101 protein-coding genes, 2 tRNA genes and 1 pseudogene (1 of these 104 running past the window's edge) are annotated in these 101,515 nt (G+C 71.5%); 67 read left to right on the forward strand and 37 right to left on the reverse strand.

The window, feature by feature from the left end; genetic code table 11:
* The 6 genes from panD to ACYQ0U_RS08650 form a co-directional block, all read left to right on the forward strand.
* Positions 1–154: the final stretch of an aspartate 1-decarboxylase gene (panD, locus tag ACYQ0U_RS08625; protein ID WP_459971644.1), read on the forward strand. The gene continues 266 nt to the left of window position 1, outside the view; only the last 154 of its 420 coding nucleotides appear in the window; its start codon lies beyond the left edge, outside the window; it ends in the stop codon at positions 152–154.
* Positions 155–163: 9 nt separating this feature from the next.
* On the forward strand, positions 164–1,798 hold the full coding sequence (locus ACYQ0U_RS08630; RefSeq protein WP_459971648.1) for an L-aspartate oxidase: 1,635 nt from the start codon (positions 164–166) through the stop codon (positions 1,796–1,798).
* On the forward strand, positions 1,795–2,679 hold the full coding sequence (gene nadC, locus ACYQ0U_RS08635) for a carboxylating nicotinate-nucleotide diphosphorylase (protein WP_459971650.1): 885 nt from the start codon (positions 1,795–1,797) through the stop codon (positions 2,677–2,679). Before ACYQ0U_RS08630 ends, nadC begins: the two co-directional genes overlap by 4 nt.
* Positions 2,680–2,681: 2 nt before the next feature.
* The gene (locus ACYQ0U_RS08640) at positions 2,682–3,455 is read left to right on the forward strand and encodes a type III pantothenate kinase (protein ID WP_459971652.1); all 774 of its coding nucleotides are present in this window, start codon (positions 2,682–2,684) and stop codon (positions 3,453–3,455) included.
* Between the two features lie 70 nt (positions 3,456–3,525).
* On the forward strand, positions 3,526–3,855 hold the full coding sequence (locus ACYQ0U_RS08645) for a histone-like nucleoid-structuring protein Lsr2 (RefSeq protein ID WP_459971654.1): 330 nt from the start codon (positions 3,526–3,528) through the stop codon (positions 3,853–3,855).
* 156 nt (positions 3,856–4,011) lie between these two features.
* Complete coding sequence (locus tag ACYQ0U_RS08650; protein ID WP_459971656.1) at positions 4,012–6,579, forward strand: ATP-dependent Clp protease ATP-binding subunit; 2,568 nt, start codon at positions 4,012–4,014, stop codon at positions 6,577–6,579.
* Between the two features lie 58 nt (positions 6,580–6,637).
* On the opposite strand, the gene ACYQ0U_RS08655 is transcribed toward ACYQ0U_RS08650, so the two are convergent.
* Positions 6,638–7,504 (reverse strand): HhH-GPD family protein, encoded by an 867-nt coding sequence (locus ACYQ0U_RS08655; RefSeq protein WP_459971658.1) that lies wholly within the window; start codon positions 7,502–7,504, stop codon positions 6,638–6,640.
* Positions 7,505–7,649: 145 nt separating this feature from the next.
* On the opposite strand from ACYQ0U_RS08655, the gene ACYQ0U_RS08660 reads away from it, so the two are divergent.
* On the forward strand, positions 7,650–8,441 hold the full coding sequence (locus tag ACYQ0U_RS08660) for a hypothetical protein (RefSeq protein WP_459971660.1): 792 nt from the start codon (positions 7,650–7,652) through the stop codon (positions 8,439–8,441).
* Here the strand turns inward: ACYQ0U_RS08660 and disA are convergent.
* Complete coding sequence (gene disA, locus ACYQ0U_RS08665; RefSeq protein WP_459971662.1) at positions 8,438–9,523, reverse strand: DNA integrity scanning diadenylate cyclase DisA; 1,086 nt, start codon at positions 9,521–9,523, stop codon at positions 8,438–8,440. The two genes, ACYQ0U_RS08660 and disA, sit on opposite strands and share 4 nt — an antisense overlap.
* 26 nt (positions 9,524–9,549) lie before the next feature.
* Entirely contained in the window at positions 9,550–10,971 is a 1,422-nt protein-coding gene (gene radA / locus ACYQ0U_RS08670; protein WP_459971664.1) for a DNA repair protein RadA, read from the reverse strand.
* Between the two features lie 82 nt (positions 10,972–11,053).
* Between radA and ACYQ0U_RS08675 the strand changes: the two genes are divergently transcribed.
* Complete coding sequence (locus ACYQ0U_RS08675) at positions 11,054–12,082, forward strand: LacI family DNA-binding transcriptional regulator (RefSeq protein ID WP_459971666.1); 1,029 nt, start codon at positions 11,054–11,056, stop codon at positions 12,080–12,082.
* A gap of 81 nt (positions 12,083–12,163) precedes the next feature.
* On the opposite strand, the gene ACYQ0U_RS08680 is transcribed toward ACYQ0U_RS08675, so the two are convergent.
* The 3 genes from ACYQ0U_RS08680 to ACYQ0U_RS08690 all read right to left on the reverse strand — a co-directional run bounded on the left by ACYQ0U_RS08680 (position 12,164) and on the right by ACYQ0U_RS08690 (position 14,346).
* Positions 12,164–12,751 (reverse strand): class I SAM-dependent methyltransferase, encoded by a 588-nt coding sequence (locus tag ACYQ0U_RS08680; protein WP_459971669.1) that lies wholly within the window; start codon positions 12,749–12,751, stop codon positions 12,164–12,166.
* 115 nt (positions 12,752–12,866) lie between these two features.
* Positions 12,867–13,505 (reverse strand): VOC family protein, encoded by a 639-nt coding sequence (locus ACYQ0U_RS08685; RefSeq protein WP_459971671.1) that lies wholly within the window; start codon positions 13,503–13,505, stop codon positions 12,867–12,869.
* A gap of 79 nt (positions 13,506–13,584) precedes the next feature.
* On the reverse strand, positions 13,585–14,346 hold the full coding sequence (locus ACYQ0U_RS08690; protein WP_459971673.1) for a DUF3109 family protein: 762 nt from the start codon (positions 14,344–14,346) through the stop codon (positions 13,585–13,587).
* A gap of 42 nt (positions 14,347–14,388) precedes the next feature.
* Between ACYQ0U_RS08690 and ACYQ0U_RS08695 the strand changes: the two genes are divergently transcribed.
* From ACYQ0U_RS08695 to proC, 6 genes are all read left to right on the forward strand, one after another.
* Entirely contained in the window at positions 14,389–15,324 is a 936-nt protein-coding gene (locus ACYQ0U_RS08695) for a Ppx/GppA family phosphatase (RefSeq protein WP_459971676.1), read from the forward strand.
* Complete coding sequence (locus ACYQ0U_RS08700) at positions 15,324–16,115, forward strand: sugar phosphate isomerase/epimerase family protein (RefSeq protein WP_459971678.1); 792 nt, start codon at positions 15,324–15,326, stop codon at positions 16,113–16,115. Before ACYQ0U_RS08695 ends, ACYQ0U_RS08700 begins: the two co-directional genes overlap by 1 nt.
* Before the next feature lie 86 nt (positions 16,116–16,201).
* On the forward strand, positions 16,202–16,915 hold the full coding sequence (locus ACYQ0U_RS08705; protein WP_459971680.1) for an ABC transporter ATP-binding protein: 714 nt from the start codon (positions 16,202–16,204) through the stop codon (positions 16,913–16,915).
* Entirely contained in the window at positions 16,912–17,643 is a 732-nt protein-coding gene (locus ACYQ0U_RS08710) for an ABC transporter permease (RefSeq protein ID WP_459971682.1), read from the forward strand. Before ACYQ0U_RS08705 ends, ACYQ0U_RS08710 begins: the two co-directional genes overlap by 4 nt.
* A 37-nt stretch (positions 17,644–17,680) precedes the next feature.
* Positions 17,681–18,616: a proline dehydrogenase family protein gene (locus ACYQ0U_RS08715; RefSeq protein ID WP_459971684.1), complete on the forward strand. Its 936-nt coding sequence runs from the start codon at positions 17,681–17,683 to the stop codon at positions 18,614–18,616.
* Positions 18,617–18,624: 8 nt separating this feature from the next.
* Complete coding sequence (gene proC / locus ACYQ0U_RS08720) at positions 18,625–19,428, forward strand: pyrroline-5-carboxylate reductase (RefSeq protein ID WP_459971686.1); 804 nt, start codon at positions 18,625–18,627, stop codon at positions 19,426–19,428.
* Positions 19,429–19,523: 95 nt separating this feature from the next.
* Here proC and ACYQ0U_RS08725 read toward each other — a convergent pair whose 3' ends face one another.
* From ACYQ0U_RS08725 to trpS, 3 genes are read right to left on the reverse strand one after another with little or no spacing between them, the layout of a single operon-like run.
* Positions 19,524–19,661 (reverse strand): hypothetical protein, encoded by a 138-nt coding sequence (locus tag ACYQ0U_RS08725; protein ID WP_459971688.1) that lies wholly within the window; start codon positions 19,659–19,661, stop codon positions 19,524–19,526.
* Entirely contained in the window at positions 19,658–20,317 is a 660-nt protein-coding gene (locus tag ACYQ0U_RS08730; protein ID WP_459971691.1) for a TetR/AcrR family transcriptional regulator, read from the reverse strand. The genes ACYQ0U_RS08725 and ACYQ0U_RS08730 overlap by 4 nt, the downstream gene beginning before the upstream one ends.
* Positions 20,318–20,355: 38 nt before the next feature.
* On the reverse strand, positions 20,356–21,309 hold the full coding sequence (gene trpS / locus ACYQ0U_RS08735; protein WP_459971693.1) for a tryptophan--tRNA ligase: 954 nt from the start codon (positions 21,307–21,309) through the stop codon (positions 20,356–20,358).
* 171 nt (positions 21,310–21,480) lie between these two features.
* Here trpS and ACYQ0U_RS08740 point away from each other — a divergent pair, with 171 nt between their 5' ends.
* The 5 genes from ACYQ0U_RS08740 to ACYQ0U_RS08760 all read left to right on the forward strand — a co-directional run bounded on the left by ACYQ0U_RS08740 (position 21,481) and on the right by ACYQ0U_RS08760 (position 25,481).
* Positions 21,481–22,650 (forward strand): acetoin utilization protein AcuC, encoded by a 1,170-nt coding sequence (locus ACYQ0U_RS08740; protein WP_459971695.1) that lies wholly within the window; start codon positions 21,481–21,483, stop codon positions 22,648–22,650.
* A 185-nt stretch (positions 22,651–22,835) separates the two neighbouring features.
* Positions 22,836–23,039: a helix-turn-helix domain-containing protein gene (locus ACYQ0U_RS08745; protein WP_459971697.1), complete on the forward strand. Its 204-nt coding sequence runs from the start codon at positions 22,836–22,838 to the stop codon at positions 23,037–23,039.
* A gap of 158 nt (positions 23,040–23,197) precedes the next feature.
* Positions 23,198–23,299, forward strand: a complete 102-nt coding sequence (locus ACYQ0U_RS08750) for a 30S ribosomal protein bS22 (protein ID WP_008356322.1) — start codon at positions 23,198–23,200, stop codon at positions 23,297–23,299.
* Between the two features lie 18 nt (positions 23,300–23,317).
* Positions 23,318–24,367: an NAD-dependent epimerase/dehydratase family protein gene (locus ACYQ0U_RS08755; RefSeq protein WP_459971702.1), complete on the forward strand. Its 1,050-nt coding sequence runs from the start codon at positions 23,318–23,320 to the stop codon at positions 24,365–24,367.
* Positions 24,360–25,481 (forward strand): lysophospholipid acyltransferase family protein, encoded by a 1,122-nt coding sequence (locus ACYQ0U_RS08760; protein ID WP_459971704.1) that lies wholly within the window; start codon positions 24,360–24,362, stop codon positions 25,479–25,481. The genes ACYQ0U_RS08755 and ACYQ0U_RS08760 overlap by 8 nt, the downstream gene beginning before the upstream one ends.
* Before the next feature lie 12 nt (positions 25,482–25,493).
* Here the strand turns inward: ACYQ0U_RS08760 and ACYQ0U_RS08765 are convergent, their stop codons facing one another.
* The 3 genes from ACYQ0U_RS08765 to ACYQ0U_RS08775 form a co-directional block, all read right to left on the reverse strand.
* Positions 25,494–26,639, reverse strand: a complete 1,146-nt coding sequence (locus ACYQ0U_RS08765) for a DUF5667 domain-containing protein (protein WP_459971706.1) — start codon at positions 26,637–26,639, stop codon at positions 25,494–25,496.
* Positions 26,640–26,718: 79 nt separating this feature from the next.
* Positions 26,719–27,498, reverse strand: a complete 780-nt coding sequence (locus ACYQ0U_RS08770) for a sigma-70 family RNA polymerase sigma factor (protein ID WP_459971708.1) — start codon at positions 27,496–27,498, stop codon at positions 26,719–26,721.
* A gap of 77 nt (positions 27,499–27,575) precedes the next feature.
* Complete coding sequence (locus tag ACYQ0U_RS08775; protein ID WP_459971711.1) at positions 27,576–28,448, reverse strand: HAD family hydrolase; 873 nt, start codon at positions 28,446–28,448, stop codon at positions 27,576–27,578.
* A 51-nt stretch (positions 28,449–28,499) separates the two neighbouring features.
* Here ACYQ0U_RS08775 and ACYQ0U_RS08780 point away from each other — a divergent pair, with 51 nt between their 5' ends.
* From ACYQ0U_RS08780 to hemB, 7 genes are all read left to right on the forward strand, one after another.
* Complete coding sequence (locus ACYQ0U_RS08780) at positions 28,500–30,029, forward strand: class I adenylate-forming enzyme family protein (RefSeq protein WP_459971715.1); 1,530 nt, start codon at positions 28,500–28,502, stop codon at positions 30,027–30,029.
* Positions 30,026–30,289: a glutaredoxin family protein gene (locus ACYQ0U_RS08785; protein WP_459971718.1), complete on the forward strand. Its 264-nt coding sequence runs from the start codon at positions 30,026–30,028 to the stop codon at positions 30,287–30,289. Before ACYQ0U_RS08780 ends, ACYQ0U_RS08785 begins: the two co-directional genes overlap by 4 nt.
* A gap of 156 nt (positions 30,290–30,445) precedes the next feature.
* A complete protein-coding gene (locus ACYQ0U_RS08790; RefSeq protein WP_459971720.1) occupies positions 30,446–31,114 on the forward strand; it encodes a redox-sensing transcriptional repressor Rex in 669 nt (222 codons plus the stop codon).
* Between the two features lie 79 nt (positions 31,115–31,193).
* Positions 31,194–32,483, forward strand: a complete 1,290-nt coding sequence (locus ACYQ0U_RS08795) for a glutamyl-tRNA reductase (RefSeq protein WP_459971722.1) — start codon at positions 31,194–31,196, stop codon at positions 32,481–32,483.
* On the forward strand, positions 32,480–33,421 hold the full coding sequence (gene hemC, locus ACYQ0U_RS08800) for a hydroxymethylbilane synthase (RefSeq protein ID WP_459971725.1): 942 nt from the start codon (positions 32,480–32,482) through the stop codon (positions 33,419–33,421). The genes ACYQ0U_RS08795 and hemC overlap by 4 nt, the downstream gene beginning before the upstream one ends.
* A complete protein-coding gene (locus ACYQ0U_RS08805) occupies positions 33,418–35,034 on the forward strand; it encodes a bifunctional uroporphyrinogen-III C-methyltransferase/uroporphyrinogen-III synthase (protein WP_459971728.1) in 1,617 nt (538 codons plus the stop codon). Before hemC ends, ACYQ0U_RS08805 begins: the two co-directional genes overlap by 4 nt.
* Positions 35,031–36,026, forward strand: coding sequence for a porphobilinogen synthase (hemB, locus tag ACYQ0U_RS08810; RefSeq protein ID WP_459971730.1), 996 nt, complete (start codon positions 35,031–35,033; stop codon positions 36,024–36,026). Before ACYQ0U_RS08805 ends, hemB begins: the two co-directional genes overlap by 4 nt.
* Before the next feature lie 40 nt (positions 36,027–36,066).
* On the opposite strand, the gene ACYQ0U_RS08815 is transcribed toward hemB, so the two are convergent.
* Complete coding sequence (locus ACYQ0U_RS08815; RefSeq protein WP_459971732.1) at positions 36,067–37,248, reverse strand: lytic transglycosylase domain-containing protein; 1,182 nt, start codon at positions 37,246–37,248, stop codon at positions 36,067–36,069.
* Positions 37,249–37,493: 245 nt separating this feature from the next.
* Between ACYQ0U_RS08815 and hemL the strand changes: the two genes are divergently transcribed.
* The 6 genes from hemL to ccsB are packed head-to-tail and all read left to right on the forward strand — an operon-like array spanning position 37,494 to position 43,385.
* Positions 37,494–38,810 (forward strand): glutamate-1-semialdehyde 2,1-aminomutase, encoded by a 1,317-nt coding sequence (hemL, locus tag ACYQ0U_RS08820; protein ID WP_459971734.1) that lies wholly within the window; start codon positions 37,494–37,496, stop codon positions 38,808–38,810.
* On the forward strand, positions 38,807–39,487 hold the full coding sequence (locus ACYQ0U_RS08825; RefSeq protein ID WP_459971736.1) for a histidine phosphatase family protein: 681 nt from the start codon (positions 38,807–38,809) through the stop codon (positions 39,485–39,487). The genes hemL and ACYQ0U_RS08825 overlap by 4 nt, the downstream gene beginning before the upstream one ends.
* 2 nt (positions 39,488–39,489) lie before the next feature.
* Positions 39,490–40,056 carry a TlpA family protein disulfide reductase gene (locus ACYQ0U_RS08830; protein ID WP_459971738.1) on the forward strand — a complete coding sequence of 189 codons (567 nt, stop codon included), beginning with the start codon at positions 39,490–39,492 and terminating at the stop codon, positions 40,054–40,056.
* Complete coding sequence (locus ACYQ0U_RS08835) at positions 40,049–40,810, forward strand: cytochrome c biogenesis CcdA family protein (protein WP_459971741.1); 762 nt, start codon at positions 40,049–40,051, stop codon at positions 40,808–40,810. The genes ACYQ0U_RS08830 and ACYQ0U_RS08835 overlap by 8 nt, the downstream gene beginning before the upstream one ends.
* Positions 40,807–42,402, forward strand: a complete 1,596-nt coding sequence (gene resB / locus ACYQ0U_RS08840; protein WP_459971744.1) for a cytochrome c biogenesis protein ResB — start codon at positions 40,807–40,809, stop codon at positions 42,400–42,402. The genes ACYQ0U_RS08835 and resB overlap by 4 nt, the downstream gene beginning before the upstream one ends.
* A gap of 5 nt (positions 42,403–42,407) precedes the next feature.
* Positions 42,408–43,385 carry a c-type cytochrome biogenesis protein CcsB gene (gene ccsB, locus ACYQ0U_RS08845; protein WP_459971867.1) on the forward strand — a complete coding sequence of 326 codons (978 nt, stop codon included), beginning with the start codon at positions 42,408–42,410 and terminating at the stop codon, positions 43,383–43,385.
* Positions 43,386–43,504: 119 nt separating this feature from the next.
* Here ccsB and ACYQ0U_RS08850 read toward each other — a convergent pair whose 3' ends face one another.
* Positions 43,505–43,714, reverse strand: coding sequence for a hypothetical protein (locus ACYQ0U_RS08850; protein ID WP_459971746.1), 210 nt, complete (start codon positions 43,712–43,714; stop codon positions 43,505–43,507).
* Between the two features lie 44 nt (positions 43,715–43,758).
* Here ACYQ0U_RS08850 and ACYQ0U_RS08855 point away from each other — a divergent pair, with 44 nt between their 5' ends.
* Positions 43,759–44,019: a DUF4229 domain-containing protein gene (locus tag ACYQ0U_RS08855; protein WP_459971750.1), complete on the forward strand. Its 261-nt coding sequence runs from the start codon at positions 43,759–43,761 to the stop codon at positions 44,017–44,019.
* A 138-nt stretch (positions 44,020–44,157) separates the two neighbouring features.
* Here ACYQ0U_RS08855 and ACYQ0U_RS08860 read toward each other — a convergent pair whose 3' ends face one another.
* On the reverse strand, positions 44,158–45,045 hold the full coding sequence (locus ACYQ0U_RS08860; RefSeq protein ID WP_459971752.1) for a 1,4-dihydroxy-2-naphthoate polyprenyltransferase: 888 nt from the start codon (positions 45,043–45,045) through the stop codon (positions 44,158–44,160).
* A gap of 44 nt (positions 45,046–45,089) precedes the next feature.
* On the opposite strand from ACYQ0U_RS08860, the gene ACYQ0U_RS08865 reads away from it, so the two are divergent.
* From ACYQ0U_RS08865 to ACYQ0U_RS08880, 4 genes are read left to right on the forward strand one after another with little or no spacing between them, the layout of a single operon-like run.
* Positions 45,090–46,061: an AMP-binding protein gene (locus ACYQ0U_RS08865; RefSeq protein WP_459971754.1), complete on the forward strand. Its 972-nt coding sequence runs from the start codon at positions 45,090–45,092 to the stop codon at positions 46,059–46,061.
* The gene (locus ACYQ0U_RS08870) at positions 46,058–46,999 is read left to right on the forward strand and encodes an o-succinylbenzoate synthase (protein WP_459971756.1); all 942 of its coding nucleotides are present in this window, start codon (positions 46,058–46,060) and stop codon (positions 46,997–46,999) included. The genes ACYQ0U_RS08865 and ACYQ0U_RS08870 overlap by 4 nt, the downstream gene beginning before the upstream one ends.
* Positions 46,996–48,561 carry a 2-succinyl-5-enolpyruvyl-6-hydroxy-3-cyclohexene-1-carboxylate synthase gene (gene menD, locus ACYQ0U_RS08875; protein WP_459971758.1) on the forward strand — a complete coding sequence of 522 codons (1,566 nt, stop codon included), beginning with the start codon at positions 46,996–46,998 and terminating at the stop codon, positions 48,559–48,561. The genes ACYQ0U_RS08870 and menD overlap by 4 nt, the downstream gene beginning before the upstream one ends.
* Positions 48,562–48,573: 12 nt before the next feature.
* Entirely contained in the window at positions 48,574–50,439 is a 1,866-nt protein-coding gene (locus ACYQ0U_RS08880; protein WP_459971760.1) for a cation:proton antiporter domain-containing protein, read from the forward strand.
* On the opposite strand, the gene ACYQ0U_RS08885 is transcribed toward ACYQ0U_RS08880, so the two are convergent.
* Both ACYQ0U_RS08885 and ACYQ0U_RS08890 read right to left on the reverse strand, forming a co-directional pair.
* Entirely contained in the window at positions 50,429–51,241 is an 813-nt protein-coding gene (locus ACYQ0U_RS08885; RefSeq protein WP_459971762.1) for an NAD(P)H-binding protein, read from the reverse strand. The two genes, ACYQ0U_RS08880 and ACYQ0U_RS08885, sit on opposite strands and share 11 nt — an antisense overlap.
* Complete coding sequence (locus ACYQ0U_RS08890; protein WP_459971764.1) at positions 51,238–52,404, reverse strand: cytochrome P450; 1,167 nt, start codon at positions 52,402–52,404, stop codon at positions 51,238–51,240. Before ACYQ0U_RS08890 ends, ACYQ0U_RS08885 begins: the two co-directional genes overlap by 4 nt.
* Before the next feature lie 97 nt (positions 52,405–52,501).
* Between ACYQ0U_RS08890 and ACYQ0U_RS08895 the strand changes: the two genes are divergently transcribed.
* The gene (locus ACYQ0U_RS08895) at positions 52,502–53,131 is read left to right on the forward strand and encodes an MBL fold metallo-hydrolase (protein ID WP_459971766.1); all 630 of its coding nucleotides are present in this window, start codon (positions 52,502–52,504) and stop codon (positions 53,129–53,131) included.
* 1 nt (position 53,132) lies between these two features.
* Positions 53,133–53,420, forward strand: a complete 288-nt coding sequence (locus tag ACYQ0U_RS08900; RefSeq protein WP_459971769.1) for a YciI family protein — start codon at positions 53,133–53,135, stop codon at positions 53,418–53,420.
* On the opposite strand, the gene ACYQ0U_RS08905 is transcribed toward ACYQ0U_RS08900, so the two are convergent.
* Positions 53,421–54,644 (reverse strand): isochorismate synthase, encoded by a 1,224-nt coding sequence (locus ACYQ0U_RS08905; RefSeq protein ID WP_459971771.1) that lies wholly within the window; start codon positions 54,642–54,644, stop codon positions 53,421–53,423.
* Between the two features lie 65 nt (positions 54,645–54,709).
* On the opposite strand from ACYQ0U_RS08905, the gene ACYQ0U_RS08910 reads away from it, so the two are divergent.
* Positions 54,710–55,348 carry a hypothetical protein gene (locus tag ACYQ0U_RS08910; RefSeq protein ID WP_459971773.1) on the forward strand — a complete coding sequence of 213 codons (639 nt, stop codon included), beginning with the start codon at positions 54,710–54,712 and terminating at the stop codon, positions 55,346–55,348.
* Here the strand turns inward: ACYQ0U_RS08910 and ACYQ0U_RS08915 are convergent.
* A complete protein-coding gene (locus tag ACYQ0U_RS08915) occupies positions 55,336–56,181 on the reverse strand; it encodes a L,D-transpeptidase family protein (RefSeq protein WP_459971775.1) in 846 nt (281 codons plus the stop codon). The two genes, ACYQ0U_RS08910 and ACYQ0U_RS08915, sit on opposite strands and share 13 nt — an antisense overlap.
* Before the next feature lie 283 nt (positions 56,182–56,464).
* Between ACYQ0U_RS08915 and ACYQ0U_RS08920 the strand changes: the two genes are divergently transcribed.
* The 17 genes from ACYQ0U_RS08920 to ACYQ0U_RS09000 all read left to right on the forward strand — a co-directional run bounded on the left by ACYQ0U_RS08920 (position 56,465) and on the right by ACYQ0U_RS09000 (position 74,596).
* Positions 56,465–57,154: a demethylmenaquinone methyltransferase gene (locus tag ACYQ0U_RS08920; RefSeq protein WP_459971777.1), complete on the forward strand. Its 690-nt coding sequence runs from the start codon at positions 56,465–56,467 to the stop codon at positions 57,152–57,154.
* A gap of 362 nt (positions 57,155–57,516) precedes the next feature.
* Positions 57,517–57,876: an NADH-quinone oxidoreductase subunit A gene (locus ACYQ0U_RS08925; RefSeq protein WP_459971779.1), complete on the forward strand. Its 360-nt coding sequence runs from the start codon at positions 57,517–57,519 to the stop codon at positions 57,874–57,876.
* 147 nt (positions 57,877–58,023) lie between these two features.
* Complete coding sequence (locus ACYQ0U_RS08930; RefSeq protein WP_459971782.1) at positions 58,024–58,578, forward strand: NuoB/complex I 20 kDa subunit family protein; 555 nt, start codon at positions 58,024–58,026, stop codon at positions 58,576–58,578.
* A complete protein-coding gene (locus ACYQ0U_RS08935; RefSeq protein WP_459971784.1) occupies positions 58,575–59,288 on the forward strand; it encodes an NADH-quinone oxidoreductase subunit C in 714 nt (237 codons plus the stop codon). Before ACYQ0U_RS08930 ends, ACYQ0U_RS08935 begins: the two co-directional genes overlap by 4 nt.
* Complete coding sequence (locus ACYQ0U_RS08940) at positions 59,288–60,622, forward strand: NADH-quinone oxidoreductase subunit D (RefSeq protein ID WP_459971786.1); 1,335 nt, start codon at positions 59,288–59,290, stop codon at positions 60,620–60,622. Before ACYQ0U_RS08935 ends, ACYQ0U_RS08940 begins: the two co-directional genes overlap by 1 nt.
* Positions 60,619–61,386 (forward strand): NADH-quinone oxidoreductase subunit NuoE, encoded by a 768-nt coding sequence (gene nuoE / locus ACYQ0U_RS08945; RefSeq protein WP_459971789.1) that lies wholly within the window; start codon positions 60,619–60,621, stop codon positions 61,384–61,386. Before ACYQ0U_RS08940 ends, nuoE begins: the two co-directional genes overlap by 4 nt.
* On the forward strand, positions 61,383–62,696 hold the full coding sequence (gene nuoF / locus ACYQ0U_RS08950) for an NADH-quinone oxidoreductase subunit NuoF (protein ID WP_459971791.1): 1,314 nt from the start codon (positions 61,383–61,385) through the stop codon (positions 62,694–62,696). The genes nuoE and nuoF overlap by 4 nt, the downstream gene beginning before the upstream one ends.
* Positions 62,693–65,083 carry an NADH-quinone oxidoreductase subunit G gene (locus ACYQ0U_RS08955; RefSeq protein WP_459971794.1) on the forward strand — a complete coding sequence of 797 codons (2,391 nt, stop codon included), beginning with the start codon at positions 62,693–62,695 and terminating at the stop codon, positions 65,081–65,083. Before nuoF ends, ACYQ0U_RS08955 begins: the two co-directional genes overlap by 4 nt.
* Positions 65,084–65,112: 29 nt before the next feature.
* Positions 65,113–66,405 carry an NADH-quinone oxidoreductase subunit NuoH gene (gene nuoH / locus ACYQ0U_RS08960; RefSeq protein ID WP_459971869.1) on the forward strand — a complete coding sequence of 431 codons (1,293 nt, stop codon included), beginning with the start codon at positions 65,113–65,115 and terminating at the stop codon, positions 66,403–66,405.
* Positions 66,405–66,968 carry an NADH-quinone oxidoreductase subunit NuoI gene (gene nuoI, locus ACYQ0U_RS08965; protein ID WP_459971796.1) on the forward strand — a complete coding sequence of 188 codons (564 nt, stop codon included), beginning with the start codon at positions 66,405–66,407 and terminating at the stop codon, positions 66,966–66,968. Before nuoH ends, nuoI begins: the two co-directional genes overlap by 1 nt.
* Before the next feature lie 23 nt (positions 66,969–66,991).
* Positions 66,992–67,789 (forward strand): NADH-quinone oxidoreductase subunit J, encoded by a 798-nt coding sequence (locus ACYQ0U_RS08970; RefSeq protein WP_459971871.1) that lies wholly within the window; start codon positions 66,992–66,994, stop codon positions 67,787–67,789.
* Complete coding sequence (gene nuoK, locus ACYQ0U_RS08975; protein ID WP_459971798.1) at positions 67,789–68,088, forward strand: NADH-quinone oxidoreductase subunit NuoK; 300 nt, start codon at positions 67,789–67,791, stop codon at positions 68,086–68,088. Before ACYQ0U_RS08970 ends, nuoK begins: the two co-directional genes overlap by 1 nt.
* Before the next feature lie 10 nt (positions 68,089–68,098).
* Positions 68,099–70,030: an NADH-quinone oxidoreductase subunit L gene (nuoL, locus tag ACYQ0U_RS08980; RefSeq protein WP_459971801.1), complete on the forward strand. Its 1,932-nt coding sequence runs from the start codon at positions 68,099–68,101 to the stop codon at positions 70,028–70,030.
* 52 nt (positions 70,031–70,082) lie between these two features.
* The gene (locus ACYQ0U_RS08985; RefSeq protein WP_459971804.1) at positions 70,083–71,621 is read left to right on the forward strand and encodes an NADH-quinone oxidoreductase subunit M; all 1,539 of its coding nucleotides are present in this window, start codon (positions 70,083–70,085) and stop codon (positions 71,619–71,621) included.
* Positions 71,621–73,225, forward strand: a complete 1,605-nt coding sequence (gene nuoN / locus ACYQ0U_RS08990; protein ID WP_459971806.1) for an NADH-quinone oxidoreductase subunit NuoN — start codon at positions 71,621–71,623, stop codon at positions 73,223–73,225. The genes ACYQ0U_RS08985 and nuoN overlap by 1 nt, the downstream gene beginning before the upstream one ends.
* The gene (locus tag ACYQ0U_RS08995) at positions 73,222–74,226 is read left to right on the forward strand and encodes a polyprenyl synthetase family protein (protein WP_459971808.1); all 1,005 of its coding nucleotides are present in this window, start codon (positions 73,222–73,224) and stop codon (positions 74,224–74,226) included. Before nuoN ends, ACYQ0U_RS08995 begins: the two co-directional genes overlap by 4 nt.
* A gap of 82 nt (positions 74,227–74,308) precedes the next feature.
* Positions 74,309–74,596, forward strand: a complete 288-nt coding sequence (locus ACYQ0U_RS09000; RefSeq protein ID WP_459971810.1) for a hypothetical protein — start codon at positions 74,309–74,311, stop codon at positions 74,594–74,596.
* 27 nt (positions 74,597–74,623) lie between these two features.
* Here ACYQ0U_RS09000 and ACYQ0U_RS09005 read toward each other — a convergent pair whose 3' ends face one another.
* Positions 74,624–76,126, reverse strand: a complete 1,503-nt coding sequence (locus ACYQ0U_RS09005) for a sulfatase family protein (RefSeq protein WP_459971812.1) — start codon at positions 76,124–76,126, stop codon at positions 74,624–74,626.
* 158 nt (positions 76,127–76,284) lie between these two features.
* On the opposite strand from ACYQ0U_RS09005, the gene ACYQ0U_RS09010 reads away from it, so the two are divergent.
* Complete coding sequence (locus tag ACYQ0U_RS09010) at positions 76,285–77,454, forward strand: NHL domain-containing protein (RefSeq protein ID WP_459971813.1); 1,170 nt, start codon at positions 76,285–76,287, stop codon at positions 77,452–77,454.
* A gap of 4 nt (positions 77,455–77,458) precedes the next feature.
* Here ACYQ0U_RS09010 and ACYQ0U_RS09015 read toward each other — a convergent pair whose 3' ends face one another.
* The 6 genes from ACYQ0U_RS09015 to ACYQ0U_RS09040 form a co-directional block, all read right to left on the reverse strand.
* Positions 77,459–77,971, reverse strand: coding sequence for a DUF5709 domain-containing protein (locus ACYQ0U_RS09015; RefSeq protein WP_459971815.1), 513 nt, complete (start codon positions 77,969–77,971; stop codon positions 77,459–77,461).
* A gap of 136 nt (positions 77,972–78,107) precedes the next feature.
* Positions 78,108–78,869 carry a resuscitation-promoting factor gene (locus tag ACYQ0U_RS09020; protein WP_459971817.1) on the reverse strand — a complete coding sequence of 254 codons (762 nt, stop codon included), beginning with the start codon at positions 78,867–78,869 and terminating at the stop codon, positions 78,108–78,110.
* Between the two features lie 152 nt (positions 78,870–79,021).
* A complete protein-coding gene (rarD, locus tag ACYQ0U_RS09025; RefSeq protein WP_459971819.1) occupies positions 79,022–79,930 on the reverse strand; it encodes an EamA family transporter RarD in 909 nt (302 codons plus the stop codon).
* 41 nt (positions 79,931–79,971) lie between these two features.
* Positions 79,972–81,078 (reverse strand): 2-oxoacid:ferredoxin oxidoreductase subunit beta, encoded by a 1,107-nt coding sequence (locus ACYQ0U_RS09030; RefSeq protein ID WP_459971821.1) that lies wholly within the window; start codon positions 81,076–81,078, stop codon positions 79,972–79,974.
* Positions 81,075–83,012, reverse strand: coding sequence for a 2-oxoacid:acceptor oxidoreductase subunit alpha (locus tag ACYQ0U_RS09035; protein ID WP_459971824.1), 1,938 nt, complete (start codon positions 83,010–83,012; stop codon positions 81,075–81,077). Before ACYQ0U_RS09035 ends, ACYQ0U_RS09030 begins: the two co-directional genes overlap by 4 nt.
* 225 nt (positions 83,013–83,237) lie before the next feature.
* Positions 83,238–83,423, reverse strand: coding sequence for a hypothetical protein (locus ACYQ0U_RS09040; RefSeq protein WP_459971826.1), 186 nt, complete (start codon positions 83,421–83,423; stop codon positions 83,238–83,240).
* Here ACYQ0U_RS09040 and ACYQ0U_RS09045 point away from each other — a divergent pair.
* The 4 genes from ACYQ0U_RS09045 to ACYQ0U_RS09060 are packed head-to-tail and all read left to right on the forward strand — an operon-like array spanning position 83,422 to position 87,020.
* The gene (locus ACYQ0U_RS09045) at positions 83,422–84,339 is read left to right on the forward strand and encodes a sulfate ABC transporter substrate-binding protein (RefSeq protein WP_459971828.1); all 918 of its coding nucleotides are present in this window, start codon (positions 83,422–83,424) and stop codon (positions 84,337–84,339) included. The genes ACYQ0U_RS09040 and ACYQ0U_RS09045 overlap by 2 nt on opposite strands.
* Positions 84,339–85,220 carry a sulfate ABC transporter permease subunit CysT gene (gene cysT / locus ACYQ0U_RS09050; protein ID WP_459971830.1) on the forward strand — a complete coding sequence of 294 codons (882 nt, stop codon included), beginning with the start codon at positions 84,339–84,341 and terminating at the stop codon, positions 85,218–85,220. Before ACYQ0U_RS09045 ends, cysT begins: the two co-directional genes overlap by 1 nt.
* A gap of 1 nt (position 85,221) precedes the next feature.
* A complete protein-coding gene (locus tag ACYQ0U_RS09055; protein WP_459971832.1) occupies positions 85,222–86,022 on the forward strand; it encodes a sulfate ABC transporter permease subunit in 801 nt (266 codons plus the stop codon).
* Positions 86,023–86,039: 17 nt separating this feature from the next.
* Positions 86,040–87,020 (forward strand): sulfate/molybdate ABC transporter ATP-binding protein, encoded by a 981-nt coding sequence (locus ACYQ0U_RS09060; RefSeq protein WP_459971834.1) that lies wholly within the window; start codon positions 86,040–86,042, stop codon positions 87,018–87,020.
* Positions 87,021–87,145: 125 nt separating this feature from the next.
* Here ACYQ0U_RS09060 and ACYQ0U_RS09065 read toward each other — a convergent pair whose 3' ends face one another.
* Entirely contained in the window at positions 87,146–87,478 is a 333-nt protein-coding gene (locus ACYQ0U_RS09065; protein ID WP_459971836.1) for a hypothetical protein, read from the reverse strand.
* An 80-nt stretch (positions 87,479–87,558) separates the two neighbouring features.
* The gene (locus ACYQ0U_RS09070) at positions 87,559–88,050 is read right to left on the reverse strand and encodes a YajQ family cyclic di-GMP-binding protein (RefSeq protein ID WP_459971838.1); all 492 of its coding nucleotides are present in this window, start codon (positions 88,048–88,050) and stop codon (positions 87,559–87,561) included.
* Between the two features lie 96 nt (positions 88,051–88,146).
* Here ACYQ0U_RS09070 and ACYQ0U_RS09075 point away from each other — a divergent pair.
* Positions 88,147–88,228, forward strand: a tRNA-Tyr gene (locus tag ACYQ0U_RS09075).
* 158 nt (positions 88,229–88,386) lie between these two features.
* Here ACYQ0U_RS09075 and ACYQ0U_RS09080 read toward each other — a convergent pair.
* The 6 genes from ACYQ0U_RS09080 to ACYQ0U_RS09105 form a co-directional block, all read right to left on the reverse strand.
* Positions 88,387–89,766 (reverse strand): tyrosine-type recombinase/integrase, encoded by a 1,380-nt coding sequence (locus tag ACYQ0U_RS09080; protein ID WP_459971840.1) that lies wholly within the window; start codon positions 89,764–89,766, stop codon positions 88,387–88,389.
* 162 nt (positions 89,767–89,928) lie between these two features.
* The gene (locus ACYQ0U_RS09085) at positions 89,929–90,207 is read right to left on the reverse strand and encodes a helix-turn-helix transcriptional regulator (RefSeq protein ID WP_459971843.1); all 279 of its coding nucleotides are present in this window, start codon (positions 90,205–90,207) and stop codon (positions 89,929–89,931) included.
* Positions 90,208–90,236: 29 nt separating this feature from the next.
* Positions 90,237–91,547 carry a hypothetical protein gene (locus ACYQ0U_RS09090; protein WP_459971845.1) on the reverse strand — a complete coding sequence of 437 codons (1,311 nt, stop codon included), beginning with the start codon at positions 91,545–91,547 and terminating at the stop codon, positions 90,237–90,239.
* A complete protein-coding gene (locus ACYQ0U_RS09095; protein WP_459971847.1) occupies positions 91,547–91,858 on the reverse strand; it encodes a hypothetical protein in 312 nt (103 codons plus the stop codon). Before ACYQ0U_RS09095 ends, ACYQ0U_RS09090 begins: the two co-directional genes overlap by 1 nt.
* Positions 91,859–91,975: 117 nt before the next feature.
* The gene (locus ACYQ0U_RS09100) at positions 91,976–92,470 is read right to left on the reverse strand and encodes a hypothetical protein (RefSeq protein WP_459971873.1); all 495 of its coding nucleotides are present in this window, start codon (positions 92,468–92,470) and stop codon (positions 91,976–91,978) included.
* A gap of 14 nt (positions 92,471–92,484) precedes the next feature.
* The gene (locus tag ACYQ0U_RS09105; RefSeq protein WP_459971849.1) at positions 92,485–92,901 is read right to left on the reverse strand and encodes a single-stranded DNA-binding protein; all 417 of its coding nucleotides are present in this window, start codon (positions 92,899–92,901) and stop codon (positions 92,485–92,487) included.
* Positions 92,902–93,015: 114 nt separating this feature from the next.
* Here ACYQ0U_RS09105 and ACYQ0U_RS09110 point away from each other — a divergent pair, with 114 nt between their 5' ends.
* Entirely contained in the window at positions 93,016–93,465 is a 450-nt protein-coding gene (locus ACYQ0U_RS09110) for a helix-turn-helix domain-containing protein (protein ID WP_459971851.1), read from the forward strand.
* Between the two features lie 163 nt (positions 93,466–93,628).
* Here the strand turns inward: ACYQ0U_RS09110 and ACYQ0U_RS09115 are convergent, their stop codons facing one another.
* The gene (locus ACYQ0U_RS09115; RefSeq protein WP_459971853.1) at positions 93,629–94,165 is read right to left on the reverse strand and encodes a hypothetical protein; all 537 of its coding nucleotides are present in this window, start codon (positions 94,163–94,165) and stop codon (positions 93,629–93,631) included.
* 104 nt (positions 94,166–94,269) lie between these two features.
* On the opposite strand from ACYQ0U_RS09115, the gene ACYQ0U_RS09120 reads away from it, so the two are divergent.
* Positions 94,270–95,004: a plasmid pRiA4b ORF-3 family protein gene (locus ACYQ0U_RS09120; RefSeq protein WP_459971855.1), complete on the forward strand. Its 735-nt coding sequence runs from the start codon at positions 94,270–94,272 to the stop codon at positions 95,002–95,004.
* A 7-nt stretch (positions 95,005–95,011) separates the two neighbouring features.
* Here the strand turns inward: ACYQ0U_RS09120 and ACYQ0U_RS09125 are convergent.
* Positions 95,012–96,334, reverse strand: a pseudogene (locus tag ACYQ0U_RS09125) (ISL3 family transposase).
* Between the two features lie 481 nt (positions 96,335–96,815).
* On the opposite strand from ACYQ0U_RS09125, the gene ACYQ0U_RS09130 reads away from it, so the two are divergent.
* Both ACYQ0U_RS09130 and ACYQ0U_RS09135 read left to right on the forward strand, forming a co-directional pair.
* Positions 96,816–98,095, forward strand: a protein-coding gene (locus ACYQ0U_RS09130) for an IS3 family transposase (protein WP_459971857.1) whose coding sequence is annotated in 2 segments (ribosomal slippage) — positions 96,816–97,089 and positions 97,089–98,095 — 1,281 coding nt in all. Because the reading frame shifts where the segments join, the coding sequence is not laid out codon by codon here.
* Between the two features lie 305 nt (positions 98,096–98,400).
* Positions 98,401–98,477: transfer RNA gene (locus ACYQ0U_RS09135), tRNA-OTHER, on the forward strand.
* Between the two features lie 336 nt (positions 98,478–98,813).
* On the opposite strand, the gene ACYQ0U_RS09140 is transcribed toward ACYQ0U_RS09135, so the two are convergent.
* Positions 98,814–101,333 (reverse strand): response regulator, encoded by a 2,520-nt coding sequence (locus ACYQ0U_RS09140; protein ID WP_459971859.1) that lies wholly within the window; start codon positions 101,331–101,333, stop codon positions 98,814–98,816.
* Positions 101,334–101,515 lie beyond the last annotated feature (182 nt).

A 101,515-nucleotide genomic window follows, 5' to 3' on the forward strand; every position in this document is an offset into this window, starting at 1 on the left:
CTACGGCCAGATGGAGACCGCCGAGGCGAAGGAGTTCCAGCCGCACGTGGTGTTCGTGGACGCCGACAACAAGATCCTGGCCACGGGCTTCGACCCGGCCGAGGCGGTCGAGGGCTTCGGACTGATGCGCGGCGACCAGCTCGCGCAGCGATAGCCTGCGCCCGTGCCCACCGCCCCGGTCCGTCGCGTCCCCGGCCGCCTGGTCGCGCCCGAGCCGGGGTGGACGACCACGGCCGACGTCGTCGTGATCGGCTCCGGCATCGCCGGCCTCACCGCGGCCCTGCGGCTGCGCGGGAAGGTCGGCAAGGTCCTCGTCGTCACCAAGGACGTGCTCGCGGCGGGCTCGACCCAGTGGGCGCAGGGCGGCATCGCCGCCGCGCTCGGCCCCGAGGACACCCCGGAGGAGCACGAGGAGGACACCCTGGTCGCGGGCGCCGGCGCGTGCGACCGCGCCGCGGTGCGGGTGCTGGTGACCGAGGGGCCCGACGCCGTGCGCGAGCTGATCGCGCTGGGCACGAACTTCGACCACGATCCCGACGGCGAGCTCTCGCTGACCCGCGAGGGCGGCCACCACCGCGACCGGATCGCGCACGCCGGCGGCGACGCGACCGGCGCCGAGATCCAGCGGGCGCTGACCGCCGCGGTCGAGCAGGCGCCCGAGATCGAGGTCGTCCAGCACGCCCTCGCCGTCGACCTGCTGCTCGCCGAGGACGGCGGGGTGGCCGGCGTGACCCTGCACGTGATGGGCGAGGGTCAGCGCGACGGCGTCGGCGCGGTGCACTGCCGCGCGGTCGTGCTGGCCAGCGGCGGCCTCGGCCAGGTGTTCTCCCAGACCACGAACCCCGCCGTCTCGACCGGCGACGGCATGGCGGTGGCGCTGCGCGCGGGCGCGGTGCTGCGCGACCTCGAGTTCGTGCAGTTCCACCCGACGGTGATGTACCTCGGCCCGGAGTCGCACGGCCAGCAGCCGCTGATCTCCGAGGCCGTGCGCGGCGAGGGCGCGTTCCTCGTCGACTTCGAGGGCGACCGCTTCATGCAGGGCGCGCACGAGCTGGCCGATCTCGCGCCACGCGACGTGGTCGCCAAGGCGATCATGCGCCGGATGATGGAGTCCGGGCGGCCGCACATGTGGCTCGACGCCCGCCACCTGGGGGCGGAGTTCTGGGAGCGCCGGTTCCCGACGATCCTCGCCACCTGCCGGCGGTACGGCGTCGACCCGGTCACCGACCTGATCCCGGTCGCGCCGGCGTGCCACTACGCCTCGGGCGGCGTCCGCACCGACCTGTGGGGCCGCAGCAACGTGCCCGGCCTCTACGCGACCGGCGAGGTCGCCTGCTCCGGCGTGCACGGCGCCAACCGGCTGGCCTCCAACTCCCTGCTCGAGGGCCTGGTCTTCTCCCGCCGGATCGGCCAGGTGCTGCCCGGCGAGCTGCGGCCGCTGCTGCCGCCGGCGCCCGACACCCGCACCCCGGGCCTGGTGCCGGGCGGGCTGCGCCGAGACCTCCAGGAGGTCATGACCACGCGCGTCGGCGTGCTCCGCAACGCGGTCGGCCTGGAGGAGGCCGCGGCCCTGCTGGACAAGCTCACCGACGTACCGGCCGAGGTCGTGGACCAGCAGTCCTGGGAGACCACGAACCTGCTCACCATCGCCACCGCCCTGGCCGACGCCGCCATGCTCCGCGAGGAGACCCGCGGCTCGCACTGGCGCGAGGACTTCCCGGAGCGCGACGACGCGCGGTTCTCCGGTCACCTCGACGCCGTCATGGACGACGGCTCGACCACCCTGGAGCTGCATTGACGCCGTACGACGAGGAGCTGCGCGCCGCCGGGCTCGACCCGGACGCGGTGCTGGCGCAGGTGCGCGCCGCGCTGGCCGAGGACCTGCCGGCCAGCTACGGGCAGAGCGATGTCACCAGCGTCGCGACGATCGCCGCCGACGCCCGGGGGAGCGGCGTCTTCGCCGCCCGCGAGGCGGGCGTGGTCGCCGGCCTCGGTGTCGCCGCGCTGGTCTTCCACGAGGTCATGGGCGACGCGGTCGAGGTGACCGACCGGGTGCCGGACGGCACGCGCGTCGCGCCGGGCGACGTCGTCATGCGGGTCGCCGGCCGCACCCGGGGCCTCCTCACCGCCGAGCGCACCGCGCTCAACTACGCCAGCCACCTCTCCGGCGTCGCGACCGCGACCGCCCAGTGGGTCGCGGCGCTCGCGGGCACGAACGCCCGCGTGCTCGACACCCGCAAGACGCTGCCGACCTACCGCGCGCTCCAGAAGTACGCCGTGCGCTGCGGCGGCGGCGTCAACCACCGGTTCAGCCTCGGCGACCGGGCGATGGTCAAGGACAACCACGTCGTCGCGGCCGGGGGCGTCGTGCCGGCCTTCGAGGCCGTGCGGGCGGCGTACCCCGACCTCCGCGTGGAGGTCGAGGTGACCGACCTCGACGAGCTGCGCGCGCTGCTCGACGTCGGCTGCACCGAGATCCTGCTCGACAACATGGACGCGCCGACGATGGCCGAGGCGGTCCGCATCACCGCCGGCCGGGCCACCCTCGAGGCGTCCGGCGGGCTCACGCTCGAGCGCGCCCGCGAGGTCGCCGAGACCGGCGTGGACTTCATCTCGGTCGGTGCGCTCACCCACTCGGTGAAGGTCTTCGACCTCGGCCTGGACCTCTCGGAGGGGTGACCGTGGCCCTCCTCGCCGCCGACATCGGCAACAGCCACACGCTGATCGGCCTGCTGGTCGACGGGGAGGTCACCGCCGACTGGCGGGTGGCGACGGACGAGCGGCGCACCTCCGACGAGTGGGCGGTGCTGCTGCACGGCCTCCTGGGGCGCTCCTTCGACGACGTCGACGGCATCGCGGTCTGCGCGACCGTCCCGGCCGTCCTGCACGAGTGGCGAGACATGCTCGCGCAGCACTTCGCCGACGTGCCGAGCCTGGTCGTCGAGCCCGGCGTCCGCACCGGCATCCCGGTCCTGATGGACAACCCGCGCGAGGTCGGCACCGACCGGATCATCAACGCGCTCGCCGCGGTCCAGGAGTACGGCGGCCCGGCGATCGTCATCGACTTCGGCGGCACCGCGACGACGTTCGACGTGATCAACGCGCAGGGTCAGTACGTCGGTGGGGCGATCTCCCCCGGCATCGAGATCTCCCTCGAGGCACTGGGCCGCCGCGGCGCGCAGCTGCGCAAGGTCGAATTGCAGCGCCCGCGCGCGGTGATTGCCAAGAACACCGTCGAGGCCCTCCAGTCGGGAATGGTTTTCGGCGTCGCGGCGCAGGTCGAGGGAATTGTCGCCCGGATGATCGCCGAGCTCGGCGAGAGCACCGAGGACGTGAATGTGATCGCCACCGGTTATCTCGCGGCTCTCGTGTGCGACGAGTGCGACTGTTTCACGCACCGAGCGCCCTGGTTGACATTGCGGGGCCTGGAGATTGCATTTTCGCGCAACCGTTGAATTTCGTTTCCTGTGCCTTTGCGTGTCATGATGAATTGCATTTCCCGACACCAGAGCGAGAGGTCACGAAATGGCCCAGAAGGTCAACATCATCCTGGTCGACGACATCGACGGGAGTGAGGCCACCGAGACCGTCACCTTCGGGTTGGACGGTACGACGTACGAGATCGACCTGAACGACAAGAACGCCGCGGCACTGCGCGATGCGTTCGCGACCTACGTCGGCCACGGCCGCAAGGTCGGCGCCGGCCCGCGCCGCGGCCGCCGCTCGTCCGCCGCCGCGGCCAACGGCCCGAGCGCCAAGGAGATCCGCGACTGGGCGCGGTCCAACGGGCACGACGTATCCGACCGCGGGCGGGTGTCGGCCGAGGTCCGTGAGGCCTACGACGCGGCGCACTGAGCCCGCCAGCACCACCCGAGCAGCCCCTTACCGGTCGACACCGGCGAGGGGCTGTTCGCTCTCAGCGGACTGCCTGGGCCCCGATCGGGGAACGCGTAGGCTGTCCGTGGGGTTGGAGTATCCGTAGCCCCACTCAAAGCTTCAGGAGCGATGCGCATGTTCGAGCGGTTCACTGACCGAGCTCGCCGGGTGGTCGTGCTGGCCCAGGAAGAGGCCCGCATGCTCTCCCACAACTACATCGGGACCGAGCACATCCTGCTCGGCCTTATCCACGAGGGCGAGGGTGTCGCCGCGAAGGCGCTCGAGAGCCTCGACATCTCCCTCGAGGCCGTGCGCGCGCAGGTCGAGGAGATCATCGGCCAGGGCCAGCAGGCCCCGAGCGGCCACATCCCGTTCACCCCGCGCGCCAAGAAGGTGCTCGAGCTGTCCCTGCGCGAGGCGCTCCAGCTCGGCCACTCCTACATCGGCACCGAGCACATCCTGCTCGGCCTGATCCGCGAGGGCGAGGGCGTCGCCGCCCAGGTGCTGCAGAAGCTCGGCGCGGACCTCAACCGGGTCCGCCAGCAGGTCATCCAGCTGCTCTCCGGCTTCCAGGGCAAGGAGTCGGCCGGCTCCGCGGCCGCCACCGGAGCCTCCGGTGCCGACGCCCCGTCGTCCTCCCTCGTGCTCGACCAGTTCGGCCGGAACCTCACCCAGGACGCCCGCGAGGGCAAGCTGGACCCGGTCATCGGCCGGGAGCAGGAGATCGAGCGGGTCATGCAGATCCTGTCCCGCCGCACGAAGAACAACCCGGTCCTCATCGGCGAGCCCGGCGTCGGCAAGACGACGATCGTCGAGGGCCTGGCCCAGGACATCGTCAAGGGCAACGTGCCCGAGACGCTGAAGGACAAGCAGATCTACACCCTCGACCTGGGTGCGCTGGTCGCCGGCTCGCGCTACCGCGGTGACTTCGAGGAGCGCCTGAAGAAGGTGCTGAAGGAGATCCGCACCCGCGGCGACATCGTGCTGTTCATCGACGAGATCCACACCCTCGTCGGCGCCGGCGCGGCCGAGGGCGCGATCGACGCCGCCAGCATCCTCAAGCCGATGCTGGCCCGCGGTGAGCTCCAGACCATCGGCGCGACCACGCTCGACGAGTACCGCAAGTACCTCGAGAAGGACGCCGCGCTCGAGCGCCGCTTCCAGCCGATCCAGGTCGCCGAGCCGTCGATCGCCCACACGATCGAGATGCTCAAGGGCCTGCGCGACCGCTACGAGGCGCACCACCGGGTGACGATCACCGACGAGGCGCTGGTCTCGGCGGCGACGCTGGCCGATCGCTACATCTCCGACCGGTTCCTGCCGGACAAGGCGATCGACCTGATCGACGAGGCGGGCTCGCGCCTGCGGATCCGCCGGATGACGGCGCCCGCCGACCTGCGCGAGTACGACGACAAGATCAGCGAGGTGCGGCAGCGCAAGGAGGCCGCGATCGACGGCCAGGACTTCGAGGCCGCCGCGCGCCTGCGCGACGAGGAGAAGCAGCTCATCCTGCGCAAGTCCGAGCGCGAGAAGCAGTGGCGCGCGGGCGACATGGACGAGGTCGCGGAGGTCGACGAGGAGCTGATCGCCGAGGTGCTCGCCGTGGCGACCGGCATCCCGATCGTGAAGCTCTCCGAGGAGGAGTCGACCCGGCTGCTCAAGATGGAGGACGAGCTCCACAAGCGCGTCATCGGCCAGGAGGAGGCCGTCAAGGCGCTCAGCCGGGCCATCCGGCGTACCCGTGCCGGCCTGAAGGACCCCAAGCGCCCCGGCGGCTCGTTCATCTTCGCCGGTCCGTCCGGTGTCGGTAAGACCTGGCTGTCCAAGACGCTCGCTGAGTTCCTCTTCGGCGACGAGGACGCGCTCATCCAGCTCGACATGTCGGAGTTCGGCGAGAAGCACACCGTCTCGCGGCTCTTCGGCTCGCCTCCGGGCTACGTCGGCTACGAGGAGGGCGGCCAGCTCACCGAGAAGGTGCGGCGCAAGCCGTTCTCGGTCGTGCTCTTCGACGAGGTCGAGAAGGCGCACCCCGACATCTTCAACAGCCTGCTGCAGATCCTGGAGGAGGGTCGCCTGACCGACTCCCAGGGCCGGGTGGTCGACTTCAAGAACACCGTCATCATCATGACCACCAACCTCGGCACCCGGGACATCGCCAAGGGCGTCAACCTGGGCTTCCAGGGTGCTACGGGCGGGCCGGGCGACTACGACCGGATGAAGAACAAGGTGCAGGACGAGCTCAAGCAGCACTTCCGTCCCGAGTTCCTCAACCGCGTCGACGAGATCATCGTGTTCCCGCCCCTGTCGCAGGAGCAGATCGTCGCCATGGTCGACAACATGGTCGCCGCGGTGGAGACCCGCCTCAAGGACCGCGACATGTCGCTGGAGCTCACCCAGGCCGCGAAGAACCTGCTCGCCGAGCGGGGCTTCGACCCGGTCCTGGGCGCCCGGCCGCTGCGCCGGACGGTCCAGCGCGAGATCGAGGACGTGCTCGCCGAGAAGATGCTCTACGGCGAGGTCGGCCCCGGCCAGATCGTGCTCGTGGACGTCGAGGGCGAGGGTCCGACCGCGACCTTCACCTTCGCGGGCCAGAAGGTCGGCACGCTGCCGGACCTGCCGCCGTTCGAGACCGCCGAGGTCGCTCCCAGCGACGGCCCCGACGACTCCGACAGCGGCTCGGACGTCCCGAAGTCCCAGGACTGACCGCCTGATCACCGCCGAGTCGGCGCAGTTTCAGCTGAAACTGCGCCGACTCGGCATTTCAGGGGAGCGCGTAGGCGTCCGGGCCGGCGGGGACGAGCAGGCCGTCCTCGACCAGGGAGGCCAGGCAGCGGATCCGCTGGCCCTCGTCGTGCCACGCCGCGTCGAGCGCGCTGCGGTGCACCGGGCCGTCGCTGTCGCGCAGCACCGCGAGCAGCCGCCCGCGGCACTGCCGGTCGGTGCCGGCCCACGTCTGCACCTTCCGCGGCGGCCCGTCGTACGCCGGGTACCCCGCCGCACGCCAGGCACAGCGGTCGGCGATGGGACAGGCGCCGCAGCGCGGGTTCGCGGCGGTGCACACCAGGGCGCCGAGCTCCATGACCGCGACCGCCCACGTCGCCGCGGTCGCGTCGTCCTCGGGCAGCAGCCCGGTCGCGACCTCGCGCTCGGCCTTCGTCACCGCCGCCGACGGGAACTCCACGCCTTGCACCGCCCGCGCGAACACCCGGCGGACGTTGGTGTCCAGCACCACGTGCCGCCGGCCGTGCGCGAAGCTGGCGATCGCCGACGCGGTGTAGTCGCCGACCCCCGGCAGAGCCAGCAGCTCGTCGTACGACGCCGGCACCTCGCCGCCGTGGCGCTCGACGATCGCCGTCGCGGCCGCGTGCAGCCGCAGCGCCCGGCGCGGGTAGCCCAGCCGGCCCCAGGCCCGGACCGCCTCGCCGCTCGGCTCGGCCGCCAGGTCGGCCGGCGTCGGCCAGCGCTCGAGCCACTGCCCGTGGACCGGCAGCACCCGGTTCACCGGCGTCTGCTGGAGCATGAACTCCGAGACCATCACCGACCAGGGCGAGGCCTGCGCACCGCGCCACGGCAGCTCGCGGGCGTGCTCGTCGTACCACCGCAGCACCGGTTCATGGAGCAAGCTCATGCACGTACTCGCTTCGCTGCGTGCGCGCATGAGGCACATGACGGGCTGCATTGAATGGTTCGCTCGCTTCGCTCGCTCATCGCGTGCACATCCTGCCCGGTGTGGCACCACCACCAGACGCCGGGCGCTGACTAGCGTTCGTGCCATGCCGCCGCTGACCCGAGGACCGCTCCCCGCGCGGGTCTACTGGACGCGCCGGCTCATGGTGCTCGGTACGGCGGTGCTGCTGGTCGTCGCGATCGGCCGGCTGCTCGGCAACGGCAGCGACGCGGCCTCCGACGGGGACGAGCAGGCCGCCCAGGTGTCGGTCGAGACGACGCCGGCGCCGTCGGGGTACACCGACCCGGCGCCGACACCGCCGAAGCGCACGAAGACCAGGACGCCCGACCCGACGCCGACCCTCGCCGTGCCGGTGGGGGAGTGCGCCGACTCCGACATCGCGGTCACGCCGCTGGTCAAGGAGGCCGTGGGCGGGCGCGACGTGAAGATCGTGCTCCAGCTGCGGACGCTGGAGTCCCCGGCCTGCACCTGGTCGGTCGGCGCGGACGTGCTGACGATGAACATCACCTCCGGCGACGACGCCATCTGGTCGAGCCGGCAGTGCCGGGGCGCGATCCCGAAGGAGCAGGTCGTCGTCCGCCAGGCCGTCACCAGCAAGATCGAGGTCATCTGGCGGGAGGCCCGGCGCTCCGACGAGGGCTGCACGAAGCGCACCGCGTGGGCGATGCCGGGGTGGTACCACGTCACGGCCGCCGCGCTCGGCGGCGAGCCGGCCGACGTCCAGTTCGAGCTGACCACCCCGACCGCGGCCACGATCACCCGCACGGCCGAGCCGACCCAGAGCCCGTCCGGCAAGCCGTCGGGCAAGCCGAGCCAGAGGCCCAGTGGCCGTCCGGTGACCTCGCCGAGCCCGTCGGGCGCGGTCGAGCCGGACTAGACGTACCGCTCGAGGATCGTCGACTCGGCCAGGCGCGAGAGTCCTTCGCGCACGCTGCGGGCCCGCAGCTCGCCGACGCCCTCGACCGCCTGGAGGTCGTCGACCCCGGCGGAGAGCAGCTTCTGGAGCGTGCCGAAGTGGTCGACCAGCCGGTCGACGACGGTGGCGGGCAGCCGCGGCACCTTGGCCAGCAGCCGGTAGCCGCGCGGGGCGACGGCTCCGTCGAGGTGCTCGCCGGTGCCGAGGCCCAGGGCGCGGGCCGCGGCGGCGGGGTCGACCAGCTCGGTCGACGACAGCGACTCGAGCCGGTTGAGCAGCGCCTCGGGGCTCTTGGTCCGGCGGCCGGCCGGCAGGTAGTCGCGGATGACCAGCTCGCGCTCGGTGTCGACGCCGGTGATCAGCTCCTCGAGCTGGAGCGAGAGCAGGCGGCCGTCGGTGCCCAGCTCGAGGACGTAGTCCTCGATCTCGCTGGCGATCCGGGTCACCATCTCCAGGCGCTGGGCGACGACCGCGACGTCGCGCACGGTCACCAGGTCCTCGATCTCCAGGGCCGACAGGGTCGCGGACACCTCGTCGAGGCGCAGCTTGTAGCGCTCGAGCGTCGCGAGCGCCTGGTTCGCCCGGGAGAGGATCTGGCCCGAGTCCTCGAGGACGTGACGGGTCTCGCCGACGTACGCCGCGATGATCTGCATCGACTGCGACACCGAGATCACCGGGAAGCCGGTCTGCCGCGCGACGCGGTCGGCCGTGCGGTGCCGGGTGCCGGTCTCCTCCGACGGGATCGTGTGGTCGGGCATCAGGTGCACCGCGGCCCGGATGATCCGGGTGACGTCCTTGTCGACGATGATGCCGCCGTCCATCTTGGCCAGCTCGCGCAGGCCCGTCGCGGTGAACGGGACGTCGAGGGTGAAGCCGCCGGTCGAGATCGACTCGACGGTCTTGTCGTGGCCGAGCACGATCAGCGCGCCGGTGCGGCCGCGCAGGATCCGCTCGAGGCCGTCGCGCAGCGGCGTGCCGGGGGCGATGGTGGCGAGTGTCGCGCGCAGGCGCAGCGTCTCGTCCGAGCGGTCGGAGGTGGGCACGCGAGGAGTCTAGGGCGTGGGTCGCCTCACACGTCGTCGACCGCGCGCGGCTTCTGCTGGTGCTCGGGGTGCAGCAGGTGCAGGAGCCGCAGCGCGGCGCCGATGTCGGGCACGTCCAGCACCCGCATGCCGTCGACGGTCCACGACTCCGGCGACCGCGGACCGCTGCGACCCGGCTCGGAGGGCACGACCGCGAGCTGGAAGCCGAGCCGCGCCGCCTCGGCCAGCCGGTTCTGGAGGTCGCGCACCCGGCGCAGCTCGCCGGACAGGCCGATCTCGCCCATGGCCACGACGCCGCGCGGTGCCGCGACGCCGCGGTACGCCGACGTCAGGGCGACCGCGACGGCCAGGTCGCTCGCCGGCTCGCCGACGCGGGCGCCGCCGACCGTCGAGGCGAAGACGTCCATCGCGTGCAGCCGGACGCCGCAGTGCTGCTGCAGCACGGCCATCACCATCGCCACCCGGGATCCGTCGAGCCCGGACGTCGTCCGGCGCGGTCGCTCCGCGGCGCTGTGCGTCACCAGTGCCTGCACCTCCGCGAGCATCGGCCGGCGACCCTCCATGGTGACCGCGACGCACGTGCCGGGCACCTGGCCGTGGTGGTTCTCCACGAACAGCCCGGTCGGGTCGGCGACCGCGGTGATGCCGTCGGCGCCCAGGTCGAAGCAGCCGACCTCGTCGACGGGCCCGAAGCGGTTCTTCATCGCGCGGACCATCCGGAACCGCGAGTCGCGGTCGCCCTCGAAGTGCAGCACCACGTCGACGACGTGCTCGAGCACCCGCGGTCCGGCGATCGAGCCGTCCTTGGTCACGTGGCCGACGATCACCGTGGTGATGTTGCGGGTCTTGGCCATCCGCACGAGCGCGGCCGCGACCTCCTTGACCTGCGTCACGCCACCGGGCACCCCCTCGACGCCCGAGGCGCCGATCGTCTGGATGGAGTCCACGACCAGCAGGGTCGGGCGGACCTCCTCGAGGTGGGTGAGCACGGCGCCGAGGTCGGTCTCGGCCGCGAGGTAGAGCTGGTCGTGGACGCCGCCGGTGCGGTCGGCGCGCAGCCGCACCTGGGACGCGGACTCCTCGCCGGTGACGTAGAGCGTGCGCCGCTGGTAGCGCGCGGTCTGCGCGGCGACCTCCAGCAGCAGCGTGGACTTGCCGACGCCGGGCTCGCCGGCGAGCAGGATCGCGGCACCCGGGACCAGGCCGCCGCCGAGCACCCGGTCGAGCTCGGGGACACCGCTGGTGCGGAACGTGGAGTCCTCCACCGACACCTGGCCGATCGGCACCGCCGGGCGGGTCACGGGCGAGGCCGGCGTACGCCCCACCGGCGCGGCCGCGGCCTCCGCCACCGACCCCCAGGCCTGGCACTCGCCGCAGCGGCCGACCCACTTGGCGGTCTCCCAGCCGCACTCGGAGCACCGGAACGCGGGACGGGAGGTCTTCGGCATGGGGCACACCGTAAGCGGCTGCGCCGACAGTGCGGTCTATGGTCTCCTTGGATCGATCAAGACTGCTGGGAGGGAGGCGGGGTTGACGAGAAGCACCGGGCGCCTCGCCGCGCCGCCGACGCTGGCCGACGTCGCCGAGCGCGCGGGCGTGTCGCGCCAGACGGTCTCCAACGCCGTCAACAACCCCGACCTGCTGCGCGCCGACACCCTCGCGCGGGTGATCGAGGCGATCGACGAGCTCGGCTACTCGCCCAACCGCGCGGCCCGCAACCTGCGCACGCGCGCGTCGCACCTGATCGGCATGCGGTTCAACCCCGCCCAGGAGGGCACGGCCAACGCGACCATGGACCGGTTCGTGCACTCGCTGGTCGAGACCTCGCGCGAGGCCGGCTACCACGTGCTGCTGTTCGCCGGCGACCATCGCGACCCGATCTCGGGGTACGAGGACCTGCTCCGCTCCACCGCCGTCGACGCCTTCGTCGTCACCGACACCTACCTCGGCAACCCGCAGGCCGCCTGGCTGGAGCAGCGCCGCGCGCCGTTCGTCGCCTTCGGTCGTCCCTGGGAGCACCCCGCCGCCACGCATCCGTGGGTCGACGTCGACGGAGCGGCCGGCACCGACCTCGCCACCACCCATCTCATCGACCGCGGCCACCAGCGGATCGCCTGGATCGGCTGGCGCAAGGACTCCTTCATCGGCGAGGACCGCCGCTCCGGCTGGAGCCGGGCGATGCACGCCCGCGGCCTGCCGACGACCGGCTTGGCCTCGCGGGTCGAGGACACCGTCGCCAGCGGACGCGAGGCCGGCGCCGTGCTGCTCGACGAAGCCCAGCCGTCGGCGTTCGTCTGCGCCTCCGACACGCTCGCGGTGGGCGTGCTGCACATGCTCGCCGAGCGGGGGCTGCGCCCCGGCCGGGACGTCTGCGTCGTCGGCTTCGACGACTCGCAGGTCGCCCAGGTGGTCCCCGGCGGCCTGACGTCGGTGCGCCAGCCGCTGGAGCAGGTCGCCGTCGAGATCGTGAAGGCCCTCGAGGGCATGCTCGGCCACCCGCCGGTCGCCGGTCCGGGCGTGCTGCTCGCGCCGACCCTGGCGATGCGCGGCTCGAGCTGACCCGGTCCGTGCTCGACGCGGGACGTCATCCGTCCTGGTCGCCAGGGCAGCCGGTTCGTATGACGTCCCGGCCGGGGGACCCTAGAAGCGCCTCCACCAGAGGTTGACCGCGTAGTCGACCTCCGTGCCCTCGTGCTCCGCGAGCACCTCCTCGGCGACGGCCGGGTTGAACTCGATCCGCACCACGCTCTCGAGGTCGGCGCGCGAGCCGAAGGACCAGCGCATGTCGACGGGCGTGCGGGTCCACCCGCGCGTGGACCAGAACCGCTCGACCGCCGGAGGGTCGACCTCGGGGAAGCCGCGGCGGAACCAGCTCCCGAAGGTCGAGCGGGTCGGGTCGTTGTCGACGACGTACGCCGTGCCGCCGCGTCGGACGACGCGGTCCAGTTCGGCCAGGCCCGGCTCGCAGCCCGGGCCGAAGAAGTAGGCCCACCGCGCGTGCACGACGTCGACCGACGCGTCGGGGACCGGCAGCGCCTGCGCCGCACCGTGCCGGACGTCGACGTTCGTCAGCCGGCGGGTACGCCGCCGGGCGATCGCCACGAGATCGGCGTGCGGCTCGACCCCGACGACCGAGGCGGCCGTGGCGGCGAACCACGGCAGGTGGAAGCCGGTCCCGCACCCCACGTCGAGGACGGTGCGGCCGTCCCACGAGTCCACCGCCCGCATCGCGGCCTCGATCGCGCCGTCGGGGTCGACGGCGCGGTTCTCGACCTCGTAGGTCGCGGTGTGGTGCCAGATGTTGGGGCTCGGTCGCGCCCCCTCGGCGATGCTCAGCGCGGGCTCAGAGCCGGACGAGGCCGTTCGGCGTCTGCACCTGGCAGGCGAGGATGCCGGGGGTGCCGTTGGGGGCGACCCACTCGACCTTCACGTCCTCCAGCGGCGCCTCGACGGTCTCGCCGAGCCACTCGCTCACGCGCTGCGGGTCGCCGGCGATCTCCAGGCAGGCCAGGGAGAACGCGGGGTCCGCACCCGCGCTCGGGTGCATCTCGGCGGGGCTCTCCCACTGGATGAAGAACGGCAGCTGCGGGTCCGCGATCAGCCCGTTGACGCCGATCTGCCGCCACAGCAGCTCGGAGCCGTCGGGGAGGTGGCGGTTGCCCTTGGCGGACTCCCGGCCCAGCCGCTGCTCGACGGTGGTGATGTCGCTGACCGCGACGACCCAGCCCAGCCAGCCACCGCCGAGGGTGGAGCGCGCCTTGACGGCCTGGCCGAACGGCGCCTTGTCGGAGGCGGGGTGGTCGAGGGCCTCGACGATCTCGAGGTAGGTGCTGCCGCCGAGCGGCAGGATCATGTTGCGGGTCCCGAAACGGGGGTGCACACCTCCGTCGACGAAGTCCTTGCCGAGCAGTCCCCCGATGCGCTGGGCAGTGCTGGCGAGGCCATCCGGTCCTGCTGCGAAAGAAAGATGGTCCAGGCGCATGACCCGATTCTCGGCGCCCTCCCGGCGTGACGGGACACCGGGGTCAAAGTCTCTTGATGTCGAGACGAGTGCGGTTCGCTCAGAACGAGTCGGCGGGGTGCAGCGCGAGGGCCGACCGCGAGCGCAGGTGGGCCTCGCAGTGACGGACCAGCTCGGCGTACGCCGCCGGCCCCATCAGCTCGACCAGCTCGTCGGCGCTGGTGAGGTAGAGCGGCTCCACGGCCACGTGGGCCTCGGTGTTGCCCGAGCAGTACCAGTCGAGGTCGTGGCCGCCCGGGCCCCAGCCGCGCCGGTCGTACTCGGTGATCGTGACCTCGGTGTACTTCGTGCCGTCCTGGCGCTCGATCTCGCGGAACGTACGACGGATCGGCAGCTGCCAGCACACGTCCGGCTTGGTCTTCACGTGGCTCTTCTCGAGCACGAACGCCAGGGCGTGCAGGGCGCAGCCCGCGCCGATGTGGAAGTCGGGCCGGTTCTGGAAGATGCACGCCTGCTGGCCGTCCACGGTGGTGACGCGGGTCTTGCGCTCGCCGTCCTCGTCGAGCTCGATCCAGTCCTGCTTGCGGACCCTGCCCCTCGGCTTCTGCTGCCAGAGCTTCTCGTCCAGCATGCCGACGAACTCCGCCACGCGCTTCTCGTCGTCCTTGTCGGCGAAGTGGGCGCCGAGCGTGCAGCAGCCGACGTCGGGCGCGTCGGCGTAGATCCCCTGGCAGCCCCGCCCGAAGATGCAGGTGTAGCTCGAGGTCAGCCAGGTGAGGTCGCACTTCATCACCTCGGACTCGTCGGCCGGGTTCACGAACTCGACGAAGGCACGGGGGAAAACCAGGTCGACCTCAGGCACGGAGCAAGCGTACGTCCCGGCACGGGCTAGTACGTTGGGGCCATGCGTCTGGGCGTGCTCGACATCGGCTCCAACACCGGGCACCTGCTCGTGGTGGACGCCCACCGCGGCGCCGCGCCCCTCCCGGCGTACTCCTACAAGCAGCCGCTGCGCCTCGCCGAGCACCTCGACGGAGCGGGAGCCGTGTCCCAGCAGGGCATCGACGCGCTGTGCGCGTTCACCTCGCAGGCGCTGCGGGTGGCCGAGGACAAGGGCAGCGAGGCGATCCTCGCGTTCGCGACCTCGGCCGTGCGCGACGCCGAGAACTCCGAGGCCGTGCTGGCCGAGGTCGTCGACCGCACCGGGCAGGACATCGCGGTGCTGTCGGGCGAGGACGAGGCGCGGCTGACCTTCCTCGCCGTACGCCGCTGGTTCGGCTGGTCCGCGGGCCGGCTGTCGGTCTTCGACATCGGCGGGGGCTCGCTGGAGATCGCGGGCGGCGCGGACGAGGAGCCCGACGTCGCCTGGTCGCTGCCGCTCGGCGCGGCCCGCCTGGCTCGTCAGCACTTCGCCGACGGCGCCATCGACGAGGACGCGGTCCGCCTGCTGCGCAAGCAGATCCGGGCCGAGATCGCCCGCGACGCGGGGCGGCTGCTGCGCGCCGGCACGCCCGACCACGCGGCGGCCACGTCCAAGACCTTCCGCTCCCTGGCCCGCATCTGCGGTGCCGCGCCGTCCGCCGAGGGCCCGTTGGTCCCGCGGACGCTGCCGGTCGGCGAGCTGCGGGAGTGGATCCCCAAGCTCGTGGCGATGCGCCACGACGAGCTCGCCGGCCTGCCCGGCGTCTCGGCGAGCCGGAGCCACCAGGTCGTCCCCGGCGCCCTCGTGGCCGAGGCGGTCATGGACATCTTCGAGCTGCCCGCGCTCGAGATCTGCCCGTGGGCCCTGCGCGAGGGTGTGATCCTCGAGCGGCTCGACCAGATCGGGCCGCTCCTCTGATGGCCCCCCGGATCGGCCTGTCCACCGTCTCGGTCTACCCCGAGTCGTCCGCGCACGCCTTCGCGTACGCCGCCGACCTCGGCTACGACAGCATCGAGGTGATGGTCGGCATCGACGCGCTCAGCCAGCAGACGTCGGCGATCAAGCAGCTCTCCGAGCACCACGGGATCCCGATCACCGCGGTCCACGCGCCCTGCCTGCTGTTCACCCAGCGGGTCTGGGGCACCGAGCCCTGGGGCAAGCTCGAGCGCTCCGCCGAGATGGCCGCGGCGGTCGGCGCCGAGGTCGTGGTCGTGCACCCGCCGTTCCGCTGGCAGAAGCAGTACGCCGCCGGGTTCGTCGAGGGCATCGCGGCCCTCGAGGCGTCGACCGGCATCGCCTTCGCGGTCGAGAACATGTACCCCTGGCGCGCGTCCACCCGGCGCGGCATGGAGATGTATCTGCCGGGCTGGGACCCGTCCGAGGAGTCCTACGCCAACACGACGATCGACCTGTCGCACGCCGCCATCGCGCACTCCGACCCGATCGCGATGGCCGAGCGCCTCGGCGACCGGCTGCGGCACATCCACCTCACCGACGGCACCGGCTCGGCCAAGGACGAGCACCTGGTGCCGGGCCGCGGCGCGATGGGCGCGGCGTCGTTCCTCCGCCACCTCGACGAGGTCGACTTCGCGGGCGAGATCATCCTGGAGATCAACACCCGCAAGTGCCGCGACGTCGCCGAGCGCGAGACCGACCTGCGCGAGTCGCTGGAGTTCGCCCGCGAGCACCTGGGGGTGGCGGCGCCGTGACCGTCGCGGCCCCGCCGCGGCCGCCGTCCGGGGGCTTCGCCGGGACGGCGGTGCGCTGAGGCGGCCCGAGGAGCACAATCCACCCCATGAGGAACACCGCGGTGGAGGTCCGCGGGCTGCACGTCGTCCGCGGCGGCCGCCGCGTGCTGGAGCAGCTCGACATCAGCGTCGGCGGCGGGGTCACCGGGCTGCTCGGGCCGAGCGGCTGCGGCAAGTCGACCCTCATGCGCTGCCTGGTCGGCGTACAGCGGGTCCGCGCGGGCTCGGTGACGGTCTTCGGCCAGGAGGCCGGCAGCCGCGACCTGCGAGCCCGGGTCGGCTACGTCACCCAGGCTGCGAGCGTGTACGACGACCTCACGGTGGTCGAGAACCTCCGCTTCTTCGCCCAGGTGCTCGGCGTCGGCCGTGACCACGTCGACCGGGTCGTCGACGCCGTCGACCTCGGCCGCCACCGCGAGCAGGTCGTGGGCCGGCTCAGCGGCGGCCAGCGCAGCCGGGTCAGCCTCGCCGTCGCCCTGCTCGGCGAGCCGGACCTCCTCGTGCTCGACGAGCCCACCGTGGGCCTGGACCCGGTGCTCCGGGTCGACCTCTGGCGCCTGTTCCACGAGCTGGCGGACCGGGGCGCGGCGGTGTTCGTCTCCAGCCACGTCATGGACGAGGCCGAGCGCTGCGACCGGCTGCTGCTGATGCGCGAGGGCCGGATCATCGCCGACGGCACCCCCGGGGAGATCAAGGACAGGGCCGCCGCCGACACCGTCGAGGACGCGTTCCTCGCGATCGTCCGGAGGGACGCGGCATGAACCCGCGGGTGACGCTCGCCGTCGCCGGCCGCGTCCTCGTCCAGCTCCGCCGCGACCACCGCACGCTCGCGATGCTCCTGGTCCTGCCGTGCCTGCTGATCACCCTGCTGTGGTGGATGTTCGCGGACACGCCCGTCTTCGACGCGGTCGGTCCGGCGCTGCTGGCGATGTTCCCCTTCATCGTGATGTTCCTGGTCACCAGCGTCACCACGCTGCGCGAGCGCAGCGGCGGCACCCTCGAGCGGCTGCTCGCGATGCCGATGGGCAAGCTCGACTTCCTGGTCGGGTACGGCGCCGCGTTCGGGGTCGTCGCCGCGGTCCAGTCCGCGCTGGCCGTCGGGATCAGCGTCGGCCTGCTCGACCTCGAGGTGCGGGGCCCGGTGTGGCTGCTGACCGTGGTCGCGGTCGTCGACGCCGTGCTCGGCACCGCGCTGGGCCTGTTCGTGAGCGCCTTCGCGCAGACCGAGTTCCAGGCGGTGCAGTTCATGCCCGCGATCGTGATCCCGCAGATCCTGCTGTGCGGCCTCTTCGTCCCGCGCGACCAGCTGCCGCCGGTGCTCGAGTGGGTCAGCGACCTGCTGCCGTTGAGCTACGCCGTCGACGCGATGACCACGCTCACCCGCACCGCCGAGACCGGCGACGTGTGGGCCGACCTGGGGGTGGTCGCGGCCTTCGCCCTCGCGGGACTGGCCCTGGGGGCGGCGACCCTCCGGCGGCGTACCCCGTGAATCGGCGTCAAGCGGATCCCGTCGTAGCCTGAGTGGCATGTCGCTCCTCCGTCAGCCGCTCCTCCTCCTCGCCCGCTCCGGGGCGGTGAAGAAGGCGGTCAGCACCATGCCCGTCTCGGCCGGCATCGTTCGCAGCTACGTCCCCGGCGAGACCACCGAGGCTGCGGTGCAGGCGACCGCCGGCCTCGAGGCCGACGGCCTCAAGGTCACGCTCGACTTCCTGGGCGAGGACACGCTCGACGCCGAGCAGGCGGAGGCCACCGTCGCCGCGTACGTCGACCTCCTGTCGGCCCTCTCCGCGCGCGGCCTGACCCGCGGCGCCGAGGTGTCGGTGAAGCTGAGCGCCATCGGCCAGTTCCTGCCCGAGAACGGCCACAAGATCGCGCTGGAGAACGCCCGCACGATCTGTCGCGCCGCACGCAACGCCGGCACCACGGTCACGCTCGACATGGAGGACAACACCACCACCGACTCGACGCTGACGATCCTGCGCGACCTGCGCAAGGACTTCCCGGAGACCGGTGCCGTGCTCCAGGCCGCGCTCAAGCGCACCGAGGCCGACTGCCGCGCGCTCGCCCACGAGGGCTCGCGCGTGCGGCTCTGCAAGGGCGCCTACCTCGAGCCCGAGGACGTCGCGTACGTCGAGAAGGTCGAGATCGACAAGTCCTACGTCCGCTGCCTCAAGGTGCTGCTCGCCGGCGAGGGCTACCCGATGATCGCGACCCACGATCCGCGGATGGTCGAGATCGCGTCGTCGCTCGCGAGCCGCTACGGCCGCGCGCCCGGCACGTACGAGTACCAGATGCTCTACGGCATCCGGCCCGAGGAGCAGCGCCGGCTGGCCGAGGACGGGGAGACCGTGCGGGTCTACGTGCCCTACGGCCTCGAGTGGTACGGCTACCTGATGAGAAGGCTCGCCGAGCGCCCGCAGAACCTGACATTCTTCCTGAGGTCCCTGATCTCGAAGAAATGAAGGAAACCATGGCGCAGACCGCGATCCTCGGAGCCGGCGTGATGGGGGAGACCCTGCTCTCCGGCCTGGTCCGCGCCGGGCGCCGCGTCGACCACCTGCTCGTCGGCGAGAAGCGCGCCGAGCGCGCCCGCGAGCTCGAGGAGCGGTACGGCGTCGCGGTGGTCACCAACCTCGAGGCGGCCCGCAAGGCCGACACCCTCGCGCTCGTCGTGAAGCCCCAGGACATGGGCGTCCTCCTCGACGAGATCGCCCCCGCGCTGCGCCCCGGGCAGCTCGTGGTCTCGCTGGCCGCGGGCATCACGACCGCGTTCATCGAGTCCCGCGTGCCCGACGGCGTCGCCGTCGTCCGGGTCATGCCGAACACCCCGGCGCTCGTGGACGAGGGCATGGCCGCGATCTCGCCCGGCTCGCACTGCTCCGAGGAGCACCTGGCCGAGGCCGAGGCGCTGCTGGCCTCCACCGGCCGGGTGCTGCGGATCCCCGAGCGCCAGCAGGACGCGGTCACCGCGATCAGCGGCTCCGGTCCGGCGTACCTCTTCTTCGTGGTCGAGTCGATGATCGAGGCCGGCGTCCACCTCGGCCTGCCCCGCGCGACCGCCACCGAGCTCGTCGTCCAGACCGTCGTCGGCTCGGCCAAGATGCTCCGCGAGACCGGCACCCACCCCGTGGTCCTGCGCGAGCAGGTCACCTCGCCCGCCGGCACCACCGCGGCCGCCCTGCGCGAGCTCGAGGTGCACAAGGTGCGCGCCGCGTTCCTCGCCGCCATGGAGGCCGCCCGGGACCGCTCGCGGGCGCTGGCCGAGGGGTCCTGAGGGTCCGTCCCGGCCGCCCGCAGATTCATCACGGTAGGCAGGTGAATCCGCACTTCCCTCGGCATGCCCACTGAGGGGAGTGCCGGTTGGCCTGCCTACCGTGATGAATCGAGGCGAAGGCGCAGGGCGGCGGCGACCTGCGCCCACCGCACGGGCTCGTGGCCGGAGAACGCCGCCGCCGTCAGGCCGGCCACGGTGGCGACGTACACCGCCGCGGCAACGCGCGCGGTCATGACCGCAGCGACCGGAGCAGGCCGACGACGTCGTCCATCAGGCCGCGGACGACGGGCAGGCGCGAGAGCTTCACCATCCGGTCGACGATCGGGACCAGGCGCGCGACCAGTGCGCGGGACCGCTGCTGGTGCGGACTGTCGTCGTAGACCCAGAACAGCACCACGCCCATCTGGAGCAGCCACAGCAGCTGCGGCAGCTCGGGCTTCAGCGCCGCGACCGGCTTGGCGTCGGAGTCCTCCACCAGGCGCGTGAACAGCGCGATGCTGGCGTCGCGCGCGGGGGCGGACTCGGGGCTGAACGGGGACAGGGGGCTGTGCGGGTCGGCGGCGTTGCGGAAGAACTGGCCCGCGAAATCGTGGTGCGGCGCGGCCACGTCCAGCCACGCGTGCAGCACGCCGAGCAGCCGCTGCTCGAAGCGGCTGTCGCGTGCGAGGATCCGCTCGGCCGCCTCCGCGTGGTCGACCTGCATCTGGTCGTAGAACGCCTGGACCAGGTGCTCCTTGGACCCGAAGTAGTAGTAGGCGTTGCCGACCGAGACGCCGGCCTCGCGCGCGATCGCGCGCATCGTGGTGCGGTCGTAGCCCTCGCGGTTGAACAGCCCCATCGCCGCGTCGAGGATCGTGTGCCGGGTCCGCTCGGCCTTGCTCGTGGCCACGGGACCACGCTAGTCCCGTTCTTGAACGCGTTCAACACTCACAGGCCCATCGCGGCCTGCGCACCGGCCAGCACCGGGGCGGTCACCTCCCGGCACCGCGCGGCACCGGCGTCGAAGACCGACGTCACGTACGCCGGGTCGTCGGCGAGCTCGGCGTACCGCCTCTGGAGGGGCTCGAGCACCGCGACGACCGCATCGGTGACCGCCCGCTTGAGCGCGCCGTACGTCGTGATCCGCTCGGCCGGCCCGCCGCAGGCGGCCAGCACGTCGAGCAGGTTGGTCACGCCGGGCTTCGAGGGGGCCGACCGTACGGCGTCGGGCCCGGTGTCGGAGTCGGTCACCGCCCGGCCGACCTTGCGGCGCACGACGTCGGGGGAGTCGAGCAGCAGCACGACACCGGCCGCGTCGGCGTCGGACTTGCCCATCTTCCGGGTGGGATCGTCGAGCCGCATCACCCGCGCGCCGGCGGGCGGCACGGTGATCTCGGGGACCGTGAACACCTCGCCGTAGGTCCGGTTGAACCGCACCGCGAGGTCCCGGGTCAGCTCGACGTGCTGGCGCTGGTCCGCGCCCGCCGGGACCTGGGCGGGCCGGTAGAGCAGGATGTCGGCCGCCATCAGCGCCGGGTAGGTGAAGAGCGAGACCCGCGTCGCGCCCACACCACGACCCTTCTCCTTGAACTGGATCATCCGGTTGAGCTCGCCGGTGGTGGCCGTGCACTCGAGCAGGTAGGCGAGCTGGGCGTGCGCGGGCACCCGGCTCTGCGCGAACAGCGTCGCCGTGTCGAGCCCGGCGGCCACCATCAGCGTCGCGATCTCCTGCACCAGCCCGCGCAGGCGGGACGGGTCGTGCGTCGTCGTCATCGCGTGCAGGTCGGCGATGCCGTAGAAGCAGTCCGCGTGCTGGGCCGCCGCCATCGGTCGCAGCGCGCCGAGGAGGTTGCCGAGCGTGAGGGGGCCGCTCGGGGTGAGGAGCGAGAGCTGTCGGTGCATGGGGTTCTCCTGGGGATGAGAGCCCACGGGAGGACGCCGACATGCAGAGCGGCCGCCCGTGGGCGGCCGATGGGTGACGTGGGTGCGCGTCGGAGGTGGTCCGCCCTCAGGCGGGCCGCCAGAACATGGGACGCGTCAGCACGGCACCACGGTAGCGGTACCGTCGCGGACATGCCTGACTGTCAGGGATCGGCCACGGTCGTCTTCGACCGGAGCCTGACCGAGTACGACTTCGGCCCCTTCCATCCGATGTCGCCGGTCCGGGTCGACCTGACCATGCGGCTGGCCGAGGACCTCGACGTCCTGCGGCACCTGCGCCGGGTGCCGGCGCCGATGGCCAGCGACGACGAGCTCGCCCGGGTCCACGGCGGAGCGCTGATCGAGGCGGTCATGCGGGCCACGCCGGACGAGCGGTTCGGGCTCGGCTCCGAGGACAACCCGGTCTTCCCGGGCATGCACCATGCGGCCGCGCACATCGTCGGCGCCAGCGTCGAGGCGTTCCGCCAGGTCTGGTCGGGGGAGTCGCTGCACTCCGCGAACATCACCGGCGGCCTCCACCACGCGATGCGCGACCGGGCCAGCGGCTTCTGCGTCTACAACGACATCGCCGTGGGCATCCAGCACCTGCTCGACCAGGGCGCCGAGCGGGTGGCCTACGTCGACGTCGACGTCCACCACGGGGACGGCGTCGAGCGGATCTTCTGGGACGACCCGCGCGTCCTGACCATCTCCCTGCACGAGACCGGCCAGATGCTGTTCCCCGGCACGGGCTTCCCGACCGACCTCGGGGGTCCCGGCGCGGAGGGGACGGCGGTCAACGTGGCCCTACCGCCCGGGACCGGCGACGGAGGCTGGCTGCGGGCGTTCCACGCGGTCGTGCCGCCGTTGGTCCGCGAGTTCGATCCGGACGTCCTGGTCAGCCAGCACGGCTGCGACAGTCACGTCGAGGACCCGCTCGCCCACCTCATGCTCACCGTGGACGGCCAGCGGGCCGCCTATCTCGCCCTCCACGACCTCGCCCACGAGGTCTGCGACGGGAAGTGGGTCGTGACCGGCGGAGGCGGCTACGCGCTGGTCGACGTGGTCCCGCGCGCGTGGACCCACCTGCTCGCCATCGTCGGCGGCCACCCGCTCGACCCGGCGACCGACACCCCGGACGGCTGGCGCGACCACGTCCGGACCCGCCTGGGCCGCGTGGCACCCCACCGGATGACCGACGGGCGCACGCCGGCGTACCGCGACTGGAGCGGCGGCTACGACCCCGACACCTGGCTCGACCGGGCGGTCCACGCCACCCGCACGGCGGTCTTCCCCCTCCACGGGCTCGATCCGCTGCCGTAGTCGGCGCTAGACCGGTGGGAACGCTCCGCTGGGTGGAAGGCAAGGGGACACGCCGACTATCGGGAGTTACTTTGATGAACCCCTTCCCCACGAGTCACATCAGGCCCTATTCTCACTGAGCGCGACGCGTGTACTCACCGTGCGGGGAAGCCGGTGGCGCGTCAGACAGAAAGTATCGGTGCACGATGGCTACCAACTCCGGGGACATCTCCGACTCGAAGTTCCTGACCGTTGCCGAGGTCGCCGCGATGATGCGGGTCTCGAAGATGACGGTCTACCGTCTCGTCCACAGCGGCGAGATGCCCGCCGTCCGCGTCGGCCGCTCCTTCCGCGTGCTGGAGAAGGACGTCGACGAGTACCTGCGCAAGAGCTTCTACAGCGCCGGCTGACCACCGCACGGGTCTCGAGGGGCGTCGCTCGGTCCGACGCTCCTCGACCTTCGACTCCGGTCGCTGTCCTCGCGAGCTCGGACAGCGGAGCCTCGATTCTTTGTCGGGGACCGCGGCGGATAGGCTTGGCCGGTCCCAGTGTTGTCGAAAGGTCTCCCGTGGGTTCTGTCATCAAGAAGCGTCGTAAGCGCATGGCGAAGAAGAAGCACCGCAAGCTGCTGAAGAAGACGCGCGTCCAGCGTCGCAAGCTCGGCAAGTAAGCCGCTGCGCCACGCCGCATGAGCAGCGCCGGCAGGGTCGTACTGGTCACCGGGGTCTCGCGCGACCTCGGCAGGCGATTCGCGCGCTCACTCGCGGATGACCCGGGCGTGTCCCGGGTCATCGGCGTCGACGCGGTGCCACCTCGCGGCGACGTCGGCGACGTCTCGTTCGTCCGCGCCGACATCCGCAACCCGGTCATCGCCAAGGTGATCGTGAAGGAGGACGTCGACACCGTCGTCCACATGAGCGTCATCTCCACCCCCGGCACCACCGGCGGTCGGAACACGATGAAGGAGCTCAACGTCATCGGGACGATGCAGCTCCTGGCCGCCTGCCAGAAGGCGCCGGGGCTGCGCACCCTCGTGGTGAAGTCGTCGACGACGGTCTACGGCGCCAGCAGTCGCGACCCCGCGATGTTCACCGAGGACATGGAGCCGCGCCGCGCGCCGCGCGCCGGCTACGCCAAGGACCTGGCCGAGATCGAGGGCTACGTGCGCGGCTTCGCCCGGCGCCGCCCCGACGTCCGGGTGACGACCGTTCGCGCGGCCAACGTGATCGGCCAGCACGTCGTCAGCCCGCTGACCGAGTACCTCCGCCTGCCGGTCGTGCCGACCGTGCTGGGCTACGACCCGCGGCTGCAGTTCCTGCACCAGCACGACCTCCTCGGCGTGCTCCGCCACGCGGTCGCCACCGATGCCGCCGGCACGTTCAACGTCGCCGGCGACGGCGTCCTGACGCTCTCCCAGGCCGTACGCCGACTCGAGCGTGCGTCGATCCCGCTGCCGTCGTTCGCGGTCGGTGGCGTGGGCTCCGCGCTGCGCTCGGCCCGGATCACCGACCTGTCGCCGGAACTGCTGGCGCTGATCACCTACGGCCGCGGCGTCGACACGACCCGGATGCGCGCCGAGCTCGGCTTCGAGCCGGCGTACTCCACCGCGGCGGCGCTCGCCGACTTCGCCGCGCCGCTGACACCGACCGGTGGTCGCGCCGAGAGGGTGCTGGCCCGCGTCGCCGCCGGGCTGCCCGATCCCGAGCCCGACGCCAGGGGAGGTGCCCTCCGTGGGTGACGCCGAGATCATCCCGATCGGGACCCGCGGCCGCCCCGGCCGCGGCACCGGCACCCAGCCGTCCTCGGCCGCCCGCGGGCTGGCCCCGAAGGCGCCCGCGAAGAAGGCCGCGCCGCCCCGGAGGCCGAAGGCCGAGGCGCCCACCCCCGAGTCGCAGCCCGAGGCCCGGCCCGAGCCGCAGCGGCCGCCGGTCACGGCAGTGGAGCGGGAGCCGGCGAACGGCATCCCGGCCTCGGACTGGCTGGCCGCGATCAACCACGCGGCCCGCGAGGTGTTCGGCGAGCAGTGGGAGCCCCAGCTCGCCGGCTTCCTGGCCTTCCTCCGCCGCCGCCTCACGGGCGACTACGAGCTCGACGAGTACGGCTTCGACCCCGAGGTGACCGAGCGGTTCCTCATGGCCGCACTGCGCCCGATCGCGGAGAAGTGGTTCCGCATCGAGGTCCGCGGCGTCGAGAACATCCCGACCGAGGGTGGGGCGCTCGTCGTCTCCAACCACTCCGGCACGGTCCCGGTGGACGGGCTGATGACGCTGTTCTCGGTCCACGAGAGCACCGGCCGGTTCCTGCGCCCGCTCGGCGCCGACCTGGTCTTCCAACTGCCGTTCGTGAGCTCGATCGCCCGCAAGAGCGGGGCCACCCTGGCCTGCAGCGAGGACGCCGAGCGGATGCTGTGCGGCGGCGAGCTGGTCGGCGTGTGGCCCGAGGGGTTCAAGGGCATCGGCAAGCCGTACTCCCAGCGCTACAAGCTCCAGCGCTTCGGCCGCGGCGGCTTCGTCGCCGCGGCGCTGCGCACCGGCGTGCCGATCGTCCCGCTGTCGGTCGTCGGCGCCGAGGAGATCTACCCGCTCGTCGGCAACGTGCCGTCGCTGGCGCGGCTCCTCGGGCTGCCCTACATCCCGATCACGCCGTTCTTCCCGCTGCTCGGCCCGCTCGGCCTGGTGCCGCTCCCGTCGAAGTGGCTGCTGGAGTTCGGCGAGCCGATCCGCACCGACGAGCTCGACGAGGGCGCGGCCGATGACCCGATGCTGGTCTTCAACGTCACCGACCAGGTGCGCGAGACCATCCAGCAGACGCTCTACACGCTGCTGATGCAGCGCCAGTCCGTCTTCCGCTGACGCGGCCGGCGGCTACTTCTGGCCGGGGGCCTCGGTCAACGGGTCGAGGACGGACTCGAGCAGGTCGCCCACGCCACCCAGCAGCGGGCTCACCACGGGGACCGGCGGCTGCGAGGACGGGCTCTTGCCGCCACCCGTGACGCCGTCGACGAACTGCTGGAGCGGGTTGCCGGCGTTCGGGCCGCCCGGGAGCGGGGACGTGCTCGGGTTCGTGACGCTGCCGGGGCCGAGGTCACCGGGCGACACGCTCGGCAGGCCGTCGCCCTTCTTCCCGTCCTTGCCGCCCTGCTTGCCGCCCTGTCGGCTGCCGGTGGCCGCGGGGCTCGGCTTCACGTCGGGGATGAAGATCTGCTCCGGGTTGGCGGCTGCTGCGAAGACCGGCGGGATCGAGTCGATCGGTGAGCCACCACAGGACGGACAGCTCGCCGTGGCCTCGGTGCCGATGGTGTCCAGCGTCTGGGCCGCCCGGATCAGCTCGTCACGGGCCTCGGCCGGGATGTACGGCTCGAGCGCGGCCAGCCGGTCCAGGCTGCTCGCGGAGAAGTCGTTGAGCGCGACGATCGAGGACTCGTTGCCGCTGTGCGCGTAGTCGGCCAGCAGCAGGTCGGAGGCCTGGGTCGCCTGGTCGGTGAACGTGTTGAGGGTCTGCGCGATCCGCAGGTCGTCCGCGACGCCGTCCCGGTGGGTCAGCGCGACGACCTCGGTGAGCCGGTCGGAGGCGTTGGCGAGCACGGTGGTGCCCTTGTTGGCCTCGCCGACCGCGAGACCGGTGTGGGCGCCCTCGATGACCCGCTTGATCGGGTAGAGGGTCTCGCCGGGGAGCGCGGACTGCGCGGCGACGGCCACCGAGGTGGTCGCGCCGACGACGGCGAGGCCGCCGACCACGGCGGCCAGACGGCGCTCGCGCCGCGGGCGGCGCTCGGGGAGGCGGAGACGGGAGGTGTCGGCGGGCAGCAGCGCGGTCTCGGCCTCGGCCATCAACAGGCCCCGGAGGTCGGCGACGAACTCGGGCCGGGCGTGGATCTCGGGCGTGGAGCGGAGCGCCCCGACCAGCTCGAGCAGGTCGCGGTCGCGGCTCGCTGCTTCAGCGGTCGCGGTGCCCTCGACCAGGGCGTCGAACTCGTCGGCGCGACGGTGCGCCGTGAACCCCCATGTCATGTCGACCTCAACGAGGGGCGAGCCGGCGAAGTTACGCGGGATCCGGCGGGAACGTAAGCGATTGCAGTGATCTGCGTCATCAGTCCCGCAGCCCTTCTGGCATCAGCTTGGCGAGGTTGCGCACCCCGCGCAGCTGGAGCTGCTTGACCGCGCCGTCCGAGCGGCCCAGGACCGCGGCCGTCTCGGCGATGCTCATGCCCTGGAGGAACCGCATCACCAGGCAGTCCCGCTGCTCGGGTGGGAGCTCGGTGAGGGCCTGGAGCAGGATCTCGTTGGTGAGGCCCGCGAGCACCATGCCCTCGGGCCCGTCCGTGGCGTCGTCGTGCAGCGCCATGTCCTCGGTGGTGAGCTCGAGACGGGTCCGGCCGGCCTTGAAGTGGTCGGTGGCCAGGTTGCGGGCGATGGTCATCAGCCAGGCGCCGAAGTCCTTGCCCTGCCAGCGGAAGTTGTTCATGCTGCGCAGCGCGCGGAAGAACGTCTCCGACGTCAGGTCCTCGGCCAGCGTGCTGGAGCGGGTCCGGTAGAAGAGGAACCGGTAGACCGAGGGCTGGTAGTGGTCGTAGAGGAGCCCGAACGCCTCGGAGTCGCCCTGCCGAGCCAGCTCGACGAGCGCGATCAGCCGGGAGCGGTCGGCCTCGTCCTCCTCCGAGGACGTGGCCTGGTCGGCGTCGTCGTACCCGCCGCCGCTGCCCGTGCCGGCGCCGGCATCCGGGCCGGCGCTGCGGCCGCTGGTGACCGCCTCGGTCGCGAGCATGCCGGGGAGCCCGGCGAGCTGCGGGCGCTCGCTCAGGAGCACCTGAGCGACGAGGTGCCGCAGGGCGTGCAGCCCGCGCGCGACGTCGCCGTCCTCCCACGCCATGGACAGATTCCTCCCAAGAAGCTTCCCCGAAGCCCTTCCCATCGTAAACGTGAGTTACGCATCTGGGAACCGGACGATCACTGCCGCTTTCCGCGGAGGGCGACTCCGGCCGCCACGGCGCCCGAGACGGCGCCGGCCGCGGCGCCCACGACCAGGCCGGCCCGGACCGCCTTGCGGCCGGTCCGGTAGTCCCGGATCCGCCAGCCCTGCTCCCGGGCGTGGGACCGGAGCTTGGCGTCGGGGTTGATCGCGCAGGGGTCGCCGACCATCGAGAGCATCGGCAGGTCGTTGTAGGAGTCGGAGTACGCCGAGCAGCGGCGCAGGTCGAGCCCCTCGCGCTCCGCCAGCGCCCGCACGGCCTCGCCCTTGGCGGGGCCGTGGAGCATCTCGCCGACGAGCCGGCCGGTGTAGACCCCGTCGACGTGCTCGGCCACGGTGCCCAGCGCCCCGGTGAGACCGAGCCGGCGGGCGATGATCGAGGCGATCTCGATCGGGGCGGCGGTGACCAGCCAGACCCGCTGGCCCTCGTCGAGGTGCATCTGGGCGAGCGCGCGGGTGCCGGGCCAGATCCGGTCGGCCATCGCCTCCTCGAAGATCTCCTCGCCGAGCTCCTGGAGCTCCGCGACGGTGTGCCCGGCGATGAAGCCGAGCGCCGAGGCCCGGGCGTCCGCGACGTGGTCGGGGTCCTCGACGCCGACCACGCGGAAGTACGCCTGCTTCCAGGCCGCGCCCAGGATCTCCCGGGTCGTGAAGAAGTTGCGCCGGTGCAGGCCGCGGGCGAGGTGGAAGATGCTCGCGCCCTGCATCACGGTGTTGTCGACGTCGAAGAACGCCGCCGCGTCGGAGTCCGAGGGCGGCGTCAGCCACGACTCGACCTCGGCGACCGAGGCCGCGGCCTCGCCCGCCAGCACGGACCGCACCTGCAGGTTCCGCTGACGCTTCTGGGTCACGCTCGCAGCGTAGCCGTGAGAGCGGGGTCCGGGCTGTGGAAGGATCGCCGCATGTCAGCAGTGCGCGACGTCGCCGAGCTGGTCGCTGCGGCCGCTGCCGAGCAGCCCGACCGCCTCGCGGTCGTCGAGTCCGGAGGGCGCTGCCTCACCTGGGCCCAGCTCGAGGACGAGGTCGGCCGGCTCGCGACCGGCCTCGGCTCCGCCGGCGTGGTCGGCGGGCAGCGGGTCATGCTCGTGCTCGGCAACCGGCTCGAGTTCGTCACGACCTACCTCGGCGTGCTCCGCGCCCAGGCGGTCGCCGTCCCGGTCAACCCCGGCTCCGCGGTCGGCGAGCTGGCCCGGATGATCGCGGACTCCGGCACCCGCCTCGTCGTCGCCGACGCGGCGACCGCACCCGGCGTGCAGGAGGCCGCGGCGTCCCTGGGCACCCCGCCACGGGTGGCGGTCGTCGGGGAGGCGTCGTACGACGAGCTCCGGGCGCAGCCCGCCCGTCCGGTCCCGCCGCTCCAGGACCCGGAGAAGCTGGCGGCGCTGCTCTACACGAGCGGGACCTCGGGCCGCCCCCGCGCCGCGATGCTCACGCACCGCGCGCTGCTCGCGAACCTCGAGCAGGTCGCCGACGTCGAGCCGCCGATGATGCACGGCGACGACGTCGTGCTCGGCGTGCTCCCGCTGTTCCACGTCTACGGACTGAACGCCGTGCTGGGCGGCGTGCTCCGCCATCGCGCGCGGCTGGTGCTCGTCGAGCGGTTCGACCCCCACGAGACCCTGTCGCTGATCGACGACGAGGCGTGCAGCGTGGTGCCGGTCGCGCCCCCGGTGTTCGCCCACTGGCAGGCCGAGGACGACCTCGCGGTCCACCTCGGCGCCGTCCGGCTCGTGCTGTCGGGCTCGGCTCCGCTCTCGGCCGAGGTGATCGAGCGGTTCACCGCGCGCACCGGGATCCCGGTCCACCAGGGCTACGGGCTCACCGAGGCCGCGCCGGTCGTGACCAGCACCCTGTGCAGCGCGGTCGCCAAGGCCGGCTCGGTCGGTGCCGCCCTGCCGGGCGTCGAGCTGCGGCTCGTCGACGAGGCCGGCCACGCCCCGGACGGCGAGGACGCCGGTGAGATCCAGGTCCGCGGCGCCAACCTGTTCAGCGGCTACTGGCCCGACGGCGACGGCGGACCGGACGCGCAGGGCTGGTGGTCGACCGGCGACGTCGGCTTCCTCGACGAGGACGGCGACCTGTTCCTCGTGGACCGGCTCAAGGAGCTCGTGATCGTGTCCGGCTTCAACGTCTACCCGACCGAGGTCGAGGACGTGATCGCCGAGGTCGACGGCGTCGCCGACGTCGCGGTCATCGGCGTCGAGGACGAGCGCACCGGCGAGGCCGTGGTCGCCTACCTCCTCGCGCCCGGCGCCGACCCGGACGGGATCGCCGCGGCGGTGCGCGAGCACTGCGCCGTACGCCTGGCGCGCTTCAAGCAGCCCGCCCGCATCGAGGTCGTCCACGAGCTGCCGAAGACCGTGACCGGGAAGGTCCAGAAGGGCCGGCTCCGCGGCATCGAGCGCCGCCGCACCCTCGGGCTGCTCGAGTGACCGGCTCCCTCACGCCGAGGGTCACGCCGAGGGTCACCCTCTACTCGCGCCCGGGCTGCCACCTGTGCGACGACGCTCGCGCCGTCATCGAGCGGGTGTGCGCCGATCTCGGCGAGGAGTACGTCGAGCTCTCGATCGACGACGACCCCGCCCTCGGGGAGCGGTACGGCGAGGAGATCCCCGTGACCCTCGTCGACGGTCGCCAGCACGACTTCTGGCGGGTCGACGAGCAGCGGCTGAGGACGGCCCTGACCTCCTAGGAGACCCCGCGGCGCGTGGGCCTTCTCACATGTGCTAACCGCTGAGCGGGACGGGCCCCCACTCGTTTTGTTCTCGCGTTCACAAACTCCTACAGTGAACGGGCCGCCGGGTTCGCCCGACGACGGCCCAGCCCATGGTTATGGAAAGAGTATTTGGTGACCGCACGGACCTCCACCGAGAGCGCACGGGACATCCCCGAGGCGACCGTCGCGCGGCTGCCCGTCTACCTCCGGGCGCTGACCACGCTGTCCGAGCAGGGCATCGGCACCTGCTCCAGCGAGGAGCTCGCGACGGCGGCGGGGGTCAACAGCGCGAAGCTGCGCAAGGACCTGTCCTATCTGGGCAGCTACGGCACCCGCGGCGTCGGCTACGACACCGACTACCTGCGCTACCAGATCGCCCGCGAGATCGGCGTGACCCAGGACTGGCCGGTCGTCATCGTCGGCATCGGCAACCTGGGGCAGGCGCTCGCGAACTACAGCGGCTTCCGCAGCCGCGGCTTCCGCGTGGTCGCGCTGCTGGACGCGGACCCGGCCCGGCGCGACGAGGTCGTCGCCGGCGTACCCGTGCGGGCCTTCGACGAGCTCGAGACCATCGTGCGCGACCACTCCGTCGCCATCGGCGTGATCGCGACGCCCGCGCTCGCCGCGCAGGACGTCGCCGACCGGATGGTCGCGTGCGGCGTCACCAGCATCCTGAACTTCGCGCCGACCGTCCTGAGCGTGCCCGAGCAGGTCGACGTCCGGAAGGTCGACCTCTCCATCGAGCTCCAGATCCTCGCGTACCACGAGCAGCGCAAGACGGGGCAGGGGGCGCCGGCATGAGCGAGCGCAGCGAGCGAATCATTCAGCACAGCGTGTTCTCGGGTGCCTCATGCGCGCACGGAGCGAAGCGAGTACGGGCATGAGTGTTCTGGTCGTGGGCATCTCCCACAAGTCCGCCCCGGTCTCGCTGCTCGAGCGGGTCGCGCTCGACAACGACGGCGTGCGCAAGCTGATCGACGACGTCGCCGCCTGCGAGCACGTCACCGAGGCGACGGTCATCGCGACGTGCAACCGGCTGGAGATCTACGCCGACGTCGACCGCTTCCACGGCTCGGTCGAGGAGGTCTCGCGGCTGCTCGTCGAGCGCGCCGGCGAGTCCACCGAGGCGATGCTGCCGCACCTCTACGTCCACTACGACGACGGCGCGGTCTCCCACCTCTTCCAGGTCGTCGCCGGTCTGGACTCGATGGCGCTCGGCGAGGGCCAGATCCTCGGCCAGACCCGGGACGCGCTCAGCACCGGCCAGGAGACCGGCACCGCCGGCCCGGCCCTCAACGTGCTGTTCCAGCAGGCCCTCCGGGTCGGCAAGCGCGCCCGCGCCGAGACGGACATCGACCGCGCGGCGCCGTCGCTCGTGACCGCCGCGCTCGACCGCAGCCACCACGCCGTCGGCGACGTGGCCGGCAAGCGCGTCCTGGTGCTCGGCGCGGGCGCGATGGCCGGCCTGGCCACCGCCACCGTCGCCCGCCGCGGCGCGGCCAGCGTCACGGTCGCCAACCGGACGGCCGGCAACGCCGACCGCCTGGCGGGCGAGTACGGCGCCCGCGCGGCCGCCCTCGCCGACGTCGAGGCCGAGCTCGCCGTCGCCGACGTCGTCCTCTCCTGCACCGGCTCCACCGGCGTCGTCGTGACCCGCGAGATGGTCGAGTCCGCCGTCGCCGGCGGCCGCACGCTCTCGATCATCGACCTCGCGCTCCCGCACGACGTCGACCCGAGCGTCGCCGAGCTGCCCGGCGTCACGCTGATCAACCTCGCCGAGCTCGCCGAGGAACTGCGCGACTCCGATGCCGGCCGCGAGGTGCTCGAGGTCCGCCGGATCGTCAGCCAGGAGGTCGCGGCGTTCCTCGCCGCCCGCCGCCAGGCCAGCGTCACCCCGACCGTCGTCGCACTGCGCTCGATGGCCACCTCGGTCGTCGACGCCGAGATGGAGCGGCTCGCGGGCCGCCTCCCCGACCTCGACGACGCCACCCGCGCCGAGGTGCTGCACACGGTGCGCCGGGTCGCCGACAAGCTGCTCCACCAGCCGACCGTCCGGGTCAAGGAGCTCGCCAACGAGACCGGTGCGGTGTCCTACGCCGCCGCGCTGGCCGAGCTGTTCGCGCTCGACCCCGACGCCGTCGACGCCGTGACCCGACCGGAGGTGTCATGACCATCCGGATCGGCACCCGCGCCTCGGTCCTCGCCACCACCCAGTCCGGGCTGGTCGGCGAGCTGATCGCCGAGCGCCTCGGCCACGACGTCGAGCTGGTCGAGATCGCCACCGAGGGCGACCGCAGCCAGGCCGCCGGCACCCCGCTCGCGGGGGCGTCGTCGACCGGTGTGTTCGTGAACGCGCTGCGCGACGCGCTGCGCGACGGCCGCGTCGACGTCGCCGTCCACTCGCTCAAGGACCTTCCGACCTACCCGGCCGAGGGCATCGCGCTGGCCGCGATCCCGGGCCGCGAGGACCCGCGCGACGTCGTGGTCGCCCGCGACGGCCTGACGCTCGGCGAGCTGCCGGTCGGCAGCCGCGTCGGCACCGGCTCGCCGCGGCGCGCGGCCCAGCTGCACGCGCTCGGCCTCGGTTTGGACGTCGTCGGCGTTCGTGGGAACGTCGACACCCGGATCGGCAAGGTCCGCTCCGGTGAGTACGACGCCGTCGTGCTCGCGCGGGCCGGGCTGGCCCGCATCGGTCGCCTCGACGAGGCGACCGAGGTGCTCGACCCGCTGCAGGTCCTCCCCGCCCCCGGGCAGGGTGCGCTGGCGGTCGAGTGCCGTGCCGACGACGAGCTCCTCGGGGAGCTCGTGACGCTGGACGACCCGCACGCGAGGGCGGCCGTCGAGGCGGAGCGCGCGGTCCTCGCCACCCTCGAGGGCGGCTGCTCGGCCCCGATCGGGGCGCTGGCGGAGGTCGTCGAGGGCGAGGAGGGCGAGGAGCTCTGGGTGCGGGCCGTGGCCCTGTCGCTCGACGGGGCGCTCGCCGTACGGATGTCGGCCACCGGGGTCCTCGCCGACGCGGTCGGCGTCGGGACCCGGCTGGCCAAGGAGATGCTCGCCGACGGGGCAGCAGATCTCACGATGGAAACGGACAAGAGGCACAACGCATGACGCGAGGCAAGACCATCACCCCGGGCCGGGTGTCGTTCGTCGGCAGCGGTCCCGGCGACCCGGACCTGCTCACGGTCCGCGCCGTCGACCTGATCAGCCAGGCCGAGGTCGTGATCACCGAGCTCCCCGAGCACGCGGACCTGGTGCACGCCGTCTGCGGCGCGACCGAGGGCGGCCCGGAGCTCGTCGACGGCGGCTTCGGCGAGGACGGCCAGCCGCTGACCCACGCCGCCCGCGCCAAGGTCGTCGTCAAGCAGGCCAAGCGCGGTGTCCGCGTCGTCCGCCTGATGTCCGGCGACCCGTTCCTCTACGCCTCGGGCCCCGAAGAGGCGCAGGCCTGCGTCAAGGCGGGCATCGGCTTCGAGATCGTCCCCGGCGTCTCCTCGGTGAGCGCGGTCCCGGCGTACGCCGGCATCCCGCTGACGACCAAGGACCACCGCGAGGTCGCCGTCGTCACCTGCGGCGACAAGGTCGACTGGAGCCAGTACGCCGACAAGCGCACGCTCGTCCTGCTCTCGGCCGTCGGCCAGATCGGTGACATCGCCAAGGCGCTGGTCGCGGCCGGCCGGCCCGCCACCACCCCGGTCGCGATGACCCGGGTCGGCACCACCACGGAGCAGACCACGGTCGCCTCCACGCTCGAGCGGATCGCCGCCGACGCGCGCGCCGCCCGGATGGCGCCGCCGGCCGTCACGGTCGTCGGAGACGTGGTCGACCTGCGCGAGACGCTGTCGTGGTTCGAGACCAAGCCGCTGTTCGGCTGGCGTGTCCTGGTGCCGCGCACCAAGGACCAGGCCGGCTCGGTGTCGACGCGCCTGCGCACCTACGGCGCCGTCCCGGACGAGGTCCCGACGATCTCGGTCGAGCCGCCGCGCAACCCGCAGCAGATGGACAAGGCCGTCCGCGGCCTGGTCGAGGGCCGCTACGAGTGGATCGCGTTCACCTCGGTCAACGCCGTCCGCGCCGTCCGCGAGAAGTTCGAGGAGTACGGCCTCGACGCCCGCGCGTTCTCCGGCCTGAAGATCGCCGCGGTCGGCGACAAGACCGCCCAGGCGATCGCCGACTGGGGCCTGCGCGCCGACCTGGTGCCCTCCGGCGAGCAGTCCGCCGCCGGCCTGCTCGAGGACTGGCCCGAGTACGACGAGATGCTCGACCCGATCAACCGGGTCTTCCTGCCCCGCGCCGACATCGCGACCGAGAACCTCGTCGCCGGCCTGATCGACCTCGGCTGGGAGTGCGACGACGTCACGGCGTACCGCACCGTCCGGGCCGCGCCGCCGCCGGCCCCGACCCGCGACGCGATCAAGACCGGCAAGTTCGACGCGGTCGTGTTCACGTCGTCCTCGACCGTGCGCAACCTGGTCGGCATCGCCGGCAAGCCGCACCCGGCGACGATCATCGCCGTGATCGGCCCCGCCACCGCGAAGACCGCCGAGGAGCACGGCCTGCGGGTCGACGTGCTGTCGCCCAAGCCGGACGTCGAGGCCCTGGTCGACGCGCTCGCCGACTTCGGCGCCGCGCGCCGGATCGCCATGGTCGAGGCCGGCCAGCCGGTCACGAAGCCGTCGGACCGCAAGCCGTCGGCCCGCCGGAAGGCCAGCACCTCCCGATGACCACGTCGCCCGGCGATCTCGGTCCGACCATCCGTCCGCGGCGCCTGCGGACCACTCCGGCGCTGCGGCGGATGGTCGCCGAGACGTCGGTCGAGGCCCGGCAGCTGGTGCTGCCGGTGTTCGTCCGTGAGGGGCTCACCGAGCCGCAGCCGATCGGCTCGATGCCGGGCGTCGTCCAGCACTCGCGCGACTCGCTCAAGGCGGCCGCCGCCGAGGCGGCCGAGCTCGGGCTCGGCGGGATCATGCTCTTCGGGATCCCGGAGTCCAAGGACGAGCTCGGATCCGGCGCGTGCGACCCGCGCGGCATCCTCAACGTCGGCATCGCCGACGTCGTCGGCGAGGTCGGCGACGCGCTCACGGTGATGAGCGACCTGTGCCTCGACGAGTTCACCGCGCACGGCCACTGCGGCGTGCTGACGCCGGACGGCCGGGTCGACAACGACCGCACGCTGGCGGCGTACGCCGACATGGCGGTCGCGCAGGCCCGGGCCGGCGTTCACATGGTCGGTCCCAGCGGGATGATGGACGGCCAGGTCGCCGTGGTCCGGGCCGCGCTCGACGACGCCGGGTTCAGCGACGTCTCGGTGCTGGCCTACTCCGCGAAGTACGCCTCCGCCTTCTTCGGCCCGTTCCGCGAGGCCGTCGACTCCTCGCTCCAGGGCGACCGCCGCACCTACCAGCAGGACCCCGCCAACGCCCTGGAGGGCGTCCGGGAGGCGCTGCTCGACGTCGAGCAGGGCGCCGACCTGGTGATGGTCAAGCCGGCCCTGGGCTACCTCGACGTGCTGCGGCAGGTCCGCGACGCCGTCGACGTGCCGGTCGCGGCGTACAACGTCTCCGGCGAGTACGCCATGCTCGAGGCCGCCGCCGCTAACGGCTGGATCGACCGCGAACCGGCCATCCTCGAGACGCTGCTCTCGATCCGGCGCGCGGGTGCGGACGTCGTCCTCACCTACTGGGCGGCCGAGGCCGCTCGCCTGCTCGCGCGCTGAGGGTCTCGGCTGCCGGCAGCCGAAACCCCGGCAGGACCGATCAGCGGCGCGTGTAGTCGTCCACGCAGCGGTCGAACGGGTCGTCGTCGCGCAGGATGTTGTCGACGTAGCCCTCGAGCGTGCACTGCGCGACCGCTTGGGCGTGCGTGAGCAGCTCGTCGACGGGCTCGACCGAGGTCGAGGGGAGCGGGGGCAGCGTCGGGACCGGGAGGCCGTGGCCGCCGCCGACGGTGCTGCCATCACCGCCCGGGTTCGAGGGCGGGGTGGGCTCCTCGGCCGGCGGCTCGTCGGGCTGCGCGTCGGGCTGCTCGGCGCCGTCGTCGGTGCCGGCGTTGCCACCCGGGTTGGGGTGCTTCGGGGGCTTCGTCCCGCCGTGCTGCTGCGGCGCCGGTTCGCTCGGCAGGAGGTAGCCGGCGGACGTGGTGCCGTTCGGGACCGAGGTGAACTCGCCCTCGAGGTAGGCGTTGTAGATCGACATCACCAGGTCGACGTAGGACGAGCTGTGGTTGTAGCGGTAGACCGAGGCGCGCTGGCCGGAGACCGAGGAGAGGTCGTCGTCGCCCGAGCAGAGGTAGACCGCGGTCGCGAGCGCCGCGTCGTCGATGTCCTGGGGGTTACGCTCGCCGTCGCCGTCGGCGTCGACCCCGACGACCGACCAGGTCGAGGGGATGAACTGCATGGGGCCGATCGCGCGGTCGTACTTCGCGTCGTCGTCGTACTGGCCGGCGTCGGTGTCGGTGATGCGCATGGTGCCGTTGGAGCCGTCGAGCGCGATGCCGTAGATGCCCGGCTGCGCGACGCCGTCGGCGTCGAGGCTGTTGCCGTTGGTGCGGCCGTGATCGGACTCCACGCGGCCGATCGCCGCGACCAGCTGCCAGGACAGGTTGCAGGACTTGTCGGCGGCGTTGATGACGGACTCGGCGCGCTGGTAGGCGGCCAGGGCGGCCGCCGGGATGCCGCTGGTCGACGCGGTGGCGATGGCCCGGGCCGTCTGGCCGCCGACGCCGGGGGCGACGCCGCCGGAGGCGGAGACGCTGGCGGGGGCCTCGATGGCCTCAGTGGGGACGGCGGTGCCGTCGGGGAGACGGTGCACGGGGTCGGAGTCCGCGCTCGCACTGCTGGCCCCTGCGCCGGCGATGCTCGCGGTCCAGGCGGCGCTCAGCACCGCCAGGGGGACGATCGCCATGGCCTTCTGGCCACGTCCGAATCGGGTCTTCGACATCTCCGCAACGCTCCCTTGTCCAGCAACGAACGCGTGTCCCTCGTCACGCTGTGCCCGGTCCAACGAGAAAGTTACCCACGGGTTACGGGGTTTCTGCGCTCGGTGTCTGGGGCCGCCGTTCACGAGACGTTGGATACCCGTCTCCATGACGGTGAAACCTGTTCCACGGTGGCCTGCGCCACGTCCGTCAAGCCGACGCGCCCCCTCGGCGACGGCCGGTTGGGTCTCTCGGGGACAATGGGCCGGTGCCCGCAGCCCCCGACCGCTCCCGCGCGCTCTTCGAGCGTGCCCGCACGGTGACCCCGGGTGGCGTGAACTCCCCGGTGCGGGCCTTCAACGCCGTCGGCGGCACCCCGCGCTTCATCCGTTCCGCCTCGGGCGCGTGGCTGACCGACGTCGACGGCAACGAGTACGTCGACCTCATCTGCTCGTGGGGACCGATGCTGCTCGGCCATGCGCACCCCGAGGTGCAGGCCGCGGTCGCGGCAGCGGTCGCCCGCGGTACGTCCTACGGCACCCCGACCGAGCCCGAGGTCGAGCTGGCCGAGGAGATCGTCGCCCGCGCGCCGGTCGAGAAGGTCCGCTTCGTCTCCTCCGGCACCGAGGCCACCATGTCGGCCATCCGGCTGGCCCGCGGGTTCACCGGCCGCGAGGTCGTGGTGAAGTTCGCCGGCTGCTACCACGGTCACGTCGACGCGCTGCTCGCCTCGGCCGGCAGCGGCCTGGCGACGTTCGCGCTGCCGGGTACGCCGGGCGTGCCGGAGTCGTCCACCGCGCTGACCCTCGTGCTGCCCTACAACGACCGCGCCGCCGTCGAGACGGCCTTCGCCGAGCACGGCGACCGGATCGCCTGCCTCATCACCGAGGCCGCGCCGGGCAACATGGGCGTCGTCCCGCCCGAGCCGGGCTTCAACCGGTTCCTGGCCGAGACGTGCCGCAGGCACGGCGCGCTGTTCGTCAGCGACGAGGTCATGACCGGCTTCCGCGCCTCCCGCCTGGGCCAGTGGGGCCTCGACGGCGCGGGGGAGGGCTGGCGCCCGGACCTGGTCACCTTCGGCAAGGTCATGGGCGGCGGCTTCCCGGCCGCGGCCTTCGGCGGCCGCGCCGACGTGATGGGCCACCTGGCTCCCGAGGGCCCGGTCTACCAGGCCGGCACGCTCTCGGGGAACCCGATCGCCACCACCGCCGGCCTCACCACCCTCCGGCTCGCGACCGATGACGTCTACGCCCACGTCAACGCGGCCGCCGACACGATCAAGACCGCCGCGTCCGACGAGCTCAGCAAGGCCGGCGTCGCGCACGTCGTGCAGGCGACCGGCACGATGTTCTCGATCTTCCTCACCGACCGGCCCGTCCGCGACTTCGAGGACGCCTCGACCACGGACCAGCGCGCCTACGGCGCCTACTTCCACGCGATGCTCGACCGCGGCGTCTACCTGCCGCCGTCGGCGTACGAGGCGTGGTTCCTGTCCTCCGCCCACGACGAGCGCGCCGTGCAGACGGTGCTCGATGCCCTGCCCCACGCCGCGCGTGCCGCGGCTGCCGCCCAGGAGAGCGCGTGACCACTCCCGACACGATCGTCCACCTGCTGCGCCACGGCGAGGTCCACAACCCGGCGGGGGTCCTCTACGGCCGCCGCGACGGGTTCCACCTCTCCGAGCTCGGCACCCAGATGGCCGAGAAGGTCGCGGAGACGATCAAGGACCGCGACATCACCCATCTGCGGGTCTCGCCGCTCGAGCGCGCGCAGGAGACCGCCCGGCCGCTGGCCGATGCCCGTGGCCTGGAGATCGTCACCGACGACCGGGTGATCGAGTCCACCAACAAGTTCGAGGGCATCAACTTCAGCGAGGGCGCGATGACGATCGTCAAGCGCCCGCGACTGTGGCGCCACCTCTGGAACCCGTTCCGTCCCTCGTGGGGCGAGCCGAGCCGCGAGATCATCGCCCGCATGATGGCCGCGGTGCGCGACGCCCGCGAGGCCGCGGAGGGCCACGAGGCCGTGATCGTGTCGCACCAGCTGCCGATCTGGACCACGCGCCTGCACGTCGAGGGACGCCACCAGCTGCACCACCCGCGCAGCCGTCAGTGCACGCTGTGCTCCCTGACCTCGCTGCACTTCGTCGGTGACCGGATCACCCAGGTGAGCTACTCCGAGCCCGCCGGCGACCTGATCCCGGTCAAGGACCGCACGGCGCCGTTCTCGGCCGGTGGCGCGCCCGAGGAGAAGCGGCCCTGACCATGCGGAACATCCTGGGTGCGATGGTCGCCGCGACGCTCCTCCTGACCGGCTGCACCTCGCTCGAGGGCACCGGCGACAAGGGGTTCGTCAGCGGCGACGGCACCGTGCACGTCGTGCAGGCGGCCGACCGGGGCGGCCCGATCGAGCTGAGCGGCGAGGACCTCGACGGCGAGCCGCTCGACCTCGCCGACCTGCGCGGCAAGCCGACCGTCGTCACGGTCTGGGGCTCGTGGTGCGGCCCGTGCGTGGCCGAGGCGCCCGACGTCGTCGCCGCGGCGAAGCAGCTCGACGGCATCGCCCACTTCGTCGGCGTCAACCTGCGCGACGCCTCGACCGCGGAGGCGCTGGCCTTCGAGCGCAAGTACGACGTGCCGTACCCGTCGTTCTACTCGCCCGACGGCCAGGCCATGCTGGCGTTCCCGGGCACGCTCGGCCCGCGCACGATCCCGGCCTTCGTGGTGCTCGACGACGAGGGCCGGATCGCGGCCAGCATCATCGGCAAGCTGCCGTCCACGCAGACGCTCGTCGACCTGGTCGAGGACGTGTCCGGAACCACCGATGGCTGAGTGGTTCCAGGAGACGGCGTACTCCGGCTCCCTCCTCCTCGCTGTGCCCGTCGCCCTGGTCGCGGGCCTGGTGTCGTTCTTCTCCCCGTGCGTGATCCCGCTGCTGCCCGGCTACCTCTCCTACGCGACCGGGCTCTCGGGCGCCGACCTCGCGAACGGTGTCGCCGGCACGCGGCGCGGCCGGATGTTCCTCGGCTCCCTGCTGTTCGTCGCCGGCTTCGCCACGGTCTTCGTGATCCTCGGGACCGCCACCGGCGCGCTCGGCTCCTGGCTGGTCCGCTGGGACCGTGAGCTCGCGATCGTGCTCGGGATCGTGACGATCCTGCTCGGGCTCGCGTTCGCCGGCTGGCTCCCCGGCCTGAACCGGGAGTGGCGGGTGCACAAGGTCCCCGCGGTCGGCCTCGGCGCCGCGCCCGTCCTGGGCTTCCTCTTCGGCCTCGGCTGGACGCCGTGCATCGGCCCGACCCTCGCGGCGATCAGCTTCCTCGCGCTGACCGAGGGCACCGCCGCGCGCGGCGCCTTCCTGTCCGCGGTCTACGCGCTCGGCCTGGGCCTGCCGTTCATCGTGGCCGGCCTGGCCTATGAGAAGGCGCTCTCGGCGCTCAGTTGGGTGCGCCGCCACCAGGTCGCGGTCATGCGCGCCGGCGGGCTGATGCTGGTCGGCGTCGGCATCCTGCTGCTCACCGGCTGGTGGGCCGAGGCGGTCACCTGGCTCCAGGTGCACCTCATCCTCGGGACGGAGACCGCGATATGACGACCTCGCTCTCCACGCGTCCGCCCGAGGACGACCGCCGGCCCGGCGAGCTCACCCTCCGTGAGCTCCTCCGGTGGACCTGGCGCCAGCTCACCTCGATGCGCACGGCGCTCATCCTGCTGCTCCTGCTCGCGCTCGCCGCGATCCCGGGGTCGATCATCCCGCAGGAGGGGGTCGACGCCCTGGAGACGTCGAACTGGCAGGGCGACCACCCGAAGCTCACGCCGATCTACGAGCGGCTCGGGCTGTTCTCGGTCTACGACTCGCCGTGGTTCTCGGCGATCTACATCCTGCTGATGGTCTCGCTGATCGGCTGCATCGTGCCGCGGACCTTCCACTACTGGCGCGGCCTGCGCGCCCAGCCGCCCGCGGCGCCGCGCCACCTGACCCGGCTGCCCGAGCACGCGACGTACACGACCGCGGAGGCGCCCGAGGCCGTGCTCGAGCGCGCGCGGGCGGTGCTCAAGCGCCGTCGCTACCGGCTGCTCGTCGCCGACTCCCCGGACGGGGGGGCCGTCTCCGCGGAGCGCGGCTACCTGCGCGAGGCCGGCAACCTGGTCTTCCACCTGTCGGTGCTGGTGGTCCTGGTCGGCTTCGCCATCGGTGGGCTGTTCGGCTACAAGGGCGGCGTGATCCTGCTCGTCGGCGACGAGTACGGCTTCGCGAACAACCTCACGCAGTACGACGACTTCGACCCCGGCAGCCTGTTCGGCGCCGACGAGATGGAGCCGTTCTCCTTCCAGATCGACGACTTCGAGGTCGACTGGCTGACCGACGGCCCGCGCGCCGGCATGGCGCGGGGCTTCGTCTCCCACCTGCTCTACCGCGAGGCGCCCGACGCCGAGCCGCAGGAGTACGACCTCAAGGTCAACCACCCGCTGACCATCGGCGACACCGACGTCTTCCTCATCGGCCACGGCTACGCGCCGATCATCACCATCCGCGATGCCTCCGGCGAGAAGGTGAAGAGCGGTCCGACGGTCTTCCTGCCGCTCGACCAGTCGTTCCAGTCCGTGGGCGTGGTCAAGGCGCCGTCGGCCGAGCCGACCCAGATCGGGCTCGAGGGCGAGTTCTACCCGACCGTCGCGTTCTCCCGGCAGACCGGCAGCTACTACTCGCTGCTGGGCAAGGACGTCGACCCGATGGTCTCGCTGCTCGTCTACACCGGTGACCTCAACATGGACCAGCCGCAGTCGGTCTACTCCCTCGACAAGTCGTCGGTGAACATGCTGACGAAGAAGAACGGGACGCCGTACCGCATCGACCTGCGGCCCGGTGAGTCCGTCGACCTGCCGAACGACCTGGGCTCGGTGTCCTTCGACGGGCTCGAGCGCTGGAACAAGATCCAGATCAGCCAGACACCCGGCAAGTGGATCGCGCTGGCGGGCGTCGTGCTCGCGCTGATCGGCCTGCTGGGGTCGCTGTTCATCCGCCCCCGCCGCATCTGGGTTCGTGCCCGTCGGGACGGGGACGGCACACTGGTCGAGGTGGCCGCGCTCGACCGGTCCGGTGGCGGCGACGTCTCCGCCGTCGTCGACCAGGTCGTGGCCGCCCTGCAGCAGCCGCCGCAGCAACGAGAGGACAAGTCGTGACCGACATGCAGTGGGAGAGCCTGAGCAACTGGTCCGTCGCGGCCGCGGGCACGGTCTACTTCCTCGCCCTGCTGGCCCACCTCGTCGAGTGGGCGTCGCTGCGCCACGTCCCGGCGGCCGCCGCCTCGGCCACGGTCGCGGCCGGCAACGTCGTGGTGGCCACCGGCCCGGAGAACGCCGAGGAGCGGGCGGTACGCCGGACCGACTTCCTGGGCCGGCTCGGCTACCTGCTCATCTGCCTCGCCGGCGTCATCCATCTCGTCGCGCTGGTCGCGCGGGGCATGGCCGCGGACCCGAACCGGGTGCCCTGGGGCAACATGTACGAGTTCACGCTCGCCGGCACCTGGGTGGTCGCGTTCCTGTACGTCGCGCTGTACCGCCGGCTCAAGCTCGCGTGGATGGCGCCGATCGTCGTCGCCTTCGTGCTGAGCGTCCTCATGGTCGCCGTGATCTGGCTGTACTCGCCGGTCGCGCCGCTGACCGAGGCGCTGTCGTCGTACTGGCTGGTGATCCACGTGGTCTCGGCGATCATCGCCACCGGCGCGTTCACCCTCGGCGGCATCACCTCCGCGCTCTACCTGGTGAAGTCGCGCAAGCCCGACACGACGACCGGCTACGTCGCCCGGCTGCCCAAGCCCGAGGTGCTCGACCGGGTGTCCTACCGGCTGCACGCCTTCGGCTTCCCGGTGTGGACCTTCGCGGTGCTCATCACCGGCCCGATCTGGGCGCACCAGGCCTGGTCGTCGTACTGGAGCTGGGACCCCAAGGAGGTCTGGGCGTTCATCACCTGGGTCGTCTACGCGGCCTACCTCCACGCCCGCACGACGGCCGGCTGGAAGGGCCGCAACGCCGCCATCCTCGCCCTCATCGGCATGGGGACGCTGTGGTTCAACTTCATCGGGATCAACTACTTCTCGACGTCGAGCCAGCACTCGTACGCCGGCGGCGCCCCCGAGCTGGTGACCGTCCAGACCCACCGTTGAGTTGGGCCCCCCTCGCCGTTGAGTTGGGCGAAAGTGCCCACTGAGTGGGGCGAAGCTCCCGGGGCTGCGGGAGTTAGGCCCGACTCGGGGGTGAGCAGGGCCCAACTCGACGACGCGGGCTAGGCCTCCGGGTCCTCCGGGTGCTTGCGCTTGCGGTCGAGGTCGCGGAGGAAGTCGGGGTCGTCGTCGGGGCCGATGACGCGCGGCGGCTGCTGCTTCGGCGCCGGCCGGCGGGGTGGGGCAGGTGCGATGCCGCGCCGCTGGATCGCGCGCGTGACCAGGTAGACGGCGACCGCGATCAGGATCACGACCAGGAGGAACTTCAGCACCCCTCCAGAGTAGGCACCGGGTGGTCACGCCTACCCTGAGTTCCGTGAAGGAGTTCTGGATCTACACCGCCTTGCGACTGCTGCTGTTCCTCGCGTCCTTCGGGATCGTCGTCGGGTTGTGGTTCCTCGTCGCCGACGAGGTGCCGGTCCTGTACGCGCTCGTCATCGCGCTGGTGATAAGCGGCGTCGGCTCCTACTTCCTCCTCGGCATCCCGCGCGAGCGGCTGGCCCGGCGGGTGCAGCTCCGCGCCGAGCGGATGACCTCGAGGATGGAGGAGATGAAGTCCAAGGAGGACCGGGACTAGTCCTCGGTTCTCCGAGCTGGGGGTGCCGGCCGACTCATCACGGTAGGCAGGTGAACCAACACTCCCCGCGGTGGGTATGCCACGGGAAGCGCGGACTCGACCACCTACCGTGATGAATCGGCAGCAGCGCTGCAGCCCTCAGCGGCAGACGACCAGCGCCGCGGCGACGAGGACCGCCCAGAGCAGCTCGGCCAGGCCGGTCTCCTGGAGGACCGGGACGAGCGCGGGGCCGACCGCGCCGGAGAGCACCGTGCGGGTGGCGGGCAGCGCGAGCGCGAGGAAGCCGAGGCCGATCAGCGCGCACCAGGACGTGACGACCGCGACCGCGACGACCGCGGCGGCGGCGAGGACGACGAGCGCCGCGTAGAGGACGCGGGTACGGCGGTCGCCGAGCTGCACCGCCAGGGTCCGCTTCCCGGCGACGGTGTCGGTGGGGATGTCGCGCAGGTTGTTGGCGACCAGGATCGCGCAGGCGAGCGCGCCGACGCCGACGGCGGCGTACAGGGCGGCCCACTCCCAGGTCTCGGTCTGCACGTAGGTCGTACCGACGACGGCGACGAGCCCGAAGAACACGAACACCATGACCTCGCCGAGGCCCAGGTAGCCGTAGGGCTTCGAGCCGCCGGTGTAGAACCAGGCGGCGACCGCGGACACCAGGCCGACGAGCACGAGCCACCACGCGGTGGTCGCCGCGAGCACGATGCCGGCGACCCCCGCGACGCCGAAGGCCAGGAACGCGGCGCGCTTCACCGCGCCCGGCGTGGCCGCACCCGAGCCCACGAGGCGCATCGGGCCGACCCGGTCGGCGTCGGTGCCGCGGATGCCGTCGGAGTAGTCGTTGGCGTAGTTCACGGCGACCTGGAGCGCCAGCGACACCACCAGCGCGAGCAGCGCCTTCCACCAGACGACGGCGTCGACGTACGCCGCCACACCGGTGCCGGCGAGCACCGGGGACACCGCTGCGGGGAGGGTCCGGGGCCGGGCGCCGGCGAGCCACTGTGCGGGCCGAGGATGGGTGGTTGCCACGACCGGAGATTCAAGCACTCGGCGCCGGCGCTAGCCTCGGGCGGGTGGAGATCGAGCGGCTGGCGGCGTGGCTCGCCGCCGACGACCCGGAGCCGTGGGTCGTCGAGACCTCCGGCTCGACCGGCACACCGAAGCGGGTGCTGCTGCCGCGTGACGCCGTGCTGGCGTCGGTCCACGCCAGCGCCCGGCGGCTCGGCGCGAGCGGCCGCTGGCTGCTGGCGCTCCCGCCGTCGTACGTCGCCGGCCTCCAGGTGATCTGCCGCTCGCTGGTCGCGGGCCACGAGCCGGTGGTGCTCGGCGACGACCCCGGCGACTTCGCGGCGGCCGCGCGTGAGGCCGACTTCGTCTCGCTGGTGCCGACCCAGCTGCACCGGCTCCTCGACACCGACGCCGCGGCGCTCGCGAGCTTCCACACCGTGCTGCTCGGCGGCGGCCCGATCGACCCCGCCCTGCGTCGTCGCGCCGAGGACGCAGGTGTCCACGTGGTCGCGACGTACGGCTCGGCGGAGACCGCCGGCGGCTGCGTCTACGACGGCCACCCGCTCGACGGCGTCGCCGTCGCGCTCGAGCTCGACGGCCGGATCCGGATCGGCGGGCCCACCCTGTTCGCCGGGTACGCCGGCGAGCCCGACCGGACGGCCGAGGTGCTCGTCGACGGCTGGTTCCGCACCTCCGACGCCGGCCGGCTCGACGAGGACGGCCGGCTGCACGTGCTGGGCCGGGTCGACGACATGGTCGTGACCGGCGGCGTGAACGTGCCCGCCGGTGCCGTCGCCGCGCGCCTGCGCGAGCACGACGCGGTCGAGGCGGCGGAGGTGCTCGGCGTGCCCGACGCGGAGTGGGGCAACCGGGTCGTGGCCTTCGTCGTGGGGCCGCTCGGCCTCGCCGAGGCGCGCGACTGGGTGGCCGCGACCCACCCCCGGTCCTGGGCCCCGCGGCAGCTCGTCGCGCTCGACGCGATCCCGCTGCTGGGCAACGGCAAGCCCGACCGGCTCGCGCTCGGGGAGATGGTGTGAGGGTCTACAGCCTGCCGATGCGCACGCGCTTCCGCGGCATCACCGTCCGCGAGGGCGTCCTCCTGCGGGGCGAGGCCGGCTGGGGCGAGTGGAGCCCGTTCCTCGAGTACGACGCCGAGGTGGCCGAGCCCTGGCTGCGCTGCGCCGAGGAGGCCGCCGCCGGCGACTGGCCGGCCGCCCGGCGCGCGAGCGTCCCGGTCAACGTCACCGTCCCCGCGGTCGAGGCCGACCGCGCGCACGCGATCGTCACCAACGGCGGCTGCCGCACCGCCAAGGTCAAGGTCGCCGAGCCCGGGCAGTCGCCCGCCGACGACGAGGCCCGGCTCGAGGCCGTCCGCGACGCGATCGGCCCGGACGGCCGGATCCGCATCGACGTCAACGGCCTGTGGGACCTCGACACCGCCCTCGCCCGCATCCCCGTGCTCGACCGCGCCGCCGGCGGGCTGGAGTACGTCGAGCAGCCGTGCGCGAGCGTCGAGGAGCTCGCCGCGGTGCGCCGGGCGCTCGACGTGCCGGTCGCGGCCGACGAGTCGATCCGCCGAGCGGCCGACCCCTACCGGGTGCGAGACCTCGAGGCGGCAGACGTCGCCGTCCTCAAGGTGCAGCCGCTCGGCGGCGTACGCGCCTGCCTGCGGATCGCCGAGGACATCGGGCTGCCGGTGGTGGTGTCGTCCGCGCTGGAGACCAGCGTCGGCATCGCGGCGGGGGTGGCGCTGGCGGCGGCCCTGCCCGAGCTGCCCTACGCGTGCGGCCTCGCGACCGTGCAGCTGCTCGAGCGCGACGTCGTCACCGAGCCGCTGCTCCCGGTCGACGGCGCGCTGCCGGTGCGGGTGCCCGTCGTCGACGAGTCGCTGGTCGCCGCCGACCCGGACCGGGTCGCGCTCTGGGAGGCCCGCCTCGCCGCGGTCCGCGCCGTGCGGCAGGATCGACGCCCGTGAGCTCCACCCAGCTGGCCCGCCGGGTCGTCACCGCCCTGGTCGAGGCCGGCGTCACCGAGATCGTGGTCGCGCCCGGGTCGCGCAACGCCCCCCTCTCCTTCGCGGCGTACGACGCCGCCACGGCCGGACTCGTCCGGCTGCACACGCGGATCGACGAGCGCACGGCCGGCTTCCTGGCGCTCGGGCTCTCGCGCAACCACCGCCGCGCCGCGGTGATCTGCACGTCCGGCACCGGCGTCGCGAACCTCCACCCCGCCGTGCTCGAGGCCGCCCACGCCGACGTCGACCTGGTCGTCGTCACCGCCGACCGGCCGGCTCGCCTGCGCGGCACCAGCGCGAACCAGACGACCGACCAGGTCGGCATCTTCGGGCCGCTGGTCGCGACCCAGGACGCGACCGGGGACCTCGAGCTCCGCACCACCGGGCCCGTGCACGTGAACGTGCCGCTCGACGACCCGCTGGTGCCCGAGGACCGCTGGACGCCCGCCGTCACTCCCGGCGAGCCCACCCGGCGGCTGCGATCGGCCGTGCACGTGACGATCCCCGTCGGGCCGCGCACGGTCGTGGTCGCGGGCGACGACGCCGGCCCGCCGGCACGGGTCCTCGCCGAGCGCGCGGGCTGGCCGCTCCTGGCGGAGCCGTCCAGCGGCTCCCGCACCGGCGAGAACGCCGTCCGCACGTATCGCCTCCTGCTCGGCACCGAGCTCGGGGACCGGGTCGAGCGGGTCGTGGTCTGTGGCCACCCGACGCTGTCGCGCCCGGTCAGCCGGCTGCTCGCGCGCGCGGACGTGCGGGTCATCGACACCCCGGCGTACGGCGTCTGGCACGACCGGCCGTTCCCGGTCGACGAGCGACTCGTGGTGGTGCCGTCGGTCGAGGCGCCCGACGATCCGGCGTGGCTCGCGGCGTGGCACGCGGCCGACCGGTCGGTCTCGCGCCAGCTCGACGCGCTGCTCGCGGCTGAGCCGGACCTGACCCCCCACGAGGTCGCCGGCGCCGTCGCGCGCGCGCTGCCGGAGGGCGGCCTGCTCGTGGTCGGCGCGTCCAGCCCGATCCGCGACCTGGACCTGATGGTGCCGCGCTACCGCGTCGGCGCCCGGCGCAAGGTGGTCGCCAACCGCGGCCTGGCCGGCATCGACGGCACGGTCTCGACCGCCGTCGGCGCCGCGCTGGCGCGCCCGGACAGCACCCGCGCGCTCGCGCTGATGGGCGACGTGACGTTCCTCCACGACGCCAACGGGCTGGTCATCGGTCCCGGCGAGCCCGTGCCCGACCTGACGATCGTGGTCGTCAACGACGACGGCGGCTCGATCTTCACCATGCTCGAGCAGGGCGCGGGGGAGTACGCCGAGCAGTACGAGCGCCTCTTCGGCACCCCGCACGGGGTGGACCTGGCGTCGCTGTGCGCCGCCACGCGGACGCCGCACCTGCGCGTCACCAGCCTGCCCGAGCTCGAGCAGGCCCTCGCCAGCCCCAACGGGGGTGTCGAGGTCGTCGAGGTCGCGGTCCGCCGCGACAACCGCCGCGAGCTGGACGAGCGGATCCGGGGCTTGCGGCCGTAGGACAATGAGCGGGTGCACGTGGCCCTCTTCCTGGTCTCGCTCGCCGTCGGGGTCCTGACGGGGGTCGTGGTCGCCCGCTGGCTCGGCATCCCGGCGCCGCTGGTCCTGGTCGTCGCGGGCGTGTGTGCCTCGTTCCTGCCGTTCGTGCCGCAGGTGCACCTCGAGCCCGAGGTGGTGCTGCTCGGCCTGCTGCCGCCGCTGCTCTACTCGGCCGCCATCACCTCGTCGCTGGTCGACTTCAACGTCCATCGCCGGGCGATCCTCGCGCTGTCGGTCGGCGCCGTGCTCTTCACCACCGCCGGCGTCGGCGTGGTCGTCCACGTGCTGGTGCCCGAGGTCTCGTGGCCGATCGCGTTCGCGCTCGGGGCCGTCGTCGCTCCGCCCGACGCGGTCGCGGCCACCGCGATCGGGCGCACCATCGGTCTCCCACGCCGGGTCGTGACCATCCTCGAGGGCGAGTCGCTCTTCAACGACGCGACCGCCCTCGTGGCGCTGCGGACCGCGATCGCCGCGGCCGGAGTCGGGGTCGAGGCCTGGGAGGTCGGACTCGACTTCGTCGTCGCCGCCGGGGGCGGCATCCTGATCGGACTCGCCGCCGTGCTGCTGGTGAGCAGGCTGCGCCGCCGGATCACCGACCCGGTGCTCGACGTGGGTCTGTCGCTGGTGATCCCGTTCGCCTGCTTCCTCCTCGCCGAGGAGGTCCACGCGTCCGGCGTGGTCGCGGTCGTGGTCGCCGGCCTGCTCCTGGGCCACAAGGCCCCGATCCTCCAGACCGCCCAGTCGCGCATCGCGGAGCGGATCAACTGGCGCACGATCGCCTTCCTCCTCGAGAACACCGTCTTCGCGCTGATCGGTCTCCAGGCGCAGTGGCTCTTCCAGGACCTCGCGGACAGCGACCTGTCCGGCGGCCGGATCGCCGCCGTCTGCCTGGCCACGCTCGCCGCGTGCATCGTGCTGCGCCTCATCTGGGTCTTCGTCTCGCGCTGGATGCTCGTCCGCCCCGGCCCGGACCCGGCGACCGGCCAGCGGCCGCCGGCGGCCGAGACCTTCCTGGTCGGCTGGGCCGGCATGCGCGGGGTCGTGACGCTGGCCGCGGCCTTCCTCATCCCTCCGGGGACCCAGCACGTCGAGGTGCTCCTCATGGCGGCGTTCACCGTCGTGGCCGGCACGCTGCTCGTCCAGGGCCTGTCCCTGCCGATGATCGCGGGCCGCCTGGAGGTGCCCGCCCCCGACCCGCTCGACGACGCGCTCGCCCGCGCGACCCTGCTCCAGCAGGCCTCCAAGGCCGTGCTGGAGGAGCTCGACAAGATGGAGTACGACGACCACGCCGGTGTCGTCGACCTGATCCGCCAGCGACTGGACCAGCGCAACTTCGCCGCCTGGGAGCGGCTCAGCACCGTGCCGGACCAGGAGTCGCCGGCCGCTCTCTACTACCGGATCCGCAGCCGGCTCATCGACGCCGAGCGCCGCCGCATCCTCGAGATCCGCGACTCGGGCACCGTCCCCTCCGAGGTGGTCGTCGACGTGCTCGCCATGCTGGACGTCGAGGAGTCGATGCTCGACAGCGCCGAGGCCGAGCGCGACGACACCCAGTCCTACGCCCGCCGGAAGTGGTCGATCGGCGACCTGTGCGCCGACCTGGAGCACTACGGGAAGGTCGACGAGCCGCCGGGCACGTGCTGCCAGGACTGCCTCGACGAGGGCACGCGGTGGGTCTCGCTGCGCCGGTGCCTGGAGTGCGGCAAGGTCGCCTGCTGCGACTCCTCACCGCGCCAGCACGCCACCGCGCACTTCCACGACGAGCAGCACCCCGTCATGCAGTCCGCCGAGCCCGCCGAGGACTGGCGGTGGTGCTACGTGCACCACCTCACGGCCTGAGCAGGTCCTCCAGCGACCGCGGCGGGTGGCCGGCGACGCGCTCGACGTCGCCGGTGACCTCGGCGACCGAGCCGTCGCGGATAGCGGTGTATGTGCTGACCCACGCGTCGAGCTGCCACTGCTCGGCGCCGTACCGCTCGCGCCGCCAGGCGTACGCCGCCTCCTCGGTCTCGTTCTCGAAGCGGACGCCCGCGCGGTCGGCGATCTCGGCCAGCGTGAGCGCCTCCGGCCCGGTCAGCGTGTAGGTCGCGCCGGCGTGAGCGGCGGGGTCGCGCAGGACGGCCACCGCGACGTCCGCGACGTCGGCGCGCGCGACCGCGGCCACGCGTCCGTCGCCGGCCGGGCCGCGGATGACGCCCTCGGCATCCGCGAAGTGCGGCAGCAGGTCGAGGTAGAAGTTGTCCCGCAGCAGGGTGAACCCCAGGCCGCTCTCGCGGATCGCGGCCTCGGCGTCCCAGTGGTCGCGGCCGAGCGTGAACGTCGCGTCGGGGGCGGCACCGGCGAACGAGGTGTAGACGAGGTGCCGGACCCCCGCGTCGGCCGCGGCCCGGATGAACGTGCGGTGCTGGTCGCGCCGGTCGGCCGCCTCGGCCCCCGAGACCATGAACAGCGTGTCCGCGCCGGTGAGCGCGCCGACCGCCGCCTCGTGGTCGGCGTAGGTGCACTGCCGGACGTCGGTGTCGTAGTCGGGTGCCCGCGACGGGTCCCGCACCACCAGGCGCAGGTCGGTGCGCATGTCCTCGGCGAGCGCGCGGGCGACCAGTCCGCCCACGTGGCCGGTGGCCCCGGTGACGGCGATCATGACGACGGGGTGAAGCGGATCGGGAAGCTCACCGCTCCAGTGTTGCCCGACACCGGTAGCCACTCGCCCGGGCCGTCGGGGACCGCGTCCGGCATCCGCCGCGCGAGCAGCGGCAGCGCGACGGCCATGTCGGTGCGCGCGACGAAGTGCCCGAGGCAGTGGTGCACGCCGGCGCCGAAGCCGTGGTGTGGCGGCCGCTGCTGGGTGATGTCGAACGCCGGGTCCGGCATCGCGCTCGGGTCCGTGCCGGCGCTGTGCGACAGCATCTGCACGATGCCGCCGCGCGGGATGTGCAGGCCCTGGAACTCCACGTCCTCGAGCGCCTCGCGGGTCACCCACGTGACGGTCGGGTTGACCCGCATCACCTCCTCGACCGCGTTGGCGCCGAGGTCGGGCCGCTCGCCGAGGAGCCGCCACTGGTCGGGGTGCCTCAGCAGGGTCTGGACGGCGAGCCCGATCTGGTTGCGCGTGGTCTCCATGCCGGCGAAGGCCAGGAACACCAGCGCGACGCCGAGCTCGTGGTCGCTCAGCTGCTCGGCCTGGACGAGCGTCGTCACCAGGTCCTCGCGCGGGTGCTGCCGCCGGTCGGCGACCACCTCGTCGACGTACCCGTAGAGGCCGGTGAGCGCCGCCTCGATCCGCGGCACCTGGTTGCCGACGTCGATCGAGAACGACGCGCCGAGGTCGTCGGCCCACCGCGCCACCTGGTGCCAGTGGTCCTCGGGCAGGCCGAGGAGGAGGCAGATGATGCGGGCGGCGTACGGCTCGGCGAACTCCTCGATCAGCTCGACCGTGCCCCGGCTCGCGAAGCCGTCGATCAGCTCGTTCGCGAGCGCCTGGAACCGCGGCTGCATCGCCGCGATCGTCTTGTTGCGGAAGGCGGGCACCATCAGCCGGCGGATGCGCGCGTGGTCGTCGCCCTCGAGGCTGAGCAGCGTCTCCTGCCACCAGTCCGAGAAGAGCCCGGAGTGGATGCCGTTCTGGGCCGGCCAGCGGGCGTTGCCCTGGCGGAACCGCCGGTCGCGCAGCAGCGCGCTGACCTCGGCGTACCGGAGCACGGCCCAGCCCCAGTTGGTCTCGACGTACCAGCTGTCGTCGCGGGCCGCGTGCACCTCGGGGGAGGTCACGTCGAACGACGGGTCCGAGAGGTCGAAGTACGTCATGGTCGCACCATCCGGATCTCCCAGGCGCCGAGGTCGTCGTAGTGCTGGCGCGGGACGGCGGGGCGCAGCGTGGGGGTCACGGTGGCATCGTAGGGACATGCGGATCACCAAGTTCGGACATGCCTGCGTCCGGATCGAGCACGGCGGCACCACGGTCGTGGTCGACCCGGGCGTCTTCACCGATCCGGCCGCCGTGGCCGGCGCCGACGCCGTGCTGATCACCCACGAGCACCCCGACCACTACCTGCCCGACCACCTGCTCGCCGCGAAGGCGCCGGTCTTCACCATCGCCGCCGTGGCGTCGAGGATCCGGGACGAGGCGCCCGCGGTCCCGGTCACCGTGGTCGCGCCGGAGGAGACCTTCGACGTCGGCCTGCCGGTGCGGGCGGTGGGGGAGATGCACGCGGTGATCCACCCCGAGTTCGAGCGGATCACCAACAGCGGCTTCGTCCTGACGCTCGGAGACACGAAGGTCTACCACCCGGGCGACTCGCTGACCGAGCCCGGCGAGGCCGTCGACGTGCTGCTGGTCCCGTCGTCGGCGCCGTGGCTCAAGGCCTCCGAGGCGGTCGACTTCGCCCGCGCCGTGAAGGCCCCGCGGAACCTCGCGATCCACGACCGGATCTACACCGAGGCGGCCCACGGGATCCTCGAGCAGCACATGAACGCGTTCCTGCCGAACGAGGGCCTGTCGTACGTCCGCTTGGCCGACGGGCAGGATCTGTGACATGGCGATCTTCTGTGCGACCTACGAGTACGACCCCGACGCGACCGCGACCCTCGAGGAGGTGCGCCCGGCCCACCGCGACTGGCTGGCCGAGCAGCCGCAGCTCCTGGCCAGCGGCCCGACCGACGCCAACGGCGCCGTGCTCATCTGGGAGGGCGAGTCCGCGGCCGAGGTCGAGGCGATCCTCGACCAGGACCCGCTCCGCCCCGCGGGCGTGATCACCGAGCGCCGGGTCGTCGGCTGGCAGATCGCGCGGGGCCGCTGGCGCGGACCGCTGGGGCTCGAGTGATCAGTCCGCGGTGAGGGCGTCCCGCACCGGGACGAACTTCGCCTGCGCCTCGGCCAGCTCGGCCTCGGGGGCGGAGTCGGCGACGATGCCGCAGCCGGCGAAGAGCCGGACGGTGGCGCCGTCGACGCGGGCGGAGCGCAGGGCGATGCCCCACTCGCCGTCGCCGCTGGCGTCCATCCAGCCCACCGGGCCGGCGTAGCGGTCGCGGTCCATGCCCTCGATCTCGGCGATCAGGGCGGTGGCGGTGGCGGTCGGCGTGCCGCCCACCGCGGCCGAGGGGTGCAGGGCCTCGGCGAGCTGGAGCGAGGAGACCGTGGCCGCGTCGTGCACCACGCCGGCGACGTCGGTCGCCAGGTGCATGACGTTGGGCAGGTGCAGGACGAACGGCGCCTCGGGGACGTTCATCGAGGAGCAGTGCGGCTCGAGGGCGTCGGCGACCGAGCGCACGGCGTACTCGTGCTCCTCGAGGTCCTTCGACGAGCGGGCCAGGGTGGCGGCCAGGGCCAGGTCGCGGCCGTCGTCGCCGGTGCGCCGGATGGTGCCCGCGAGCACGCGGGAGGTGACCAGGCCGCGCTCGCGCCGGACGAGCATCTCGGGGGTGGCGCCGAACATGCCGTCGACGTGGAAGGTCCAGCACATCGGGTAGCCCTCGGCGAGGCGGCGCAGCGGCCAGCGGACGTCGACCGGCTCGTCGGCGGTGGCGACGAGGTCGCGGGCCAGCACGACCTTCTCCAGGTCGCCGCGGCTGATCCGGGCGACCGCGTCGGCCACGACGGACATCCACTGCTCCCCGTTGAGCGCGCCGTCGGCGAAGCTCACGCCGACCGGCGGAGCCGGGACGTCGGCGGGCTCGAGCGCCGGTGCGGGCACGTCGACGGTGGTCAGCCACGCGACGTCGCCGCGGCGGCCGACCACGACCTGCGGCACGACCAGCACGGAGTCACCGGGCTCGTCGGCGAAGGCGAAGGTGCCGAACGACACCAGGCCGGAGCCGGGCTCGGCGACCTCGTCGTGCACGGTCGCGCGAGCCGTGGTCTCGCGCCACCACTTGTCCGCATCGGCGAAGCGGGTCGCGCCATGGGTGCGGACCTCCGCCGCCACGCCCCAGCCGACCAGGCCGTCGCCGCGGCGCAGCCACGTGACCGGTCGGTCGCCGGGGACGAGGTCGAGGAGCCGCGTGGCCTCCTCGAGCTCGAGGCGGACGGTGCGGACGGTCAACGTCACGGGCCCGAGACTACCGACGGACCCGGCCGAGACCCGCCTCGGGCGGGCGGGTAGCGTCGCAGGACGTGAGCACGAGCACTTCCGCCCGCCGTACGTCGGGCCACGCGTCCACGATCGTCGGCGTCGTCGTCGGCGTCATCCTGCTGGGGCTGATGGCCGCGTTCGCGATCGGCCTTCCCAAGACGGCCGACGCCGAGGAGGCCGAGCCGCAGGTCGAGCTGAGCCTCCCTGACACGCTGCCGGGCGGCTACACCGCCGCCGACCTCGCCGACTCCTTCGCCGACGGCGAGCTCGCCGAGCAGGCCGACCAGATCGCCGAGCAGCAGGCGGAGAGCACGGAGTACGGCAACGAGGTGCTGCCCGAGGTGCTGGGCCACCCGGCGGTCACCCGCAGCTACGTCATCGACGGCTCGAAGGCCGTGTTCGTCCAGGTGTTCGCCGCGGAGGGCGGGGCGCTCGCGCCGAACTCGCTCACGGACCCCTCGACCACCGATGGCGGGGGCGGCCTGACCATGGAGAACGTCGACGGGGCCGCGTGCGTCCTCGGCTACGGCCAGAGCGAGGACGGCTCGCTCGGCGACCCGACCTCCACGCAGTGCCAGCTCTCCGAGGGCGGCCTGACCGTGCAGACGCAGTCCAACCAGGTCGGCGCCGAGGCGCTCGCCGAGCTCTCCCGCGAAATCCTCGCGGGCTACGACCAGTAGACGACGACCGCGTCGCCGACCTCGACCTCGTCGAAGAGCGCCGCGACGGTCTCGTGGTCGCGCACGTTGACGCAGCCGTGGGACGCCCCGGCGTAGCCCACCGCCGCGAAGTCGGGTGAGTAGTGCACGGCCTGGCCGCCGCTGAAGAACATCGCGAACGGCATCGACGAGCCGTAGAGCTTCGACACGTGGTCGCGGCTCTTGAGGTAGACGTGGAAGAGGCCCTCGCGGGTCGGCGTCGAGGCTGAGCCGAAGCGCACGTCGACGGTCCGCAGGACCTCCCCGTCGACGACCCAGCGCAGCGTCTGCGTGGTCTTGTCGACGCAGAGGACGCGTCCCGTGCGGCAGCGCGGGTCGAGGGCGCCCGGCTGGTTCTCGCGGTTGTGCAGCTCGGCGACCGTCGGGGCGGTGGTCATCGCGTGGAGCCGGTCGAGCGTGCGCTGGTCGACCTCGCCGGTCGCCGGCAGCCCCCGCTTGTCCTGGAAGCCGCGCACGGCCGCGGTCGTCACCTCACCGTACGTCCCGGTGACGTCGGTGTTGAACCAGTCGAGCTGCGCGAGCCGGGCCTGGAGGTCGCGGACGCCGGTGCCCCGGTCGCCCGGTGCGAGCAGCGGCTCGGGCTCGGGCGCGGGAGTCCGCGGCGGTGTGGGGGCCGGTGTGGGGGCCGGTGCGGGTGTCGGCGTTGGGGTCGGTGTCGCGGTGTCGACGCCGCCCGTGCCCGTCGCGGTCGGGCGAGGGGAGGGGCCGTCCTCGACCGCACCGGCGACGTAGGCGCCGGTGACGAGCAGCGCCGCCACGAGGACGACGGGGAGGAGGCGACGCAGGACGAGCATGGCGGCTCCCGGGGAAGGAGGAGGATCTGGACACGAGGGTGACGCCCGGGCGAGGCGTCTGGTTGCACGCGGACCGGCGTGCCCCGCCACCGTGACCAACCTGTGACGCGTGGCCGCGACCGGGGGCCCGCCGTGTGTCCCGCACCCCGCGCACGCACCTCGCCGCGTTGGCGTCGCTCGACGTACGACCCGGTATGCCGTCGCTCCGCCGCCTGGCGATGCACGCACGCGGAGCACGGGACACCCCCGGCGCGCCCCCGGCGGCAGCCACTAGCATCGGCGGGTGGTCCGCGCCGAGCTCGACAAGCAGCCGTCCGACGTCCGTTCGATGTTCGACGCCGTCGCGCGCCGCTACGACGTCACCAACGACGTGCTGTCGCTCGGCCAGGACCGGCGCTGGCGCAAGGCGGTGCTCGCGGCCGTCGACCCGCAGCCCGGGGACCGGGTCCTCGACCTCGCCGCCGGCACCGGCACCTCGAGCCAGCCGTTCGCCGACCGGGGCGCGAGCGTCATCCCGTGCGACTTCTCCGTCGGCATGCTCCAGGTCGGGAAGAAGGCGCGCCCGCACCTGCCGTTCACGGCCGGCGACGGCACCCAGCTGCCGTTCGCGGACGACACCTTCGACGCGGTCACGATCTCCTTCGGCCTGCGCAACATCGTCGACCCGGTCGCCGGCCTGCGCGAGATGCGCCGGGTCACCCGCCCCGGGGGCCGCCTGGTCGTCTGCGAGTTCAGCCACCCGACGTGGGCGCCGTTCCGCACCGTGTACGTCGAGTACCTCATGCGTGCTCTGCCCCCGGTCGCCCGCGCGCTCTCCTCCTCGCCGGACGCCTACGTCTACCTCGCCGAGTCGATCCGGGCCTGGCCCGACCAGGCCGGCCTGGCCGCGATGATCGAGGCGGCGGGCTGGCGCTCCCCGGAGTGGAGCAACCTCTCGGGCGGTGTCGTCGCCCTGCACCGCGCCACGAGCTGACGTTTCCGGCTGGCCGAGGCTCCGGCGTTGTGCCGGGGCGTGCCGGTGTCGGACATCGTGCTGGCGCGGTAGTCCCTGACGTTTGCGGGGTCGGGAGCGCTCCCAGACCCCCCGAACGTCAGGGAGTATCCGAGCGCGCGGACCAGCGCCGCCGCGGCGACGTGGAGGTCGGCGGTCAATTAGCGCAGATCCTCGTTGTGTAATCTCGCAGGTCAGCGCGGAGTTCTCGCCCGCGCACGCCTTTGCCCACCCCCGGGTGCGAGGTCGTTTCCGGAGTGGTTAGATGTGTCCCAGACCACTTAGTGATTCGGTTCACAAGGTCACAAATCTGGTCCGGAAGCGGCTCGGAAGAGAGGCGAGAGATGGAGCTCTACACGCCGGTGCTGGCGCTGGCCGCACTCGCTGCGGTCTTCGCGATCGGGTCCGTGGTCATGAGCATGGCCGTCGGCCCGCGGCGGTACAACCGCGCGAAGCTCGACTCCTACGAGTGCGGCATCGAGCCGACGCCGCAGCCGGCCGGCGGCGGGCGGTTCCCGGTGAAGTACTACATCACCGCGATGCTCTTCATCGTCTTCGACATCGAGATCATCTTCCTCTACCCATGGGCCGTGCAGTTCGACGCCCTGGGGCTCTTCGGGCTGGTCGAGATGGTCCTGTTCATCGGCACCGTGTTCATCGCGTACACCTACGTGTGGCGCCGCGGCGGCCTCGACTGGGATTGAGAGCTGCGATGCACTGCACCTGCCTGCGTTCTCCTCGGTCGACGACCGCTCCGCTTCGCTCTGCACGAAGGTCGCCTTCCCTCGTCGGCCTTGGCATGCACAGCGCCTCGCAACTCTCAACCTCTGCTCACTCGGAAAGGATCACCGATGGGAATTGAGGAGAAGCTCCCGAGCGGCGTCCTGCTGACGACCGTCGAGGGCGTCGCCGGCTACATGCGCAAGGCGTCGTTCTGGCCCGCGACCTTCGGTCTGGCCTGCTGCGCCATCGAGATGATGACGACCGGCGGCCCCAAGTACGACCTCGCGCGCTTCGGCATGGAGGTGTTCCGGGCCAGCCCGCGCCAGGCCGACCTGATGATCGTGGCCGGCCGCGTGAGCCAGAAGATGGCGCCGGTCCTCCGTCAGATCTACGACCAGATGCCGAACCCGAAGTGGGTGCTCGCGATGGGCGTGTGCGCGAGCAGCGGCGGCATGTTCAACAACTACGCCGTCGTCCAGGGCGTCGACCACGTCGTGCCCGTCGACATGTACCTCCCGGGCTGCCCGCCCCGGCCGGAGATGCTGATCGACGCGATCCTCAAGCTGCACGACCAGGTCCAGCACACCAAGCTCGGCGCCAACCGCGCGCAGGAGATCGTCGAGCTCGAGACCGCCGCGCTGACCGCGCTGCCGACCTCGGAGATGAGGGGCCAGCTCAGGTGACCGAGAACGACCACACCCAGGAGACCCCCGAGAACGTCCCCGCCCCCACCGGCGAGGTCCACCAGGTCGGTGTCCGCCACGGCATGTTCGGCGCGGCCGGCACCGGCGACACCAGCGGGTACGGCGGCCTCACCCAGGCCATCGCCTACCCCGGCGACGCCCAGCGCCCCTACGGCGGCTGGTACGACGAGGTGGCCGACGGCCTGGAGTCCGCGCTGCGCGACGGCGGCCTCGACGTCGCGGCGCCGCGCGTGGTGATCCACCGCAAGGAGATCACCTTCCACGTGCGCCGCGAGGACCTGCTCACCGTGGCGCAGGTGCTCCGCGACGACCCGCGGCTGCGGTTCGAGCTCTGCTCGGGCGTCAGCGGCGTGCACTATCCCGAGGACACCGGGCGCGAGCTGCACGCGGTCTACCACCTGCTCTCGATGACCCACAACCGTCGGATCCGCGTCGAGGTCACCGCTCCCGACGCCGACCCGCACATCCCGTCGATCGTGTCGGTCTACCCCACCAACGACTGGCACGAGCGCGAGACCTACGACATGTTCGGCATCGTGTTCGACGGTCACCCCGCGCTCACGCGCATCCTCATGCCCGACGACTGGCCGGGCCACCCGCAGCGCAAGGACTACCCGCTGGGGGGCATCCCGGTGGAGTACAAGGGCGGCACGGTCCCGCCTCCCGATCAGCGGAGGAGCTACAACTGATGACCCAGGACATGTACGCGGGCTCCTCCGAGACCACCGAGGGCAAGGTCTTCACGGTCACCGGGCAGGACTGGGACTCGATCGTCGAGGGCCTCGCCGAGGAGGCCGACGACCGCGTCGTCGTCAACATGGGCCCGCAGCACCCGTCCACCCACGGCGTGCTCCGGCTGATCCTCGAGCTCGAGGGCGAGACCGTGACCGAGGCCCGCTGCGGCATCGGCTACCTCCACACGGGCATCGAGAAGAACATGGAGTTCCGCTCCTGGACGCAGGGCGTCACGTTCTGCACCCGGATGGACTACCTCTCGCCGTTCTACAACGAGATGAGCTACGTGCTCGGCGTCGAGCGGCTGCTCGACATCGAGGACGACATCCCGGAGAAGGCCCAGGTCATGCGGGTCCTGCTCATGGAGCTCAACCGGATCTCCTCCCACCTGGTCTGCATCGCGACCGGCGGCATGGAGATCGGCGCGCTCACCGTGATGACGATCGGCTTCCGCGAGCGCGAGCTCGTCCTCGACCTGTTCGAGCTGATCACCGGCCTGCGGATGAACCACGCGTTCATCCGCCCCGGCGGCGTCGCCCAGGACCTCCCGCCCGGCGCGCTCGACGAGATCCGCGGCTTCATCGCCCTGATGCGCAAGCGGCTCCCGGAGTACGCCGACCTCTGCAACGCGAACCCGATCTTCAAGGCCCGCCTCGAGGGCGTCGGCCACCTCGACCTCGAGGGCTGTCTCGCGCTGGGCCTCACCGGCCCGGTGCTCCGCAGCACCGGCTACCCGTGGGACCTGCGCAAGACCCAGCCCTACAGCGGCTACGAGACCTACGACTTCGACGTGCAGACCTGGGACACCGCCGACTCCTACGGCCGGTTCCGCGTCCGCCTCGCCGAGATGTGGGAGTCGCTGAAGATCGTCGAGCAGGCCGCCGACCGGCTCGCGAGGATGGACGGCGCCCCGGTGATGGTCGCCGACAAGAAGATCGCCTGGCCCAGCCAGCTCGCGATCGGCAGCGACGGCATGGGCAACTCCCTCGACCACATCCGCCACATCATGGGCGAGTCGATGGAGGCGCTGATCCACCACTTCAAGCTGGTGACCGAGGGCTTCCGGGTCCCGCCGGGCCAGGCGTACGTGCCGGTCGAGTCGCCGCGCGGCGAGCTCGGGGCGCACGTCGTCTCCGACGGCGGCACCCGCCCGTTCCGGGCGCACTTCCGCGACCCGTCGTTCACCAACCTCCAGGCCACGAGCGTGATGAGCGAGGGCGGCTTGGTCGCCGACGTCATCGTCGCGATCGCGTCCATCGACCCGGTGATGGGAGGCGTCGACAGGTGATCGACGACAAGACCTACGGCGAGCTGCGCGAGATCGCGGCCCGCTACCCCGAGCCGCGCTCGGGCCTGCTGCCGATGCTGCACCTCGTGCAGTCGGTCGAGGGCCGCGTGACGCCAGAGGGCATCGAGGCGTGCGCCGAGATCCTCGGCATCTCCGCCGCCGACGCCAGCGGTGTCGCGACGTTCTACACGATGTACAAGCGCCGCCCGGTGGGCGACTACCACGTCGGCGTCTGCACCAACACGCTCTGCGCGGTGATGGGCGGCGACGCGATCTTCGAACGGCTCAAGGGCCACCTCGACGTCGGCAACGACGAGACGACAGACGACGGGAAGATCACCCTCGAGCACGTCGAGTGCAACGCGGCCTGCGACTTCGCGCCGGTGATGATGGTCAACTGGGAGTTCATGGACAACATGACCCCGGAGTCCGCCGTCCAGCTCGTCGACGACCTCCGCGAGGGCAGGGAGGTCCACTCGACCCGCGGCCCGCGCGTCGTCACCTGGCGCGAGGCGGAGCGCGTGCTCGCCGGCTACCCCGACGGCCTCGCCGACGACGGCCCGGCCGCCGGCCCGGCCTCGCTCGTCGGCCTCGACATCGCCCACGCCAACGACTGGAAGGCCCCGGAGGTGAACGGCTCCGCGACCCGCAGCGAAGGCTCTGGCCGTTCTGCTGACACCAAGGAAGAGGCTGTCGAGCAGGCGGACACGAGTCGCGCGGAGACTGAGACCAAGCAGGTGGACGACGGGAGGGAGGCTCAGTGACGACAAGCACGCTCACGCCCGTGCTGACGGCGAACTGGGGCGACGACCGCGCCTGGACGCTGGCGTCCTACGAGGCCCGCGGCGGGTACCACGCCCTCGACAAGGCCTTCGCGATGGCGCCCGACGCGGTCATCGAGGAGGTCAAGGAGTCCGGCCTCCGCGGTCGCGGCGGCGCCGGCTTCCCGACCGGCATGAAGTGGGGCTTCATCCCGCAGGACAACCCGAAGCCGAAGTACCTCGTCGTCAACGCCGACGAGTCCGAGCCGGGGACCTGCAAGGACATCCCGCTGATGATGGCCAGCCCCCACACGCTGGTCGAGGGCGTCATCATCAGCAGCTACGCCATCCGCGCGAACAAGGCGTTCATCTACATCCGCGGCGAGGTGCTCCACGTGATCCGCCGCGTGCAGCGCGCCGTCGAGGAGGCGTACGCCGCCGGCCACCTCGGCCGGAACATCCACGGCTCGGGCTTCGACCTGGACATCGTGGTGCACGCGGGCGCCGGCGCCTACATCTGCGGCGAGGAGACCGCGCTGCTCGAGGGACTCGAGGGTCGTCGCGGCCAGCCGCGACTGCGTCCGCCGTTCCCGGCCGTCGCGGGCCTCTACGCGAGCCCGACGGTCATCAACAACGTCGAGTCGATCGCGTCGGTGCCGAGCATCATCGAGCACGGCCACGGCTGGTTCGCCTCGATGGGCACCGAGAAGTCCAAGGGCTTCGGCATCTTCTCGCTCTCCGGCCACGTGCAGAGGCCCGGCCAGTACGAGGCGCCGCTCGGCATCACCCTGCGCACGCTGATCGACCTGGCCGGCGGCATCCGGGAGGGCCACGAGCTGAAGTTCTGGACCCCGGGTGGCTCCAGCACCCCGCTGCTCACGGCCGAGCACCTCGACGTACCCCTCGACTTCGAGGGCGTCGGCGCGGCCGGCTCGATGCTCGGCACCCGTGCGCTGCAGATCTTCGACGACACCACGTGCGTGGTGCGGGCCGTGCTGCGGTGGACCGAGTTCTACAAGCACGAGTCCTGCGGGAAGTGCACGCCGTGCCGCGAGGGCACGTGGTGGCTGGTGCAGACGCTGGCCGCGCTGGAGAAGGGGCAGGGGAGCGAGGCCGACCTCGACCTGCTGCTCGACCAGTGCGACAACATCCTCGGCCGCTCGTTCTGCGCGCTCGCCGACGGTGCGGTCAGCCCGATCGCGAGCTCGATCAAGTACTTCCGCGACGAGTACGTCGCGCACCTCACGCAGGGCGGGTGCCCCTTCGACGCGGCCCGCTCGACCGCCTGGGCAGGACAGGAGGTGACGGCATGACCACCACGCCCGAGAAGGTGGACACCGTCAGCCTGACGATCGACGGTGTCCAGGTCAGCGTCCCCAAGGACACGCTGGTGATCCGCGCCGCCGAGCAGATCGGCGTGCAGATCCCGCGGTTCTGCGACCACCCGCTGCTCGCGCCGGTCGGGGCCTGCCGCCAGTGCCTGGTCGACGTGCCCGACGCCGGCAACGGCCGGGGCTTCCCGAAGCCCCAGGCCTCCTGCACCCTGCCGGTCGCCGAGGGCATGGTCGTCAACACCCAGGCCACCAGCGAGGTCGCGGACAAGGCCCAGCAGGGGATCATGGAGTTCCTGCTGATCAACCACCCGCTGGACTGCCCGGTCTGCGACAAGGGCGGCGAGTGCCCGCTCCAGAACCAGGCGATGACCAACGGCCGTGGCGAGACCCGGTTCGAGGGCGTCAAGCGCACCTATCCCAAGCCGATCAACATCTCCGCGCAGGTGCTCCTCGACCGGGAGCGGTGCGTGCTCTGTGCGCGCTGCACCCGCTTCTCCGAGCAGATCGCCGGCGACCCGTTCATCGCGCTGGTCGAGCGCGGTGCGCTCCAGCAGGTCGGCATCTACGAGCGTGAGCCGTTCGACTCCTACTTCTCCGGCAACACCATCCAGATCTGCCCGGTGGGCGCGCTGACCAGCGCCGACTACCGGTTCCGCTCCCGCCCGTTCGACCTGGTCTCCAGTCCGGCCGTCGCCGAGCACGACGCCTGCGGCTCGGCGATCCGCGTCGACCACCGGCGCGGCAAGGTGATGCGCCGCCTCGCCGGCAACGACCCCGAGGTCAACGAGGAGTGGATCACCGACAAGGACCGGTTCGCGTTCCACTACGCGAGCGAGCCGGACCGGCTGACCTACCCGCAGGTCCGCGACCGCGTGGAGGACGGGGGAGACGGGGAGCTCCGTCCGGCGTCCTGGCCCGAGGCCTTCGCGGTCGCGGCCCGCGGCCTCCGGGCGGCCGGCGGTGTCGGTGTCCTCACCGGTGGTCGCCTGACCGCCGAGGACGCCTACGCCTACAGCAAGTTCGCCCGCGTCGCGCTCGGCACCAACGACATCGACTTCCGGGCCCGCCCGCATTCCGCGGAGGAGGCGTCGTTCCTCGCGAGCGAGGTCGTCCTCCGGACGACGGTGACCTACGCCGACCTCGAGTCGGCGACGACCGTCGTGCTCGTCGGGCTGGAGCCCGAGGACGAGGCCGGGATGATCTTCCTCCGGCTGCGCAAGGCGTCGGCGCCTGCTCGACCCGGGGGCGGCACTCGCGTGCTGTCGGTCGCGTCGTACGCCTCGCGCGGCCTGGCCAAGATGCACGGCACGCTCATCGCCACCGCGCCGGGCGCCGAGCCGGCCGCGATCGACGGCCTGGTCGACCAGGGCGTGGACAAGAACACCGTGGTCCTGGTGGGCGAGCGGCTCGCCACCGTGCCCGGTGCCCTCAGCGCCGCCGCGAGCCTGGCCGCGAGGACGGGTGCCCGGCTGGCCTGGGTGCCGCGCCGGGCCGGTGACCGCGGCGCGCTCGAGACCGGCTGCCTGCCCAACCTGCTGCCAGGAGGCCGCCCGGTCGCCGACGCCCAGGCCCGCGTCGACGCCGCCACCGCCTGGGGCGTCGAGCACCTCCCCGACGCGGCCGGCCGCGACGGCGACGCGATCGTCGCCGCGCTGGCGAGCGGCGAGCTCGGCGGGCTCGTCATCGGCGGCGTCGACCCCGACGACACCAGCGACCCGGCCGCCACCCGCGCGGCGATCGCCGCGGCGTCGTTCGTCGTGGCGCTCGAGGTCCGGGAGACCGACGTGACCCGGGCCGCCGACGTGGTGTTCCCGGTCGCTCCGGTCGCCGACAAGGCCGGCACGTTCGTCACCTGGGAGGGCCGTCCGCGGCCGTTCGAGGCCGTCTTCGCCAACCCCACGTCGCTGCCCGACCTGCGCGTCCTGGCCGGCATCGCCGAGGAGCTCGGGCGGCCGCTCGGGTTCCGCACGGTCACCGAGGCCCGGGCGCAGATGGAGGAGATGGGGCCGTGGGACGGCGACCGCGCCACCCACACTCCCGTCTCCGCCGGCGCGGCGGGCGGCGACGGGCTCGCGCTGGCGACCTGGAAGCTGCTGGTCGACAACGGCTCGATGCAGGACGGCGACAAGGCCTACCGCGCCACCGGTCGTACGCCGGTCGCGCGGCTGAGCCGCGCGGCGTACGCCGCCCACGGACCGACCGTCACCCTCACCGGTGACCGCGGCTCGGTGACCCTCCCGGCGGAGGCGACCGACCTCGCCGACGACGTCGTGTGGGTGCCGGCCAACTCGTTCGGCAACGGCGTGCTCGCGGACCTGGCCTCGCCGGGCAGTCGCGTGCACGTCACGAAGGGAGCGGACGCGTGAACCTCGCAGTGGTCCCGGGGCTGGTCCCGATGGCCGACGACCTGTCCGAGTTCGGGCAGGACAGCTGGTGGGTCATCATCCTCAAGACCGTCCTCATCTTCCTGATCCTCGTGCTGCTCACCCTGTTCAACATCTGGTGGGAGCGCCGGGTCGTGGCGCGCATGCAGCACCGCATCGGCCCCAACGTGCACGGCCCCTTCGGCCTGCTCCAGTCCCTCGCCGACGGCGTGAAGCTCGCGCTGAAGGAGGACCTCGTCCCCAAGGCCGCGGACAAGGTCGTCTTCGTGATCGCGCCGGTGATCTCGGCGGTCGCGGCGTTCGTGACGTTCGCGGTGATCCCGTTCGGCCCGGTGGTGACGATCCCGTTCACCGACACCGAGACGCCGCTCCAGCTCACCGACATGCCGGTCGCCGTGCTGTTCGTGCTGGCGATCGCGTCGGTCGGCATCTACGGCATCGTGCTCGGCGGCTGGTCGAGCGGCTCGACGTACTCCCTGCTCGGCGGCCTGCGCTCGAGCGCCCAGATGATCTCCTACGAGGTCGCGATGGGCCTGGCGCTGGTCGCGGTGTTCCTCTACGCCGGCTCGATGTCGACCTCGGAGATCGTCGAGGCCCAGGACGACCTGTGGTTCGGCCTGATCCTGGTGCCGTCGTTCGTCATCTACTGCATCGCGATGGTCGGCGAGACCAACCGAGCCCCGTTCGACCTCCCCGAGGCCGAGGGTGAGCTGGTCGGCGGCTTCCACACCGAGTACAGCTCGCTGAAGTTCGCGCTGTTCTTCCTCGCCGAGTACATCAACATGGCGACGGTCTCGGCGCTGGCGACCACGCTGTTCCTCGGCGGCTGGCACGCGCCGTTCTGGATCGACGAGGTCTGGGCGGGCGCCAACGACGGCTACTGGCCGGTGCTGTGGTTCCTCGGCAAGGTGCTGTTCTTCGTCTTCCTCTTCATCTGGCTGCGCGGCTCGCTGCCCCGCCTGCGCTACGACCAGTTCATGGCCTTCGGCTGGAAGCGGCTGATCCCGATCTCGCTGGTCTGGATCGTCGCGGTCGCCACGATCCGCGCGATCTCGCTCGACGGCGGCATCGACCGCCGGTACCTCCTGATCGGCGTGGGCGTGCTCGCGGTGATCTTCCTGGTGCTGTTCTTCATCGGCGACAAGGTCGTCGCGGAGGAGCCCGAGCAGGTCACGCCGGCGGGCACCGGGGGCTTCCCGGTCCCGCCGATGCCGGCGGGTGGCGCCGTCCGCGGCGCGGCGCAGCCGCTCACCTTCACCCCGAGCTCCACCTCGAGCTCGACCGTCACGGGAGGGGACGCCTGATGGCCGACGAACCGTCCAAGAGCCTCAAGGAGCAGTTCTGGGACCCGGTCGCCGGGTTCGGCGTGACCTTCCGGACCATGTTCAAGAAGGTCGTCACCGAGCAGTACCCGTTCGACAAGCAGCCCACGGCGCCGCGCTTCCACGGCCGGCACCAGCTCAACCGCTGGCCCGACGGCCTCGAGAAGTGCGTGGGCTGCGAGCTCTGCGCCTGGGCCTGCCCGGCGGACGCGATCTACGTCGAGGGTGCCTCCAACACCGAGGACGAGCGCTTCAGTCCCGGTGAGCGCTACGGCCGCGTCTACCAGATCAACTACCTGCGCTGCATCCTGTGCGGCCTGTGCATCGAGGCCTGCCCGACCAGGGCGCTCACGATGACCAACGAGTACGAGCTGGCCGACACCAACCGCGCCGACCTGATCTACGAGAAGCAGGACCTGCTCGCCCCGCTGCTGCCCGGCATGGAGCAGCCGCCGCACCCGATGCGGCTCGGCGACGACGAGGGCGCCTACTACCGCGGCGAGTACGCCGCGCCCGCGCCCGCCGGACGGGAGGCCGACCAGTGATCGCCTTCTGGATCCTCGCCCCGATGATGGTGGCCGCAGCGCTCGGCATCCTGTTCGTCCGCAAGGCCGTGCACGCCGCGCTGCTGCTCGCCGTCGTGATGATCAACCTCGCGCTGCTCTACGCGAACCTGGAGGCGCCGTTCCTCTTCGCGGTCCAGATCATCGTCTACACCGGCGCGATCCTCATGCTGTTCCTGTTCGTGCTGATGCTCGTCGGCGTGGACGCCTCCGACTCCACGGTGGAGACGATCCGCGGCCAGCGGGCGATGGCCATGATCGGCGGCCTGCTGCTCGGTCTCGTTCTCGTCGCCGGCCTCGGCCAGATCTCCCTCGGTGCGGCGGTCGGCCTCGACGGCGCGAACGGCGAGGGCAACGTCCAGGCGCTCGCGAACATCCTGTTCTCCAAGTACGTCTTCGCGTTCGAGGTCACCAGCGCCCTGCTGATCACCGCGGCCGTCGGCGCGATGGTGCTGGCCCACCGCGAGCGCCTGACGCCGAAGTCCGGGCAGGCCGAGCAGGCCGCGCAGCGCGTCCGCGACTACGCCGAGCACGGCAAGCACCTCGGCCCGCTGCCCTCCCCGGGTGTCTACGCCCGGCACAACGCGGTCGACACGCCCGCGCTGCTGCCCGATGGCACGGCCGCGGAGTCGTCGGTCTCCCGGGTGCTGGTCGCCCGCGGCACGGTCCGCTCGGCGCCGGCGCTGGCCGAGGACATCGACCAGATCGAGGCCCAGCTCGGCCACGCGCCGCACGCCGGGCGCGAGGGCTCGGTGCCGGCCTCCGACACCGAGACCACGCCCGCGACGGGAGGTGATCACTGATGGACATCGAGGCCTACATCGTCCTGTCGGCGATCCTCTTCACGATCGGCTGCGTCGGCGTCCTGACCCGCCGCAACGCCATCGTGGTGTTCATGTGCGTCGAGCTGATGCTCAACGCCACGAACCTCGCGCTGGTCGCGTTCGCCAAGCAGCACGGCAACCTCGAGGGCCAGGTCGCCGCCTTCTTCGTGATGGTGGTGGCCGCGGCCGAGGTCGTGGTTGGGCTGGCGATCATCATGACCATCTTCCGGACCCGTCGCTCGGCCTCCGTCGACGACGCCAGCCTGCTGAAGTACTAAGGGGTACTGAGTGTTTGCGTTCAGTGAAGGCGGCGCCATCCCGGTCGTCGACCCCACCAGCGCCGACGGGGTCTTCTCCCTGCTCTGGCTGGTGATCGCGCTGCCGCTCGCCGGCGCCGCGATCCTGCTGGTCGGCGGCAGGTACACCGACAGGTGGGGCCACCTGCTCGGCACCGCCCTCCCGATCGGCTCGTTCGCGATCTCCCTGGCGATGTTCGTCTCGCTGCTGGGCCGCGACGACCACGACCGCCAGGTCGTCCAGGAGCTCTACACCTGGTTCCAGACCGGCCACCTCGATGTGGGCATGGACCTGCTCTACGACCCGCTGTCGGCGCTGTTCCTGCTCCTGATCACCGGTGTCGGCTCGCTGATCCACGTCTACTCGATCGGCTACATGGCGCACGACCCGCGTCGGCGCCGGTTCTTCGGCTACCTGAACCTCTTCGTCGCCGCGATGCTGATGCTGGTGCTGTCCGAGAACTATCTCGGGCTGTTCCTCGGCTGGGAGGGCGTCGGCCTCGCGTCGTACCTGCTGATCGGCTTCTGGCAGCAGAAGCCCTCCGCGGCCGCGGCGGCCAAGAAGGCGTTCGTGATCAACCGCGTCGGCGACATGGGCCTCTCGCTCGCGATCATGATGTTCTTCGTCCTCTTCGGGTCGACGAGCTTCAGCGTGATCAGCGAGGCGGCGGCCGGCGCCTCCGAGACCCAGCTGACGATCCTCGGCCTGCTGCTCCTGCTGGGCGCCTGCGGCAAGTCGGCGCAGTTCCCGCTCCAGGCCTGGCTCCTGGACGCGATGGAGGGCCCGACCCCGGTGTCGGCGCTGATCCACGCGGCGACGATGGTGACCGCCGGCGTCTACCTGATCGTCCGGTCGAACTTCGTCTTCGAGCTCGCGCCGCACGCCCAGACCGTCGTGGTCGTCATCGCGGTCATCTCGCTCCTGTGGGGCGCGATCATCGGTTGCGCCAAGGACGACATCAAGAAGGCGCTGGCCGGCTCGACGATGAGCCAGATCGGCTACATGATGCTGGGCGCCGGGCTGGGTGTCGCGGGCTACGCCTTCGCGATCTTCCACCTGCTGACCCACGGCTTCTTCAAGGCCAACATGTTCCTCGGCGCCGGCTCGGTCATGCACGGCATGAACGACGACGTCGACATGCGTCACTACGGCGCGGTGCGCAAGCTGATGCCGGTCACGTTCCTGACCTTCGCGATGGGCTACCTCGCGATCATCGGCTTCCCCGGCTTCTCCGGCTTCTGGTCGAAGGACAAGATCATCGAGACCGCGCTCGCGGAGAACTGGGTCGTCGGCCTGCTCGCGCTGCTCGGCGCCGGCATCACCGGCTTCTACATGACCCGGATGATGCTGATGACGTTCTTCACCGAGAAGCGCTGGGAGAAGGACGTCCACCCGCACGAGTCCCCGTCGGTGATGACGGTCCCGCTGATCGTGCTCGCCGCCCTGTCGGTGCTCGGCGGCGTGATGCTGCTCGGCGACTGGATCGTCGAGTTCCTGTCGCCCGTCACCGGCGTCGCGGCTCACCACGACCCGCCGATCCCGGCGCTCGCGGTCACCGCGCTCGCGGTCCTCGTGGTCGCCGTCGGTGTCGCCGCCGCGTGGTTCCTGGTCGGCAAGCGGGAGGTGCCGCGCACCGCCCCGCAGGACGTCTCGTTCGCGACCCGAGCCGCGCGTGAGGAGCTCTACGGCAACCGGATCAACGACACCCTGCTGGTCAACCCGGGCAAGCACCTCACCACGGCGCTGCTCGCCACCGACAAGCACGCCGTCGACGGCGTCTTTACCGGCGGCCCGATGGCCGTCGGCGGGTTCGCCGGCTTCGCCCGTCGCGCGCAGAACGGCTTCGTCCGCTCCTACGCCCTGTCCCTGCTCGTCGGCGCCCTCATCGTCGCCGCGGCCCTCCTGGCGGTGACCGTCGCATGATCCACCCCATTCAAATGCTCGCTTCGCTCCGCTTTGAACGGGGACCCCGGAAATGAGTGAACTCCCTTGGCTCACCGTCCTGATCGCCGTACCGCTCGTCGGCGCGGCCGTGACGGCGCTCGTCGGTCGCGGCCGCGGTGACGCGGCACTGCCCAAGCAGGTCGCGCTCGGCGTCTCCCTGCTGACGCTGCTGGTCGGCATCGGCATCGCGCTCCAGTACGACAACGGCGCGGGCATGCAGCTCACCGAGACCCACGAGTGGATCTCGGCGTTCGGCGTCCACTACGCGCTCGGCGTCGACGGCCTCGGCCTGCTGATGATCCTGCTGACCGTGGTGCTCGTGCCGATCGTCTTCGTCGCCTCGTGGCATGAGGCCGACGGCCGGGGAGCGGGCAGCTTCTTCGCCTGGGCGCTCGCCCTCGAGGCGTTCGCGCTCGCGGTCTTCGCCGCCACCGACGTCTTCCTGTTCTACGTCGTCTTCGAGGCGACGCTGATCCCGGCGTACTTCCTCATCGGCCGCTACGGTCGCGAGGGCCGGGCGTTCGCGGCGCTGAAGTTCCTCATGTACCAGCTCGGCGGCGGCCTCGTGCTGCTCGCCGCGGTGATCGGGCTCTACGTCGTGTCCGCCCAGGCGGGCGAGGCGTCGTACCTGCTCTCCGACCTCAAGCAGGTCGAGATGAGCACGACCGCCGAGCGCTGGATCTTCGTCGGCTTCATGATCGCCTTCGCGGTCAAGGCGCCGCTGTTCCCGCTGCACACCTGGCTGGCCGACACCACCGAGAAGGCGACGCCCGGCACGAGCGTGCTGCTCGTCTGCGTGCTCGACAAGATCGGCACCTTCGGCATGCTCCGCTTCTGCCTCGAGCTGTTCCCGAACGCCTCGCAGTGGGCGACGCCCGTCGTGATCGCGCTGGCGCTGATCTCCATCGTGTACGGCGCGTTCCTCGCCATCGGCCAGGACGACATCCTGCGCCTGATCGGCCTGACGTCGCTCAGCCACTTCGGCTTCATCACGCTCGGCATCTTCGCGCTGACCAGCCAGGGCGCCTCGGGCTCGATCCTCTACATGGTCAACCACGGCATCGGCACGGCCGCGCTGTTCCTCATCGCCGGCTACCTGATCCGGCGCAAGGGCACCTCGCTCATCAGCCAGATCACCGGTGTGGAGAGCCGCGCGCCCGTCCTGGCCGGCATGTTCCTCGTCGCCGGCCTGGCCACGCTCGGCCTGCCGGGCCTGAGCCAGTTCGTGTCCGAGATCCTCGTGATGATCGCCGCGTTCGACTACCACTGGTGGGTCGGTGCGGTCGCGGTCACGGGCATCGTGCTGGCCGCGGTCTACGTGCTCTGGCTCTACCAGCGCACGATGACCGGGCCGCCGGTCCCCGCCGACGAGGGGATGCGCGACCTGAACCGGCGCGAGCTGGTCGCCGTCGTGCCCCTGATGGTGGCGCTCGTGCTGTTCGGCTTCTACCCGATGCCGCTGCTGGACGCCGCGAACCCGTATGTCGACTCGGTGCTCGAGCACGTCGGGGTCTCCGACGACGAGCCGAGCGTCCCCGCCGCTGACCACGCTGAAGAAGGTGCTCACTGATGGACTTCGTGAAGCCCACCGTCGAGTACGGCCACCTCCTGCCGCTCCTCGTCGTTTTCGGCGTCGCGTGCGCCGGGGTGCTGGTCGAGGCGTTCGTGCCGCGGTCGGCCCGCTTCCGGGTGCAGACCGTGCTTGCCGGCGTCGGCCTCCTGGGTGCGCTCGCCGCGACCATCTGGCTGGCCACCGACCTCGACTCGATCGCCGACGGGGCCGCCAAGGGCGGCATCAGGATGGAGGGCACGATCACCGTCGACGGCCCGACGGTGTTCCTGTGGGGCATCGTCCTGCTGTTCGCGCTCGGCGGCGCGCTGCTGTTCGCCGAGCGCAGGCTGGAGGGCGGCGTCACGTCGTTCGCCGGCCAGGCGGCGGCGCTGCCCGGGACCGAGGCCGAGCGCCAGGCGTCGACCCGGGGCCTGGAGCACACCGAGGTCTACCCGCTGATGATGTTCGCCGTGGGCGGCATGATGCTCTTCCCCGCCGCGAACGACCTGCTCACGCTCTTCGTCGGGCTCGAGGTCCTCTCGCTGCCGCTCTACCTGCTCTGCGGACTGGCCCGCCGGCGCCGCCTGCTGAGCCAGGAGGCGGCGCTGAAGTACTTCCTGCTCGGCGCGTTCTCCTCCGGCTTCTTCGTCTACGGCGTCGCGCTGGTCTACGGCTTCGCCGGCTCCATGGGCTACGCCGAGATCTACGAGGCCACGCGCAACGACGACGGCAACCGGACCCTGCTGCTCATCGGCGTCGCGATGCTCGCGGTCGGCCTGCTGTTCAAGGTCGGCGCCGCGCCGTTCCACGCGTGGACCCCGGACGTGTACCAGGGCGCACCGACGGCGGTGACCGCGTTCATGGCGGCCGGCACCAAGATCGCCGCGTTCGGGGCGATCCTGCGGCTGTTCTACGTGGCCTTCGGCTCCGAGCGCTGGTCGTGGCAGCCGATGATGTGGATCATCGCGATCCTCACCATGGTCGTCGGTGCCGTCCTCGCGGTCGTGCAGACCGACATGAAGCGCATGCTGGCCTACTCCTCGATCGCGCACACCGGCTTCCTGCTCACCGGCGTCCTCGGCGTTCAGCAGGCCTCTGAGCTGGCCGACGGCCAGGTCACGTCGCTGCAGGCGGTGCTGTTCTACCTGACCACCTACGGCTTCGCGATGATCGGCGCGTTCGCGGTGGTCACCCTGGTCCGCGACTCCGGTGGCGAGGCGACCGGGTTCACGCGCTGGCAGGGCCTGGGTCGTCGCTCGCCGCTGGTCGCCGGGCTGTTCGCGTTCTTCCTGCTCTCGATGGCCGGCATCCCGCTGACCGCCGGCTTCGTCGGGAAGTGGGCGGTCTTCACCGTCGCCCTCTCCGCGGGTGCGTGGCCGGTCGTGATCGCGGCCATCCTGTGCAGCATCGTGGCGGTGTTCTTCTACGTCCGCGTGATCGTGCTGATGTTCTTCGTCGAGGGTGACGACCCGGTTCCGGGCGGCGAGGTCGCCACCGTCACGAAGTCCTCGGTCCTGACCTCCGCGACGATCCTGGTCGCGGTGGCCGCGACGCTGGTCCTGGGCATCGTCCCCGGCCCGGTGCTCGACCTGGCGGCGAATGCGGGACAATTCGTCAGGTGACCACCAGTACTGCCGGCCTGGCCCTGCCCGTCACCGACGAGGCACTGGCCTCGCGCCTGCGCGAGCGGCTCGTCGTCGTGGAGGAGGCGCTGGCCGGTCACGTGGTCAGCCGCGCGGGCTTCGTCACCGAGACCGCGAGCCACCTGATGGTCGCCGGCGGCAAGCGGTTCCGGCCGCTGCTGGTGCTGCTGGCCGCCGAGACCGGCGACCGCCCGGGCTCCGACGAGGTGATCACGGCGGCCTGCGTGGTCGAGCTGACCCACCTCGCCTCGCTCTACCACGACGACGTCATGGACGAGGCCGAGCTGCGCCGGGGCGCCGACGCCGCGCACTCGCGGTGGGGCAACCACGTCGCGATCCTCACCGGCGACTGGCTGTTCTCCCGGTCCTCCGAGCTCACCGCCCGGCTGGGCGCGGACGCCGTCCGCATCCAGGCGGAGACGTTCACCCGGCTGGTCGAGGGCCAGATCCTCGAGACGGTCGCACCCGGTCCCGGGGAGGACCCGCTCGCGCACTACCTCGAGGTCGTGGCCGGCAAGACCGGCTCGCTGATCGCGACCTCCGCACGGTACGGCGCCCGCTTCGGCGGCGCGTCGCCGGAGGTGGAGGAGGCGCTGACGGCGTACGGCGAGATCGTCGGGTCGGCCTTCCAGCTCAGTGACGACATCCTCGACATCGCCTCCGAGTCCGACGAGTCCGGGAAGACGCCCGGCACCGACCTGCGCGAGGGCGTCCCGACACTCCCGGTGCTGATGGCCCGGGCCTCCGGCGCCCCGGCCGACGCCCGGCTGATCGAGCTGCTCGACGGCGACCTCACCGACGACGACCGGCACGCCGAGGCCCTCGACCTGCTCCGCAAGCACCCCGCGATGGACGAGGCCAGGGCCTACGTGGTCGCCCAGGCCCAGGCGGCCAAGGCCCGGCTCGCCGTCGTCCCGGCCGGTCCCGTCCGCGACGCCCTCGAGGCGTTCGCCGACATCGTGGCCGTCCGCTCCTCCTGAGCCTCCTGAGACGCATGCCACACACCCCCAGGGGTACGGACGACCGTCGGTCGAGCAGCAGGGGGTTCCGGAGATGGTGGCAGTGTCGTTCAACGTGCGGGAGCGTCGACTGGTCCTCGACGGCCCGTGCTGGGCTGAGGACGCGCTCGGCCTCGCCGACGCGATCCACGAGGCCGCCGGCCAGACCCACGCGCTGGTGCTCGACCTGACCCGCGTCAACGGCCTCCCACGGGAGGCCGCCGCGGCCATCACCCGGGCCCGCTGCGCGGTCGAGGCGCGCGGCTGCGGGGTGACCGTGTGGGCCCTGCCCGGCGGCGCGGTCGAGCGCGACCTCGCCGACGCGATGCGCGGGGAGGCGGTCCCGACCTGACCTCGGGCTGACCGTCGGCCCCGGTGTCTAGCGGGGGGTCCACCCGGGCGGCGCCGGATCGCACAGCTGCAGCATGCGCTGCCGCAACCGGTTCATCGTCGCCTGCATCGTCACGTCGTCGTGGCGACTCGTCAGCTCCGCGGGGTCCTCGCGCAGGTCGTACAGCTCGCGTTCGCCCGTGGCGTACTCGACGTACTTGTAGCGGTCGCTGCGCACCGCGCAGTACGAGGGACCGCCCGGGTCGCTCGGTCCGGTCGAGAGGTGCTCGACCAGGAAGCTCCTGCGGACCCACGTGGCCGAGCCGTCCAGCAGCGGGAGCAGACTCGTGCCGTCGTACGCGTTGTGTGTGGTCACCCCCGCGGCGTCGGTGATCGTCGGCGCCAGATCGATGTTGAGGGCGAGTCCGCCGATCCTCCGGGGTGGCGCACCGAGCGCATCCCAGCGCATCAGGAGCGGCACGCGTATCGACTCCTCGTACGGCACCTCCTTGCCGAGCAGTCGGTGGCTGCCCATCTGGACGCCGTTGTCGGAGATGAACAGGATCAAGGTGTTCGACATCTGGCCGGTCGTCTCGAGGAGGCTCAGGATCCGGCCGAGCCCCCGATCGACCGAGGCGAGCATCTGCGCCTGCTGCGATCGCATCCGGTTGTCGAACTGTGCTTGCGTCCTGGTGCACGGTGGCTGCCCACGGACGAAGGCCGGCTTGTCGGAGACGTCCTGCTCACAGACGTTGGGCGGCATGGGGTAGCTGACGCCGCGCGCGGCGTCCTCGTCGACCGGATCGTGGACCGCCGGTCCGTGCGGAGAGGTGTAGGCGAGGTAGAGGAACCAGGGCTGCGCGGTGGACGAGGGGGCGAGGAAGCCGAGCGCACGGTCGGTCAACACCCGCGTCGAGTAGTCGGAGGGCTCCGAGCCGTAGTGGACGAGTCCCGTGCCGTCGAAGATGTCGTAGTCGAAGTACCCGGAACTGTCCTGGTAGTCGAGGTCGGCGACGATGGCCGTCGTGCCCCAGCCTGGTGGCTTGTAGGCGGGGACCGCGGGCTTGCCGTAGCCGTTGAGGTACTTGCCGACGATGCCGGTGCGGTAGCCGGCCTGGTGCAACCAGGTCGCCAGCGTGGAGTCCTCGTGCGGGAACCATGCCGTGATGCCCGCCGGGGGCCCGACCGTCCAGACCCCGTTCGTGTGGCTGTACTGACCGGTGAGGATGCTGGCCCGGCTGGGACAGCACCAGGGGTTGGTGACGAAGGCGCGGGTGAACCTGAACCCGCGTCGGTCGAACTCGCGGTGCACGTTCGGCATGATCGCCGGCGTCACGGTCCCTTCCCGCTGGTCGTCGGTGACGACCAGGAGGATGTTCGGCCGTGCGTCGGCAGCAGCGGAGAGCGCGACGGCCGGAGGCGTGTCCGCCGGCGGTGCCGGTGCCTGCACGCCCGCGCCGCCGAGGGCGGCCAGGAGGAGCACCGGAGCCGCGAACCGGCCCAGGGCTCGCGTCGTACCGGTCAGCGCCAGGTGCGGTCCGGTACGAGCCATCGACGGGTCCTCCAACTCCGAGCGGTTGGGTGGCAACCCGATCGTGTGCACGACTCGCCCGCGAATGCATACCCAAGAGTGCGTATTGCTCGGTGCTGTCGGCGAAGACGTCGCCGACATGTCGGAGGTTGATGCTGGCCGAGAGGACAGGAGCAGGTATGCGGGACTTCGAAGAGCGGGCAGCACTCCTCGTCGGACACAGCGCCGTGGGCCGAGCCGCTGCGGTCGTCCTGCTGTCGGGGCTCGTGGCGTTCCCCGCGACGAGCGACGCAGGCGTCGCCACCGGCGACTCCATGATCAGCACCGTGGCCGGCTCGGAGCGCGGCTTCGCCGGGGACGGCGGCCCGGCAGCGCAAGCGCTGTTGAACCAACCGCGCGACACGGAGGTGAGCGCCGACGGGACGATCTACGTCGCCGACACCTTCAACAACCGGATCCGCAAGATCTCCCCCGACGGGACGATCTCGACCATCGCCGGCACGGGTTCTCCCGATTACAACGGTGACGGGGTGGACGCCACCACCGCGAGTCTTCACTGGCCTCACGACGTCACCGTCGACGACGCCGGGGTCGTGTTCATCGCGGACGCCGCCCACCATCGCATCCGCATGGTGGGGCTCGACGGGATCATCACGACCATCGCAGGGACCGGAGAGCCCGGATCGACCGGAGACGGCGGTCCGGCCACCGAAGCGCGCATCCAGAACCCGAAGTCGGTCGCCGTCCACGACGGGGCCCTCTACTTCTCCTCGCTCGAGGACAAGGTCCGCCGCGTCGACCTCACCTCGGGCATCATCACCACCGTGGCCGGCACCGGCGTTCCCGGATACACCGGAGACGGCGGCCTCGCCAGCGAGGCGACGCTGAGCGGTCCACAGCGCCTGGCGATCGACTCGGACGGCAACATCTACGTGGCCGACACCGGCAACAGCGTGGTGCGCCGCATCGACGCGGTGACCGGGCTGATCGCCACGGTCGCAGGTGACGGCACCCCGGGCACGGGTGGCAACGGTGACCTCGCGACCTCCGCGCGGATCGACCATCCGCGGGGCATCGCACTCGGGAGCGACCAGGTGCTGTACATCGCCGACTCCGACAGCCATTGCATCCGGCGGGTGAACCTCAAGACGGGAGTCATCCGTCGGATGGCCGGCACCACGGAGAAGGGCTTCTCCGGCGACGGCGGCCCCGCGGGGGAGGCCCAGCTGTATCAGCCACGCGGTCTGTCGGTCACGCCGGGCGGCGACCTGCTGATCGCCGACACCCTCAACGACCGGGTGCGTTTGGTCCTGTCCTCCGCGGATACGGGCGAGGTGGCCCCAGGCTGACCGGTCAGCCCGGGGGCTCGAGGTCGTCCTCGTCGATGACGTGGACGGCCGCCTCCTCGGCGCCGGCTCCCGCGCCGTCGATGCCGACGTCCTGGGCGACCAGGTCGCCCTCGACATCGGTGCGCACGCCCTCGTCGGGCTCGACCAGCCGTCCGGCGCGCTCGGCGCCGACCTGGGTGTCGGTGGGCTCGGCCTCCTCGCGCTCGGCCACCTCGTAGGGATCGGGCTCGGGGATCTCCTGCGCCAGCCGCTGGTCCAACGACTCGCCCATGCTCTCCTCGAGCGGGGTGTTGCCGAACCCCTGCCCGGCCGACCACTTCTCCGGCGGGGAGTAGCCCTCGTCCAGCGGATCGGCGAGTCCGCGGTCGTCGTCGACCAGGCTGTCGCCCGTGCTCTGCGGCTGCGTCTCGTCGTCCACGCTGTAGCCGTGGTAGCTCTCGTTGTCCGTGGAGTCGCCCGTGACGTCCACGTCCGGGTCGGTCCCGATCTGCGTCTCGATGTCGGAGTTCTCGCTCATGGGGATCGGGTACCCAGCCGCAGCCATGGGTACCGGGTGCACTTCACCACCATCCCGAAGGGGGGAGGACTCCCGCGCCGACGGCGCCGCTGCGGACGCCGCCGGCGCGGCGGAGGACTGAGGCCTCGGCGGGTCCTCAGAGGTAGCGGCCGCAGTGCGGCCACGGCGAGCGGCCGCTGCGCTGGTACAGCTTCTGCGCGCGCAGGGTCTGCTCGCCGGGCGACGCGTGGTGCGGCATGCCGGAGCCGCCGACGCTGCGCCACGTCGCGACGCTGAACTGGTACAGGCCGTAGTAGCCGGCCGGGTTCACCGCACGCGGGTTGCCGCCGGACTCGCACTCGGCGAGCGCGTTCCAGTTCAGGCGGGTGCCGACGAGGACCACCCGCGGGTGCGGCTTGCGGATCCAGGTCTTGCGGACGTCCCGGTCGACCGGTCGACCGTTGTGCAGCTCGACACGGACGTGGATGCCGCGGACGCCGTCCCGGCCGTGGTGCGCGACCTTGCGCTTCCCGGGCTGGAGCGAGGTCACGTGGCGTACCTTCGTGTGCCGGAAGTCCAGGCGCACGCGGTGCTCCTTGGCGCGGTGCGAGACCCGGACGACCTTGACTAGATCGCCCTCGCGGAGCACGCGGCCGTCGTACGACGTCACCGTCCTGCCGTTGCGGACCACGTCGACGAAGTCGTTGCGGTCGAGCTCGACGCCCGTCTCCTCCAGCAGGCCCTGCGGCCGCGGAGCGCGGGTCTGCACGGTCGAGGCGTCGGCGGCGCCGACCTTGAGCCGGACGTCCTTGGGTGCGGCCGCGCCGGCCGGCGCGGCTCCCAGGCCGGCGACGAGCGTCCCGGCCGCGATGACGCAAGCGCCGCCTTGCACGACGCGGGTGATGGCACGCATGGGCATGCGTCTCCCCTCACTCGATGACAAATCAGCCATCGACGGTAGGGAGCGAGGGGAACGGGCCGAAATCCCCGGGCCCGCCGCCGGCGCCCCTGAGCGGGCGGCCGTGACCAAGCCCACCCGGGCGGCTCGGCCGGACGACGGCGACCGACGTACTAGAGGACGGACGCCTCGACGGCGAGGCGGAGCTGTCGGCGGCGGTGGTTGACCGCCTCGACGGTGAAGAGCACCAGCGCGATCCAGACCAGCACGAAGCCGATCCAGCGGCCGGCCGGCATGTCCTCGTGGAAGTACAGGACGCCCAGCGCGAACTGGAGCACGGGCGCGAGGTACTGGAGCAGGCCGAGCGTCACCATCGACACCCGGACTGCGGCCGCGCCGAAGCAGATCAGCGGGATGGCCGTGACGATGCCGGTCGTCAGGAACAGCAGCGCGTGCCCGGTGCCGTGGTGGGTGAAGTCGGCGCCCCCGGACAGCCCCAGCCAGACGAGGTACGCCGCGGCGAACGGCGCCACGACCGCGGTCTCGTAGGTGAGGGACTCGGTCGCGTCGACGTTCGCCGTCTTCTTGCACAGCCCGTAGCTGCCGAAGGAGAACGCCAGCACCAGCGCGACCCAGGGCAGCCGGCCGTAGTCGAGGGTGAGCACGAGGACCGCGCCGGCCGCGATGCCGAGCGCTGCCCACTGAAGCGGCCGCAGCGTCTCCCCGAGGATGAACACGCCCATGAGCACGGTCACCAGCGGGTTGATGAAGTAGCCGAGCGACGCCTCCACCACGCGGCCGTTGTTGACGCCCCAGATGTAGGTCAGCCAGTTCACCGAGATGACCGCGGCCCCGAGCGTCAGCAGCAGGAGCGCCCGCCGGTCGTGCAGAATGGCGCGCAGCTGGGTGAGCCGCCGCAGCGCGACGACCAGCACGCCCATCGTGATGCTCGTCCAGAGCATCCGGTGGGCGAGGATCTCACCGGCGCCGGCCGGCTCGAGCAGGGGCCAGTAGAGGGGGAAGAGCCCCCACATGACGTAGGCCGCGACGCCGAAGCTGAATCCCCGTCGCGCGTCTGGCACTGCCCCAGTCTAAGAGCCCGCTCGACCGGTTCCCGACCGGGTCAGACGACCGTCCAGGTGTCGCCACCGCCGATGAGCGCCGCGAGCTTGTCGGCCGCCTCGCCGGGGGCCGCGTCGCGGGCGGAGCTGACCTGGGCCCGGGCCTGGTCGTCGTACGACGGCCGCTCGACCTGCCGGAAGATGCCGATCGGCGCCTGGTGCAGGTAGTCGGCCGCGGTGAGCCGCGAGATGGCGAACGCCGTGGTCGGGTCCGGGTTGTGCGCGTCGTGCACGAGGATGGCGTCCGCGCCGACGTCGGACACCTGGACGACCTTCACGCCGCCGGTCTCGGTGTCGCGGATCAGGCCCTTGCTCCCCGCGCCGGAGCCGTCGGGGGCGCCGAAGCGGATCGGCTCGCCGTGGACCAGCGGGATGATCGCGTCCGCCTTGGTGTCGTTGCTCTTGATGGCGTCGAACGCACCGTCGTTGAAGATCGGGCAGTTCTGGTAGATCTCGACGAACGACGTGCCGCGGTGCGCGGCCGCCGCGGACAGCACCGAGGTGAGGTGCTTGCGGTCGGAGTCGATGGTGCGGGCGACGAACGAGCCCTCGGCGCCCAGCGCGAGCGAGACCGGGTTGAACGGCTGGTCGACCGAGCCCATCGGAGTGGACTTGGTGACCTTGCCGACCTCGGAGGTGGGGGAGTACTGGCCCTTGGTGAGACCGTAGATCCGGTTGTTGAACAGCAGGATCGTCATGTTCACGTTGCGACGCAGGGCGTGGATCAGGTGGTTGCCACCGATCGAGAGCGCGTCGCCGTCACCGGTGACGACCCACACCGAGAGGTCCTCGCGGGCCGTGGCGATGCCGGTCGCGATCGACGGCGCGCGGCCGTGGATCGAGTGCATGCCGTAGGTGTCGAGGTAGTACGGGAACCGCGACGAGCAGCCGATGCCGGAGACGAACACGATGTTCTCGCGGCGCAGCCCGAGGTCGGGCAGGAAGCCCTGGACGGCCTTGAGCACGGCGTAGTCGCCGCACCCGGGGCACCAGCGGACCTCCTGGTCGCTGGTGAAGTCCTTGCCGGTCTGCGGCGGGGCGCCCTCGTCCAGCGTCGGGACGAGCTCGACACCGGAACGAAGGCCCGGCAGCCCGAGATCGGTGCTCACGAGTTGACCTCCTCGGTCGTGGTGGTCAGGTCGACCTCGATGCCCTCGGCGTCGGCGACCAGGCCGCCGATGACCTCGGCGAGCTCGGCGGCCTTCAGCGGCAGGCCGCGGACCTGGTTGTAGCCGACCGCGTCGACGAGGTACTTGCCGCGCAGCAGCAGCGAGAGCTGGCCGAGGTTCATCTCGGGCACGAGCACCTTGTCGTAGCGCTTGAGGATCTCCCCGAGGTCCTTGGGGAAGGGGTTGAGGTGGCGCAGGTGGACCTGCGCGACGTGGTGGCCGGCCTTGCGGACGCGGCGTACGCCGGCGCCGATGGGGCCGTAGGTCGAGCCCCAGCCGATCACGAGGACCCTGGCCTGGCCGGACGGGTCGTCGACGACCAGCGGCGGCAGGGACTCGGCGATCCGGTCCACCTTCGCCTGGCGCGTGCGCACCATGAAGTCGTGGTTGGCCGGGTCGTAGGAGATGTTGCCGGTGATGTCGGCCTTCTCCAGGCCGCCGATGCGGTGCTCGAGCCCGGCGACGCCCGGCGGCGCCCAGGGGCGGGCCAGGGTCTCGGGGTCGCGGGCGTACGGCTGGAACGCCGTCTTGCCCTGGGCGTCCTCGGTGAGGTCCTCTGCGGTCGCGAACTTCGGGTCGATGACCGGCAGGTCGGCGATCTCCGGGATCCGCCACGGCTCCGAGCCGTTGGCGAGGTAGCCGTCGGAGAGCAGCATCACCGGGGTGCGGTAGGTGACCGCGATCCGGGCGGCCTCCAGCGCCGCGTCGAAGCAGTCGCCGGGCGACTGCGGCGCGATGATCGGGACCGGCGCCTCGCCGTTGCGGCCGAACATCGCCTGGAGCAGGTCGGCCTGCTCGGTCTTGGTCGGCAGGCCGGTCGAGGGGCCACCGCGCTGGACGTCGACCACGACCAGCGGGAGCTCGGTCATCACCGCGAGCCCGATCGCCTCGGACTTCAGCGCGATACCGGGACCGGAGGTCGTGGTGACGCCGAGGTGCCCGGCGAACGACGCGCCGATCGCGGCACCCACGCCGGCGATCTCGTCCTCGGCCTGGAGCGTCGTCACGCCGAACGACTTGTGCTTGCTCAGCTCGTGGAGGATGTCGGAGGCCGGGGTGATCGGGTAGGACCCCAGGAACACCGGGAGCCCGGACTGCACGCCGCCGGCGATCAGGCCGTAGGCCAGCGCCAGGTTGCCGGTGATGTTGCGGTAGGTGCCCGGTGCCATCGGGGCCGGCTTGATCTCGTACTGGACGACGAACGTCTCGGTGGTCTCGCCGAAGTTCCAGCCGGCCTTGAACGCCGTGATGTTGGCGTCGCGGATGGCCTCGACCCGCGCGAACCGCTTGGAGAGGAAGGCGGTGGTCGGCTCGGTCGGGCGGCCGTACATCCACGAGAGCAGGCCGAGCGCGAACATGTTCTTCGCGCGGGCCGCGTCCTTGCGGGACAGGCCGAACTCCTTGACCGCCTCCACGGTCATGCCGGTGAGGTCGACCGGCTGCACGTTGAACTCGCCGAGCCCCGAGGAGCCCGGGTTGGCGTCGCCGAGCGAGTCCAGCGGGTTGGCGTCGTACCCGGCCTTGGTCAGGTTGCGGGGCGTGAAGTCGTGGGTGTCGACGATGATCGTGGCGCCCTTGGGCAGGTCGCCGAGGTTGGCCTTGAGCGCGGCCGGGTTCATCGCGACCAGCACGTCCGGGGCGTCGCCCGCGGTGAGGATGTCGTGGTCGGCGAAGTGCACCTGGAAGGACGAGACGCCCGGCAGGGTGCCCTGGGGTGCACGGATCTCGGCCGGGAAGTTCGGCAGCGTCACCAGGTCGTTGCCGAAGACCGCCGACTCCTGGGTGAACCGGTCACCGGTCAGCTGCATGCCGTCACCGGAGTCGCCCGCGAACCGGATGATCACCCGGTCGAGCTGCTTGACCTGCTTGGACACTGCGCGCCCACTCCCTCGTCGTGTCACTGGCTGTGACGGGCCGATCGTACTCGCAGTCTAGTCATAACTAGAACCTGTTCCAGTTCGCCGGCGAGCGGGCCCTCTGTCACCTCGCTCCACGATAGTCCGGCGCGCGCGGGGACCGGAGCCGTCTCCGCCTATGGACGTGTGAGGCCTGACACCCTGGGAGAATTTTGTCTCCAATATCGCAGTAAGCAGGTTAAGTCACGTAGTCTGATCGGCATTCATCAGAAACACCTGCTCCGGCGGGTTGGGGAAAGGGTTGAACATGGTGACTGCGATCAAGGTTGCGGCGGCTGCGGCTGCCGGGGTGCTGGCCTTGACCGGATGCTCGAGCTCCAGCGGTTCGGACAGCGGCGAGACGATCCACCTCAGTGCGTTCTCGGTCATGGAGGCGGCCAACGAGCCCGTCTTCGAGGACTTCGAGGGCACCGACGCCGGCGACGGCGTCAGCTTCGAGCCGTCGTACAGCGCCTCGGGCGACCAGAGCCGGGCCGTCGTGGCCGGCTCGCCGGCCGACGTCGTGCACTACTCACTCGAGACCGACGTGACCCGCCTCGTGGGCGAGGGCCTCGTCGCCGAGGACTGGAAGGACAACGCGACCAACGGCATCGCGACCTCGTCGGTCGTGGTCTTCGTCGTGCGCGCCGGCAACCCGGACGACATCCAGACGTGGGACGACCTGGTGCAGCCGGGCGTCGAGATCATCACGCCCAACCCCGGCTCGTCGGGGTCGGCCCGATGGAACATTCTCGCGGCCTGGGCGCACGCCACCGGCGGCACCGACGACGAAGCGGCCGGCCGGGCCTTCCTGACCAAGCTGCTGAACAACACCATCGCGCTGCCCGCCTCGGGTCGTGAGGCGACCACCGCCTTCACCGACGGCAGCGGCGACGTCCTCCTCTCCTACGAGAACGAGGCGATCCTGGCCAAGCAGAGCGGCGCGGACGTCGACTACATCGTGCCGCCGGACACCCTGCTCATCGAGAACCCGGCTGCGGTCACCAAGGACGCCGGCGACGCCGCCCAGGCGTTCCTCGAGTTCATGACCAGCCCGGAGGCCCAAGCCGACTACGCCGCGTCGGGCTTCCGCCCGGTCGTCGACGGCGTCGAGATTCCCGAGGTCGAGGGCGCGAACGACCCGAGCGACCCGTTCCCGACCCCGGACACGCTCTACACGCTGGACGACAACTTCAACGGCTGGGGCGAGGCCGCCGACAAGTTCTTCGGCGACGGCCAGGAGGGCAACCCCCTCGGCATCATCACCGAGCTCCAGCAGGACCTCGGCAAGGAGGGCGAGGAGTAATGACCGCCGCCCTCTCCGGGGCGACGATCGACGCAGCCAGGCCGGCTCCGGAATCCGGGGGCCGGCCCGGCCGCGCCCGCCGTACGACCCCACGCAACACGCTCACCCCCGCCGCCGGGCTGAGCCTCGGCATCGCGATGCTGTGGTTCAGCCTGCTCGTGCTCGTCCCGCTGTCGGCGATCGTCGCCACGGCGGCGGCCGGCGGCTGGGACAACTACGTCAGCGTCCTACGCGACCCGCAGACCTGGAACGCCCTCAAGCTGACCGTCACCCAGGCGGCGTTCGTCACGCTGATCAACATCGTGATGGGCACGGTCATCGCCTGGGTCCTGGTCCGCGACCGGTTCCCGGGGAAGTCGATCCTCCACGTCATCATCGACATCCCGTTCGCGCTGCCGACCGTGGTCGCCGGGCTCGTGCTGCTCGCGCTCTACGGACCGAACAGCCCCATCGGCGTGCACTGGGCCTTCACCACGAAGTCCGTGACGCTGGCGCTCGCCTTCGTTACGCTGCCGTTCATCGTGCGGGCGGTCCAGCCCGTGCTGGAGGAGCTCGACGCGGACGTCGAGGAGGCCGCGGCCTCCCTCGGCGCGAAGCGCGGGACCATCTTCCGCCGCATCATCCTGCCGAGCCTGGTGCCGGCGATCACCGCGGGTGCGGCGCTCAGCTTCGCCCGGGCAATCTCGGAGTACGGCTCGCTGGTGCTGCTGAGCGGCAACCGGCCCAACGAGACCGAGGTCGTCTCGGTGCGCGTGCTGACGTTCATCGAGAACGGCAGCTACGCCTCCGCGGCGGCCATCGCGTCGGTCATGCTCGCGGTCGCGCTCGTCGTGATCGTGGTGCTCGACATCGTCCAGAGGCGGGTGTCGCGCCGTGGTTGAGGTGTCCGCCCCCGTCCGCTGGACGCTGCGCCTGCTCGCCGTCGGCTACGTGTTCTTCCTCGTGGCCTGGCCGGTCGGCATGCTGTTCCGTCGTACCTTCGAGGGCGGCCTGGGCAACCTGCGGGACGCCCTCTCCGACGAGGACGTGATCTCGGCGCTCACGCTCACCGCCCAGGTGGCCGGCATCGCCGTGCTCATCAACCTGGTCTTCGGGGTGACGATCTCGGTCCTGCTCGTCCGCTACGAGTTCCCGGGCAAGCGGGCCCTGTCGGCGATGGTCGATGTCCCGCTGTCGGTCTCTCCGGTCGTGGTCGGACTGGCCCTCGTGCTGGTCTACAACGGCCGCGACGGCTGGTTCGGCCAGGGCCTGGAGGAGGGTGGGGTCCAGGTCATCTTCGCGACGCCGGGCCTGATCATGGCCACCTGTTTCGTGGCGCTGCCCCTGGTCATCCGTGAGGTCGTCCCAACGCTCACCGAGATCGGGGACGAGCAGGAGCAGGCGGCCCGCAGCCTCGGCGCCAACGCGCCCCAGACGTTCTGGCGGATCACGCTGCCCAGCATCAAGTGGGCGCTGGTGTACGGCGTGGTGCTCAGCCTCGCCCGGTCCATCGGTGAGTTCGGGGCGGTGAAGGTCGTGTCGAACAACGTCAGCGGCAAGACCCAGACGGCCACGCTGATGGTCGAGGAGAAGTACCAGAACTTCGCTCAGGGCTCGGCCTACGCGATCGCGTTCCTGCTGGTGATGGTCTGCATCGCCTGCCTGGTCGTGGTCGCCGCGCTCCGGCCCAAGGACGAGCACTGAGGGAGAAGGAATCAGACATGAGCATCGACATCACCGGAGTACGCAAGACCTACGGCGACTTCGTCGCCCTCGACGACGTCAGCCTCACCATCCCGACCGGGCAGCTGACCGCGCTGCTCGGCCCCTCGGGCGGCGGCAAGTCCACCCTCCTCCGGGTCATCGCCGGCCTCGAGACCGCCGACAGCGGAACCGTCAGTATCGAGGGCACGGACGCCACCAGGCTGCCACCGCAGAAGCGGAACGTGGGCTTCGTGTTCCAGCACTACGCCGTCTTCAAGCACATGACGGTCGCCAAGAACGTCGCGTTCGGCATGGAGATCCGCAGGAAGCCCAAGGCCGAGATCGCCCGGCGGGTCGACGAGCTGCTCAAGCTCGTCCACCTCTCGCAGTTCTCGCACCGGCTGCCGGCCCAGCTCTCGGGCGGCCAGCGGCAGCGGATGGCGCTCGCCCGAGCCCTCGCCGTCGAGCCGACCGTGCTGCTGCTCGACGAGCCGTTCGGCGCGCTCGACGCGAAGGTCCGCAAGGAGCTGCGCGACTGGCTGCGCCGGCTGCACGACGAGGTCCACGTGACCACGGTCTTCGTCACGCACGACCAGGAGGAGGCCATGGAGGTCGCCGACGAGATCGTGGTGATCAACGACGGCCGGGTGGAGCAGATCGGCACGCCCGACGAGCTCTACGACCAGCCCGCCAACGACTTCGTCATGGGCTTCCTCGGTGAGACGACCCGCCTCGGCGGCGTACTGCTGCGGCCGCACGACGTCCACATCTCCCTCGGCCCGCAGCTCGCGGGCGCGTCGGAGGGCGTGGTGTCGCGGGTGCTGCGGGTCGGCTTCGAGGTGCGGGTCACCGTCCTCACCGACGACGGCGAGGAGGTGAGCGTGATCCTGACCCGGACGCACGCGCGCGAGCTCGGTATCGCGGAGGGCGTCCGCGTGTGGGTCACCCCGGCGTCCGGCGCCACCACCGTGCCGGCGATGGCGGCCACCGCCACCTGAGATCAGCGCGGAAGGAGGCGGACCGAGCGGACGAACGCGTCCCGCTGGTCCGCCTCCTCCAGCCACTGCCGGGGGAGGGCGCTGTCAGAGGGCGCCGGGTCGTCCGCCCCGGGCGGGGGAGCCGGCTAGGTGCCGTCCTCGTCGAGCTCCGCCGCGGTGTCATCTGCCGCAGCCGCGCGCCGATGCTCGCCCGCGCTGATGATGTGTCCCGCTTCGTCGGCGAGCCGAGCCGCAGCCCGGTGTGCGTCGGCCGCCCGGCGGTGCGCCTGTCCCGCCTGCTCTCTCGCTTGGTTGGCACGCACCTGCGCCTCCGCCGTGGCCTCCAGCGCACTCGTCACGTCGAGCGACGTGCTCGCGTCTCCGCGTCGGAGCTCCTCGACGCGCTGACGCAGCTGGGCGGCACGGAACCCCGCCTGCTCTGCCCTGGCCGCCACTTCACGGCCTCGCTCGTCGGCCATCCGCTGATGGTACGCCCGTTGTACCCGCTGTGGCGCGGGTCGCCGTCTAGGTCGGCGCTGACCTGCGGAAACGCTGCGGATCAGCGGTAGTTGGTGAACTGCACCGCGAAGTCGTAGTCCTGCGCCTTGACCAGGGCCTGGACGGCCTGGAGGTCGTCCCGCTTCTTCGAGGAGATTCGCAGCTCGTCGCCCTGGATCTGGGCCTTGACGCCCTTGGGGCCCTCGTCCCGGATCAGCTTGGTGATCTTCTTCGCGTCCTCGGAGGAGATGCCCTCCTTGAGCGTGATCCCGATCTTGCTCTGCTGGCCCGACTGGCGCGGCTCGGAGGCGTCGAGGATCTTCAGGCTCTGCTGGCGCTTGACCAGCTTGTCCTTGAAGACGTCGAGGACGGCGTTCACGCGGTCGTCGGCCGAGGCCGAGATCTCGATCGCCTGCTCGCCCTTCCACTCGATCGTCGCACCGGTGCCCTTGAAGTCGAAGCGGGTCGCCACCTCACGGGCCGCCTGGCCGAGCGCGTTGTCGACCTCCTGGCGATCGATCTTGCTGACGATGTCGAACGACGAGTCGGCCATCTTCACTCCTCCGGTCTGGTTTTCGTGTGCCGCGCGGGCTGCGCTATTCTTTCGCCTTGTTGTCGCCGGGCCAAACGGCCGCGGCGCGACACCCCCGGCAGGTTGCCCGAGCGGCCAATGGGAGCGGACTGTAAATCCGTCGGCTTTGCCTTCGAAGGTTCGAATCCTTCACCTGCCACAGTGGGTCAAAAGGGCCCCTGACCAGCGGAAACGTTGGCCAGGGGCCCTTTCGGCGTTGTCCGGCTGGCAGCGGCCGGTGACGGCCGATTGCGGCTTCCTGTGTCGAATACGTGTCGAAGTTTGACCAGCGCCGGCCCAGCCGGCCGGCCACTTCGCCTACTGGAGCGCATCGTCGATCCGGCTGAGCGCGATCTTGTCGTCACCCTCGACGCAGTTGGCGTAGATCCTGAGCAGCACGTCGACGCCGTGCCCCGCCCACGCGGCCACGCGGGCCGGAGGCACCCCGGCATTGAGCCAGGTCGAGAGGCAGGCATGGCGCAGGTCGTAGGGTCGCCGGGCGAGCACGGAGTCGGCCTGCTGTGCGGTCAGCGCCGAGCGACGCGCTGCGGCCCACACCCGGTAGATGGTCTTCGCGCTAACCAGCGCGTCGTAGGGCGGCGAGAGCGGCTTGCCCGCACGTCCGGTGCGAGCGGCGAAGAGGTGACCCTGGGCTCCGGTGGGGAAATGCTCGAGATGGCGCCTCAGGGCGGCGACCAGGTCGGGATGGGCCGGGACCGGCCGAGTGGCCTCCCGCCCCCGGTGCTTGAGCCCCCGGACCTCGCCGGTGGTCGACGCGTCGGTCCAGGCGGCGCCCGCACGTTGATGGGTCCGAGACAGCAGGACCTGTCCCCACCCGGTCTCGGGGAGCTGGAGGTCATCGCGTCGCAGCTCCAGTGCCTCGGCCGGTCGAAGGCCCGCGTAGTACAGGCAAGCGAAGTACGCAGTCAGCGTGGGATAGGCAGACTCGACGGCGGCGAGCAGTGCGCGTGCTTGGACAGGGTTGACCACGACTCGCCGGTCGACGACCTCGGTGGTGCGCGGCGCCCGCCAGCGCACCCGGTGCAGGGGGTTGCTGGGGAAGATCTCGAGCTCGACGGCGTACTCGAGCACGTTGTGCAAGGTGGCGCGCTTTCGGGCGACCGTGGATGCCGCGGCCGGTTGGCCGTCCTGGCGTAGGGCGATCCGGTCCAGGGCCTGACGCAGCGTGGCGGAGGTGCTGAAGGCAGACAGTGGCGGTGAGTGCCGCTGCACCCAGGCGATCGCCGTCGCATCATCTGCCTCGAGCGGATCCTCGCGGGCGGAGGCGTTGAACGCCCAGCGGAACAGCACGCGACGCACCCGGGCCGAAGATGGTCGTCCGGCTGCTTCGGGAAGCGTCGCCAAGGTGAAATCGGTCAGGGCCTCGGCGATCCCGCGCCGGTGGCGAGGCGAGGCGTGAGGCCACTTGGCGTCGACGTACGCGATCGCGTGCTCTATCCAGGTGCGCTCTCGTCTCGGCTCCTGCATGGAGAGGGGCAGGCCGTTGTCCACCACGAAGCTCTCGCCGGCCTGGCCGGCGACGTTGAGCTTGGCGCGGAACGCGTCGGCCAGCTTCCGCGTTGCGAAGGTTCGCCGGAACCGTTGGCCCTCTACTCGCCATCTGACCGCATAGGTGGTCCCGCGAGCTCCCCGGTAGGGGAGCACCGCGTAGATCCGTACATCAAGACTGGTCTTCATGGTCCTGTCTCGTCTCGAACTGAGGTCCGGGGGCCACCGGAAGGCGCTTGTCACCGTTCGTCCTAGGCCGCACGTCGGGCCGCCACCACCCGCAGGACCGGTTCTGTGGAGACGGATTCGCGCTGGAGCGCCACGGGGGGAGAACGGGTTGTCCGACGGTGCTCAGAGCGCTGTCTCCATGTGGTCGTTGACCCAGCGGGCGAAGTCGGCCTCGCGGACCCGGATCTGCGCGTTCGGGAGCACCAGACAGGGGGGCGCCTTGTGCGCTTGGCGCCAGTCATAGAAGGTCGAGCGTGAGATGCCGAGGCGCGCGTAGATCTCTGGCACGGTCAGCAGGTGCTCGGCCGGTGTCTGCTGTGGCCCGTTGTTCGCGTTTGTTCGAACGTCCATGTCCTCGAGGTGTATAGACGCCGCCATTGCCGGCCTGGTCGACATCGTCATGCCGAGACCGATCGAACGGTGGCGATCTCTTAGAACCGCGGAGCAGGACCCGGATCGCGGGTGGCGGCCCGGTGGACGAGTGCCGCGTGGAGATCAGCGCGGCCAGACCCCGGCGTGGCTGGCGACTGGTGCTCGCGGGGCAGGAGGCTGCGCGCGGTCCCGATTAGGTCGCGATGACGGCTGGGGCCGACTGGGATCAGCTTGTCCCGAGCCGTGGCGGCGATCTCGCCTTCCTCGGCCGGTCGGGGGGCCGGGACGCGCTGGGCGAACGCGCCCTGGGCGATACCTTCCTCGACGATGTCGGCGATGCACCGATCCAGACGATCGAAGAGCAGCTGGAAGCCGCCCGCCACCCTGGGCTCGACGACGGTGTCTACTGGCAGACCCCTGAGTCTGGCGACGGCGTAGGCGCCCTCCGCGGCCGCGGCCCCGCCGCCGGCCCCGAGGAGGCCGCTGATACCGCGGAACTGCCGCTGCAACTCGGCATAGGTGTCGCTGCGAGCCTTCCAGCGGTCGGCGAGCCGGCCGTCGATCCTTGCCGCGTGGGGCACAAGGTGATGCGACAGGAGGCGTTGAGAGTCGATCACGTACCGCAGGTTGACCACGCTGGGCAGCGATGACCCGAGCTTGACCACGACGTTGTGCTCGGCCTGGAGCACTCCAAGGATGCCCGGCCTCGGTGGACCTGAGATCGGCTTGACTCGAGGGCGCCAACCGAGCCGGTCCACGGTGTAGTCCGCCTGGCCGAGGCTCACGTCCATCGCCGCGGCGAGCGCCGCCCAGCCGAGACGACCGCTCTTTGCCAGGTACTGCCACTCGGGGGTGTTGCGGTGGCGCTGGTCGAGCACGACCAGCGCCTGGACGATCGCGGCGACGTCCGCCACGACGGCCTGGGCCTGCGGCGCGGTCATGGTCGATGCGATGGCAGGTGCCGTGTCGTGTTCGGCCAGGGCGGCGGCCCGCGCGACCTGACGCCACAGATCGACCTGCGGAGGTCCGGTGGGACTGGTGAGCTGCTCGAGCGACGCCGCCGGTGCCGTGTCCTCGGCGAGAGCGAGGTCGACCGAGCGGGCCAGCTCCCCGGCCGGCGAGGCGCTCTGGCCGATGGCAGCGTCGCGGAACGGGTTGGCCCGCGCAGGCGGCTGGTTGGAGAAGGTCAGAGGCCTGACCGAGTCCAGGGCCTGGCTGCACCAAGCCAAGACGAGGTGGCGGTACCGGCGGATCTGGTAACCCGCCTCGGCTCGCTGCGCCGGCGATCCGCCGAGCCCTTGCTGCACGCGGTGCTGCCGCAGCAGCTCGGCCAAGGCGGCGCGCATCGCGGCACCGGTCTCGGCGTACATCAGCCGCGTCCCTGCCCGGATTCTGCGGTGTGCGCATCGAGGAGCCTCCAACAGAGGAGCTCGACGCTGAGCGGATCGACGCCGTGCCTCGTCAGGCTCGCGATTGCCACGAGGGCGAACTCGAACCAGAGACTCCTGTCGCTGGTGAGCGCGTCGGGGACGATGTCGGGGCTCTGGTCGCCGTGGAGGCGGTCGAGCTCGATGAGGACGTGCTCGTAGGCCGAGGCCACGTCCAGGTCGTCGGTCTGGTCCGCGAGCGCGACCACATAGGTACGAGCCAGGGCCAGAGCGCGTGCGTGTCCCCGCTGCATGGTGACCTCCCAAGGACTTGGCTGCATGGTGCGGCCGGGTCAGTCCAGATGCGTCACGTCCCGGACTCGTCCGGTGGACAGACCGCATCGATCGACGCGTTGAAGCCCGTCCCTGGCTCAGCCGAGAAGCTGCTGATCGGCGATCGCCTGGGTACGTCGGCGCCGGAGCACGTCGGCGCGCACGAACTCCTCAAAGTCGACCGCCCGATCCCCGATCTCAACTTCCCCGCTCGGCATCTCGGTGCGTTCGCCGGGCCACGTGCTCTGCCGGGTCGGGCGGTCCCGGTCGAGCCTGGTCCCGCAGATGGACACCCACTCCCGCAGTCGATGCCGCGCGTCCGCAAAGTCGCGCATCCACGCGATCGGGGCCGACGGCGAGGCGACCTCGTCGAAGCACGCAAGGAAGTGCAGGTGGAGAGCCGAGAGCTCCCAGATCAACTCATCGTGACGGTGCCAGTACGGCGGCACGACAGCGGGAGAGAGCCCGAACGCGGTCTTGAGCCACAGCACGAACCGATCCAGGTCCCGCCACTCCGCGTCAGCCTGATCGGCCTCGAGGAGATTCCAGTTGATCGGACCAGGCGGAACGTCGCGCTCCACCATGACCGACATCACCAGCACCGGTCTCAGAACCCGATGGCCGGATCGGGCGGCTGCGGAGCCGCAGGAGATGCCGTGGGCGCGAGCCGTCGCCGCTGAACCTCGTACGCGGTCTTGTTGACGTTGTGCCCGATCTTGCGAGCCACGAACTCCTCCTTGATCACGCTCCCGCCATCGCGCTCGACCTCGTACTCGTGGACATAGCCGCTGGCCACGAACGAGTCGCCCTTGCGGAACCGCGCGAACAGCTCCCGCGCGGTGCTCTCGAACGCGGCCATGTCGTGGAAGGTCGGATCGAGTCTCGTGAAGCTCCCGTCGACCTCCTTACGCCACTGCTCGACCCCAACCCGGAGACGAACGTACTCCGCGCCAGCGCTCGTGAAGTGCAGGTCCGGATCAGTGGCGAGGAAGCCAACGAGGCTCATCTGAGTGGGGATGGACATGTGCGCTCCTAGACTCGCGCGGCCCTCGGCGAAGCCGCTCTCACTGTCAGGTGTGCTCGCCGAGACACCGCATCGCGGAGTTCCGCGAGGTGCGCCGCCGGGAATCACCCAGGCATGGCCGGAGAGCCGGAGCCCCAGTGGATCACGCACGCGGAAGCTGCAGCGATCGTCGGCTGCAGCCTGCGGACCATCGCTCGACGCCAGCGTCGGGTGACATTGCTCGCCGACACACGGCTGACCGCAAGGTCCCGTCCCTTAACCGCGCGTCGGTCGAGGCCTTCGCCGGGAGGGTGGAAGCGCGAACAACACGGTAAGCAGCAGAAGGCGACTCAGTCGCCGCATCGGGGCGGTCCGCCCGACGATGGCGACGTCTGGCTCGATTCCATCACCGCCGGCTTGGTGGTGGGTGTCAGCACGCAGTATCTCGGACGTCTGACACGCCAGGGTCGGCTGCCCGCCGCGCGCGATAGCGGCAAGCGGAAGTGGTGGTACCGCCGGAGCCACATCGAGGCGTACGCCGCCGCCCGAGCGTTGGCCAGCCGGCGCGACAAGGTGTCAGCGTGATCCATCCGCGGCGGTATGACGCGCTATTACGTCACCGGTCGGAGTGCGTCGTGCGGTTAGATGGAGCACTTGGGGGATTCGATATCCCGTCCGCGTAGACCGCGAGCCACAGGTTGCGGTTCGCTTTGGGCGGCCGTGCGGGAATGTCATGCCCGCTATGTGCCTACCGATAACGAGCTGCGGGCAGTCGTCTGCGCTCCCGGACCCCACTGATCAAACCCCAGGCTGCGAGGCCAACCGCGAATGCAATAAGCGCCGCTCCGGTCACGTAGAAGCAACGCGCGAGGGTTTGAGAAAAGGATTCGATACTGCTCACGACGTAGCCGCCCGCCGACACCGAAAGAGCCGTGAGGCTGACGTAAATGGCAGTGACGGCGAACGGGCCAAGATCAGCTTGACCCTTCCACCCTCGAACAAGGAGAAGGTTCTCCCACACAAGCGGATAGGTGTCGAACATGTGAGCAACATGGTCGGGGTCGGCGGACACCTCCACGCCAGTGCCTAGAGTTGCGCGAACAAGCGAGTCTTCGCGCTCACGTAGATATCGCGCAGCACGCAACATGCGGGCGACTTCACTAAGCCAGAAGGCAAATGCTGCGACCAGAATCAATGGCACAACGGTGGTAAGAGCAACGGCGACGGCCAGTTTAAACTCGCGGGTCGGCTCGTCGCGTGCGAACCCGGTAATGGGGCTCTTCACAGTTGAGGGTGTAGGGCTCTTCACAGTTGAGGGTGTAGGGAGCTGGGGTCTGAATGAACCCGCTGGTCTCGAGCAGCGGTCGAGCGGTCTGGTTGGCTGGGGGCGTGCCGAAGAAGAAGCGGAAGAGGAAGAGCGGCGTGTCCAGGGCCGGTGCGGACCTGGCGTTGCTCCAGACGCTGATGGCGAATGCCGGCCGCGATATGTTCGCGGGGATGTTCGATGAGCCGACGCCGGAGGTGCGGGAGGTGCCGGAGCGGACGCGGGGCTTCCGGGTGCGGGTCGACCTGATGTACGCCAAGCCGCCGATCTGGCGTCGTCTCGACCTGCCCGGCGACCTCATGCTCGACGAGTTGCATGACGTGCTGCAGGTCGCGATGGGCTGGGAGGACGGCCATCTGCACAAGTTCGGTGTCGGCGTGGACCGGCGTACTCGTGCCTACTTCGTCACTGGATTCGATCTCAGCGAAGGCGACGAAGGCGTCGCCGAAGACGACGTCCGGCTCGACCAGGTGGTGTCTGCCAAGGGCGACCGGCTCTTCTATGACTACGACTTCGGCGACGGATGGGAGCACGTGCTGGTGGTCGAAGAAGTTCTCGACGATCCGCCACCGGCTCCGGTCTGCCTGAAGGGCAAGATGGCCTGCCCGCCGGAGGACTGCGGCGGCCTGGGCGGCTACGAGGAGCTCGCCGATTGGGTTCGTGGCGGATACGACCCGCGGGCGACGCCCATGGGGCTCGGTGCTGAGGAGATGCGGGACTGGCTGCCCCAGGACTGGCAGCCGGACCGTTTCTCGGTGGAGGAGACCAACGACGCCCTGGCCGCTCTGACTGTGGGTTGAGGGCTCTTCACTGCTGAGGGTGAAGGAGCTGGGGTCTGAAGCCGCCGGTCTCGAGCAGCGATCGGGCGATGTAGTTGGTCAGGTTGCGGAACCCGAGCGCGGAGCCGCGCAGGTGCTCGAGCCGTCCGTTGATCGCCTCGGTCGGGCCGTTGGATGTGCCGGGCCGGCCGAAGTAGGCCAGCACGTCGGCGGCGCGCTTCTTGAGCGTTCGGCCCAGCGTGACGAGCTCGGTAAGGACCTTCGGGACACCGGCGCTGAGGGAGTCGATGAGCTTGACCATCAGCTCGCGGCCACGACGGCGGTCCTCTTCGCGGTAGGCGGTGATCATGCGCTGGTAGATGCCCCAGGTGGCTTCGACCTCGACGTGGGCCTCGTCGGCGAACAGCGCTCTCAGGCGGGCGGCTTGCTTGTCGGTGAGGAGGTCTGTGCCGGTGTGCAGGGTGCGGCGTGCGGAGTAGAGCGGGTCGCCCTTGTGGCCGCGGTGGCCGTGGATCGCCAACTGGACCCGGCGGCGGCACTCGTCGAGTGCCTGCCCGGCAAGGCGGACGACGTGGAAGGGGTCCATGACCGCGACGGACTCGGGGAGTTCCTCGGCGGCGGCGGTCTTGAAGCCGGTGAACCCGTCCATCGCGACGACCTCGACGGCGTTGCGCCACGCGTCGGGACGTTCGTGGAGCCAGGTCTTGAAAGCCTGCTTCGAGCGGCCCTCGACCATGTCCAGCAGTCGCGCTGGTCCGGTGCCGTCGCGGATCCCGGTGAGGTCGATGATCACGGTGACGTACTTGTCGCCGCGCCGAGTGTGTCTCCAGACGTGCTCGTCGACGCCGATCGCGGTGACGCCGTCGAACCTGTTGGTGTCATCGATCAGGACCCGCTTGCCTTCGGCCAGGACCGCGTCGTTGGCGGTGTTCCAGGCGACCCCGAGGCCTTCAGCGACGCGGGCGACGGTCAGGTGCTGGACCACGATCGCCTCCAGCGCCCAACGCAGCCCGCGGCGCGACAGCTTCGCCCGCGGCTCTGCCGCGGCCGTGGTGTCTTAGCGCCACACATGCCCGCAGCCGGTGCAGCGGTAGCGACGCACGACGACCTCCAGCATCGTCGGGCGCCAGCCGAGCGGTTCGTGCGCCAACCGCCGCACCACGGTGTCGCGGGGGCCTCCTTGGCAGCCGCAACGACGACACCACTGATCCGGCTCGACGACCCGGCAGGCGATCACCGCGCGGTCGGGTTCGACGCGCTGCCCGGTGGCTTCAAGACCGAGCTCGTCGAGTCGGCAGAACGTGGTCAGGTCGGGGCAGGCGAAGCCCACGGTCGGGGTAGCGTCGTGCACGTCGAGGTCTTTCGGATGGACGGCGTAGGAACCTCCATCGTCGGGAGACCTCGACCCCTATCCAGCCACCGACGCGCCAGCAACTGCAGCGACGTGCGCTACACCCTCAACTGTGAAGAGCCGGTTTTCCGGGGTCTCGCATGATCGATCGCGCGGTTGAAGCGACGCTGAGACGTAGCTGCTTTGCGGCTCCCCTCTGTTGTCAACCGGGGCTCTGAAGCGGTGAAGTGTCGTGACTCTTCCTGGGGCGGGGTGGGGCGGCGTAGCGTCGTTGGTGCGGGTCCGGGAGTGGCTGATCCGAAGTGTCGATGTGCGGGTGAGAGTCGGCCGCGCTGGATGTGAGTGACGCCCCGCAGTGCCCTCCCGGGTCCGCGCTTTCGTCACGTAGGGCGTCGGCGACGAGTTGTCGGTAGATGGCATCGGAGATGTGAAGCGCCCCAGGTTTGATGCCGCATCCTTTTGAGTTGGAAGGATGCATGTCATGCCGAAGAAGATCGATCCCGCGGTCAAGGAGCGGTGCGTGCGGCAGGTGCTGGAGCACTTGCCTGAGTACTCCTCGTTGACCGCGGCTGCCGAGGTTGTCGCTCGCCGCGAGGGGCTCGGCAAGGAGACCGTGCGGCGCTGGGTGGTCCAGGCCCAGATCGACGGCGGACAGCGCCAGGGCGCGACGAGTGAGGAACTGGCTGAGATCCGGGAGTTGAAAGCCAAGGTGCGCCGGCTCGAGGAAGACAACGAGGTCCTGCGTCGGGCCTCGATTTTCTTCGCGGGGGAACTCGACCCCCGCAATCGCTGATCGTCGCGTTCATCGACGAGCTGCGGGCCGAGGGCCGCGCGGTCGAGTCGATCTGCCGGGTCCTGCGCGAGCAGGGCTGCCAGATCGCCGCGCGGACCTATCGCGAGTGGGCACGAGCCAACCAGGTCGTCGCCCCTCGAACCATGCGCGACGCCGTCGTGGTCAACCAGGTCCGGGACCTAGTCTGGAAGGTCGACCCTGAGGGCGTGCGACGGATGACCCCCGAGGGCCTTTACGGGCGTCGGAAGATGACCGCGCTCGTGCGCCGCACGACGCCATTCGCCTCCCCGGGCAGCGTGGACCGGGCGATGAGATCGCTGGGCCTGCAAGGGATCCGACGCTCGAAGGGGATCCGGACCACGATCCCGGCCAAAGACGGCAACCGGGCCGGCGACCTGCTGGATCGCGACTTCACCGCCGAAGCCCCGAACCGGACGTGGGTCATGGACTTCACCTACGTCCGCACCTGGGCCGGGTTCGTCTACGTCGCGTTCATCCTCGATGTCTTCGCCCAGAAGATCGTCGCCTGGAACGTCGCGCCCACCAAGGCCGTCGAGCTGGTCGACGCGCCGCTGCGGATGGCGCTATGGCAACGCGCCCGTGAAGGCCGCCCCGTGGTCCGGGGCGAGCTCATCGGTCACGCCGACGCGGGGTCGCAATACACCTCGATCACCTTCACCGAGCATCTCGCCGATGAGGGCATCAGACCTTCGATCGGGACGGTGGCCGATGCGTACGACAACGCGCTGATGGAGTGCGTGATCGGCCTGTTCAAGACCGAGTGCATCCGCACCACGGTCTTCCATGCCAGGCCCTACCGAACCATCGGCGACGTCGAGTACGCCACCGCCGGCTGGGTCGACTGGTACAACAATCGACGCCTGCACAGCTCGCTTGGGATGATGACCCCGGTCGAGTTCGAGCAAGCCCACTACGCGGCCCTCAACCGAGAGCCGCAACCCGTATAGGAGCGGCAGAAGACCTGGGGCGCTTCAGGGTGCCACTCGTCCCCCATGCAGAATTTTCGCGCTTCGGCCCAAGCGCTGTTGTGCGGGACGATACCTCTACCGAGCAGCGATCTTCAGAGATCGGCGCTGGAGGTGCGGTCGCGGCTAACTGGGCGGGATGCTCCACATCTCTGGATTCGGGTTTTCGGCCGAACCAGCGGTGAGAGATGCCGGGTTGAGGCGTCCGGAAGGTGCCGGTTGTGGTCGGCTGTGGGTGAGTGCCTGTGTCGAATACGTGCGGAAGTTCGGTGCGACGCTGTGTCTGCGCAGGTCAGGTCGCTGGGCCATGCGGACTGTAAATCCGTCGGCTTTGCCTTCGAAGGTTCGAATCCTTCACCTGCCACTCAACAAGCCTTGTTGAGGCGCCGGACCCCCCACCAATCGGTGGGGGTCTCGTGCTTTCGCAGAAGATTCCGTCGCCTTCGGGCATCCTTGCCCGTCGCGCGCAGCGACTGGGGGGCCAGCTCGAGCCGGCCGGGGTGGCCGTCGTCCGGGGACAACCCGGCCTCGGCGTGACCGAGGCGATCGACGGCGCTGCGCGACGCCACCGGCCTCGCCTTCTAGGACGCGGAAGTGCGCGCCGCCATCAAGGCGCCGGGACCGGGTTGCCGCAGGAGGGGAGCCCAAGGCGGCGGCGCGTGTCGTCGTGGGGGTGTACCTGCGCCGCGGGCGTGGACGCTCACCGGGCAGGCACCCAACGGTTGATGACGGCGGCGACGACCTCTTTGCTGATCGGCTTCGAGACGTAGTCGTCCATGCCGGCGGCGAGGCATCTCTCGCGGTCCCCCGCGATGGCGCCGGCGGTCATCGCGATGATGGGTGTCCGGGGTCCGCCGGCTTCGCGGCGGCGGATCTCGGCGGTGGCCTGGTAGCCGTCAAGGCGTGGCATCTGGACATCCATGAGCACCGCGACGTACGACGCCCGTTCGAGCGCGTCCAGCGCCTCGATGCCGTCGCCGACGCAGTCGACGGTGTATCCGAGGTGCTCGAGGACCCCGGTGGCGACCAACTGGTTGATCTCGTCGTCCTCGACCACCAGGACCCGTCCGCGATGGGTGCCGGCCGGCTCGGCGGGCGTCCCCGGACTGACCCGGGTGCTGCCGGCCAGGTCCTCCAGGGTTCCGCGCAGCCGCGAGAGCTGCACGGGCTTGGTCAGGCTGGCGGCGATCCCGGCGGCACGGGCTTCCGCCTGGCTGACGTCGGGGCCGGAGGTGAGCAGCACTAGCCCGGTCGAAGCCAGGTCCGGAGCCGCCGAGACGCGCCGGGCGAGCTCGAGCCCGTCCATCGAGGGCATGCGGAGGTCCAGCACCGCGAGGTCGAACGGACGGCTCGCGCGCGTGGCCTCGTCGAGCAGTGACAGGGCGCGGGCGCCGCTGTCGACCGCCTCGACCGAGATGCCCCAGGCGGAGAGCTGGTCGTGCAGGATCATCCGGTTGGTCCGGTTGTCGTCGACGACGAGCGCGCGCAGGCCGCTCAGCAGCTCGGTCGACCGCGGCGGTCCGATGGCCGGGTCGGCGGCGGGCTCGAGCGGGAGGGTGAACCAGAACGTGCTGCCGTGGTCGGGGCGGCTGTCGACACCGATGGTGCCGCCCATGGCCGTGACGAGCTCGCGGCAGATGGCCAGCCCGAGTCCCGTGCCGCCGTACCTTCGGGTGGTGGAGGAGTCGACCTGGGAGAACGCCTCGAACAACCGCGGTCGGTCCTCTGTGGCGATCCCGATGCCGGTGTCGGCCACCTCGAACCGCACGACAACGCCGGCGAACGTCTGTTCCTCGAGCTCGGCGCGCACCACGACCTCGCCCGACGCGGTGAACTTCACGGCGTTGCCCGCGAGATTGAGCAACACCTGTCGCAGCCGGTGCGGGTCACCCCGCAACCCGGCCGGCAGCTCGGGGGAGCAGTACGCCAGCAGCTCCAGTCCCTTCTCCTGTGCGGACTCGGCGACCAGCTCGGCCACCTCCTCGACGACCCGGACGAGGTCGAAGTCGATGGTCTCCAGCTCGAGGCGTCCGGCCTCGACCTTCGAGAAGTCGAGGACGTCGTTGATCACCGTGAGCAGGTTGTCGCCGGCGCTGCGCAGACCCTGGGCGTACTGCCGCTGCCGCTCGTCCAGCTCCGTCGTCAGCAGCAGCCCGGTCAGGCCGAGGACGCCGTTCATCGGAGTGCGGACCTCGTGGCTCATCGTGGCCAGGAACGCCGACTTGGCCTGGGAGCCCGCCAGAGCGAGGTCACGTGCCTCGGCGAGCTCCGTACGGGCGCGGCTCTCCGACCTCAGCAGGCGGGCCGTGCGGACGAACGCGAACGCCGCGAGGAGCGTCATCTCGACTGCGCTGTGGACCGGGTGCACGTGGTGGCCGGACAGGGCATTGACGATGATGAACGCCGGAGGGACGAACAGCGGCAGGATCGCGATCCCGAGCTTCCGGAGCGACGAGGGGGCCGCCGCCCCGGTCGCACCTTCGGGCACCGGCGAGGTCTCGCCCCGCCAGATCGAGGTCGCCATCAGCACGCCGCCGACCATCCAGCCGGCGTCGAGGAACGCGAACCATCCGCCCGACACCGTGACCAGCATGTAGCCGAAGTCGGAGACAAGCCAGCAGCCGACGCCGACGGTGAAGCTCGCGCCCAGGGGCTCGCGCGTGAGTCGAGCCGAGCGGGCGCGCAGCGCCAGCACCAGCAGCACGGCGTCGGCCAGGGGGTAGAACGCGAGCACAACCCGGGTGAGCGGTGCGACCGGCGAGTCCTCCACGATGCCGTGGATCGAGATGCCCCAGAACACCGTCACGGTCACCACGACCACGGTTAGCGCGTCGATGAGGGCGTCCACGTCGGCTCGGGCCGCCCGTCCGCGACCCACCAGGGTGACCAGCGTGAGCGCCACGCCGAGACCGAGATAGCCGGCCACGAAGGCGAGGTCGGCCAGCGACACCTCCGGATCGCGTCCGGTCCAGGCGTAGACCTGCCAGAGCAGGTGCCCGATCGAGGCCGCGGTCAGCGCGGCCGCAAGGGAGGCGGGAACCAGTCGCTCCCCGGGGCCGGCCCGGGCCGTGCCGAGCCAGGCGACGACCGGCGCGATCCAGATCCCGAGCAAGTACGCGATGTCGCCCACGACGCCGGGTACCAGCACGCGCGCCGCCACGAGAACGGCCATCAGCATCGTGAGCAGCACGAACGATCGGGACGGTCGGGTCAGCTGCACCTGGCCTCCTCGAACTGCGGATACAGTCGCAGGGCAAGTCCTCGCACCCAACGCACGAGCTTCCCCTTCCCCGGAGCCGCGAGGGCTGGCGCGTTCTGCTGTGCCAACCAGGTCCTACCGCGGCCAGGCCCAACCGGGCTCGTCGGTCCTGGCAGCGCGCCACCGAGAGACTAGCGAAAATT

The sequence above is a fragment of the Nocardioides pyridinolyticus genome, assembly GCF_054653575.1.

Excerpts from the sequence above, each read along its gene's own strand:
- ACYQ0U_RS08645 (WP_459971654.1), top strand. The coding sequence starts at position 3,526 with ATGGCCCAGAAGGTCAACATCATCCTGGTCGACGACATCGACGGGAGT.
- ACYQ0U_RS08650 (WP_459971656.1), top strand. The coding sequence starts at position 4,012 with ATGTTCGAGCGGTTCACTGACCGAGCTCGCCGGGTGGTCGTGCTGGCC.
- ACYQ0U_RS08655 (WP_459971658.1), bottom strand. The coding sequence starts at position 7,504 with ATGAGCTTGCTCCATGAACCGGTGCTGCGGTGGTACGACGAGCACGCC.
- ACYQ0U_RS08660 (WP_459971660.1), top strand. The coding sequence starts at position 7,650 with ATGCCGCCGCTGACCCGAGGACCGCTCCCCGCGCGGGTCTACTGGACG.
- radA (WP_459971664.1), bottom strand. The coding sequence starts at position 10,971 with ATGCCGAAGACCTCCCGTCCCGCGTTCCGGTGCTCCGAGTGCGGCTGG.
- ACYQ0U_RS08680 (WP_459971669.1), bottom strand. The coding sequence starts at position 12,751 with ATGCGGGCGGTGGACTCGTGGGACGGCCGCACCGTCCTCGACGTGGGG.
- ACYQ0U_RS08685 (WP_459971671.1), bottom strand. The coding sequence starts at position 13,505 with ATGCGCCTGGACCATCTTTCTTTCGCAGCAGGACCGGATGGCCTCGCC.
- ACYQ0U_RS08695 (WP_459971676.1), top strand. The coding sequence starts at position 14,389 with ATGCGTCTGGGCGTGCTCGACATCGGCTCCAACACCGGGCACCTGCTC.
- ACYQ0U_RS08700 (WP_459971678.1), top strand. The coding sequence starts at position 15,324 with ATGGCCCCCCGGATCGGCCTGTCCACCGTCTCGGTCTACCCCGAGTCG.
- ACYQ0U_RS08705 (WP_459971680.1), top strand. The coding sequence starts at position 16,202 with ATGAGGAACACCGCGGTGGAGGTCCGCGGGCTGCACGTCGTCCGCGGC.
- ACYQ0U_RS08710 (WP_459971682.1), top strand. The coding sequence starts at position 16,912 with ATGAACCCGCGGGTGACGCTCGCCGTCGCCGGCCGCGTCCTCGTCCAG.
- ACYQ0U_RS08715 (WP_459971684.1), top strand. The coding sequence starts at position 17,681 with ATGTCGCTCCTCCGTCAGCCGCTCCTCCTCCTCGCCCGCTCCGGGGCG.
- proC (WP_459971686.1), top strand. The coding sequence starts at position 18,625 with ATGGCGCAGACCGCGATCCTCGGAGCCGGCGTGATGGGGGAGACCCTG.
- ACYQ0U_RS08725 (WP_459971688.1), bottom strand. The coding sequence starts at position 19,661 with ATGACCGCGCGCGTTGCCGCGGCGGTGTACGTCGCCACCGTGGCCGGC.
- trpS (WP_459971693.1), bottom strand. The coding sequence starts at position 21,309 with ATGCACCGACAGCTCTCGCTCCTCACCCCGAGCGGCCCCCTCACGCTC.
- ACYQ0U_RS08740 (WP_459971695.1), top strand. The coding sequence starts at position 21,481 with ATGCCTGACTGTCAGGGATCGGCCACGGTCGTCTTCGACCGGAGCCTG.
- ACYQ0U_RS08745 (WP_459971697.1), top strand. The coding sequence starts at position 22,836 with ATGGCTACCAACTCCGGGGACATCTCCGACTCGAAGTTCCTGACCGTT.
- ACYQ0U_RS08755 (WP_459971702.1), top strand. The coding sequence starts at position 23,318 with ATGAGCAGCGCCGGCAGGGTCGTACTGGTCACCGGGGTCTCGCGCGAC.
- ACYQ0U_RS08765 (WP_459971706.1), bottom strand. The coding sequence starts at position 26,639 with ATGACATGGGGGTTCACGGCGCACCGTCGCGCCGACGAGTTCGACGCC.
- ACYQ0U_RS08770 (WP_459971708.1), bottom strand. The coding sequence starts at position 27,498 with ATGGCGTGGGAGGACGGCGACGTCGCGCGCGGGCTGCACGCCCTGCGG.
- ACYQ0U_RS08780 (WP_459971715.1), top strand. The coding sequence starts at position 28,500 with ATGTCAGCAGTGCGCGACGTCGCCGAGCTGGTCGCTGCGGCCGCTGCC.
- ACYQ0U_RS08795 (WP_459971722.1), top strand. The coding sequence starts at position 31,194 with ATGAGTGTTCTGGTCGTGGGCATCTCCCACAAGTCCGCCCCGGTCTCG.
- hemC (WP_459971725.1), top strand. The coding sequence starts at position 32,480 with ATGACCATCCGGATCGGCACCCGCGCCTCGGTCCTCGCCACCACCCAG.
- ACYQ0U_RS08805 (WP_459971728.1), top strand. The coding sequence starts at position 33,418 with ATGACGCGAGGCAAGACCATCACCCCGGGCCGGGTGTCGTTCGTCGGC.
- hemB (WP_459971730.1), top strand. The coding sequence starts at position 35,031 with ATGACCACGTCGCCCGGCGATCTCGGTCCGACCATCCGTCCGCGGCGC.
- ACYQ0U_RS08815 (WP_459971732.1), bottom strand. The coding sequence starts at position 37,248 with ATGTCGAAGACCCGATTCGGACGTGGCCAGAAGGCCATGGCGATCGTC.
- ACYQ0U_RS08830 (WP_459971738.1), top strand. The coding sequence starts at position 39,490 with ATGCGGAACATCCTGGGTGCGATGGTCGCCGCGACGCTCCTCCTGACC.
- ACYQ0U_RS08835 (WP_459971741.1), top strand. The coding sequence starts at position 40,049 with ATGGCTGAGTGGTTCCAGGAGACGGCGTACTCCGGCTCCCTCCTCCTC.
- resB (WP_459971744.1), top strand. The coding sequence starts at position 40,807 with ATGACGACCTCGCTCTCCACGCGTCCGCCCGAGGACGACCGCCGGCCC.
- ccsB (WP_459971867.1), top strand. The coding sequence starts at position 42,408 with ATGCAGTGGGAGAGCCTGAGCAACTGGTCCGTCGCGGCCGCGGGCACG.
- ACYQ0U_RS08885 (WP_459971762.1), bottom strand. The coding sequence starts at position 51,241 with ATGATCGCCGTCACCGGGGCCACCGGCCACGTGGGCGGACTGGTCGCC.
- ACYQ0U_RS08890 (WP_459971764.1), bottom strand. The coding sequence starts at position 52,404 with ATGACGTACTTCGACCTCTCGGACCCGTCGTTCGACGTGACCTCCCCC.
- ACYQ0U_RS08895 (WP_459971766.1), top strand. The coding sequence starts at position 52,502 with ATGCGGATCACCAAGTTCGGACATGCCTGCGTCCGGATCGAGCACGGC.
- ACYQ0U_RS08900 (WP_459971769.1), top strand. The coding sequence starts at position 53,133 with ATGGCGATCTTCTGTGCGACCTACGAGTACGACCCCGACGCGACCGCG.
- ACYQ0U_RS08915 (WP_459971775.1), bottom strand. The coding sequence starts at position 56,181 with ATGCTCGTCCTGCGTCGCCTCCTCCCCGTCGTCCTCGTGGCGGCGCTG.
- ACYQ0U_RS08925 (WP_459971779.1), top strand. The coding sequence starts at position 57,517 with ATGGAGCTCTACACGCCGGTGCTGGCGCTGGCCGCACTCGCTGCGGTC.
- ACYQ0U_RS08930 (WP_459971782.1), top strand. The coding sequence starts at position 58,024 with ATGGGAATTGAGGAGAAGCTCCCGAGCGGCGTCCTGCTGACGACCGTC.
- ACYQ0U_RS08940 (WP_459971786.1), top strand. The coding sequence starts at position 59,288 with ATGACCCAGGACATGTACGCGGGCTCCTCCGAGACCACCGAGGGCAAG.
- ACYQ0U_RS08955 (WP_459971794.1), top strand. The coding sequence starts at position 62,693 with ATGACCACCACGCCCGAGAAGGTGGACACCGTCAGCCTGACGATCGAC.
- nuoH (WP_459971869.1), top strand. The coding sequence starts at position 65,113 with ATGGCCGACGACCTGTCCGAGTTCGGGCAGGACAGCTGGTGGGTCATC.
- nuoI (WP_459971796.1), top strand. The coding sequence starts at position 66,405 with ATGGCCGACGAACCGTCCAAGAGCCTCAAGGAGCAGTTCTGGGACCCG.
- ACYQ0U_RS08970 (WP_459971871.1), top strand. The coding sequence starts at position 66,992 with ATGATGGTGGCCGCAGCGCTCGGCATCCTGTTCGTCCGCAAGGCCGTG.
- nuoK (WP_459971798.1), top strand. The coding sequence starts at position 67,789 with ATGGACATCGAGGCCTACATCGTCCTGTCGGCGATCCTCTTCACGATC.
- ACYQ0U_RS08985 (WP_459971804.1), top strand. The coding sequence starts at position 70,083 with ATGAGTGAACTCCCTTGGCTCACCGTCCTGATCGCCGTACCGCTCGTC.
- nuoN (WP_459971806.1), top strand. The coding sequence starts at position 71,621 with ATGGACTTCGTGAAGCCCACCGTCGAGTACGGCCACCTCCTGCCGCTC.
- ACYQ0U_RS09005 (WP_459971812.1), bottom strand. The coding sequence starts at position 76,126 with ATGGCTCGTACCGGACCGCACCTGGCGCTGACCGGTACGACGCGAGCC.
- ACYQ0U_RS09010 (WP_459971813.1), top strand. The coding sequence starts at position 76,285 with ATGCGGGACTTCGAAGAGCGGGCAGCACTCCTCGTCGGACACAGCGCC.
- ACYQ0U_RS09015 (WP_459971815.1), bottom strand. The coding sequence starts at position 77,971 with ATGAGCGAGAACTCCGACATCGAGACGCAGATCGGGACCGACCCGGAC.
- ACYQ0U_RS09020 (WP_459971817.1), bottom strand. The coding sequence starts at position 78,869 with ATGCCCATGCGTGCCATCACCCGCGTCGTGCAAGGCGGCGCTTGCGTC.
- ACYQ0U_RS09045 (WP_459971828.1), top strand. The coding sequence starts at position 83,422 with ATGGAGGCGGCCAACGAGCCCGTCTTCGAGGACTTCGAGGGCACCGAC.
- ACYQ0U_RS09040 (WP_459971826.1), bottom strand. The coding sequence starts at position 83,423 with ATGACCGAGAACGCACTGAGGTGGATCGTCTCGCCGCTGTCCGAACCG.
- cysT (WP_459971830.1), top strand. The coding sequence starts at position 84,339 with ATGACCGCCGCCCTCTCCGGGGCGACGATCGACGCAGCCAGGCCGGCT.
- ACYQ0U_RS09060 (WP_459971834.1), top strand. The coding sequence starts at position 86,040 with ATGAGCATCGACATCACCGGAGTACGCAAGACCTACGGCGACTTCGTC.
- ACYQ0U_RS09065 (WP_459971836.1), bottom strand. The coding sequence starts at position 87,478 with ATGGCCGACGAGCGAGGCCGTGAAGTGGCGGCCAGGGCAGAGCAGGCG.
- ACYQ0U_RS09070 (WP_459971838.1), bottom strand. The coding sequence starts at position 88,050 with ATGGCCGACTCGTCGTTCGACATCGTCAGCAAGATCGATCGCCAGGAG.
- ACYQ0U_RS09080 (WP_459971840.1), bottom strand. The coding sequence starts at position 89,766 with ATGAAGACCAGTCTTGATGTACGGATCTACGCGGTGCTCCCCTACCGG.
- ACYQ0U_RS09085 (WP_459971843.1), bottom strand. The coding sequence starts at position 90,207 with ATGACGATGTCGACCAGGCCGGCAATGGCGGCGTCTATACACCTCGAG.
- ACYQ0U_RS09090 (WP_459971845.1), bottom strand. The coding sequence starts at position 91,547 with ATGTACGCCGAGACCGGTGCCGCGATGCGCGCCGCCTTGGCCGAGCTG.
- ACYQ0U_RS09095 (WP_459971847.1), bottom strand. The coding sequence starts at position 91,858 with ATGCAGCGGGGACACGCACGCGCTCTGGCCCTGGCTCGTACCTATGTG.
- ACYQ0U_RS09100 (WP_459971873.1), bottom strand. The coding sequence starts at position 92,470 with ATGTCGGTCATGGTGGAGCGCGACGTTCCGCCTGGTCCGATCAACTGG.
- ACYQ0U_RS09105 (WP_459971849.1), bottom strand. The coding sequence starts at position 92,901 with ATGTCCATCCCCACTCAGATGAGCCTCGTTGGCTTCCTCGCCACTGAT.
- ACYQ0U_RS09110 (WP_459971851.1), top strand. The coding sequence starts at position 93,016 with ATGGCCGGAGAGCCGGAGCCCCAGTGGATCACGCACGCGGAAGCTGCA.